Source organism: Hafnia psychrotolerans (assembly GCF_014639435.1).
In the GTDB taxonomy this organism is placed as follows: domain Bacteria; phylum Pseudomonadota; class Gammaproteobacteria; order Enterobacterales; family Enterobacteriaceae; genus Ewingella; species Ewingella psychrotolerans.
This window is the reverse complement of record NZ_BMFZ01000001.1, coordinates 510,120-624,885: the sequence shown is the minus strand read 5'-3', so window position 1 is coordinate 624,885 and position 114,766 is coordinate 510,120. Positions and strand designations below refer to the sequence as shown.

105 protein-coding genes, 2 tRNA genes and 8 pseudogenes are annotated in these 114,766 nt (G+C 53.0%); 57 read left to right on the top strand and 58 right to left on the bottom strand.

The features are described 5' to 3' along the window. Window positions 1–49: 49 nt before the first annotated feature. From IEV89_RS21610 to IEV89_RS02850, 14 genes and pseudogenes are all read left to right on the top strand, one after another. Window positions 50–232 (top strand): hypothetical protein, encoded by a 183-nt coding sequence (locus IEV89_RS21610; protein WP_229746346.1) that lies wholly within the window; start codon window positions 50–52, stop codon window positions 230–232. Then, complete coding sequence (gene exoX / locus IEV89_RS02905) at window positions 210–881, top strand: exodeoxyribonuclease X (RefSeq protein WP_188470196.1); 672 nt, start codon at window positions 210–212, stop codon at window positions 879–881. Before IEV89_RS21610 ends, exoX begins: the two co-directional genes overlap by 23 nt. Next, on the top strand, window positions 881–1,564 hold the full coding sequence (locus IEV89_RS02900; protein WP_188470194.1) for a DEAD/DEAH box helicase family protein: 684 nt from the start codon (window positions 881–883) through the stop codon (window positions 1,562–1,564). Before exoX ends, IEV89_RS02900 begins: the two co-directional genes overlap by 1 nt. Continuing rightward, a complete protein-coding gene (locus tag IEV89_RS02895; protein WP_188470192.1) occupies window positions 1,564–2,268 on the top strand; it encodes a single stranded DNA-binding domain-containing protein in 705 nt (234 codons plus the stop codon). Before IEV89_RS02900 ends, IEV89_RS02895 begins: the two co-directional genes overlap by 1 nt. 41 nt (window positions 2,269–2,309) lie before the next feature. Then, window positions 2,310–2,849 (top strand): hypothetical protein, encoded by a 540-nt coding sequence (locus IEV89_RS02890; RefSeq protein WP_188470190.1) that lies wholly within the window; start codon window positions 2,310–2,312, stop codon window positions 2,847–2,849. Beyond that, on the top strand, window positions 2,833–3,027 hold the full coding sequence (locus tag IEV89_RS02885; protein WP_188470188.1) for a hypothetical protein: 195 nt from the start codon (window positions 2,833–2,835) through the stop codon (window positions 3,025–3,027). Before IEV89_RS02890 ends, IEV89_RS02885 begins: the two co-directional genes overlap by 17 nt. Window positions 3,028–3,363: 336 nt before the next feature. Continuing rightward, window positions 3,364–3,900 (top strand): phiTE_072 family protein, encoded by a 537-nt coding sequence (locus IEV89_RS02880; protein ID WP_188470186.1) that lies wholly within the window; start codon window positions 3,364–3,366, stop codon window positions 3,898–3,900. Beyond that, complete coding sequence (locus IEV89_RS02875; RefSeq protein ID WP_188470185.1) at window positions 3,897–4,181, top strand: DUF4406 domain-containing protein; 285 nt, start codon at window positions 3,897–3,899, stop codon at window positions 4,179–4,181. Before IEV89_RS02880 ends, IEV89_RS02875 begins: the two co-directional genes overlap by 4 nt. Then, window positions 4,181–4,624, top strand: a complete 444-nt coding sequence (locus tag IEV89_RS02870) for a hypothetical protein (protein ID WP_188470183.1) — start codon at window positions 4,181–4,183, stop codon at window positions 4,622–4,624. The genes IEV89_RS02875 and IEV89_RS02870 overlap by 1 nt, the downstream gene beginning before the upstream one ends. Window positions 4,625–4,972: 348 nt before the next feature. Continuing rightward, on the top strand, window positions 4,973–5,212 hold the full coding sequence (locus IEV89_RS02865; RefSeq protein ID WP_188470181.1) for a DUF4060 family protein: 240 nt from the start codon (window positions 4,973–4,975) through the stop codon (window positions 5,210–5,212). Next, window positions 5,212–6,150, top strand: a complete 939-nt coding sequence (locus tag IEV89_RS02860; RefSeq protein ID WP_229746345.1) for an MT-A70 family methyltransferase — start codon at window positions 5,212–5,214, stop codon at window positions 6,148–6,150. The genes IEV89_RS02865 and IEV89_RS02860 overlap by 1 nt, the downstream gene beginning before the upstream one ends. Beyond that, a pseudogene (locus tag IEV89_RS02855) lies at window positions 6,147–6,911 on the top strand (DNA cytosine methyltransferase); the annotation flags it as partial. The gene IEV89_RS02860 and the pseudogene IEV89_RS02855, both read left to right, overlap by 4 nt. Window positions 6,912–6,960: 49 nt before the next feature. Then, window positions 6,961–7,311 carry a helix-turn-helix domain-containing protein gene (locus IEV89_RS21605; protein ID WP_229746344.1) on the top strand — a complete coding sequence of 117 codons (351 nt, stop codon included), beginning with the start codon at window positions 6,961–6,963 and terminating at the stop codon, window positions 7,309–7,311. Continuing rightward, window positions 7,194–8,351, top strand: coding sequence for a site-specific integrase (locus IEV89_RS02850; protein WP_229746356.1), 1,158 nt, complete (start codon window positions 7,194–7,196; stop codon window positions 8,349–8,351). Before IEV89_RS21605 ends, IEV89_RS02850 begins: the two co-directional genes overlap by 118 nt. A 14-nt stretch (window positions 8,352–8,365) precedes the next feature. Here the strand turns inward: IEV89_RS02850 and IEV89_RS02845 are convergent. Then, window positions 8,366–8,441: transfer RNA gene (locus tag IEV89_RS02845), tRNA-Lys, on the bottom strand. 370 nt (window positions 8,442–8,811) lie between these two features. Between IEV89_RS02845 and cycA the strand changes: the two genes are divergently transcribed. The 3 genes and pseudogenes from cycA to IEV89_RS02830 form a co-directional block, all read left to right on the top strand. After that, window positions 8,812–10,212 carry a D-serine/D-alanine/glycine transporter gene (cycA, locus tag IEV89_RS02840; RefSeq protein WP_188470177.1) on the top strand — a complete coding sequence of 467 codons (1,401 nt, stop codon included), beginning with the start codon at window positions 8,812–8,814 and terminating at the stop codon, window positions 10,210–10,212. Window positions 10,213–10,501: 289 nt separating this feature from the next. After that, a tRNA-Asn gene (locus IEV89_RS02835) sits at window positions 10,502–10,577 on the top strand. 195 nt (window positions 10,578–10,772) lie between these two features. Beyond that, window positions 10,773–11,255: pseudogene (locus IEV89_RS02830) on the top strand (tyrosine-type recombinase/integrase); the annotation flags it as partial. A gap of 5 nt (window positions 11,256–11,260) precedes the next feature. Here the strand turns inward: IEV89_RS02830 and IEV89_RS02825 are convergent. Then, a pseudogene (locus IEV89_RS02825) lies at window positions 11,261–11,843 on the bottom strand (IS5 family transposase); the annotation flags it as partial. Between the two features lie 175 nt (window positions 11,844–12,018). On the opposite strand from IEV89_RS02825, the gene IEV89_RS02820 reads away from it, so the two are divergent. The 6 genes from IEV89_RS02820 to IEV89_RS02795 all read left to right on the top strand — a co-directional run bounded on the left by IEV89_RS02820 (window position 12,019) and on the right by IEV89_RS02795 (window position 16,955). Next, on the top strand, window positions 12,019–12,372 hold the full coding sequence (locus IEV89_RS02820; RefSeq protein ID WP_188470175.1) for a metalloregulator ArsR/SmtB family transcription factor: 354 nt from the start codon (window positions 12,019–12,021) through the stop codon (window positions 12,370–12,372). A 111-nt stretch (window positions 12,373–12,483) separates the two neighbouring features. Continuing rightward, window positions 12,484–12,849, top strand: coding sequence for an arsenite efflux transporter metallochaperone ArsD (gene arsD, locus IEV89_RS02815; RefSeq protein ID WP_188470173.1), 366 nt, complete (start codon window positions 12,484–12,486; stop codon window positions 12,847–12,849). Window positions 12,850–12,878: 29 nt separating this feature from the next. Then, window positions 12,879–14,636: an arsenical pump-driving ATPase gene (gene arsA, locus IEV89_RS02810; protein WP_188470171.1), complete on the top strand. Its 1,758-nt coding sequence runs from the start codon at window positions 12,879–12,881 to the stop codon at window positions 14,634–14,636. Between the two features lie 48 nt (window positions 14,637–14,684). Beyond that, the gene (locus IEV89_RS02805) at window positions 14,685–15,902 is read left to right on the top strand and encodes an arsenic transporter (protein ID WP_188470169.1); all 1,218 of its coding nucleotides are present in this window, start codon (window positions 14,685–14,687) and stop codon (window positions 15,900–15,902) included. A 64-nt stretch (window positions 15,903–15,966) separates the two neighbouring features. Then, entirely contained in the window at window positions 15,967–16,395 is a 429-nt protein-coding gene (arsC, locus tag IEV89_RS02800; RefSeq protein ID WP_188470167.1) for a glutaredoxin-dependent arsenate reductase, read from the top strand. A gap of 62 nt (window positions 16,396–16,457) precedes the next feature. Then, window positions 16,458–16,955, top strand: a complete 498-nt coding sequence (locus IEV89_RS02795) for an arsenate reductase ArsC (RefSeq protein ID WP_188470165.1) — start codon at window positions 16,458–16,460, stop codon at window positions 16,953–16,955. Between the two features lie 70 nt (window positions 16,956–17,025). On the opposite strand, the gene IEV89_RS02790 is transcribed toward IEV89_RS02795, so the two are convergent. Together IEV89_RS02790 and IEV89_RS02785 are read right to left on the bottom strand one after the other, a co-directional pair. Beyond that, complete coding sequence (locus IEV89_RS02790; protein WP_188470163.1) at window positions 17,026–18,207, bottom strand: MFS transporter; 1,182 nt, start codon at window positions 18,205–18,207, stop codon at window positions 17,026–17,028. Window positions 18,208–18,344: 137 nt separating this feature from the next. Beyond that, a pseudogene (locus IEV89_RS02785) lies at window positions 18,345–18,692 on the bottom strand (NAD(P)H-dependent oxidoreductase); the annotation flags it as partial. Between the two features lie 292 nt (window positions 18,693–18,984). Between IEV89_RS02785 and IEV89_RS02780 the strand changes: the two are divergent. Genes IEV89_RS02780 through IEV89_RS02755 form a run of 6 tightly spaced genes read left to right on the top strand, consistent with a single transcriptional unit; the run spans window position 18,985 to window position 25,032 of the window. Continuing rightward, complete coding sequence (locus IEV89_RS02780; RefSeq protein ID WP_188470161.1) at window positions 18,985–19,998, top strand: ABC transporter substrate-binding protein; 1,014 nt, start codon at window positions 18,985–18,987, stop codon at window positions 19,996–19,998. Then, window positions 19,995–20,804 carry an ABC transporter permease gene (locus IEV89_RS02775; protein WP_188470159.1) on the top strand — a complete coding sequence of 270 codons (810 nt, stop codon included), beginning with the start codon at window positions 19,995–19,997 and terminating at the stop codon, window positions 20,802–20,804. The genes IEV89_RS02780 and IEV89_RS02775 overlap by 4 nt, the downstream gene beginning before the upstream one ends. Next, entirely contained in the window at window positions 20,804–21,574 is a 771-nt protein-coding gene (locus tag IEV89_RS02770) for an ABC transporter ATP-binding protein (RefSeq protein ID WP_188470157.1), read from the top strand. Before IEV89_RS02775 ends, IEV89_RS02770 begins: the two co-directional genes overlap by 1 nt. A 16-nt stretch (window positions 21,575–21,590) precedes the next feature. Continuing rightward, window positions 21,591–22,931 (top strand): histidinol dehydrogenase, encoded by a 1,341-nt coding sequence (hisD, locus tag IEV89_RS02765; protein WP_188470155.1) that lies wholly within the window; start codon window positions 21,591–21,593, stop codon window positions 22,929–22,931. 2 nt (window positions 22,932–22,933) lie between these two features. Continuing rightward, on the top strand, window positions 22,934–24,259 hold the full coding sequence (locus tag IEV89_RS02760; protein ID WP_188470153.1) for a hypothetical protein: 1,326 nt from the start codon (window positions 22,934–22,936) through the stop codon (window positions 24,257–24,259). Then, window positions 24,256–25,032: an SDR family NAD(P)-dependent oxidoreductase gene (locus IEV89_RS02755; protein ID WP_188470151.1), complete on the top strand. Its 777-nt coding sequence runs from the start codon at window positions 24,256–24,258 to the stop codon at window positions 25,030–25,032. The genes IEV89_RS02760 and IEV89_RS02755 overlap by 4 nt, the downstream gene beginning before the upstream one ends. Window positions 25,033–25,419: 387 nt before the next feature. Here IEV89_RS02755 and IEV89_RS02750 read toward each other — a convergent pair whose 3' ends face one another. From IEV89_RS02750 to IEV89_RS02705, 10 genes are all read right to left on the bottom strand, one after another. Next, window positions 25,420–26,505, bottom strand: a complete 1,086-nt coding sequence (locus tag IEV89_RS02750) for an iron-containing alcohol dehydrogenase family protein (protein WP_188470149.1) — start codon at window positions 26,503–26,505, stop codon at window positions 25,420–25,422. A gap of 79 nt (window positions 26,506–26,584) precedes the next feature. Continuing rightward, on the bottom strand, window positions 26,585–27,733 hold the full coding sequence (locus tag IEV89_RS02745; RefSeq protein WP_188470147.1) for an alpha-hydroxy acid oxidase: 1,149 nt from the start codon (window positions 27,731–27,733) through the stop codon (window positions 26,585–26,587). Beyond that, on the bottom strand, window positions 27,730–28,896 hold the full coding sequence (gene hisC / locus IEV89_RS02740; protein WP_188470145.1) for a histidinol-phosphate transaminase: 1,167 nt from the start codon (window positions 28,894–28,896) through the stop codon (window positions 27,730–27,732). The genes IEV89_RS02745 and hisC overlap by 4 nt, the downstream gene beginning before the upstream one ends. A 179-nt stretch (window positions 28,897–29,075) precedes the next feature. Beyond that, window positions 29,076–30,758: a urocanate hydratase gene (hutU, locus tag IEV89_RS02735; RefSeq protein ID WP_188470143.1), complete on the bottom strand. Its 1,683-nt coding sequence runs from the start codon at window positions 30,756–30,758 to the stop codon at window positions 29,076–29,078. Between the two features lie 56 nt (window positions 30,759–30,814). Beyond that, complete coding sequence (gene hutH / locus IEV89_RS02730) at window positions 30,815–32,365, bottom strand: histidine ammonia-lyase (protein ID WP_188470141.1); 1,551 nt, start codon at window positions 32,363–32,365, stop codon at window positions 30,815–30,817. 116 nt (window positions 32,366–32,481) lie between these two features. Next, window positions 32,482–33,267, bottom strand: a complete 786-nt coding sequence (locus tag IEV89_RS02725; protein ID WP_188470139.1) for an ABC transporter ATP-binding protein — start codon at window positions 33,265–33,267, stop codon at window positions 32,482–32,484. Beyond that, window positions 33,267–34,148, bottom strand: a complete 882-nt coding sequence (locus IEV89_RS02720; protein WP_188470137.1) for an ABC transporter permease — start codon at window positions 34,146–34,148, stop codon at window positions 33,267–33,269. Before IEV89_RS02720 ends, IEV89_RS02725 begins: the two co-directional genes overlap by 1 nt. A gap of 17 nt (window positions 34,149–34,165) precedes the next feature. Further along, window positions 34,166–35,146 (bottom strand): ABC transporter substrate-binding protein, encoded by a 981-nt coding sequence (locus IEV89_RS02715; protein ID WP_188470135.1) that lies wholly within the window; start codon window positions 35,144–35,146, stop codon window positions 34,166–34,168. A 254-nt stretch (window positions 35,147–35,400) separates the two neighbouring features. Beyond that, window positions 35,401–35,985: a HutD/Ves family protein gene (locus IEV89_RS02710; RefSeq protein WP_188470133.1), complete on the bottom strand. Its 585-nt coding sequence runs from the start codon at window positions 35,983–35,985 to the stop codon at window positions 35,401–35,403. Next, window positions 35,982–37,355 carry a formimidoylglutamate deiminase gene (locus IEV89_RS02705; RefSeq protein ID WP_188470131.1) on the bottom strand — a complete coding sequence of 458 codons (1,374 nt, stop codon included), beginning with the start codon at window positions 37,353–37,355 and terminating at the stop codon, window positions 35,982–35,984. The genes IEV89_RS02710 and IEV89_RS02705 overlap by 4 nt, the downstream gene beginning before the upstream one ends. A gap of 244 nt (window positions 37,356–37,599) precedes the next feature. Between IEV89_RS02705 and hutC the strand changes: the two genes are divergently transcribed. The 3 genes from hutC to hutG all read left to right on the top strand — a co-directional run bounded on the left by hutC (window position 37,600) and on the right by hutG (window position 40,684). Further along, complete coding sequence (gene hutC, locus IEV89_RS02700; protein ID WP_188470129.1) at window positions 37,600–38,418, top strand: histidine utilization transcriptional repressor HutC; 819 nt, start codon at window positions 37,600–37,602, stop codon at window positions 38,416–38,418. Between the two features lie 170 nt (window positions 38,419–38,588). After that, window positions 38,589–39,851: an imidazolonepropionase gene (hutI, locus tag IEV89_RS02695; protein WP_188470372.1), complete on the top strand. Its 1,263-nt coding sequence runs from the start codon at window positions 38,589–38,591 to the stop codon at window positions 39,849–39,851. Next, complete coding sequence (gene hutG, locus IEV89_RS02690; RefSeq protein WP_188470127.1) at window positions 39,848–40,684, top strand: N-formylglutamate deformylase; 837 nt, start codon at window positions 39,848–39,850, stop codon at window positions 40,682–40,684. The genes hutI and hutG overlap by 4 nt, the downstream gene beginning before the upstream one ends. 183 nt (window positions 40,685–40,867) lie before the next feature. Here hutG and IEV89_RS02685 read toward each other — a convergent pair whose 3' ends face one another. Next, window positions 40,868–42,163 carry an MFS transporter gene (locus tag IEV89_RS02685; protein WP_188470125.1) on the bottom strand — a complete coding sequence of 432 codons (1,296 nt, stop codon included), beginning with the start codon at window positions 42,161–42,163 and terminating at the stop codon, window positions 40,868–40,870. 303 nt (window positions 42,164–42,466) lie between these two features. Here IEV89_RS02685 and IEV89_RS02680 point away from each other — a divergent pair, with 303 nt between their 5' ends. Continuing rightward, window positions 42,467–43,183 carry a FadR/GntR family transcriptional regulator gene (locus tag IEV89_RS02680; RefSeq protein ID WP_188470370.1) on the top strand — a complete coding sequence of 239 codons (717 nt, stop codon included), beginning with the start codon at window positions 42,467–42,469 and terminating at the stop codon, window positions 43,181–43,183. 52 nt (window positions 43,184–43,235) lie between these two features. Here the strand turns inward: IEV89_RS02680 and IEV89_RS02675 are convergent, their stop codons facing one another. Beyond that, window positions 43,236–44,489, bottom strand: a complete 1,254-nt coding sequence (locus tag IEV89_RS02675; protein ID WP_188470123.1) for an enolase C-terminal domain-like protein — start codon at window positions 44,487–44,489, stop codon at window positions 43,236–43,238. Window positions 44,490–44,872: 383 nt separating this feature from the next. Between IEV89_RS02675 and IEV89_RS02670 the strand changes: the two genes are divergently transcribed. From IEV89_RS02670 to idnD, 3 genes are all read left to right on the top strand, one after another. Continuing rightward, complete coding sequence (locus IEV89_RS02670) at window positions 44,873–45,643, top strand: SDR family oxidoreductase (RefSeq protein ID WP_188470121.1); 771 nt, start codon at window positions 44,873–44,875, stop codon at window positions 45,641–45,643. Window positions 45,644–45,756: 113 nt separating this feature from the next. Next, entirely contained in the window at window positions 45,757–47,127 is a 1,371-nt protein-coding gene (locus IEV89_RS02665; RefSeq protein ID WP_188470119.1) for an MFS transporter, read from the top strand. Continuing rightward, complete coding sequence (gene idnD / locus IEV89_RS02660) at window positions 47,124–48,170, top strand: L-idonate 5-dehydrogenase (RefSeq protein ID WP_188470117.1); 1,047 nt, start codon at window positions 47,124–47,126, stop codon at window positions 48,168–48,170. The genes IEV89_RS02665 and idnD overlap by 4 nt, the downstream gene beginning before the upstream one ends. 347 nt (window positions 48,171–48,517) lie before the next feature. Here idnD and IEV89_RS02655 read toward each other — a convergent pair whose 3' ends face one another. Further along, window positions 48,518–48,988: a nuclear transport factor 2 family protein gene (locus IEV89_RS02655; protein ID WP_229746343.1), complete on the bottom strand. Its 471-nt coding sequence runs from the start codon at window positions 48,986–48,988 to the stop codon at window positions 48,518–48,520. A gap of 98 nt (window positions 48,989–49,086) precedes the next feature. Here IEV89_RS02655 and IEV89_RS02650 point away from each other — a divergent pair, with 98 nt between their 5' ends. After that, complete coding sequence (locus tag IEV89_RS02650) at window positions 49,087–49,650, top strand: TetR/AcrR family transcriptional regulator (protein ID WP_229746342.1); 564 nt, start codon at window positions 49,087–49,089, stop codon at window positions 49,648–49,650. 163 nt (window positions 49,651–49,813) lie between these two features. On the opposite strand, the gene IEV89_RS02645 is transcribed toward IEV89_RS02650, so the two are convergent. Next, window positions 49,814–50,575: an SDR family oxidoreductase gene (locus tag IEV89_RS02645; RefSeq protein ID WP_188470113.1), complete on the bottom strand. Its 762-nt coding sequence runs from the start codon at window positions 50,573–50,575 to the stop codon at window positions 49,814–49,816. Next, window positions 50,568–50,885, bottom strand: a complete 318-nt coding sequence (locus IEV89_RS02640; protein WP_188470111.1) for a nuclear transport factor 2 family protein — start codon at window positions 50,883–50,885, stop codon at window positions 50,568–50,570. The genes IEV89_RS02645 and IEV89_RS02640 overlap by 8 nt, the downstream gene beginning before the upstream one ends. Window positions 50,886–50,988: 103 nt before the next feature. Between IEV89_RS02640 and IEV89_RS02635 the strand changes: the two genes are divergently transcribed. Continuing rightward, entirely contained in the window at window positions 50,989–51,927 is a 939-nt protein-coding gene (locus IEV89_RS02635; RefSeq protein ID WP_188470109.1) for a LysR family transcriptional regulator, read from the top strand. Between the two features lie 160 nt (window positions 51,928–52,087). On the opposite strand, the gene IEV89_RS02630 is transcribed toward IEV89_RS02635, so the two are convergent. The 6 genes from IEV89_RS02630 to IEV89_RS02605 are packed head-to-tail and all read right to left on the bottom strand — an operon-like array spanning window position 52,088 to window position 59,841. Continuing rightward, on the bottom strand, window positions 52,088–53,278 hold the full coding sequence (locus IEV89_RS02630; protein ID WP_188470107.1) for a type III PLP-dependent enzyme: 1,191 nt from the start codon (window positions 53,276–53,278) through the stop codon (window positions 52,088–52,090). Then, a complete protein-coding gene (locus tag IEV89_RS02625; protein WP_188470105.1) occupies window positions 53,275–55,032 on the bottom strand; it encodes an IucA/IucC family protein in 1,758 nt (585 codons plus the stop codon). The genes IEV89_RS02630 and IEV89_RS02625 overlap by 4 nt, the downstream gene beginning before the upstream one ends. Then, the gene (locus tag IEV89_RS02620) at window positions 55,007–56,164 is read right to left on the bottom strand and encodes an MFS transporter (protein ID WP_188470103.1); all 1,158 of its coding nucleotides are present in this window, start codon (window positions 56,162–56,164) and stop codon (window positions 55,007–55,009) included. Before IEV89_RS02620 ends, IEV89_RS02625 begins: the two co-directional genes overlap by 26 nt. After that, entirely contained in the window at window positions 56,164–57,876 is a 1,713-nt protein-coding gene (locus IEV89_RS02615; protein WP_188470101.1) for an IucA/IucC family protein, read from the bottom strand. Before IEV89_RS02615 ends, IEV89_RS02620 begins: the two co-directional genes overlap by 1 nt. Further along, entirely contained in the window at window positions 57,876–59,042 is a 1,167-nt protein-coding gene (locus IEV89_RS02610) for an ATP-grasp domain-containing protein (protein ID WP_188470099.1), read from the bottom strand. The genes IEV89_RS02615 and IEV89_RS02610 overlap by 1 nt, the downstream gene beginning before the upstream one ends. A gap of 25 nt (window positions 59,043–59,067) precedes the next feature. After that, the gene (locus IEV89_RS02605; protein ID WP_188470097.1) at window positions 59,068–59,841 is read right to left on the bottom strand and encodes an HpcH/HpaI aldolase family protein; all 774 of its coding nucleotides are present in this window, start codon (window positions 59,839–59,841) and stop codon (window positions 59,068–59,070) included. Window positions 59,842–60,107: 266 nt separating this feature from the next. On the opposite strand from IEV89_RS02605, the gene IEV89_RS02600 reads away from it, so the two are divergent. Then, window positions 60,108–61,223, top strand: a complete 1,116-nt coding sequence (locus tag IEV89_RS02600) for an ABC transporter substrate-binding protein (protein ID WP_188470095.1) — start codon at window positions 60,108–60,110, stop codon at window positions 61,221–61,223. A 38-nt stretch (window positions 61,224–61,261) separates the two neighbouring features. On the opposite strand, the gene IEV89_RS02595 is transcribed toward IEV89_RS02600, so the two are convergent. The 4 genes from IEV89_RS02595 to IEV89_RS02580 all read right to left on the bottom strand — a co-directional run bounded on the left by IEV89_RS02595 (window position 61,262) and on the right by IEV89_RS02580 (window position 65,101). Then, a complete protein-coding gene (locus IEV89_RS02595; RefSeq protein WP_188470093.1) occupies window positions 61,262–63,328 on the bottom strand; it encodes a TonB-dependent receptor family protein in 2,067 nt (688 codons plus the stop codon). 246 nt (window positions 63,329–63,574) lie between these two features. Next, on the bottom strand, window positions 63,575–64,180 hold the full coding sequence (locus IEV89_RS02590; RefSeq protein WP_188470366.1) for a helix-turn-helix domain-containing protein: 606 nt from the start codon (window positions 64,178–64,180) through the stop codon (window positions 63,575–63,577). 249 nt (window positions 64,181–64,429) lie between these two features. Continuing rightward, window positions 64,430–64,741 (bottom strand): hypothetical protein, encoded by a 312-nt coding sequence (locus IEV89_RS02585; protein WP_188470091.1) that lies wholly within the window; start codon window positions 64,739–64,741, stop codon window positions 64,430–64,432. 156 nt (window positions 64,742–64,897) lie between these two features. Next, a complete protein-coding gene (locus tag IEV89_RS02580; RefSeq protein ID WP_188470089.1) occupies window positions 64,898–65,101 on the bottom strand; it encodes a DUF6434 domain-containing protein in 204 nt (67 codons plus the stop codon). A 246-nt stretch (window positions 65,102–65,347) separates the two neighbouring features. On the opposite strand from IEV89_RS02580, the gene IEV89_RS02575 reads away from it, so the two are divergent. The 5 genes from IEV89_RS02575 (at window position 65,348) to IEV89_RS02560 (ending at window position 68,020) form a co-directional block, all read left to right on the top strand. After that, a complete protein-coding gene (locus IEV89_RS02575; RefSeq protein WP_188470363.1) occupies window positions 65,348–65,536 on the top strand; it encodes a YjfB family protein in 189 nt (62 codons plus the stop codon). A gap of 421 nt (window positions 65,537–65,957) precedes the next feature. Then, window positions 65,958–66,281 carry an AraC family ligand binding domain-containing protein gene (locus IEV89_RS21600; protein WP_229746341.1) on the top strand — a complete coding sequence of 108 codons (324 nt, stop codon included), beginning with the start codon at window positions 65,958–65,960 and terminating at the stop codon, window positions 66,279–66,281. Window positions 66,282–66,292: 11 nt separating this feature from the next. Beyond that, the gene (locus tag IEV89_RS21595) at window positions 66,293–66,751 is read left to right on the top strand and encodes a helix-turn-helix domain-containing protein (protein WP_229746340.1); all 459 of its coding nucleotides are present in this window, start codon (window positions 66,293–66,295) and stop codon (window positions 66,749–66,751) included. A gap of 89 nt (window positions 66,752–66,840) precedes the next feature. Continuing rightward, complete coding sequence (locus IEV89_RS02565; protein ID WP_188470087.1) at window positions 66,841–67,461, top strand: LysE family translocator; 621 nt, start codon at window positions 66,841–66,843, stop codon at window positions 67,459–67,461. Between the two features lie 121 nt (window positions 67,462–67,582). Beyond that, window positions 67,583–68,020 (top strand): VOC family protein, encoded by a 438-nt coding sequence (locus IEV89_RS02560; protein ID WP_188470085.1) that lies wholly within the window; start codon window positions 67,583–67,585, stop codon window positions 68,018–68,020. Window positions 68,021–68,162: 142 nt separating this feature from the next. Here IEV89_RS02560 and IEV89_RS02555 read toward each other — a convergent pair whose 3' ends face one another. Next, complete coding sequence (locus IEV89_RS02555; protein WP_188470083.1) at window positions 68,163–68,498, bottom strand: nuclear transport factor 2 family protein; 336 nt, start codon at window positions 68,496–68,498, stop codon at window positions 68,163–68,165. A 234-nt stretch (window positions 68,499–68,732) separates the two neighbouring features. Beyond that, window positions 68,733–69,083, bottom strand: a complete 351-nt coding sequence (locus IEV89_RS02550; RefSeq protein WP_188470081.1) for a winged helix-turn-helix transcriptional regulator — start codon at window positions 69,081–69,083, stop codon at window positions 68,733–68,735. 100 nt (window positions 69,084–69,183) lie between these two features. Between IEV89_RS02550 and IEV89_RS02545 the strand changes: the two genes are divergently transcribed. Both IEV89_RS02545 and IEV89_RS02540 read left to right on the top strand, forming a co-directional pair. Beyond that, window positions 69,184–70,113 carry an NmrA/HSCARG family protein gene (locus IEV89_RS02545; protein ID WP_188470079.1) on the top strand — a complete coding sequence of 310 codons (930 nt, stop codon included), beginning with the start codon at window positions 69,184–69,186 and terminating at the stop codon, window positions 70,111–70,113. A gap of 295 nt (window positions 70,114–70,408) precedes the next feature. Continuing rightward, window positions 70,409–71,188, top strand: a complete 780-nt coding sequence (locus tag IEV89_RS02540) for a HalD/BesD family halogenase (RefSeq protein ID WP_188470362.1) — start codon at window positions 70,409–70,411, stop codon at window positions 71,186–71,188. A gap of 228 nt (window positions 71,189–71,416) precedes the next feature. Here IEV89_RS02540 and katG read toward each other — a convergent pair whose 3' ends face one another. The 5 genes and pseudogenes from katG to IEV89_RS02515 all read right to left on the bottom strand — a co-directional run bounded on the left by katG (window position 71,417) and on the right by IEV89_RS02515 (window position 77,656). Then, window positions 71,417–73,627: a catalase/peroxidase HPI gene (gene katG / locus IEV89_RS02535; protein ID WP_188470077.1), complete on the bottom strand. Its 2,211-nt coding sequence runs from the start codon at window positions 73,625–73,627 to the stop codon at window positions 71,417–71,419. Between the two features lie 184 nt (window positions 73,628–73,811). Continuing rightward, window positions 73,812–73,912: pseudogene (locus IEV89_RS02530) on the bottom strand (RidA family protein); the annotation flags it as partial. A 221-nt stretch (window positions 73,913–74,133) separates the two neighbouring features. Further along, entirely contained in the window at window positions 74,134–74,925 is a 792-nt protein-coding gene (attM, locus tag IEV89_RS02525) for an AttM family quorum-quenching N-acyl homoserine lactonase (RefSeq protein ID WP_188470075.1), read from the bottom strand. Window positions 74,926–74,974: 49 nt separating this feature from the next. Continuing rightward, window positions 74,975–76,141 carry an iron-containing alcohol dehydrogenase gene (locus IEV89_RS02520; protein ID WP_188470073.1) on the bottom strand — a complete coding sequence of 389 codons (1,167 nt, stop codon included), beginning with the start codon at window positions 76,139–76,141 and terminating at the stop codon, window positions 74,975–74,977. A 60-nt stretch (window positions 76,142–76,201) separates the two neighbouring features. Beyond that, on the bottom strand, window positions 76,202–77,656 hold the full coding sequence (locus IEV89_RS02515; RefSeq protein WP_188470071.1) for an NAD-dependent succinate-semialdehyde dehydrogenase: 1,455 nt from the start codon (window positions 77,654–77,656) through the stop codon (window positions 76,202–76,204). A 122-nt stretch (window positions 77,657–77,778) separates the two neighbouring features. On the opposite strand from IEV89_RS02515, the gene IEV89_RS02510 reads away from it, so the two are divergent. Together IEV89_RS02510 and IEV89_RS02505 are read left to right on the top strand one after the other, a co-directional pair. Further along, window positions 77,779–78,570, top strand: a complete 792-nt coding sequence (locus tag IEV89_RS02510) for an IclR family transcriptional regulator (protein WP_188470069.1) — start codon at window positions 77,779–77,781, stop codon at window positions 78,568–78,570. A 439-nt stretch (window positions 78,571–79,009) separates the two neighbouring features. Then, a pseudogene (locus IEV89_RS02505) lies at window positions 79,010–79,697 on the top strand (acid phosphatase). Window positions 79,698–79,757: 60 nt separating this feature from the next. Here IEV89_RS02505 and IEV89_RS02500 read toward each other — a convergent pair. Then, window positions 79,758–79,844, bottom strand: a pseudogene (locus IEV89_RS02500) (lipoprotein NlpA); the annotation flags it as partial. Between IEV89_RS02500 and IEV89_RS02495 the strand changes: the two are divergent. The 3 genes and pseudogenes from IEV89_RS02495 to IEV89_RS02485 form a co-directional block, all read left to right on the top strand. Next, a pseudogene (locus IEV89_RS02495) lies at window positions 79,842–80,005 on the top strand (IS1 family transposase); the annotation flags it as partial. The pseudogenes IEV89_RS02500 and IEV89_RS02495 overlap by 3 nt on opposite strands. A 225-nt stretch (window positions 80,006–80,230) precedes the next feature. Further along, window positions 80,231–80,368, top strand: a complete 138-nt coding sequence (locus IEV89_RS02490; RefSeq protein WP_188470067.1) for a hypothetical protein — start codon at window positions 80,231–80,233, stop codon at window positions 80,366–80,368. Between the two features lie 135 nt (window positions 80,369–80,503). Next, window positions 80,504–81,469, top strand: coding sequence for a D-2-hydroxyacid dehydrogenase family protein (locus IEV89_RS02485; protein ID WP_188470065.1), 966 nt, complete (start codon window positions 80,504–80,506; stop codon window positions 81,467–81,469). Window positions 81,470–81,661: 192 nt separating this feature from the next. Here the strand turns inward: IEV89_RS02485 and tmaR are convergent, their stop codons facing one another. Together tmaR and IEV89_RS02475 are read right to left on the bottom strand one after the other, a co-directional pair. Next, window positions 81,662–81,994 (bottom strand): PTS system regulator TmaR, encoded by a 333-nt coding sequence (tmaR, locus tag IEV89_RS02480; protein ID WP_188470063.1) that lies wholly within the window; start codon window positions 81,992–81,994, stop codon window positions 81,662–81,664. Between the two features lie 144 nt (window positions 81,995–82,138). After that, the gene (locus tag IEV89_RS02475) at window positions 82,139–83,236 is read right to left on the bottom strand and encodes an FUSC family protein (RefSeq protein ID WP_188470061.1); all 1,098 of its coding nucleotides are present in this window, start codon (window positions 83,234–83,236) and stop codon (window positions 82,139–82,141) included. A 250-nt stretch (window positions 83,237–83,486) separates the two neighbouring features. Between IEV89_RS02475 and sbcB the strand changes: the two genes are divergently transcribed. After that, on the top strand, window positions 83,487–84,914 hold the full coding sequence (sbcB, locus tag IEV89_RS02470) for an exodeoxyribonuclease I (protein ID WP_188470059.1): 1,428 nt from the start codon (window positions 83,487–83,489) through the stop codon (window positions 84,912–84,914). Window positions 84,915–85,953: 1,039 nt separating this feature from the next. Here the strand turns inward: sbcB and IEV89_RS02465 are convergent. The 3 genes from IEV89_RS02465 to IEV89_RS02455 all read right to left on the bottom strand — a co-directional run bounded on the left by IEV89_RS02465 (window position 85,954) and on the right by IEV89_RS02455 (window position 89,278). Continuing rightward, window positions 85,954–87,333, bottom strand: coding sequence for an APC family permease (locus IEV89_RS02465; protein WP_188470057.1), 1,380 nt, complete (start codon window positions 87,331–87,333; stop codon window positions 85,954–85,956). Continuing rightward, a complete protein-coding gene (locus tag IEV89_RS02460; RefSeq protein ID WP_229746339.1) occupies window positions 87,323–87,538 on the bottom strand; it encodes a hypothetical protein in 216 nt (71 codons plus the stop codon). The genes IEV89_RS02465 and IEV89_RS02460 overlap by 11 nt, the downstream gene beginning before the upstream one ends. A gap of 306 nt (window positions 87,539–87,844) precedes the next feature. Beyond that, window positions 87,845–89,278 carry a glutamine synthetase family protein gene (locus IEV89_RS02455; RefSeq protein ID WP_188470055.1) on the bottom strand — a complete coding sequence of 478 codons (1,434 nt, stop codon included), beginning with the start codon at window positions 89,276–89,278 and terminating at the stop codon, window positions 87,845–87,847. A 322-nt stretch (window positions 89,279–89,600) separates the two neighbouring features. Between IEV89_RS02455 and puuD the strand changes: the two genes are divergently transcribed. From puuD to IEV89_RS02440, 3 genes are all read left to right on the top strand, one after another. Further along, entirely contained in the window at window positions 89,601–90,443 is an 843-nt protein-coding gene (gene puuD / locus IEV89_RS02450) for a gamma-glutamyl-gamma-aminobutyrate hydrolase (protein ID WP_188470053.1), read from the top strand. Between the two features lie 431 nt (window positions 90,444–90,874). Then, window positions 90,875–92,356 carry a sugar ABC transporter ATP-binding protein gene (locus IEV89_RS02445; protein ID WP_188470358.1) on the top strand — a complete coding sequence of 494 codons (1,482 nt, stop codon included), beginning with the start codon at window positions 90,875–90,877 and terminating at the stop codon, window positions 92,354–92,356. A gap of 11 nt (window positions 92,357–92,367) precedes the next feature. Beyond that, on the top strand, window positions 92,368–93,360 hold the full coding sequence (locus IEV89_RS02440) for an ABC transporter permease (protein WP_188470356.1): 993 nt from the start codon (window positions 92,368–92,370) through the stop codon (window positions 93,358–93,360). A gap of 49 nt (window positions 93,361–93,409) precedes the next feature. Here IEV89_RS02440 and IEV89_RS02435 read toward each other — a convergent pair whose 3' ends face one another. The 13 genes from IEV89_RS02435 to yieE all read right to left on the bottom strand — a co-directional run bounded on the left by IEV89_RS02435 (window position 93,410) and on the right by yieE (window position 108,197). Beyond that, complete coding sequence (locus tag IEV89_RS02435; protein ID WP_188470051.1) at window positions 93,410–93,937, bottom strand: P-loop NTPase family protein; 528 nt, start codon at window positions 93,935–93,937, stop codon at window positions 93,410–93,412. Between the two features lie 322 nt (window positions 93,938–94,259). Then, complete coding sequence (gene cirA / locus IEV89_RS02430) at window positions 94,260–96,233, bottom strand: catecholate siderophore receptor CirA (protein WP_188470049.1); 1,974 nt, start codon at window positions 96,231–96,233, stop codon at window positions 94,260–94,262. Window positions 96,234–96,437: 204 nt separating this feature from the next. Continuing rightward, on the bottom strand, window positions 96,438–97,280 hold the full coding sequence (locus tag IEV89_RS02425; RefSeq protein WP_188470047.1) for an ABC transporter ATP-binding protein: 843 nt from the start codon (window positions 97,278–97,280) through the stop codon (window positions 96,438–96,440). Beyond that, on the bottom strand, window positions 97,280–98,362 hold the full coding sequence (locus IEV89_RS02420) for a FecCD family ABC transporter permease (RefSeq protein WP_188470045.1): 1,083 nt from the start codon (window positions 98,360–98,362) through the stop codon (window positions 97,280–97,282). Before IEV89_RS02420 ends, IEV89_RS02425 begins: the two co-directional genes overlap by 1 nt. A gap of 256 nt (window positions 98,363–98,618) precedes the next feature. Next, entirely contained in the window at window positions 98,619–100,082 is a 1,464-nt protein-coding gene (locus IEV89_RS02415; RefSeq protein WP_188470043.1) for an anion permease, read from the bottom strand. 59 nt (window positions 100,083–100,141) lie between these two features. After that, window positions 100,142–101,020 (bottom strand): triphosphoribosyl-dephospho-CoA synthase CitG, encoded by an 879-nt coding sequence (citG, locus tag IEV89_RS02410; RefSeq protein WP_188470041.1) that lies wholly within the window; start codon window positions 101,018–101,020, stop codon window positions 100,142–100,144. Then, the gene (gene citX, locus IEV89_RS02405; RefSeq protein ID WP_188470039.1) at window positions 101,001–101,546 is read right to left on the bottom strand and encodes a citrate lyase holo-[acyl-carrier protein] synthase; all 546 of its coding nucleotides are present in this window, start codon (window positions 101,544–101,546) and stop codon (window positions 101,001–101,003) included. Before citX ends, citG begins: the two co-directional genes overlap by 20 nt. Window positions 101,547–101,549: 3 nt before the next feature. Continuing rightward, window positions 101,550–103,076 carry a citrate lyase subunit alpha gene (gene citF, locus IEV89_RS02400; RefSeq protein WP_373283334.1) on the bottom strand — a complete coding sequence of 509 codons (1,527 nt, stop codon included), beginning with the start codon at window positions 103,074–103,076 and terminating at the stop codon, window positions 101,550–101,552. A gap of 1 nt (window position 103,077) precedes the next feature. Beyond that, the gene (locus IEV89_RS02395; RefSeq protein WP_229746338.1) at window positions 103,078–103,980 is read right to left on the bottom strand and encodes an aldolase/citrate lyase family protein; all 903 of its coding nucleotides are present in this window, start codon (window positions 103,978–103,980) and stop codon (window positions 103,078–103,080) included. Further along, window positions 103,980–104,270 carry a citrate lyase acyl carrier protein gene (gene citD / locus IEV89_RS02390; RefSeq protein WP_188470035.1) on the bottom strand — a complete coding sequence of 97 codons (291 nt, stop codon included), beginning with the start codon at window positions 104,268–104,270 and terminating at the stop codon, window positions 103,980–103,982. The genes IEV89_RS02395 and citD overlap by 1 nt, the downstream gene beginning before the upstream one ends. Continuing rightward, a complete protein-coding gene (gene citC, locus IEV89_RS02385; RefSeq protein ID WP_188470033.1) occupies window positions 104,267–105,337 on the bottom strand; it encodes a [citrate (pro-3S)-lyase] ligase in 1,071 nt (356 codons plus the stop codon). Before citC ends, citD begins: the two co-directional genes overlap by 4 nt. Window positions 105,338–105,715: 378 nt before the next feature. Continuing rightward, a complete protein-coding gene (locus IEV89_RS02380) occupies window positions 105,716–107,194 on the bottom strand; it encodes an amino acid permease (protein ID WP_188470031.1) in 1,479 nt (492 codons plus the stop codon). Between the two features lie 130 nt (window positions 107,195–107,324). Then, entirely contained in the window at window positions 107,325–108,197 is an 873-nt protein-coding gene (yieE, locus tag IEV89_RS02375; protein WP_188470028.1) for a DNA-binding transcriptional regulator YeiE, read from the bottom strand. A gap of 266 nt (window positions 108,198–108,463) precedes the next feature. On the opposite strand from yieE, the gene IEV89_RS02370 reads away from it, so the two are divergent. Then, window positions 108,464–109,543: a YeiH family protein gene (locus tag IEV89_RS02370; RefSeq protein WP_188470352.1), complete on the top strand. Its 1,080-nt coding sequence runs from the start codon at window positions 108,464–108,466 to the stop codon at window positions 109,541–109,543. Between the two features lie 95 nt (window positions 109,544–109,638). Then, window positions 109,639–110,502 (top strand): deoxyribonuclease IV, encoded by an 864-nt coding sequence (gene nfo / locus IEV89_RS02365; protein ID WP_188470026.1) that lies wholly within the window; start codon window positions 109,639–109,641, stop codon window positions 110,500–110,502. Window positions 110,503–110,561: 59 nt separating this feature from the next. Here the strand turns inward: nfo and fruA are convergent, their stop codons facing one another. From fruA to fruB, 3 genes are read right to left on the bottom strand one after another with little or no spacing between them, the layout of a single operon-like run. Continuing rightward, the gene (gene fruA / locus IEV89_RS02360) at window positions 110,562–112,259 is read right to left on the bottom strand and encodes a PTS fructose transporter subunit IIBC (RefSeq protein ID WP_188470024.1); all 1,698 of its coding nucleotides are present in this window, start codon (window positions 112,257–112,259) and stop codon (window positions 110,562–110,564) included. Window positions 112,260–112,273: 14 nt separating this feature from the next. Next, window positions 112,274–113,212, bottom strand: coding sequence for a 1-phosphofructokinase (gene fruK, locus IEV89_RS02355; protein WP_188470022.1), 939 nt, complete (start codon window positions 113,210–113,212; stop codon window positions 112,274–112,276). Then, window positions 113,209–114,339: a fused PTS fructose transporter subunit IIA/HPr protein gene (gene fruB, locus IEV89_RS02350; RefSeq protein ID WP_188470020.1), complete on the bottom strand. Its 1,131-nt coding sequence runs from the start codon at window positions 114,337–114,339 to the stop codon at window positions 113,209–113,211. Before fruB ends, fruK begins: the two co-directional genes overlap by 4 nt. Between the last annotated feature and the right edge of the window lie 427 nt (window positions 114,340–114,766).

Below are 114,766 nucleotides of genomic sequence, written 5' to 3'. Positions count from 1 at the left end.
TGCTTCTGCTCGTAACGGTTGTCCTGTTATTGGCCGACGCAGTATGCCAATGACTCAAAACGCGCCTGATGAGGCGCAGGTAACCGAGGACCTGATCCTCTCACTGTGCGTCGCCCGACGCATATCTCCGGCAAGCCTTGAACGACTAGCTATGCGACTGGCTCATCTCGAGGCAATTCTTGATGCACAAACCGACACAGGAAATCAGCATGACCACTTTCCGAGTCATTGATACCGAGACGACATCGCTCGAAGGCGGCATTGTTGAGATTGCCAGCGTCGATATCGTAAACGGTGAAATTTGTAACCCTCTCAGCGACTTTGTAAAGCCTCTCGAGCCCATCAGTTTTGAGCCCATGGCCATACACCACATCACCGAAGATATGGTTGCAGACGCGCCGCTTATTGATGATGTGATTGATAAGTACCTCGGCGCTGATATCTACGTTGCGCACAACGCCGCGTTCGACCGCGAGAAGCTGCCGCAGATCACCGCGCCGTGGGTTTGCACGATGAAGCTGGCCAGAAAACTCTGGCCGGAGGAGAAGTCACACGGTAACCAGTATCTGCGGTACCGCTTCGGCTTGGATCCGGATGTCCCTGAAGGCCTTTATGCACACCGCGCGCTCTATGACTGTTACGTCACAGCGACCACGCTGCTTTACATGAATAGCCTGGCTCGTTGGACCGTTGCCGAAATGCGGGAAATCACAAAGCGCCCTTCTCTGCTCCACGTGATGAAGTTCGGTAAGTACCGAAATGAAACGTTCGCTGATATCGCTGCGAAAGATCCCGGCTATTTTCGTTGGTGTTTATCGAATATGGAGCTCAACGAAGACCAAGAATACACCATGAAGTACTCAATGGGAGCACTCGTCTAATGGGAACGCCAGTTCTGATCCTTGGCGACTCTGGCGCGGGGAAGTCATATAGCCTGCGAAACTTCCAGCCAGATGAATGCCTGCTAATCCAATGTATCCCCAAGCTGTTGCCATTTCGCTCGAAAGGCTGGCGCATCAACGGCCAGCCTGATGCCGACGGCGTGGCCCAGCGCGGGAACGTGTTTCGAACCGACGACTGGAACGAAGTGCAGGACAAAATCCAGCGCATGGTCCTGTCGAAAACGAGAAAGGTGCTCATCATCGATGACTTCCAGGTGGTGATGCAGCACGAAAACATGATGCGCGCCTACCAAACGGGCTACACCAAGTTCACTGAAATGGCGGATCACGTCTGGCGGATCATCACGGCGGCCACGCAGCTGCCGGACGACGTTCGTGTTTACTTTCTGGCTCACACAGAAGAGAGCGAAGGCAAAATCCGCATGAAGACCGCTGGGAAGATGCTCAACGAAAAGCTGACACCGGAGGGGTACTTCTCCATCGTTCTGCGCGCCATTAAGAAGGACGGCAAGCACGTCTTTCTGATCAAGGGTGACGACAACGACACCGCCAAAGCACCACCCGACTTATTCCCTGACCTGTCCGAGATGGACAATGACCTCAAAGCTGTGGACGTCGCGATCTGCGACTTCATGTCTGATTCTTTAGGAGCAACAATCTAATGCAACCAATGAGTTTTAAATTCGACGCAGAAGCCGCTAAGAAAGCTGGCTCAGGCATGGGTATTTCCGAAAATGGTGCCTACGAAGGCGTCATCACCTCCGCTATTTACACCTTCGGTAAAGAAGGCAGCCAGTCGCAGGGGCTGGAAATCAGCTTCGATTCTCACGGCGCGAAAGCCAATTACCTGCGCATCAACTTCCTTGGCCGCGATGGCGAGCCTACCTTCGGTATGGGCCTGATCTCCGCGCTGCTCTGGTCAGCTGGCATTAAAGAAGCCGCGCCGGTACAAATTCAGGGGCCGGATGGTCCCGAATGGCATAACCAAGCGCTGGAAGGTAAGCCCGCAGGCCTCGTTCTGCAAAAAACGCTCTACACCAAGAACGATGGCGGTGAAGGCTACAAAATGGAGATCCGCCAGGTGTTCAAATGTGGCACGCGTAAAACCTACGCTGAGCACGCGGAAAGCTCCCCACCTGAAGCAGTCGATAAGTTAGTCGCCCTATTGAAAGACCGTGATGAGCGGGATCCGAATACCACCACAACCGGCCAACGCACGACTAGCGGTCAAGCACCGGCTAACCCTTACGCTCAACAGGCGAATCAGACGCAGACCTCACGCTTGCAGCAAGCCGCAGCTAATCGCCAAAACAACGTACCTCAGCAGCAGGTGCCTGATTTCGATGATGACATACCTTTTAATTAAGCCCTTTTTATTTCCGGGGCGTAATAAGTTGGAGATAAATAATGCATACAAAAATTTGTTTCAAGTGCAAAGCTGATAAGACTTTATCTGCTTTCTATAGACACGCACGAATGGCTGATGGACACCTAAATAAGTGCAAGGAATGCACGAAGTTAGATAACGCCGCCAACCGCCGTATAAATTTCCATCACTACCAAAATTATGACCAACAACGCGATCAAAACATTGAGCGCATCGAACTTAAAAAGGCATACAGGCAATCAACAAAAGGAAAAATTGTTGTTGCCGCATGTCACCAGAGATATCAAGAAAAGTTTCCAGCCAAAAGAAAAGCCCACTTATTAGTGGGCAATTTTTTGCGCGCAGGAAAGCTGGTTCGTCCTGAAACATGCGAGAGCTGCTCTACCGTTAAGCAGCTTCAGGCACATCATTGCGACTACACAAAACCGCTTGATGTTATGTGGTTATGCAGTAGTTGTCATACCGACTGGCACCGACATAACACTCCAGTTTATGGCGAACCGGTCATTACAGAAGCCGCCCGTCCGGGCGTAAGCGCTGGCAATGAAAAAATACGCTGACAACCACCAATGCAAAACAAAAGCGGAGGCCGTCGAGTATGCCGTCGCCCAGTTCGAAGGGTTGAAAGCAGGCAAGCCAGTCCGCCGTCCGGGCTGGCTTTATCTCGACACGCTCGACGAGATAGAACGACGGGCGAAGCTCAAGCAGGAATCGGAAAAATCAGGTGGTGACCAATGAACGGAGAAAACGCCTATTGGGACGGCAGACAAGTTACTTGTAGATGTCCCTCTTATGATTTTCCTCACAGGTTCACCGGCGGCAGATGTAACGGCTACCACATGGCGAAAAACTGCTTCGAAAACCGCCTCAGCTGCCAGGGCTGCAACTGCCTTCACTCCGGTGGCTGCGATGTGATTAACGAAACCGAAAGCCCCGCTGAATGCCTGTACGTGCTGGACTTTTGCGCTGATCACCAAATCAAGTTACCGCACTGATTCATCAATTAGATGATCGATCATTTATTTTAGGTCAAATAACGAACAGACCTTTACGGCCTGCGCGCGGGTAAAAATCATGAAAATTGAGACCTCCCAGCTACAGCAGCTGGTAATCACCGGGCTTGAAAATCTGGACCCGGTCAAGGTAGTGACTGAAAACTTCGAGCCCGGTCGCGGCACAATTACCATAAGTTGTTTTGGCAAGGCGTGGACCGCTGACTGGCCTGCAATGAGTGGGCGAACAGTCGAACAGTTCTTTTCGAGCGCCAGCGCCGACTATCTGGCGAACTGTTTAAGTCGCGGCATCCAGAAACACCAATATGCCGAAGGTGATCACGCTGACTTCATCCGCAAAACGGTACTGGAGAAACGACGAGCCAGAGAGATTGACCCTGAACAAGCGCGCGAAAGCTTCGATCGGGCTGAATGCATGTCTATGAATGATGTGCTGGCAGATTGGAATTACGAAAGTCTGTGGATGCCATTATTTGGGGACGTGTACGACGCGGGGAGCGCCGACTGGCCGACAGAGCCAAATCCTGATTACACCTATCTTTGCCTCATCATCGACGCGGTGAAAACTGCGTTTCTCTCACCGGAATCGCAATCATGAAAATGTACATCGCCGGGCCGATGACTGGTATCCCCCATCTCAACCGACCAGCCTTCCACCAGGCAGCGCTCAATTTGTCATTCAAAAAGTACGTACCTCTGAATCCGGCGATCCTGCCGGACGGCCTGAGCGAAGCCGATTACATGGCCATCGGCATTACGATGCTTCAGCGTGCCGATGCTATCTACCTGCTGCCCGAATGGCAAAACAGTGCTGGCGCCAGAGCTGAACATGCACTGGCCACTAAGTTGGGATTGCATATTTACGAAGGGGAACGCTAATGACAAAACCACGATTAGCTCCGAATTTATTCGCTTCACTAGTGAATGCGTTACGAGACGTTGCAGTTGAATACGCTGGCGCGCAGTCGCTTCGGGATGCGATAGGTCAAACTTTGGAAAAATTTATCGAGCCTAGTCATCCGCATTTTTCTGCAAATGGGGAACACATGCCAGTTGGCGAGATCGTCGCATGGGCCGGTACCGACTGCGAGAAGGGAATTACGCGAGAGGTTGATTTCCGATTCCTGCGCTTTGATGTGCAACCAGGACAACAACTATTCACCGCCCCGCACAAGCCGGTCGTGTCTGACAGCATGGCGTTGGCATTCCATAATGCTCACACGGATGGCGCGGCAGGCGCTGACGACATCGAAGAGATAAAGGTCGGCCTAAGTGCTGCGCTGGGCGTTTATGACGGCGGCGTCGTTAAGGTTGGTGATTAATTTAAGTCTTATTCGACCGGACAATAAATAGCGTAATAGCGCATACGGCTAATAGCTGGGCAATAAGTAGCGAAACGTTTGGGGTATACACCTTGAAGAAATTTGCCTCATCCGTTCCCAGTTGCCAGAGGATCCTATAGGTAAACCCAGTAATGGTTCCACTGACTGTTATGTCAGCCGGTATGTAGATGAACATCCCGAAAATTACCAAGCATGCGAGGCGATAGATAATCTTATTGTTCAACGTATAACCCCTTGCCTAACCCATTTTAAAAATCAAATTACCACTCATCGATGCCCCCAACAAGCGAGCCGCCAGGAGCGGCTTTTCTAAGCCTGGAGAAAGCCATGCGACACATCATTCGCGGCCAGCCCACGCCTGTCGAACGGCGCGCGGCTGATGCTGCTCTCACTGCCCACCAGCAGAAATACGGTGATTATGCCCGGTCAAAGAACTGTGAAACCTATCAGGTCCGGGTCGCTGGCCGTAACTACTCAATCGAGGTGATGAACCGTAAAGCGTCATACGTGGCCACTGTTATGAATCACCATCGTTCACTTTCGAAAATATGCGGGGTACCGGCCTGATGTATCAGCTCATCTATGCAGATCCGCCGTGGCGCTATCAGAACAAAGGCGTGAACGGTGCCGCCGAAAACCATTATCAAACCATGACATTGGAAGACATGAAGCGCCTGCCAGTTTGGTCGATTGCCGCCGATGATGCGGTCCTTTGCATGTGGTTCACCGGCACGCACGTCGATGAAGCCAAAGAGCTTGCGAAAGCATGGGGTTTTGAGGTTCGCACAATGAAGGGTCTAACGTGGGTAAAGCTCAACGAGCTGGCCTGGCAGCACATCGAGAAGCGGTTACGGGAACAGGACGTGCTCGACTTTCACGATTTCCTTGAACTTCTCAACACACAGACCCGCATGAATGGCGGTACTTATACCCGCGCCAACAGCGAGGACATGCTGATCGCCGTGCGTGGTGCCGGTTTGCAACGTGCTGCCATGAACGTGAAACAGGTGGTTTACAGCTGCCTTGGCGAACACAGCGAGAAACCCGCTGAGGGCCGCTTCCGCCTCGAGCAGTTGTACGGCAACGTGTCCCGCATTGAGCTATTTAGCCGCGGCGACGCACCGGGTTGGCATCACTGGGGTAATGAAAACCCGTTCAACGATATTGACCTGGTCCCGGCGACATTTACCGCTATGCCGCCAAATCGAAACTCTCGCGTCAAGGCGCTGGCTGGTCACTATCGGGCAATTCCTGCGAACGTATTACACCAAAGCCAGCAACAAAATATTCCTGAAACTATTCCTGAGCCAGCAACGGCCAATACCGTATGGCCAGCAGAAGTGAACTACCTGCTCGACCAGGTCGCTAACTCCTCGAGTCTTGAACCACATTTACAGAACAAGCTGCGGTTTCATATCAACCGTTTGAAAATGGATGGCCTATCTACGGCCGCAATCATCGCCACCGCAGGCACACTCGCCCGCGCCATGGGAGCCACAGCATGAGAGAAATCATCGTAGACAATTTCGCCGGCGGCGGCGGTGCGAGCACCGGTATTGAGATGGCAACTGGCCGCAGTGTAGACATTGCAATCAACCATGACGAGAACGCTATTGCGATGCATGGCACTAATCACCCTGAAACGCTGCACTACTGCGAATCGGTTTTTGATGTTGACCCTATTGCGGCGACCGCTGGCCGCTCGGTTGGTCTGGCGTGGTTCAGTCCTGACTGCCGTCATTTCAGCAAAGCGAAGGGCAGCAAACCGGTTAAGAAAGAAATCAGGGGGCTGGCTTGGATTGTGATCCGCTGGGCGCTTGCCAAGAGTCCACGCGTGATGATGCTTGAAAATGTTGAAGAATTTAAAACGTGGGGACCTTTACTGACCGCTGAAGACGGTACAGAGCATCCGGATCCAGCCCGCGCTGGCGAAACATTCGCGGCGTTCATTGCAATGCTGACAACCGGCGTTGCTGCGGATCACCCGGCTATTGCCGAGTGCTGCGAAGTGTTGAACATCGATGTGTCCAGTGAAGACGTCCGCCGCCTGGTTGCCGGTTTGGGCTATGTTGTTGACCACCGGGAACTGCGTGCATGTGACTTCGGCGCGCCGACTATCCGAAAACGTTTCTTCATGGTGATGCGTTGCGACGGCCAGCCGGTTCATTGGCCAGTGGCCAGCCACGGCGATCCCAAGTCTCTCGATGTGCAGAGTGGCAAGCTGGCGCCGTACCGTACCGCTGCCGAGTGTATCGACTGGTCGATTTTCTTTGGACGATTGGCGTGCTCAACGGCCAGTTTGAAGAGAGGTAAGTATGCAGGAAGAAATCTTCACTTTCGAAGAGGCTTGCTCGTTCCTGAAAATAAGCCATAGCACCGGGTACGCTTGGATTAAAGCGTCACGGCTACGGGCTAGCAGAACGGGCATTGGCAAGAAGAAAGGCGACTATCGGATTCTCAAGTCAGATTGCATTGCCTCAATTACGACTTGGATCAACAATCAGCCGGTGAATGCGGTTGACCAGCAAGAGGAAGGACTTGTATGTCAATCAAGCAAAGGGGCGGAACGTGGCACTGTGACTTCGTTACGCCTGGTGGCAAAAGATTTAGACAGTCTCTTGGGACAACGGACAAGCGGCAAGCTCAGGAACTCCACGATAAATTAAAGGCCGAGATGTGGCGCACCGAGAAGCTAGGCGATGCGCCGGTCAAATATTTTGAGGAGGCGTGTCTGCGCTGGCTGAACGAAAAGGCAGATAAGCGCTCACTCGATGCTGATAAGTCAAAGATAGGTTTCTTTCTGATGCATTTGAAAGGGAGGGAGATCGGCAGCATCAGCAATGACGAAATTCAGACGCTGGTATCAGGCATGACGAACAGGAAGCACTTGGCTAACTGGACGCAGATGAAGGAGAGATTGGAACGTGAGGGAAAGCCGGTACCGCCTTACAAGCCAAAACCAGTCTCTCAGTCGTCAAAATATTCGCACCAGGCATTCATGCGATCACTTCTTCGCATTGCTGCTAACGAATGGGGATGGCTGGATTCTGTACCGGTAGTAAAAGCGAAACAGCCTCGCAACCGTCGTATTAGATGGCTGAATCACGACGAGGCGAGGAATCTGGTGGAGGCTTTGCCAGAGCACCTGAAGCCAGTGGTTATCTTCGCGCTGGCCACGGGGCTTCGCCGGGGGAATATTCTCAGCCTGGAATGGTCTCAGTTAGACATTACCCGGAAGATGGCATGGATACACCCAGAGGATGCAAAAGGAGGCCGTGCAATCGGGGTAGCACTCAACGACACGGCCTGTCAGGTTCTGCGGGGGCAAATGGGTAAACATCACCGATGGGTGTTTGTTCACACAGTATCATCCACAAAATCGAACGGGGAGAAAACAAAAGAAATAAGGAAAATGAGGGTCGATGGAAATACAGCATGGAATGCTGCATTAATTAGAGCCGGGATAGAGGACTTTCGTTTTCATGATTTGCGGCATACGTGGGCAAGTTGGCTGGTTCAATCCGGTGTCCCATTATCTGCACTGCAAGAAATGGGAGGCTGGGAGTCAATTGAAATGGTGCGTAGATATGCCCATCTATCACCAAACCATTTAACTCAGCACGCTGCTCAAATAGACATCATATTTGGAAAGAACGGCACAAATATGTCACAAGAGGTTATTTCAGAGGTGAGGAGGATAGTCTAACGCATTGATTTTGTTGGTGGGTCGTGCTGGGTTCGAACCAGCGACCAATTGATTAAGAGTCAACGGCTCTACCAACTGAGCTAACGACCCAACGCGACGGATTATTCTCCTCTCATCATCAGATGTCAAACTTTGCAGCGATGTTTCGCACTCATTCTCCCTCGTTATTGTGATTTTTATCACACCAAAACAAGGTATTATTGTCCGCTCTGAGGTCGCACGTCGGCCAATTAACATTAACTCACCATAAATGTAAAAAATACTATACGTTTTTCTCAGGCTTAATTTTCATGTCAGTTATAACAAACGAGATTTTAACATTAACATTACAGTCACTAGCCCAATCAACGCGGGTAAATAACAGGTGTAAAAGAGCCAAGCAGAGCTCAATAAAACGATAAATGACAGCGACAAAGGACGAATCATGTCGCGACAAAGCTCAAACAGGAATCAATACAACATGCAAGAAGAGTCAAACATCCTCACAAAACCGGAAGCGGAGAACACAGACAGTCTGCGACGGAATCTCAGCAACCGACATATACAACTTATTGCTATCGGTGGAGCCATTGGTACGGGTCTGTTTATGGGCTCGGGAAAAACCATCAGTCTGGCCGGTCCTTCCATTATCTTCGTTTACATGATCATCGGCTTTATGCTGTTTTTCGTGATGCGGGCGATGGGCGAACTGCTACTCTCCAACCTCGAATATAAATCCTTCAGTGATTTCGCCGCGGATCTTTTAGGTCCATGGGCAGGATATTTCACCGGCTGGACTTACTGGTTCTGCTGGGTGGTCACCGGTATCGCTGACGTCGTAGCAATAACCGCTTACGCCCAGTTCTGGTTCCCTGGGCTATCACAATGGATTGCCTCCCTACTTTGCGTTGTCGTGTTACTGAGCCTAAACCTCGCTACGGTGAAAATGTTTGGTGAGATGGAATTCTGGTTCGCGATGATTAAAATCGTTGCCATCGTCGGTCTGATCATTGCTGGGCTCGTCATGGTATTAACCCATTTCCAGACACCAACCGGTTCGATCGCTTCTTTCAGCAATTTGTGGCATGACGGCGGCTTCTTCCCCAAAGGCATCAGCGGATTCTTTGCTGGATTCCAGATTGCGGTGTTTGCTTTTGTCGGTATTGAGCTGGTCGGCACCACTGCAGCAGAAACCAAAGACCCGTTGAAATCCCTGCCACGCGCCATCAATGCGATCCCGCTGCGCATCATTATGTTCTACGTGTTCTCGCTGATCATCATCATGTCAGTCACTCCCTGGAACTCCGTGGTGCCCGACAAAAGCCCGTTCGTGGAACTGTTCGTCATTGCCGGTTTACCCGCAGCGGCCAGTATTATCAACTTTGTGGTTCTGACGTCAGCAGCTTCCTCCGCTAACAGCGGTGTTTTCTCCACCAGCCGTATGTTGTTTGGTCTGGCGCAGGAAGGCAATGCACCAAGGGCATTTGGCAAGCTATCTTCCCGCGCAGTACCATCAAACGGGTTGACCTTCTCCTGCATCTGCCTGCTGGGTGGTGTGGTGCTGATATATCTCATTCCCAACGTAATGACGGTGTTCACGCTGGTGACGACAGTGTCAGCCATCCTATTTATGTTCGTGTGGACCATCATTCTATGCTCGTATCTGGTGTACCGCCGCCAGCGCCCGCAGTTGCATGAAGCCTCTATCTATAAAATGCCGCTCGGCAAGCTGATGTGCTGGGTCTGCATGGCATTCTTCGTCTTTGTGTTGATACTGCTGACGTTGCAGGACGATACCCGCCAGGCACTGATCGTGACGCCACTGTGGTTTGTGATCCTGGGAATTGGGTATTGGTTCCGGAGCCGGAAACGCATAGCCTAACAATTAGTGGATTATTGCCCAGCTGTTATCCGGCCTACTCGTCCGGTTTAACCGCTGGTTTTTTTTCGAATCTTCTTAAATCTCAAATTTATACCCCCATTCCCGCTGCGTTTTCCCTTTAGAAAAAGACACGGGAACCGTTCAGAGCCTGTCGCCCAACTCCCTCGTTCTAATTCTCATGCCAGAAAAATCAATAACCTGGCGAAATTCTCATCAAACGGATACTATTTTCACTTAACCCTTTGACATGCCCACGGTCACCCGATATTATTCGCCCCGTTCAAACGATTCCTCTGTAGTTCAGTCGGTAGAACGGCGGACTGTTAATCCGTATGTCACTGGTTCGAGTCCAGTCAGAGGAGCCAAATTAGAGAAGCCCGCTTAAGGAAACTTAAGCGGGCTTTTTGCTTTTCATGCCCGGTGCCCAGGCCTGTGTGGCTTTGATGCAATCAGTGAATGTGAAAAATAGTCCTGCTGCATTTTCAGTTTCCCTCCGCGCCGGGAAAATTTGGTGGTCAGATTTGGTGTCATTTCAGTTCGATTATGGAGTGACCACCCTAATGTCTCTGAACGATACTAAAAACCGCAGTCTCAAGCCTTCTGAAAAACCTTTCAAAGTTTCCGATTCACACGGCCTGTACCTCTTAGTCAATCCAGGCGGTTCACGTCTCTGGTATCTCAAATATCGTATCAATGGTAAAGAATCCCGGCTTGGCTTAGGAGCTTATCCCGATGTTTCTCTGGCTTACGGGCAGCAACGTGATGGCATACGCAAGCTGCTGGCGCAGAATATCAATCCAGCCCAGCAACGTATCGCAGAGAAAGCTGCCCGCTCACCGGAAAAATCCTTGAAGCACGTTGCATTGATCTGGCATAAAAGCAACCGAACATGGTCAGAGAACCACGCATCCCGTCTGCTTGCCAGCATGAACCATCATATATTGCCCGTGATTGGACACTTGCCGGTAGCTGAACTGAAACCTCGTCACTTTATCGACCTGCTGAAAGGCATTGAGCAAAAAGGTCTGCTGGAAGTCGCAGCACACTAGGCGTTGCTCCCAGTGAGTCGTTGCCTCGCGACTGCTTTATTTCGCTCAACAGACTCCACTGGCCAGTAGCCTGCCCGAGCTCGCGGTGGGATCAGCGCAGATAACCTCGTGAGTATCGGTGTCCACAGCCAGGTGCAGTTTTCGCCAGACGCGACGCTTTTCCTGACCGTGCTTTTTCACCTTCCACTCGCCTTCACCGAAGACTTTTAAGTCGGTGGAATCGATAACCAGATGAGCAATCTCGCCGTGCGTGGGGTTCTTGAAAGGGATACTCACCGACTTGGCTCGCCTGCTAACGCAGGAATAATCCGGGCAACGAAGTGGGAGGTTCATTAACGTAAAAATGGAATCAATGAATCCCTGAGCGGCACGTAGTGTGAGGCGAAAGACGCGTTTGAGCATCAGAACGGTGGAAATAGCCAGTTCAGAATAACGTTGAGGACGACCACGCGAAGAGGTTTTTGGCTCGTCGTACCAGGCCTGGATGGCTGAGTCATCAAGCCAGAATATCAGCGAACCGCGATTGACGAGAGCCTTGTTGTAGGCTGCCCAGTTGTTGATTCTAAATTTTTGCTTTGCCACGGGATACCGCTACAGGATCAGGAATGTGATGATCTGATCCTGATTGCAGCCAGAAGTTCGATTTATTCAACAAAGCCTTCCAATGAGCCAAAACAAACACATTTGAAATATCAAATATGTCATTGACAATTTTTGAGCAAGACCTACCATGGCATCATCTTGCAAAGGAGACCTTATGAACGGTTTGTCTTCACTACTGTTGTTTAAAAACCTGTCCGATGAAACACGTCTGTCTATCGTGATGCTGCTCAGAGAAGCCGGGGAGCTGTGCGTCTGTGAAATCACCGGCGTGCTTAATGAGCCACAGCCAAAAATCTCACGACACCTCGCTATGCTTAGAGAAACAGGGCTCATCATGGACCGACGTGACGGTAAATGGATTCATTACCGCCTGTCTCCACATATGCCTGCATGGGCAGCGGCCATTATTGAGCAGGCCTTTTTGAGCGAGCAGGACAAAATTACTGCGCAGGTTAAAAGCATAACCCGCAGCCAGAACACCACCGGCGGCAAGGCTGTCTGCCTGTGAGCTCAAGCGAGAAATATATTCGGTTAACCGGATTTAAAACTCCACGTTATCCGATAAGAAATGCGGTCAACGCTAACCGCATGCGTTAACTGACACCGATAAGGAAAAGCGATGAAAACAATTTCAGTTTTTGATCCCGCAATGTGCTGTAACACGGGCGTGTGCGGCACCGAGGTTGATCAGGCATTGGTCAGTTTTTCCGCTGACTGCGACTGGCTGAAACAGAAAGGCATCACGGTAAAGCGCTTCAATCTGTCCCAGCAGCCTATGGCGTTTGTAGACAATACGCGGGTTAAAGCTTTTCTCGATAATTCTGGCACATCATCTTTGCCTTTGATAATGCTCGACGATGAAGTAGCACTGGCCGGCCGCTATCCGACGCGTCAGGAGCTAGCCCGATGGTGTGACCTTGCTCTGGAGAGTGAACAAGCTGCGTCATCAGGTTGCTGCACCGGTGGCAAGACGACCTGCTGCTGAACTCATTAACCCGGAAGAAGGATACCTCCATGCAATTTATGAATAATCCCCCCACATTTCTCTTTTTCACCGGCAAGGGCGGGGTTGGGAAAACCTCCCTGTCGTGCGCGACGGCCATTTCGCTTGCGGATCAGGGAAAACGCATTCTGCTGGTCAGTACCGACCCGGCGTCAAATGTCGGGCAGGTCTTTGGTCAAACTATTGGTAACCACCTGACCGGCATTCATAGCGTACCGGGCCTCACTGCACTTGAGATTGACCCGCAAGCCGCCGCGCAGCTCTATCGCGCACGCATCGTCGATCCCGTTAAGGGGGTGCTTCCCGACGACGTGGTGCGCAGTATTGAAGAACAGCTCTCCGGTGCCTGTACGACGGAGATTGCCGCCTTTGATGAGTTCACCGGCTTACTTACGGACGACGCCCTGCTGCGGGATTACGACCATATTATTTTCGATACGGCACCCACCGGTCACACTATCCGGCTGCTGCAACTGCCCGGTGCCTGGAGCAGTTTCATTGCAGAAAATCCGGAGGGGGCTTCCTGTCTCGGTCCCCTTGCCGGGCTGGAAAAACAGCGTGAGCGTTATGCACATGCCCTGTCGGTTCTGGCCGACTCCGCCCAGACTCGTCTGATTCTGGTAGCCCGTCCTCAGGCCTCCACCCTGCTTGAGGTCGCCCGCACGCATGATGAGCTTCATCAGGTTGGGCTGGAGAATCAGACCCTGGTCATCAACGGCGTGCTGCCTGAAAGCGCAACCACGGGAGATGCGCTGGCCCGGTCTCTCTATCAACGCGAGCAGCGCGTGTTAGCAAGCCTTCCGCCAGCATTAGCGGCCTTACCGCACGAAACCTTAGCGCTTCAGCCGGTCAACATGGTGGGCCCTGACGCGCTGCGTGGCCTTTTCCAGACACAAAAATCCGGGGACGCAACAGCTGTTCTGCAGGACGAAGCGGTTCCGGATATTCCCTCTCTCGATGCACTGGTTGAGGACATCGCCCGCCAGGATCACGGCCTGATCATGCTAATGGGAAAAGGGGGGGTAGGTAAAACGACGCTTGCCGCCGCCGTGGCGGTCAGGCTTGCTGAAAGAGGGCTGGACGTTCACCTCACCACGTCAGATCCGGCCGCACACCTGGAAAACACGCTGCACGGTCAGCTTAAAAACCTGCAGGTCAGCAGGATTGATCCGCAGGCCGAAACCGAGCGCTATCGCGAGACGGTGTTAGCGACAAAAGGCAAGGACCTGGACGCTCAGGGCAAAGCCCTGCTGCAGGAAGACCTGCGTTCGCCGTGTACCGAAGAAATTGCCGTGTTTCAGGCATTTTCCCGCGTCATACGCGAAGCCGGCAAACGCTTTGTGGTGATGGATACCGCACCGACGGGCCACACGCTGCTGCTGCTTGATGCCACCGGTGCGTATCATCGTGAAGTGGCGAAGCGCATGGGCGAAAACGGCCATTATCTTACGCCGATGATGCAGTTACAGGATGCGGAACGCACTAAAGTGCTGCTGGTGACGCTACCCGAAACGACGCCGGTGCTGGAGACTGCCAATTTGCAGGAGGATCTTCGTCGAGCGGGCATTGAGCCGTGGGCGTGGATCATCAACAACAGCCTTGCCGCAGCACGTACGACGTCCCCGTTGCTCAAAATACGCGCGGCACATGAAGTAGAGCAAATCAGGAAAGTTCAGTCAGGCCTTGCGACACGTCTGGCATTGATCCCGCTACAGGAAGATGAGCCGGTCGGTATTGACCGTCTTAGCATTCTCGCTGGAAAACAATAATAAACGGCATTGCGGGCGGGCATAACTGTTCCGCGCAGGAGAGAAAGTATGTGGTTAGCAGGGGCGATTTTTGTTCTGACGATTGTGTTAGTTATCTGGCAGCCTAAAGGCCTGGGTATCGGCTGGAGCGCCATTATCGGCGCCGCGCTGGCTTTGGTCTCTGGCGTGGTCCACGTTGGCGACATTCCCGTCGTGTGGAACATTGTGTGGAATGCGACGGCCACCGCGCGGTGGGGCAACGGCCGGGGGCGTCTGCTGTTTACCTACATTGTCCTGCTCGGTGCTTCGGTTGCCGCGCTCTTTGCCAACGACGGGGCCGCGCTCATTCTCACGCCAATCGTTATTGCCATGCTGCTGGCATTGGGCTTCAGTCGCGGCGCGACGCTGGCCTTTGTGATGGCGGCGGGATTCATCGCCGACAGTGCCAGCCTGCCGCTTATCGTGTCAAACCTGGTGAATATTGTCTCCGCCGACTTTTTCAAGATCGGGTTCAACGACTATGCCTCGATCATGGTGCCTGTCGACATTGCAGCCATCGTGGCAACGCTGGCCATGCTGCACCTGTTTTTCCGTAAAGACATTCCTGCCACCTATGACGTGTCTAAATTGCCGGAACCACGCGAAGCTATCAAGGATACCCTGACCTTTAAAACGGGCTGGTTTGTGCTACTGCTGCTGTTGATCGGGTTCTTTGGGCTGGAGCCGCTGGGCGTGCCGGTCAGTGCCGTCGCGGCGGTGGGCGCACTTATTCTGTTTATCGTGGCAAAGCGCGGTCATGCGATCAACACCGGCAAGGTGCTGCGCGGCGCCCCGTGGCAAATCGTCATTTTCTCTCTGGGTATGTACCTGGTGGTATACGGCCTGCGCAACGCCGGCCTGACCGATTACCTGTCACTGATCCTCGACCGCTTTGCTGAGCAAGGTCTGTGGGTCGCGACCCTGGGCACGGGCTTCCTGACCGCCTTCCTCTCCTCCATCATGAACAACATGCCGACGGTGCTGATCGGCGCGCTGTCCATTGAAGGTAGCAGTGCGGCGGGCGTGATCAAAGAGGCCATGATTTATGCCAACGTTATCGGCAGTGATTTGGGACCAAAAATCACCCCAATCGGCAGCCTGGCCACCCTGCTATGGCTCCACGTGTTGTCGCAGAAAGACATTAAGATCACCTGGGGATATTACTTCCGGGTCGGCATTGTGATGACTCTCCCGGTGCTGTTTGTAACGCTGGCCGCCCTTGCCTTACGCTTATCGTTCGCCCATTAATTCACCCCTGACTACCCGCCCGCCGTAACGTCACTGCGGGCCTTACTCACAAGAGAGCACCGTTATGACCTCTATCACGATTTATCATAATCCAGCCTGCGGCACCTCGCGTAACACGCTTGAACTCATCCGCAACAGCGGTGTTGAGCCGACCGTTATTCACTATCTTGAAACACCGCCGGGCCGCGATGAACTCGTCAAGCTTATCGGCGACATGGGTATTTCAGTGAGGTCACTGCTGAGAAAAAATGTCGAACCTTATGAGGAACTGGGCCTGAATGAAGATACGTTCAGTGATGAGCAACTGGTGGACTACATGTTGCAATATCCTCTCCTGATCAACCGTCCGATCGTCGTGACGCCGCTGGGCACCAAACTGTGTCGCCCGTCGGAGGTGGTTTTGGATATTCTGCCGGACGCACAGCAAGGCGCCTTCTCCAAAGAAGACGGCGAAGCCGTAGTTGATGCCCAGGGAAAGCGGGTTTCTAAATAAACCGGAGTGAAACGGAAGGCAACCCATAAACGGGTTGCCTTTCTTACCTAAGGGGTAAAAGAATGGCTATGAAAAAATATCGGGTTCTATTCGTGTGTTCGGGCAACGCAGCCAGAAGCCTGTTTGCCGAAGCGCTGCTCAATACGATGGCCGGAGATAAATTTGAGGCTTTCAGCGCAGGCAGCGCACCGATGGACACACCTCATCCCCTTACGCTGGAGGTACTGACCAGGCAGGGGATGGATACATCATCGCTTTACAGCAAGGGGTTAGAGCATTTTACCGGCAGTGATGTCCCGCACATGGATTTTATCTTTACGCTCTGCGATAAAACCGCCGGTGAAGGCTGTCCGGTGATGCCGGGGCAACCGATAACGGCACACTGGGGGTTCCCTGATCCTACCGCCATTGAGGGGAATGAAGAAGAACGTATTCGGGGATTTGTGAAAGTTGAAAAACAAATAGCTACCCGGCTGAGATTGTTCGTCAGCCTGCCAATGGATAAAATTGAACGCATGTCACTTCAGGCCCAGCTTCGACAATGGGGCAGCGATAATTAAGCCTAAGCGTGACTTACCTGACAGCCTGCTGAGGCTCGCGCACGGTTTTCTTCTCAGCGGCTTTCTCCTTTCATGCACCCTGCCTGTACCGCACCCTAAACGAAAGAGCGACGCTAAGGATAGTAATTATCAGTGAAATGGACAGGGAAAACAGCAAGGTGCCATAAATGCCCATGGCGTCCAGAAGGCTGGCATAGATGGCCGGTGCCAGAGCGGAAAGGAAAAAGCTCGGCATCAGAAGTGTACCGAGTTTGTCCGCATACAGATGTTTATCGAACAGAATGAGGGGTAAAGTAGCCCGAGCCAGCGTCGACAGGCCGTTGGCTGCACCATAACTTAACACGAAGAGAGCCGCGTAAACGGTGGAGTGGACACTAAACAGGCTGAACACAAAACAGAAAGGTAACATACCGCCCACCAGCATATTCAGCCCCAACGGCGAACCTTTTGCGCCCATAAAAACGTCGCTCAGGCGGGCGCTGACCTGACCGACACCCCAGAGTGTGCCAACCAATACCGGTACGCCGAAGCCTGCGAGCATGGCGGGGAGATGCGCGGAAATCCCCGTGGAGAGAAAGCTCAGCAAGGCCATCAGAGCGGCGTAAATCCAGCCAGACCAACGGTTGCTGTCGTCGACTACCCCACAGGAGGACGGAGTTGGTTGGGTAACAGAAATCGCTGGCGATGGCGTTTTATCGGGCAGACAACGGAGTAAGAGAAGGCTCATCAGCGCAAACAGCCCATAGCATACCGTGCCGGCACGCCACCCCATCACCGTTAAAAGCCACGAACCTACCGGCCAGAAGGCCACAGAAGCAAGACCGCCCAGCAGCGTTACCTGCGTCATGGATTTTCGTGCCGATGGCCCCGCGATATCCACCAGCACGGCGAAGGCGGCGTCATAAAGAGACAATCGCATCCCTGCGCCCATGATAACCCAAGCAGTCCAGTAGCTCAGGGGCCCCTGACTGGCCGCTAACAACAGACATCCGATGGCGTTCAGCACGATGCCGCTGGCCATCATCTTTTTTCCACCCAGGTGTCTCAATAACTTGCCGGAAAAGGGCGAGGTGAATCCCATTACGCCCATGGCCAGCGTCTGCCCGGAATAGGTCATCACCTGCGTCCATCCCAGCTCCCTGCCGATAGCCTGCCCAAATGCGCCCAGCAAGTAAAAGGTAATGCCCCAGTTAATCAGCTGGGTTAACCCCACGAATAACGTCACCCTACCCTTTACAATAACCAGTTCCAACGTGAATGCTCCTTCGGGCAAAAACGGGGAGATTACAGGATAATTATGACGACTCTGCTTTATTAACCGGATGCGTTCATCAGGCTATAGCTGCGCGTGCTGCACAGCCGCGACACTACATGCAGGATGTGACACTCTCAAATGCTTTTCTGGTTAACTCTGGCTGACAGGTCGGCGGCACTTTCTTTGCGTTCGCTGTAACGGTCAACCAGGTATTCAGCATTGCCACGGGTTAACAACGTAAATTTCATCAGCTCTTCCATTACGTCGACAATGCGGTCGTAATAAGCGGAAGGCTTCATTCTGCCGTTTTCATCGAACTCCAGAAATGCCTTGGCGACGGAGGACTGATTCGGGATGGTGATCATGCGCATCCATCGGCCAAGAATGCGCATCTGATTCAGGGCATTAAACGACTGTGATCCGCCACTGACCTGCATGATGGCAAGGGTTTTCCCCTGAGAAGGGCGAACAGCGCCTACCGATGTAACTTTTTAAATTTAAAACCAGCCCTTCAGCCCTTACGCGTAACGCAGAACTGCTCCATATAAGAGCAATGAAAGTCATCTTGTGGTGCAAGTTATCACTTTTATTCATAGGTTCGTTTACCTTCTTCTCATTAATTCTCTAAAAATGTATAACATCAAAGCCCTGCCTGATTTCCTTCCGCGATTTCAACTGTGGCGTAGTAATTGCTTAATCAACTTGTCTATACAGGGTTGCACATTAGAATTTTTTTAGCTGTCTTTGTCTCTTCCCACACCAAGCGAGGAAATTATGTCACCTTCTCAGACCTTAACCGACTTCTTCAAAAGCAAACTGGCACTGGCCTGCTGCCTGAGCGTACTCGGTACCTTCAGCCTGAACACGTCAGCAATCGCGGCCGCGCCGGAAACCGGCACGTTCAAAATGGGGATCGAGCCCTGGCTGGGCTACGGCCAGTGGCACGTTGCACAAAGTCAGGGCATTTTTAAACAACAGGGGCTGGAAAAGGTCGATATCATTAATTTCGCCGAAGATAAAGACATCAACGCCGCCTTAGCCAGCGGCCAGATCGACGGTGCAAACATTGCCACGCACACCGCAATGGCGATGGTCTCAGCCGGTTTACCGGTCAAAATCGTGCTGTTGCTTGATCAAAGCGAAACCGCAGACGCCCTACTGGTCGGTAAAGACATCACCACGCTCAAAGATCTGAAAGGCAAACAGGTGGCCTTTGAAGAAGGCACCACCAGCGACATTCTGCTGCACAGCGCGGTTAATGCCGCAGGGCTGAAATGGAGCGATATCACGCCGGTACCGATGCCCGCTGATTCTGCAGGCAGCGCGCTGATCGCCAAACGCGTAACCGCTGCCGTGACTTACGAACCCTACATTTCTGCCGCGAAAAAACAGGATCCGTCGCTGAAAATGCTCTACAGCGGGTCTTCTGACCCCGGCCTGATTGGCGATGTGCTGGTGGTCCGTGATTCCGTGCTGAAAGAAAAACCGGGACAGATCGCCGCGCTGATTAAAAGCTGGGATGCCGCTCTGACCCATTATCAGGCCAATACCACGGCAGATCGCGCGATTATCGCCAAAGCCGTTGGCGCAACGCCTGCTGATCTGGAAACCGCGTTTGACGGCGTCAAATATTACTCGCTGGCAGAAAACAAACAGGTACTCAGCCACACCTTCGCTGACCAGACTTTTACCCACGTGTTGAAAGCCGCCACCGCCGCCGGTCTTATTCCTAAACCGGTGACCGCCGCTGAGGTGATTGACGCCAGCTTCGTGAACAGCCTGCCATGAGCTCGCGTCGAAAACCGCTCAATCTGATGGTGATTGGCCGCCTGCCGTCGCGCAAATTGTTCGTCGGCATTGCGGTCACGCTGTTCATTATCCTGTTTATGGCCTGGGGACTGGCAACAAGCAGCGGCGCGATCCCGCCAATTTTCCTACCCAAACTGACTGATGTCTGGCTGAAAATGGTCAGTCTGGCGCAGGACGGTACATTGTGGAGCGACATTAAAAGCAGCCTGTACCGCATCAGTATCGCCTTCGCGATCTCCTCGGTGATGTCGATTGTGATTGGCGTACTGGCGGGTTGTTACGGCTTCTTCAAAGCGCTGACCGAACCGCTGGTGGATTTCATTCGTTATATGCCGGTGGTGGCGTTCGTGCCGCTGACCATTCTGTGGACCGGCACTGACGATGTGCAGAAATTCCTGATCATCTGGATTGGTACCTTCTTCCAGCAGGTACTGATGGTGATCGACGCCGTGAAACGAGTGCCTGGCGATTTTGTCGGCTTAGGCCGCACGTTAGGCATGCCGGATCGCAAAATCTTGTTCCGTATCGTCTTACCCGGCGCGCTGCCGGGTATCTGGGACGCCCTGCGCATCAGTCTCGGCTGGGCGTGGACGTGGCTGGTGCTGGCCGAACTGGTGGCCTCCACCTCCGGGCTCGGTTACCGCATCGTGGTGTCACAACGTTTCTTCCAGACTGACACCATCATCGGTTACATCCTGCTACTGGGCATTCTGGGTTTAATCAGTGATCAGATCATGCGTGCCCTCGAGCGCGTGCTGTTCCGCTACAACAAGAGGCGCGTCTGATGTCGGTGTTAACCATTTCCCATCTGCACAAAAGTTTTCAGGTTGGCAAGCAAACGCGCGAAGTGCTGCATGACATCAGCCTGACGCTGGCGGATAACGAATTCGTCTCGGTGGTCGGTACGTCCGGTTGCGGCAAAAGCACTTTATTGTCGATTGCCGCAGGGCTTGAAGATTACGACAGCGGCGACGTTCAGGTGGATGGCAAAACCATTCGCGGCGCGGGTATCGACCGGGGCGTGGTGTTTCAGTCATATACCCTGCTACCGTGGCTGACAGCGCGGCAGAACATTGAGTTCGCGCTGAAAGCCGCCGGATTCAGCCGGACCGAATGCCGTGAAAAAGCCGAACAGCATCTTGAGCTTGTTCAGCTGATGCCGTTTGCCGACGCCTGGCCTGCGGAGCTTTCCGGTGGCATGAAACAGCGTGTTGCCATCGCCCGTGCACTGTCTTACCGCCCTAAAATCTTGCTGATGGATGAACCCTTTGGCGCGCTGGACGCCATGACCCGCCACCAGATGCAGGAATTACTGACCGGCATCTGGGAGCAACACCGGCTGACCGTCATGTTCGTCACGCACGATATTGAAGAGGCGGTTTACCTTTCTGACCGCATCGTGGTGATGGGCCCCGGCACGATCGCGGCGACTTACGACGTGCCGTTACCGCGTCCGCGCCGTGAGGAACTGATCGCCAGCCCGGAATTCACCGACCTGCAACGCCAGGTTCTGCACACTATTCGCAGCGGCCATCCGCACGCTGCGCTGGCCTGATAACCGGAGATTGACCATGTCTGCACCTTTCCAAGCCGTAACTTTTCACGATCTGAGCGGTTCTTGCGAACTGCCCGCAGAGCTGTTCAAACGCACGGAAGCCGATTTGTCGTTTTTCACTGAACGCGTCGCGCCGATCATCGAAGCCGTACGTACCGAAGGCGATGCCGCCCTGCGCCGTTTTGCGCGTGATTTCGATGGCGTCACCGCGCCGCATATGAGCATTCGGGCAGAAGACACGGAATTCGAAACCGCGTTTGAACGCCTCGATCCGAAAGTCGTGGAATCGATCCGTTTCGCCGTCGAAAACGTCCGCGCTTTCCATGAAGCGCAGAAACCGGAAGACATGTGGATGAAAGAAATCCGCCCCGGTGCATTCGCCGGTGACCGCCATGTCCCGATCGATTCTGTCGCCTGTTACGTACCGCGTGGCAAAGGCTCATTCCCAAGCGTGTTACTGATGACCACCATTCCGGCCGTTGTCGCGGGCGTAAAACGCGCCATTGTCATCACCCCGCCGGGTCCTGACGGCAAAGTCGATGACGCCACCCTGGTGGCTGCGCGTCTTGTCGGCATCACTGAAGTCTACAAATGCGGCGGCGCACAAGGCGTGGCAGCCGTGGCATTCGGTACCGGGACCGTGCCTAAATGTCTGAAAATTGTCGGTCCCGGCAGCCCATGGGTGGTCGCGGCCAAGCGTCAGCTCTCCGGCCTTATCGACCCGGGTATTCCGGCCGGGCCAAGCGAAAGCCTGATCCTCGCCGATGACAGTGTGGACGGCGCACTGGCGGCGCTGGATCTGATCATCGAATCAGAGCATGGTCCGGATTCTTCAGCCTATCTGGTCACCAACAGTCGTCGCGTGGCGGAACAAGCCATCGCCGCATTGCCAGGCTACTGGGCGCAGCTTGATGAAAAACGCGCCGGATTCTCACAGGCGGTATTGTGCGGAACCCACGGCGGCGTGGTACTGACAGCAGATTTCGCCGCCGCCGTTGAATTCGTTAACCAGTACGCGCCGGAGCATCTGGAAATTCTGGCCGAAGAACCGATGGCCGTGATGGGAAAAATCCGCAATGCCGGTGAAATCCTGCTCGGTAATTACACGCCGATCACGCTGGGGAATTTCGTTCTCGGACCCAATGCGGTTTTACCGACAAACGGTGCGGCAAAAACCGTCGGGCCACTGTCCGTTTTCGATTACATGAAACGTATATCTGTGGGCTATGTCACCCGCGAAGGCTATCAGCCGCTGGCCGATAAAGCACACGCCTTTGCGTTGTATGAAGGATTCCCCGGCCACGCGCTGGCGGTATCGGCTTTACGCACTGAGATCATCAACAAAAAAGGCCAATAACGATGAGCAATATGACGGGCAGTGAACCACTGGCCGCGCAGGCGCGTCAGTTAGTGCAGGCGGGAAAATGGCAACAGGCGGCGGACGTTTTGCGCCAGCTCATCGGCGAAGTCACTGGCGTGACAGCCGGTCAACTGACCATCAACCGCGACCAGTACAGCCTCAACTCCCTCAACGGCACCGTCACCCTCGATGATGGCCGCGCGCTTTTCTTCAAATATCATAATGAAGAAGGCGAGGATAAAACCATTGAGGAGTATTACAACGCGGAACTGCTGCGGGAAAACGGCTTTCGGGTGGACGTGCCGGTGTACGCCTGTGGCGAGCCAGGACGTCAGATCCTGATGTACACATTGCGCCATGACCGGCGGATGGCGGACATCTGCCGCGATATTGAACAGCAGCAGGCGTGGGATCAGGAAGCGGAAATCGAAGAGGCTCAGCGCCGCGCAGACCGCGATATTCTGATTCACACCCTGCCGACGCTCAAACCCGGCTCAGTCAGCGCGGTGGCGGCCGAACCTATCCATCAGCTGTTCTACCACCGGCTGATTTCTCCGGAAAACCCGGAAATCACCGCGGGTTTTGGTGGGCGCGTGGCCCGTTTTTACGTCGGTAAAACCTTCCGGCTGGAAGATGAGGAGCTGGAATGGCAGACACTGAGCAACCTGCGCTGGGTGATCAACGGCGTGACCTATCAGCACAGTCTGCGACAATTATTCAGTGAAGCCGGGATCCGGCTGGCACCGGCGGCGCTGGCCGACCACGGCGTGGTCATCGCGCACGGTGACGCACACAATGCCAATGTCTGGTACGACACCACGGAAGAAATCCCGCAACTGGTCAGCTTCGACCCCGCGTTTGCCGGTCGTCATATTCCGGCGCTGCTGGCTGAAATTAAAGCCACGTTCCACAACATTTTTGCCCATCCGCTGTGGCTGTATGAGCCTTCACGCTGTGGCGAACTCTACAAAGTGACGGTGATGCGCCGCGGCGACACGTTATATGTCAATCATAACTGGCAGTTAACCCCGCTGCGCACCGCTTTCTTACGCGATAAAGGCGAGGAGTACTGGCAGCCGTTACTGGCGCAACTTGCCCGCCGCGGCTGGCTACCGCCCCACTGGCAGCGAATCTTCCGTCTCGCTATGTTCTGCTGTCCGACGCTGGTGCTGGATTTACGCGCCGGTGGGTTCAGCGGCCATACTCCTGCCAGTTCAGCGCTTGGGCTGGCCATCGCCATGATGCTGGGAAGCGAGCCGGTTGAAGATACCGATGAATTCAGCGACTGGCTGGCGGGGATCAGCCCGGCAGGGAAACCGCTATGACACCCTCTTTTTCCCTGCAACGTTTCTCGCTGCAAGGCAGGCGGGTACTGATCACCGGCAGTTCACGCGGCATTGGTCAGGCCCTGGCTTCAGGTATGGCACAAGCCGGAGCCGGAGCCAGCGTCATTGTCTGCGGGCGTGATATCACCACGCTGAATATCGTCTGTGAACACATCCGCCAGCAAGGCGGTGACGCCACACCGCTGGTGCTGGATGTCACACAGCCCGCCACCTTTACTGCCGCATTCGCCTCCTTGCCCGCGCCGCCGGATGTGCTGGTTAACAATGCCGGTACTGAACAGTTATGCCCGTCGATGGATGTCGACGAAGTGCTGTGGGACCGCATTCTGACCACCAATCTTAAAGGCGCTTTTTTCTGCGCTCAGGCCGCAGCACGTCTGATGGCGGAAAACGGTGGCGGCAGTATTCTGAACTTGTGTTCCCTGACCAGTCAGGTCGGTGTGCCTGGCGCCGCACCCTACGGCGCATCGAAATCCGCGCTGGTTGGCCTGACACATACGCTGGCGACGGAGTGGGCATCTAATAATATTCGCGTAAACGGCATCGGGCCGGGATATTTCAAAACAGACCTGACGGCGGCGTTTTATGACAACGCCGCCTGGTGTCAGCAGATGCAGGCGAAAATTCCGCTCGGCAGATTTGGCGAACTGGAAGATCTGATCGGCGCAGCGGTGTTTCTAAGCAGTTCCGCTGCGGCTTATATCACCGGACAGGTGCTGTATGTGGACGGTGGATATTTAGCGGGGATCTGATGTCAGACCGGACATCGAAGCGGTTCCCTCATTTCGGTTTTCGAGCCCAAGGTCTCGAAACGCCCGCACGATCTAACATTCAACGGCAGGATGATTTTCATCTTTTTAGAAAAATTGATTGGCGTGCTCAAAATTCAGCTGAACGGAGCGGCTTCGAGACCTATGGCTCGAAGACCGAGAGAAGGCAGTGCGAAGCACCTGGATTTGCGCCACTCGCTAATGCGTCGGAACATGTCCGTCGTGCCTGCGATAGCGTGCAGTGAAAGAGCCGGAGATTCTTAAGAGGCGCGGCGATAGGCGCCTCTTAAGGCCAGTTTGGGTGGCAACCCAAGGTTTTGGTTTTGGTTTTGATTTTGATTTTGAAATTTCTCCCCTTTCCAACAGGCATCAAACCCGATCCGCCATGGCCTCTACCCGCGAAATCGCCTCATACAGTGCCTCTGCCGTCACATGTCCCGGCATATTTTCCATATCTGGCGCGTGCAGAGAGGCTTTCACGATGCTGTCGAGTTCTTCGGCATTCAGATCAGCGATTTCACTCAGCCGTAGCGGAACGGCGCAGGCCTGTGCCAGTTTCACCGCTTCCAGCAACTCTTCGTCGCTGCGGTTTTCCAGCGCCAGCAGGCACAGGTTGCCGAAACCGACCAGCAGGCCGTGGCCGAATTCGCGGGTTTTATCGCAGACGGTGAAACCTTCATAGATGGCATGGGAAGCGGCGGCGTGCGCCCCGCTGCTCATCAGGGATGTCAGGCCGGCGAACATGAAAATAGCGTCGAGCACCTGATCCAGCTCAGCATTCGGTTTACCGGCGCGGACGGCGTCGCAGGCCGCCGGGCCGTAAGATTCAATCAGGTCATAGCAGATCCGGCTGTTGGCGCTGGAAGAACGCGCGACGCCGCTCAGCGGGCCGTGATGACTACTGATGGCACGGAATTCATACCATTTTGCCAGTGTGTCGCCCAGCCCCGCCGCCAGCCAGCGTAGTGGGGCAACGGCCAGAATGTCGCTGTCGATGATCACCGAAGCCGGTGCCTGTGGCAGCGGGAATAAATCCCGAAAATGCCCGTCGTCGTGATAACGGACAGTCAGCGGCGTGACCGCGGCGCAGGTCGCGGCAATCGTCGGAATCGTCACAACCGGCACATTGGTTTCCACGCCAACGGCTTTGCAGGTATCAAGAGATTTGCCGCCACCCACACCAATCACGATATCGGCTTTTTTATCTTTAACGATTTTCGCCAGGCGGCTGATATTGCCTTCACTGCTCTCACCACCAAACCACTCGCTGCCAACCAGTTCTACCGCGCAACCTTCCAACTGATGGCGGATTTTATCCCCCGCGGCAGCCAGCGCCTGATGCCCGCCAATCACCAGCGCACGGGTGCCCAGTAGCGCGCAAATATCACCAAGCTGAGAAATAACGCCGGGGCCGCGCAGGATCTGCGCCGGGAAGATAATATTCTGTGCCTGCATAACTGCCTCTCCTTGATAGTTGTCTCTGACGGGTCTGATGAAAACGCTCTCAGAATGCTTTAATTATTTCTTCAAACCGTTATGGCTGGCGGCGCAACAAATGCGGCCCCAACTGACTGACCGAGGTACAACCAAGCTGTGCGATTGTCCGGTCAACTTCCTGCAAAATAATCTCCAGTGCTCGTTGCGCGCCAGCTTCACCGGCTGCGGCGACGCCGTACAACATCGGCCTGCCGAGCAGCACCGCATCGGCACCCAGCGCCAATGCTTTCACCACATCAGTGCCACGGCGGAAACCGCTGTCGATAAGAATTGTCGCCTGCGCACCGCAAAGCTGGCGGATTTCAGGCAGCACTTCCATCGCACTCACCGAACCATCAAGCTGACGCCCGCCGTGGTTTGACAGCACAATGCCATCAGCGCCGCTCGCCAAAGCAAGCCGTGCATCTTCCGGCGCCAGGATCCCTTTGATCAACAACACGCCCTGCCACTGGCTGCGGATCCAGCGCAGTGTTTCCCAGTTCAGACGGGTATCCATCTGCTCTGAGAAGTAGCTCGCTCCGCCCGCACCACGTTGTTTATCCGCCGGAACATAAGGTTTCAGATTGCCAAAACCCGGCATCCCTGCAGGCTTTAACGTTCGCCAAACCCAACCCGGATGCAGCGCGACGTCAATCATGCTCAACAGCGATAATTTCATCGGCCGCCGGTAATTGCGTTTATCTTTTTCGCGGTTACCAAAATGCACCGCATCGACCGAGACCACCAGCGTGGTACAACCGGCCGCTTTCGCACGATCCAGCAAGCCGGTCGTGACAGCCCGGTCTTTCAGCACATACAGCTGAAACCAATGCTGCGGCAGTTTTTGTGCCGCGATCTCTTCAATCGATGCAGTTGAAACCGTGCTCTGGATATAGCCGATACCCGCACGTTTAGCCGTGCGGGCCAGCATCGCATCCGCGCCGTAACGTAGCATGCCGTTATAACCGGTCGGTGCAATCAGTAACGGCGCAGAAAGCCGCTGCCCGCACAGCGTGACGGACAAATCGCGCTGGCTGGAATCGTTCAGCACCGGTGGAATAAAGCGCCAGCGGGCGAAGATCGCACGGTTATCTTTCAGCGTTTGTTCATCGTCTGCCCCGCCTTCAACATAACTGAACGCAAAACGCGGCAAGGCGCATTTTGCCTGCTGGCGTAAATCGTCAATGTTCAGCGCAGCACGTTTCACGCTTCTCCTCCCGTCAGAATGCGTTTCAGGCTGTCGATAAACTGCCGGTTATCCTTTTCAATGCCGACGGACACACGGACCCAGTTTTCATAACCGATTTCACGCCAGGGTTTGATAATCACACCATATGTGAGCAGGCGTTGTGCCAGCTCTATGGACGGGCGGCCGCAATTGAAGAACAGGAAGTTGGCATGGGATGAGGCGACGTTAAAACCGAGTGCAGCAAGTTCCCCCGCCATGCTCTTACGTTGTGTTGTAACCAGTGCAATGCTGTCGCGGACATGCTGTTTATCCTGCAACGCCGCGATGGCTGCCACCTGTGCCGAACGGTTAATATTGAAAGGCGTGCGCACCCTGTCCAGCAAATTAACCAGTTCAGGATGGCTGGCTAAACCGTAACCTACCCGCAGTCCGGCCAGTCCGTAGGCTTTCGAAAAAGTCCGCAGCACAATCCACGGCCGTGACTGTTCAGCCAGCATCCGTAGGCTGTCAGGGTAATCGGTGTCGTTTTCACAATATTCGAAATAGGCTTCGTCAATCACCAGCACACAATCCGCCGGAGCAGCATTAATAATGCGGGCGAATCCTTCACGGTTGAGCATGCAGCCCACCGGATTGGACGGATTACTGAAAATCACCATTTTAGCCGGGGTAGACAGCGCGGTTTCCCAGGCAGCAATATCGAACTCCTGCCGTGCATTGACACCGACCATCGTGACATCGGCCCCCATCATGCGCGGGAAAATTTCATGCAAACCAAATGAGGGGATCAGCGTAACCACACGGTCACCGGGATTGAGAAACGCCAGCGCCAGCATATGCAGGATGTCTTCAGAACCGTTGCCGATAACAATATTTTGCGCCGCCACACCGGTATCCGCCGCCAGCGCATCACGCAGTGCCGCACTCGATGCATCCGAATAAATCGCGCTGAAACGGGCATCCGCTTCTAACGCGGCCACCACCTGCGGGCTGGCACCCAGCGGGTTTTCATTGCTGGCCAGTTTGGCAATATGGGCAACGCCATATTTTTTCTGCACGGCATCGGCTGAAAGCCCGGCGTTATAAACGCCCAGTGACCGTGATGCGGGTCTTGCCAGGTTTTTCAGAACCTGTTGCTGGTGATCAAAAGCTGAATCAAGAACTGCCAGATCTGAAGCCATTACTCACCTCACGCTGTTGGTATGCTCCCGAGTATGCCGTAAATCTGCAGCGTTTTACGCCAATTTTTGCAGCATTTTCCGAATGATTTAGATACAACACGGGCAACGGCCTGCACCAGTGCCCGTGAGGTTTGTACAATTTAATTACGTGATATATTAATCACTTACCCTAATCACTTTCAGATCATCGGCAGATTCAGGTGATTGCGTTCAGCGCAGTCTTTCGCCTGCTCATAGCCCGCATCAGCATGACGCATCACACCGGTTGCCGGGTCATTCCATAGCACCCGTTCGAGGCGGGCATCCGCTTCTTTGGTGCCGTCAGCCACAATCACCATTCCGGCATGTTGCGAGAAACCCATTCCGACGCCACCGCCATGATGCAGACTGACCCAGGTCGCGCCGCCTGCCGTATTGAGCAAGGCGTTCAGGAGCGGCCAGTCGGAAACCGCATCAGAACCGTCTTTCATCGCTTCAGTTTCACGATTTGGAGAGGCAACCGAACCGGTGTCGAGATGGTCACGCCCGATAACCACCGGTGCTTTCAACTCACCGTTGCGGACCATTTCATTGAATGCCAGACCGGCAATATGACGTTCGCCCAGCCCCAGCCAACAGATACGTGCCGGTAACCCCTGGAAGGCAATGCGCTCGCGCGCCATATCCAGCCAGTTGATGAGGTTGGCGTTATCAGGGAACAGTTCTTTCAGTTTGGCATCCGTTTTGTAGATATCTTCCGGATCGCCGGAAAGCGCCACCCAGCGGAACGGGCCTTTACCTTCACAGAACAGCGGACGGATATAAGCGGGCACAAAGCCCGGGAAATCAAAAGCATTTGCCACGCCTTCGTCTTTGGCCACCTGACGGATGTTATTGCCATAATCGACAGTCGGAATGCCCATCGCATGAAAATCGAGCATGGCCTGAACGTGTTTGGCCATTGATGCACGGGCAGCTTTCATCACCGATTGCGGATCTGCCTGACGCGCGTCCTGCCATTTTTCCAGGCTCCAGCCCTCCGGCAGATAGCCGTTCAGCGGGTCATGTGCCGATGTCTGGTCAGTAACGATATCCGGGCGCAGACCGCCTTGTTTGGCACGGGCAACCAGCTGCGGCATCACTTCTGCGGCATTACCCAGCAGGCCGACAGAGATGGCTTTTTTCTCGGCGCAGGCTTTTTCAATCATCGCCAGCGCTTCATCAATGCTGTGTGCTTTGTAATCGAGGTAACGGGTACGAATACGGAAATCGATGCGCGATTCCTGACATTCAATTGCCAGTACGCAGGCTCCGGCCAGCACGCCCGCCAGTGGCTGGGCACCGCCCATGCCACCCAGACCGGCAGTCAGGATCCATTTGCCACGCAGGTCACTGTTGTAATGCTGACGCCCTGCTTCGGCGAAGGTTTCATAAGTACCCTGCACGATGCCCTGGGCACCGATGTAAATCCAGGAACCGGCAGTCATCTGGCCATACATCATCAAACCGGCTTTATCCAGCTCATGGAAGTGATCCCAATTTGCCCAGTGTGGAACAATGTTGGAGTTGGCAATCAGCACACGTGGCGCGTCGGTATGGGTGCGGAACACCCCCACCGGTTTGCCGGATTGCACCAGCAGCGTTTCATCTTCGCGCAGTTGGCGAAGGCTCTCGAGAATGCCTTCAAAGGCCGGCCAGTTACGCGCGGCTTTACCGATGCCACCGTAGACCACCAGATCCTCCGGGCGCTCAGCGACATCCGGATCGAGGTTGTTCTGGATCATGCGGTAGGCCGCTTCGATCAGCCAGTTCTGGCAGCTCAGTTTTGTGCCATGTGGGGCACGAACAACGCGGGCAACGGCAGTTTTTTGTGGCGTATTCATCGTCGTTTCCTTCTCTAAAATGGGTGTTCTATTCACAAATAATCGGGCAAAAGTGATCAGGAAAAGCTCGGCAGCAGGGCTTCAATCGCCGCCGGCCAGCGTTCACGGGAAGCCCACAGACGCATCATTTCTACGTCCGGTGCCATCAGGCGGTCTTTTTCCAGAAACGCGACCTTTTCACGGATAGCTTTCATTTCATTCTCCAGCGTCACTGAACTTTGTAGCGGACGATGGAAATCAATACCTTGTGCAGCGGCCATCGCTTCAATGCCCACCACCACGCTGGTGTTAAAGCACATGTCGCCCAGACGGCGGGCGGCGTAGGTTGCCATAGAGACATGATCTTCCTGATTCGCCGAGGTCGGCAGGCTGTCGACGCTGCCCGGATGCGCCAGCGATTTATTTTCTGACGCCAGCGCCGCAGCGGTAACCTGCGCGATCATAAAGCCGGAATTCACCCCGCTGTCACTGACCAGAAACGCCGGCAAACCGGAAAGCCCGGTATCGAGCAGCAAGGCCATACGGCGCTCGGAAATCGCACCGATTTCAGCCACGGCCAGCGCAATAATATCCGCAGCAAAAGCCACTGGTTCGGCATGGAAGTTACCGCCGGAAATCACATCGCCGTTTTCGGAAAACACCAGCGGGTTATCGGATGCAGCATTGGCTTCAATACGCAGAATACGGGCGGCGTGATGCAGGTTATCCAGACAAGCCCCCATCACCTGAGGGACACAGCGGATGGAATACGGATCCTGAACGCGGCCGCAATCAGCATGAGACGTGACAATGTCACTACCAGTCAGAATATTGGTAAGCGCAGCCGCCACGCCAATCTGTCCCAACTGGCCGCGGGCTTCATGTATGCGGGCATCCAGCGGTTTAATCGACCCTTTGATGGCTTCGAGCGACAATGCGCCAGCCACCAGTCCGGCAGAAAATACGCGTTCAGCTTCAAACAGGCCTGACAGCGCCAGCGAGGTAGAAACCTGCGTGCCATTCAGCAGCGCCAGCCCTTCTTTTGGCCCGAGTTCAAACGGCTTCAGACCGATGGTCGCCAGGCCTTCTTTCGCCGACATTTTTTCGCCCTGCGCAGTCACCTGACCTTCGCCAATCAGCATCAGGGAAAGGTGCGCCAGCGGGGCTAAGTCACCGGATGCCCCCACGGAGCCCTTCTCAGGAATGCACGGATACACACTGGCATTGAACAGGGAAATCAGCGCGTCAATCACCTCAATACGAATACCGGAGTGGCCGCGCGACAGGCTCAGCACTTTGGTGGCCATCACCAGACGGACGACATTATCCGCCAGATCCTTACCGATACCGACGCTGTGCGATAACACCAGATTGCGCTGTAGTTCCGCCAGCCGTTCCGCCGGAATACGCGTTTGTGCCAGTTTGCCGAAACCGGTATTGATGCCATAAACCACTTTCCCCGACTCAACAATGCGGGTGACCGTTTCCTGCGACGCCAGCACGCCTGCGCGGGCCTCCTCAGCCAGTTCAAGGCGGACATTGCCCTGATAAATCTTGCGCAACATCGGCAAGTCAACATGACCTGGTTGCAGGCGGCAAAGGGTTAACTCGGTGGATGAAGAAGCCATAATCTATTCCTGTATAGACAAGTTAAACCGGAAGTAAACCCAGCTAAGGACGCAGCCCGCCGGGTTTTTATGCATTACATGACAAATCTAAAATCTATTGTGTACCGCGCACGGGATCAGTGATCCATCGCCTGCATCGTTTCGGTACGAATTTCTTCAGTCACCCGTGCTTTCAGCGCCATAAATTCCGGCGACGTCTTCAGGGTGTAATCCCGTGGATGCGGGAAATTAACCGCGACTTCGGTTTTAATCCGCCCCGGACGGGCACTGAAAATGGCCACTTTATTGGCCATGAAAATCGCTTCGTCGATATCGTGCGTCACGAACAACACGGTTTTACGTGAGGATTCCCAAATCGATAACAGCAACTCCTGCATCATCACGCGGGTCTGGTTATCAAGGGCGCCAAAAGGCTCATCCATCAGCAGAATTTTCGGGTCGTTGGCCAGCGCACGGGCGATGGCGGTACGTTGCTGCATCCCGCCGGAAAGTTGACGCGGGAAGTGCTGCTCAAAACCCCGCAGCCCGACCTTATTAATAAAGTAGTCGCTGCGCTCTTTTTGCGCTGCCTGACTCACACCGCGTTCCTGCAAACCGAAACGGATGTTTTGTTCGACGGTCAGCCACGGGAACAAAGTGTAACTCTGAAAGACCATGCCACGATCGGCACCCGGGCCATCCACGAGTTCACCATCGAGCCACACTTCGCCACGCGTCGGTTGATCCAGCCCGGCCACAATGCGCAAAAGTGTCGATTTACCACAGCCTGAAGGCCCGAGAATGGTGATGAAGTCGTTTTCATCTACCTGATAATCCACTGGCAACAGCGCCTGTGTTTTCTCACCTTTCGGGCCGGTAAAAATACGTTCAACCTGACGGACACTCAGTTTCGGATAGCTCATCACAGTGAACTCCATACAAACAGGCGACGGTTGGCCGCTTTGAACAACAGATCAGAGAGCAAACCAATGCATCCGATCACAATAATGCCGAAGATCATTTGTCCGGTATTGAGCAGCGCCTGGCTGTTAACGATCATATGGCCGATACCGCTTGATGAGCCGATAAGCTCCGCCACAATGACGTAAGTCCACGCCCAGCCGAGCACGAGGCGGAGTAACTCGGCTATTTCCGGTGCAGCACCGGGGATAATCACCCGACGCACCACACTCTGATTGGTTGCACCCAAGGTATACGCGGCTTCCACCAGGTCCCGCCGGGCGGCTCCCACGGTCACCGCCACCATCAGGGTGATCTGAAAGAAAGAGCCGATAAAAATCACCAGTATTTTCTGCATTTCACCGATACCCGCCCACAGGATCAGCAGCGGCACAAACGCTGACGCAGGCAGATAGCGGCAAAATGACACAAACGGCTCGAAGAAAGCTTCAATCAGTTTATAAGAACCCATCAGGATCCCGAGCGGAACGGCGATGGCGCACGCCAGAATAAAGCCGCCCAGCACGCGCATCACCGTCATGCCGATATCGGTCGTAAAATCGAAATCGGTAAACAGTAAAATGCCTTCCTGCAACATGCTTGCCGGGCTGGCGAGGAATGTTGCAGAGACGAGACCGGTGAACGTCACCAGCGCCCATACGGCAAAAAACAGGACAAAGAAACAGACCCCGAGGAACCAGCGATGTCGCGAGGCGACGGGGCGCAAAGGCACCATCATCGGGTTATGCCAGACTTTTTTGCTTGCCGGCAACGGTGCCGGTTCGCGTAAGGCTGACGGCGAAGTAACGGGATGTTCTGCTGCCTGACTGACAGGACTGTTCATGTCTGGGTCCTTCATGGCTATTTCACGTACTTCGCGTCATATAAGGTGTTGATATCCGGCGTTTTGCGCAGAATTTTCATCTCAGTCAGCAGGCGCGCCGCTTCGTTGGTGAAAGTCACGATCTCACCGCTGAAGAATTTCTGGTTGGCCTCCTTGTCCTGCCAGCGCAGATAGCTCGATTCTTCTGCAAACTGTTTACCGGTTTCTTTCACCGCCGCACCCATGATTTCATTGGATTTTTCTGGCTCTTTCTTGATCATATCCAACGCTTCAAAGTAGCTATTCACCAGCGCCTGGGCGGCTTTGGGATTTTTTTCCAGCCAATCTGGCGTACAGCCCAGCGTGTCCATCACCATCGGATATTCCAGCGTAGTTGCCAGAATTTTGCCTTTATCCGGGCTCTGACGGATGTTGGATAAGTACGGTTCATAGGTCACTGCGGCGTCATTTTGCCCGGCAATAAAGGCATGCGCTGCCGCATCCGGCCCGAGAGTGGCCAGCTTGACATCTTTCATCGTCATGCCGTTCTTATCGAGGATCCACGCCAGCAGGAAGTAAGATGACGTGCCCGGCGCATCCACACTGATGGTTTTTCCTTTCAGGTCGGTAATTTTATTGATACCGCTGCGCACCGCGATACCGTCTGCACCGTAGGATTTATCCAGCTGTACGATTTGTTTAATCGGCACACCGCTGGCATTCCAGGTTAAATAGGTTTCCACTGTGGTCGCCGCACATTGCAGGGAACCGGAAGCGATAGCCAGATGGCGCGACTGCTGCGGTACCATTTTCAGCGTGACATCCAGACCGTTCTTTTTAAAGATGCCGGCTTTGTCCGCCAACGTCAGTGGCGCAAAGCCAGTCCAGCCAGAAATACCAATAGCAACCGGCGTATTTGCCGCCTGCGCCGCGCTGACAGCCACACTCGCCAGCGCCGCTGCCAGCCCTAACAAAGACACCGAACGTTTCAGTACAGCCCTGGAAATCATGTTGCTCATCTGCCACTCCTGCCAAAGTACCTGTCTCGGGGAATGCCTGTTGCAGTGAATCGCACAGACAAATTACGCTACTGACTCCGTTACTGTATAGTCTTGTCTATACAAGTCAGCCAGCAATATCTAAGCAAGCTTTATGCCAGTTCCTGCAGATACCGTTTTGCAACATTCAGCGTCAGTTATTGCGCATGTTGCGCCAACGATTGAATCAATTCAGTGCGCGCCATGCGTCATTTTAGCGCAGCCCCGGAAGGTATTTATCGGGTGATCGCCGCCCATAACAGCAGGCATTCGTGTTCCTGATTAACTGGCCTGAGAGTCACGGGTCCATTGTTTTTTTCAGCCGCTGCGTCAGACCAGTAATAGCCTTCGCCCGCACGCAGTTGCGTGCAATCCGCCAACTGCCACATTCCGCGAATAACATAAATCACCCCGCCGGTTTCACGCGTTATCGTGAGGTGTTCGCGGGCGGCAATCACCCTTGACGCATAATGGGTACGGCGCGTCATGAGGTTGAAGTCTGTCGTGACGCCGCCCATCAGGCGGGCGCTGAGCGCGATGTCACCGCTGAACGAAAACGGTTCACCGGTAACATCGAGCAAATGGTCGACGTCAGGCTGTGCCTGCAGATGCACGCCATCGCCACTGAGCAAGGTGATGGAGCGGTCAATGCCGGGAAATGCCGAGAACGGGCCGTCCTGCACGATGGTGGCAATGCTGGCGCGCCAGTCAAAATCACTTTTACCGGCAGGGAAACTGATGATTTCGCGGGTTTCACCACCGCCATTGCGCCACGGGCTGACCGGCAGACTGTCGAAGGAAAAGCGCTGCCAGCCGTTCATGCGACGTCCTGTGAAAGCTGACTGAGAAGCGCGAGGAAATCTGCCGCCGCAGCCTGCTGCTGCTCATGCTGACCGTTGATAATGCGCGGAATACCGCCAACATACACATCGCGGATCTGTCCGGCATTGCCGGCGAAAAGCCAGCGGTTGAGAAGCTCGCTGTTTTTCGCGGCGGCAAGATAAGGATCCTGCCCGTCGAGCACCAGCCAGTCGGCACGGTAGCCCGCAGAAAGCTGGCCGATAGCCGTGCCACAGGCCTGCGCACCACCCTGCAATGCCTGTGTATACAGCACATCACCCACAGAATTTTTCGCCGATGTGGTCAGCCGGTTACGTCGCTGATCGCGCAGACGCTGCCCGTATTCAAACCAACGCAGTTCTTCCACCACATTCAGGGAAACATGGCTGTCGGAACCAATCCCCCAGCGCCCTGACTGCGCCAAATAATCGACGCCGGGGAAGATACCGTCGCCCAGATTGGCTTCAGTCGTCGGACACAACCCCGCGACTGCCCCGCTGTTTGCCATACTCGCCAGCTCAAAACGATCAGCGTGAGTGGCGTGGATCAGACACCAGCGCGAATCAATATCCAGATTGTCATACAGCCAGGAAATCGGACGCTGCCCGCTCCAGCCCAGACAATCGTTCACTTCTTTCTGCTGCTCTGCGATATGTATATGCACTGGCAGGTTTTTGTCACCGGCCTGCAACACTTGCCGCATTTGCTCAAGCGTCACGGCGCGCAGGGAATGGAAGCACAACCCCTGATTTTGCAGGTGTTTCCCGCTGAGCTGTTTGCGGATGATCTCTTGCTGTTTCAGGTAACCGTCGGCATCCTGAATAAATCGTTTCTGCCCCGCCTGCGCGGGTTGCGCGCCAAATCCGGCGTAGCTGTAAAGCACCGGCAGCAGGGTCAGCCCGATACCTATTTGCAAGGCGACTTCACTCAGATGCGCGGTCATTTCACCGTGATCGGCATAAGCCTGACCGCTAATGTCATTGTGCAGATAGTGGAATTCCGCCACCTGCGTGTAGCCGCCCTTAAGCATTTCGATGTACAACTGACGGGCGATGATACCAACCTGTTCAGGCGTGAGGCGCTGCACCATGCGGTACATCAGGTCACGCCAGGTCCAGAAGCTGTCCTGCGGATCACCAGCGACCTCGGCCAGCCCGGCCATTACCCGCTGAAATGCGTGGGAATGCAGATTTGGCATGCCCGGAACCACCGGGCCAGAAAGAGGCAAACATCCCTGCGGATCGCTGTTTGGGATCACCGCCGTCAGCATTCCGGCTGCATCGACGTCCAGCCGCACGTTATGCGCCCAGCCATCAGCAAGTAAAGCGCGTGAAGTAAAATAAGCAGGCATGACAGCATTCCTGAGCAGTAAGAAGAAACATAAACGCAATTTAATGGAAACAATTGCAAAACTTTTAAGCGACTTGTCTATACATATACATATGCCTGATTGCGCTGTAAACTTGCAACAACCCTTTTTTTATAAATTTAGTTTCCCGTCACGCCCTTTCCCCTGGCTCCACTGATGGAAACTGCCGGGCAGACAGGTAAACTTTCCCAATATTTCTGGAAATTCGTTGAGTGAGGTAAAAAACATGTCGGAGCCCACGCCACTTTCGCAAAATGGTGCTGCACAGCATCAGGCTGTACAACAACAGGCCGTGTCGCAGCAGACATTGTCCGAACTGGCGGCCGCGATGAGCGACACGCCCGCACCGATTTATCAGCGGGTGAAACAGGCGATCATCAGCCAGATCCGTGCCGGTGTATGGAAACCGCATCAGCGCGTGCCTTCTGAAAGTGAGCTGGTCAATGAGATTGGCGTCAGCCGCATGACCATCAACCGTGCGCTGCGCGAACTGACCAGTGAAGGTTTTTTGATCCGCATGCAAGGTGTCGGCACGTTTGTGGCAGAAGCAAAGGCCTACACCCCGATGCTGGAAGTACACAACATTGCTGATGAAATAGCCCAGCGCGGTCACCGCCATGACAGCAAAGTTCTGGTGTGCGAAGCACGACTGGCCGACGCCGATCAGGCGCTGCAACTCGGTATCGCTACCGGCACAATGATGTTTTACTCGCAGATTGTTCACTACGAAAACAACGTGCCGGTGCAGATCGAAGACCGTTTTGTGAACCCGGAAACCGCCCCGGATTATCTGCAACGGGTGCTGAACAAGCAGACGCCCTATACGTATCTGATGGAAATCGCGCCGCTGACGGCAGGTGAACATCGCGTTGAAGCGATCAGTGCCAGCGATGAGCAACGCGAATTGTTGCAACTGAAAGAACATGAGCCATGCCTCCTGATCCATCGCCGGACCTGGAGTGGCAGCCGCGTGGTGACTTCCGCGCGCCTGATTTATCCCGGTTCCCGCTATCAGTTATTTGGACGTTTCACCAGCCACGGCTGATTCCGGCACACCTTAATGGCGGCGTTGAACGGCCGCTATCTCTTCGTTCAACTTTTGGAAGACGTCTCGTAATAAGAAAAAACTATCGCTGGCTGCCTTGCCGGTTTCGTGGTTATGCGTTAGGTTGACTTTAGTTGTCTATACAAGATGAATTCAGCCTGGAGCCTGTCATGCCGGTAGCGATATCCCCTTCTTCTTCATCCGAAGTCCCTTCCCGTTGTGACAGTGTATGGCGCGGCGCCACGCTGGTGACCATGCAGAACGGCCATTACAACCTGATTGAAAATGGCGCTATAGCGGTCACTGGCGGAAAGATCGTCTGGGTCGGTCTCGCCGCAGATTGTCCGGATTTTGCGGGCGCCACACAGCATGAGTTTGATGGTGGCATCATCACGCCGGGCTTTGTTGACTGCCATACGCATCTGGTCTTCGGTGGCGATCGCAGCGCAGAGTTTGAACAGCGACTGAACGGCGTGAGCTATGCCGATATAGCGGCAGCTGGCGGTGGCATTCTCTCCACCGTCAATGCCACCCGCGAAGCCACCGAAGGTGAATTGCTTACCCAGGCGCTGTTTCGCTTACAGCCGTTGCTGGCTGAAGGCGTGACCTGTGTCGAGATTAAATCCGGTTACGGACTGAGCGTAGAAAGCGAGCTGAAGATGCTGCGGGTGATCCGCCAGTTGGGCGTCATGTTATCGGTCGAGGTAAAATCCACCTGCCTTGCTGCCCATGCCCTGCCGCCGGAATTCAAAGGGCACGCTGATGATTATATTGATCTCATCTGCGATACGTTACTGCCGGTGGTCGCCTCTGAAAATCTGGCCGATGCTGTCGATGCTTTTTGTGAACATCTGGCATTCTCACCGGCACAGGTTGAACGGGTTTTCAATGCCGCTGAAGCCTTAGGTTTACCGGTTAAATTACACGCCGAACAGCTGTCTTCCCTGCATGGCAGCGCCTTGGCGGCGCAACATCATGCGCTGTCCGCCGATCACCTGGAATACGCTACCGCCGAAGACGCGCAAGCCATGGCCGCCAGCGGTACCGTCGCCGTATTACTGCCGGGAGCTTATTATTTACTGCGGGAAACGCAATGTCCTCCGGTGGATGAGTTTCGCAAACATCAGGTGCCGATAGCGCTGGCCAGTGATGCCAACCCCGGCACCTCGCCAGCACTTTCTTTGCGCCTGATGCTGAATATGGGTTGTACATTGTTTCGTCTGACGCCCGAAGAAGCGCTGGCCGGGATCACCTGCCATGGCGCACGTGCGCTGGGTTTACAGGAAACACACGGCACGCTGGAGATTGGAAAAGTCGCTGATTTTATACACTGGCCGCTGTCACGCCCTGCCGAACTGGTTTACTGGCTGGGTGGTCAACTGCCCTGCACTGTTGTTTTTCGTGGAGAAGTACGAGGAGAGTCCCGCTCATGAGCCTTACAACCACCCATGTTATTGCTGAACCCTTTCATTTTACGCCGGGTAGCGTGCCGTTATTGATCAGTATCCCCCATGCCGGGACCCACCTGACGCCCCAGGTTGCCAGCGGTCTAAGCGACGCCGCCCTCCCGCTTTCTGATACTGACTGGCATATCCCGCAACTGTACAATTTTGCGCGCTCACTGGGTGCTAGCATTCTGGTCGGTCAGTATTCGCGCTTCGTTATCGATCTTAACCGACCTTCCGACGATAAACCGCTGTATACCACCGCAACCACCGGCCTGTATCCCGATACGTTATTCGACGGTCGCGCGACATTCAAACCGGGCATGATGCCGACAGATGCCCTGCGCCAGCAATATCTCGATCAAATCTGGCAGCCATATCACCAGAAAATTCAGTCGGAACTGGCGCGCATGAAGCAGGAATTCGGCTACGCGCTGCTGTTTGATGCACATTCCATTGCCTCGGTGATCCCGCGTTTGTTTGACGGTCAGTTACCGGATCTCAACCTCGGCACCAACAGTGGCGCAAGCTGCTCACCGGCGCTGAGCGAAATGCTCGAAAGAATCTGCCAGCAACAAACCCGCTTCAGCCATGTGCTGAATGGCCGTTTTAAAGGCGGATATATCACCCGCGCCTACGGCCAGCCGGACATGAATATTCACGCGGTTCAGCTTGAGCTGACGCAGGTGAATTACATGGAAGAGAGCGAGCCCTTTGCGTACTCGGAGGCTAAAGCCTCTGAACTCCAGGTACTGTTGAAGCAGTTGCTGGGTGGGATGGTAGATTGGGGGAAAGATGCGTATAAACAGGGCGCTGTTTAAATGATCTCTTCCCTTTCCGCCCGGTTTATGCGTTGCCTTACTGATATTCCTGGCAGCATGTTCCCGGCGTCACGTTGATTGGCGATGCAGCAAATCTGATGGAGATGTTTACACAGCCTCAGCCCTGAAAACGACTCAGACGCATCTTTAAACGTCAGGTGCGTCTGACGCCGGGGTAATAACTTAGCTCAGCGCAGCAATTTTTGGCGCAGCAACTTCTACCGGTTTATTGGTGAAACGCGTGACGGCAGTCAGCAGCACCGCGATCACCAGCGAACTGCCCATAAAGACGTAAGATGCCTGCGGGCCGTTAAAGACGCCATTGAGATAACCGACAATCCACGACCCGACAAAAGAACCCAGCGCGCCGAAGCTGACGATAAACGCCATCGCACCGGCCATCACGTTACGCGGCAGCAGCTCGGGAATGGCCGCGAAGAACGGGCCGTACGGCGTGTACATCGCCCCACCGGCGATCACCAGCAGCACATATGACACCCAGAAGTGATTAGCACCGACGGTGAACGACGCACAGAAGCACACCGCGCCCAGCCCGAGGAACAACAACACGATCAGTTTGCGCTGTTGATATTTGTCCGAGAACCAGGACGCGCCAAGCATCAGCGGCACGGCCAGCAGGTAAGGCGCCGCGGAAAGCCAGCCGGTCGCCACGATGCCCAATCCGGACGCGGTTTTCAAAATTGACGGCAGCCACATGATGAAACCGTACATACCGATATTCCAAAAGAAATGGATAAACGACAGCGACAACACCTTGCGTGAACGCAGCGCTTCACCGTAGTTTTTCACCGGCTTCATTTCAGCCTGCTCTGCCGCCAGTGCCGCGGCCAGATCGGCCTTCTCCTGAACGCTCAGCCATTTGGCCTCTTCCGGGCGATCGACAAAAATCACCCACCAGATGGCCGCCCAGATAATCGCTGGTACGCCTTCGATGATAAACATCCCGCGCCAGCCGAGCGCATCCACCAAATAGCCGGAAAGAATCGACATCCATAACACGGTTATCGGATTACCGAGGAACAGGAAAGTGTTGGCTTTCGAACGCTCCTGTTTGGTGAACCAGTGGCTGAGGAACACCAGCATCGCGGGCATCACCACGCTTTCGGCTACGCCCAGCAGGAAGCGAATGACGGCCAGGGCGGCAACGCTGTGCACCATGCCAGTGGCAGTAGCAAGAATCCCCCACAGGATCAGGCTCCAGAAGATCAGTTTTTTTGCGCTGCGTTTTTCAGCATAAATACCGCCCGGCACCTGAAAGAAGAAATAGCCGAGGAAAAACAGCGCGCCGAGCAATGAGGAAATACCGGGCGTGATGTTGAGATCTTGCGCCAGCCCCGAGGCTGCGCCAAAACCGTAATTAGCGCGATCGAGATAAGCCAGACTGTAGGTGATAAACGCCAGCGGTATCAGTTTACGCCAGCGCAGCGGTGCCAGTTTTTGTGGTAAGTGGAGGCTCATGTGTCAGTTCTCTACGAGTTATTTTTAAACGGTCAGAGTGCCCTTTGGCCGCGTTTTTAGGGTGATCGTATTTGTAGCAACCTGTCATACATTAACTTGTATGACATCATTCAAGATTAAAAATGCATCACTAAAATGCGTCCGGCAATCATCAAAATGAAGAATTGAAATCTCAGTCACAAAAAATAGTTATTGCGGTCTTCTTCTTCCTAAGACCGCAAAAAACGGCACGATAACTTCACACCCGCCCGCTGACGTGCTATATCTCTGCCTGTTGTAGGACAACTTATGGCGACCGACAAGATGAGTATTCAATCGATCCAAAAGCACAACGTAGTGAATGCGGTTTACGATCAAATCAAGGAAAAGCTGCTCGATGGCAGCTGGCCGCCGGGCAGCAAACTCCCGTCAGAAGCGGAGCTGACCGCGTCGTTTAACGTCAGCCGCGTCAGCATCCGCAGTGCAGTACAACGGCTACGCGATCTTGGCATCGTGGTGACGCAGCAAGGCAAAGGCAGTTTTGTCAGCAAGAACATCAATCAGCAAACCCTGCTCAATGAACAACAGCCGATCATGCATCTGAGCCGCGAAGAGTTTCACGACATGATGGTGTTCCGCCAGACAGTGGAATTTAAGTGCATGGAACTGGCGGTGATTAACGCCACGGCGGAGGACATTACCGCGCTGGAACAGGCGCTGAACCGCATGCTGGTTAATAGAGACGATTATAAAAAGTACTCGCAGGCCGACTTTGATTTTCATCTGGCGATCGCCAAAGCCTCACAGAACAAAGTGTTCTACAACGTGATGAACTCGATCAAAGATATTTATTACTACTATCTGGAAGAGCTGAACCGTGCGCTGGGTATCACGCTGGAAAGTGTCGAAGCGCACATCAAAGTGTTTATGGCGATCAAAAACCGCGACTCTTCAACGGCGGTTGCCGTGCTCAATGACGCGATGTCCGACAACGTGACTGCCATCGAAAAGCTCAAGCAGTCCCTGCCGGACACCAAATAACCGCCACACTCAGCGCCAGAATTTGCACTCTGGCGCTGAGCCTTTCCCGCCTTTACGGGCGTGACGCCGTACCATCCGGCGTACGCGCCATCGTCCAGGAAGGAATACCGCCGACGCAGGGATACTGCGCCGCTTTCTTCTCGTCGATATCAATCCCCAGCCCAGGGCGGTCGCTCAGATAGGCGTAGCCCTGATCGATTTCCGCACAGCCTGGGAACACCTCGCGCAGCGCATCATTAACCGGCGTGTATTCCTGAATGCCGAAGTTGGTTACGCTCATGTCGAGATGTAGATTGGCACAGACACCGACCGGTGAAATATCACCCGGCCCGTGCCATGCGGTTCGCACGCCGTGCAGTTCGCTGAGCGTCGCCAGTTTCTTCGCCGGAGTGATGCCGCCAATCGTGCTGACATGACAACGGATATAGTCGATCAGGTTGTGGGTGATCAGCGGCTTCCAGTCATTGACGTTGGTAAACAGCTCACCCATCGAAATCGGGGTGGAAGACTGCTGGCGCAGCATCTTCAGCCATTCGATATTCTCCGGTGCGACCGGATCCTCAAGATAAAACAACTGATATTGCTCGAGCGTTTTCGCCAGCTGAACGGATGCAATCGGCTGCACGCGTTCGTGAACGTCGTGGATAAATTCGATGCCAAACCCGAGTTTATTACGCAGATGATCAAACAGGCGCGGCACGCTTTTCACATAGGATTCCGGGTCAAAATAAATCCCCGGCGTACTGGTGCGCGGCGAGCGTTTTGGCAAAATGTTTTTTGCCCGTGCCAGACGGGTGGCGATAAGCTTCATGTCGTCGGTGCCCGCCCCGCCGTACATCCCCATCTGGCAGCGCACGTACTGGTAACCTTCCTCCATACGCGCCCGGATATTGTCTTCGACTTCAAACTCGTCGCCGCCATCGGTGTGCACATACAGCGGAATGCCGTCGCGGCATTTTCCACCCAGCAGCTCATAGACCGGCATTCCGGCCAGCTTGCCTTTGATATCCCACAGCGCCATATCCACGCCGGACAGTGCGTTGTTCATGATAGGCCCGCTGCGCCAGTAACCGCTGACGCACGCAGACTGCCAGATATCTTCAATACGCGTTGGATCTTTGCCGATTAAAAACGGCTCCATGTACTCATCGATAGCGGTTTTCACCGCATGAATGCGCTGGGTAAACGTGGCGCAGCCTAAACCGTAAAGGCCCGGCTGATTGGTTTCCACTTTCACCACCGCGAGATCGATACCGCCGGGTGCCGTCAGAATGGTTTTCACCGCGGTGATTTTCAGATTACTCACAGTAACTCCTTAATATGTATGTCAGACCCGATAACGTTGTCATTAAAAGTGCGGCGCTGGCCGCAATCTCTTTTTATATCTATCAACTCAACTGTCGTCCTACAAGTTAATTCACTTATATCATCGAAAAAAATGTAGCCAAAGCGGGCAGGGCTGATTTTGTGCACTTGATCATAATTTGTGGTGATATTCATTAAGTTACTGTATTTAAAATATAAAGATTAAACAAATAAGATGTAAACCATAAATTTTGTGAAGCGGATGGCAAAAAAACAAGTTTCCAATTGATTTAAAAAGAACCATGCATCAGTTTAAACACGACTGATGTCATACAGGATTGAATCTGATGACGTTCTGAACACTCTCCACGATGAGGATTTATCATGTCTGCTGCTTTATTTGATTTAACCGGGAAAACGGCGCTGGTCACGGGTTCTGCCCGAGGTTTAGGTTTTGCTTACGCACAAGGACTAGCGGCTGCAGGAGCTGGCGTGATCCTCAATGATATCCGCGAAGAACTGCTGCAGGAATCTGTCCAGACACTGCGCAGTCAGGGTTATCAGGCACACGGTTTTGCCTTCGACGTGACCCACGAAGATGCGGTAGAAAGCGCCTTCGCTGCCCTCGAAGCGCAGGGATTGCAGGTGGATATACTGATCAACAACGCCGGGATTCAGTATCGCAAACCGATGGTAGAGCTGGAGCTGGAACAATGGCAGCGCGTGATTGACACCAACCTCACCAGCGCTTTTATCGTTTCCCGCGCAGCGGCAAAACGCATGATCGCCCGTGGACAGGGCGGTAAAATCATCAACATTGGTTCGCTGACCAGTCAGGCCGCCCGCCCTACCGTCGCCCCCTATACCGCGGCGAAAGGCGGCATCAAAATGCTGACATGCTCGATGGCCGCCGAATGGGCGGAGTTCAACATTCAGTCCAACGCAATTGGCCCCGGTTACATTCTCACCGACATGAACACGGCGCTGATCGACAATAAGGAATTCGACAGCTGGGTGAAAGCCAGCAACCCGTCCAAACGCTGGGGGAAACCGCAGGAACTGATCGGCACGGCCGTATTCCTGTCCTCTTCCGCCTCCGACTATATCAACGGCCAAATCATCTACGTAGATGGTGGCTGGCTGGCGGTGTTGTAAGTGACAACACTTTCCCTGAAAGACTTTGCCCACGGACATCTGTTTCGCGCCGTGGGCGGTACCCTGCACCTGATTGAACAAAGCCAATAACAAAACCTGACCAGGACACTCAAATGAAAGCAACAAAGTCGCGATTCTTTATCCTGTCGCTGTTGTTCATTGTGACGGCCATTAACTACATGGACAGAGCCAACCTGTCCGTTGCAGGCAGTAAAATCCAGTCCGAATTCGATCTGAGCGCCACACAGCTCGGTCTGCTGTTCTCGATGTTTACGTGGTTTTATGCTGCCAGCCAGATCCCTGTGGGCTATGTGCTGGACCGCATCGGCTCACGTATTCTGTACGGCAGCGCCATTATTCTGTGGAGCATTTTCACCTTCATGATGGGCTTTTCGTCGCACCATCTGTTCACCACTGCCACCGCGTCATTCCTGATGCTGCTGGGTTGTCGCGCGCTGATTGGCATCGCGGAAGCGCCGTCGTTTCCGTCGAACACCAAAATCATCGCCACCTGGTTCCCGGATCATGAACGGGCGCGCGCCACAGCCATTTATTCCAGCGCACAATACATCGGGCTGGCGCTGCTGACTCCGGCACTTTCTTATGTCGTCGCACAATATGGCTGGGAAATGTCGTTTTACCTCTCCGGCGGCGCAGGCATTTTGTTCGGCATTTACTGGCTGATGAAATACCGCGATCCGCAGAACAGCACCGGAACCAATCAGCTGGAACTGGATTACATTCGCGAAGGCGGCGGTTTTGGCTCGAAAAATCAGGCCAACGTGAGCGAGAAAGTGCGCTGGAAAGACATCAAGTATTTCCTCAAACAACGCACCATCTGGGGGTTATTCATCGCGCAGTTCGCCTGCTCCTCCACGCTTTATTTTTTCCTGACCTGGTTCATCGTCTATCTGGAAAAAGGGCTGCATCTGTCGATCACCAAAGCCGGGATCGGCGCGTCATTCCCGTATCTGATGGCGATGGCGGGCGTACTGTGCGGCGGCACGCTAAGCGATGTACTACTCAAAAAAGGCAAGTCGCGCACCTTTGCCCGCAAACTGCCGGTGATGGCCGGTTTGTGCCTGACGATGGTGATTTGCCTGGTGAATTTCTTTGAAGACCAACCGACTATCGCCATTGCCATCTTGTCCATCGCGTTCTTCGCCAACGCTTTTTCCAATCTCGGCTGGGTGGTATGGAGCGATGTGATCCCGCGTAATTTTATCGGCACGATGGGCGGCTGCCTGAATATTTGCGGCAACCTTTCCGGCATAGTCAGTCCGATTGTCATCGGCGTGATCCTGCAACGCACCAACAATTTCCAGTATGCCATGTGGTACATCACCGCCGTCGCGCTGGTCGGTTTACTGGCTTACACCTTTCTGGTCGGCAAAATCGAAGTGATCGTGCCGCCGAAATCCGATATTCCTAATCCGCATCGTGCTGACCCAAATCAGCAGAAAGTCACCGAGGCATTGAAATGAGCATTCAACACAAGATTACCTGTAAGGCCTGTTTCGCTTATGGCGAAAAAGACGTGCGCGTGGAACAGCGCGAACTGGAATACAGTGACAGCGATATTCTGGTGAAAGTCGACTGCGGCGGCATCTGCGGTTCTGACATTCATTATTATCAGCACGGACGCGCCGGGATGTCAGTGCTTAAACACCCGATGGTAGTCGGCCACGAGTTTGTCGGCGTGATAGAAAAAGCGCCGGCAGATTCCGGTTTCCACGCCGGTCAACGCGTCGCGGTTAATCCGTCGCAGCCGTGCAATCACTGTGCATTTTGTCTCGAAGGGAAACAGAATCTGTGCAAAACCATGCGCTTTATGGGCAGTGCGCAGTTCAATCCGCACATCAACGGCGGATTTTCAGAATACGTTGTGGCGACAAAAACCCAGTGCTTTGCCTACAGCAAAGTCTCTCCTAAAGTGATGGCCTTTGCCGAGCCCACGGCTGTGGCTATCCACGCGGTGAATGTCGCCGGAACACTGGTCGGTAAAAAAGTGCTGGTGATTGGCGCGGGGCCGATTGGTTGCCTGATCATGGCAGCCGCCCGCAGCTCAGGGGCCGCAGAAATTGTCGCTTCCGACGTCAGCGCCCGCTGTCTCGAACTGGCGGCTGAAATGGGCGCAAACGCCATATTCAATCCGATGGAGAAAGGCAGCGCGGACCGCTATCAGGTAAACAGCGGCTATTTTGACGTGGTGTTCGAAGCCTCCGGCAGCCCGGCGGCCATACAGTCTACCGTCGCGTTCACCCGCCCTTCCGGCACCATCGTGCAGGTTGGCATGGGCGCGGCCAGCGTGGAATATCCGGTCATGCCGATGCTGGTAAAAGAGATCACCTGGGTAGGTTCATTCCGCTTCATCAACGAATTTGCCACCGCCGTCTCCTGGCTGGAAGACGGTCGCATCAATCCGCTGCCGTTACTCAGCGCAGAATATGCACCGGAATCCATTGAAGAAGCGCTGATTGCCGCCGCTGATAAAACCCGTTCCTCTAAAGTGCAGATTACCTTCTGATACCTGCCCCAGCGCCCTCGCTTTTCGTGCCGGAAAAGCGAGGGCGCTTAATGGTGCCCCGTCATCTCGCCTGAAAACAATTCTTGTACCCGAGTGCAAAAACCGTCTGCAATCAGGTGCGGGGATGAAGTTCCCTATGGGGAAGTCCTTCCGAGTTGATAAAGGACAGAGGGGAAATCATTCTATTTTGGTATACATCAAATGGCATGATGGCCATTTGATGTATAAAGGAGAAACGAGTGTGCGGGTCGACAGGTTCTCGTCCGTTTAATGCTTAAACCGTTGACGTCACGGGGAGCAAACGAATAGGCGTTACCGAAGGTGTAATAGTGAGCTATTGAAACAAGCTAGAGCCCAAGCGCACTTAATCCTGGATGATCGTCGGGACGCCGACCTTGTGGCCAATAAAATTTTCGTTCTTCAGATTTAATCGGTAGGTCATTGATGCTGGCGTAGCGCAATTGCATAAGGCCTTGTGGGTCGAACTCCCAGTTCTCGTTGCCGTAGGAACGAAACCACTGGCCGGAGGCGTCGTGCCACTCGTAGGCGAATCTCACTGCAATGCGATTTTCCGAACAGGCCCACAATTCTTTGATCAAACGATATTCGAGCTCTTTGGCCCACTTGCGCTCAAGAAACTGACGCACCTGTTCATGCCCAACGGGAAAATCGGTACGATTACGCCAGTGTGTATCTTCTGTATACACCGGTACAACCCGCTCCGGGTCGCACGTATTCCAGGCATCTTCGGCCATGCGCACTTTCAGTGTCGCGGTTTCTTGCGTAAAAGGAGGCAGCGGTGGCTTGGTTTTCATCATAGGTTCCTTGTGATAGCATGTAGACAGAACTGTCTACATGCGAAAGCCTATCCGACGTAGACAGACTTGTCTACACGGGTGACATGGAAATCATCGATATGCATGAAATGAAAAACCTCTCAGCGCGGGAGCGCATCTTACTGACCGCGCATGACCTGTTCTATATGGAGGGGATACGTGCGACAGGCATCGACCGTGTGATTGCCGAGGCAGGCGTCACCAAGGTCACGTTCTATCGCCACTTTCCTGCCAAGAGTATCCTTATCTGTGAATATCTGGAGTACCGGCATCAGCGTTGGATGGCGTGGTTCGTGGACTCGCTACAGTTTCATGGTGGCCATGCCGCGGCGATTATTCCAACGTTAGCTGAATGGTTCAGCGATGCACATTTTCGCGGGTGCGCGTTTATCAACAGTGTCGGAGAGCTGGGAGGCGTTATGCCAGAAGTGGTTGAAATCACTCAACGTCATAAGCAGGAGATGACTGCTGTCATTGCGAACTTATTACCATCGACCCAAAGACGTGAGAAGGATGCCCAGGCCATAGCGCTGGCAATAGACGGGGCGATTATCCGGGCGCAGTTTGAGCCGACGCCTGATACTGCATTATTAGCGTTAGAGAGACTCTTGACGTCGCTGCTGCCAGGGCTGAGGGCGCGTTGAGACTGGCTGGATTTGGGGTGACGGCGTTTTCGGTGCTTCCGGCCTTAAACCCCAGCAGCCTTTTTATCCAACGTTTCGGCCTGCCTGTTACTAACAGGTTCAACCGCGACATCGAGGTAATGAACCTGTTTAGCTATCTCTGCTTTTATATCAACGCGTATTTTTACACTGTCGGGACTGTGCCCCCGTCGATGATGTATTCGGTTCCCGTTATAGAGCCAGCACGATTAGAGGCCAAAAAAGCAATAAGGTTTGCAACCTCCTCAGGTTTAGAGGGACGGCCAATTGGGATCCCACCTAATGAATCCATGATGATTTTTTGACTGCCTGCATAATCTAGCCCCTCCTGTGCAGCAAGGCGCTCAGCAAACCTTATAGCGGCTTCAGTTTCAATCCAACCGGGTGATACCGTCACAACGCGTACCCCTTTTGGGGAGACCTCTTTAGACAGGCTTTTGCTGTATGTTGATAGCGCGGCTTTTGCCGCAGCGTATGCCGTCGTTGACTCCGGTAGCGGCATTAAACGCTGGATTGAAGATACATGGATAATCACCCCATTTCTGTTCGCCACCATTTCTGGAACAAGCAAGCGATCCAGACGTACTGCCGCGAAAAGGTTGAGCGCCAACTCACGCTGCCACAACTCATCCGTCAATACAGCGAATCCTCCCGTGGGTGATGAAGAGCCACCAAGCATATGAACGATAATATCCATTCCACCTAAGTGTTCCCGCGCGGCTTTGGCTAATTGAACACATCCTTCGTCAGTCGATAAGTCTGCCATCGGGAAATCGGGTGTATGGCGAGCGCAGGTCATCACCTGAGCCCCCAGAGACTTAAACAACGCCACGGTGGCAGCTCCCGCGCCTTGGGTACCGGAGGTAATCAGTACTCTTTTGCCTTCAAGCCCAAAAAAATCAGTCATGACTTATCTCCAGGCCATTGATGCTTTCTTCTGCAAGGTGAAATATATAGCCAAGAACGACCGGACTGCCGGGGAAGTTACCTGTCACATTGGCACTAACCACCAGGGTATCTCCACGCAACGCCACCTCAAATGGCTCAGAGATATACTGGTATTTATGTGTTGCCGCGACCCGCCATTGCCGGATGGCATGACGACCGTTATACCTTTTCCCCTCATCCTTAACGACAGCATTAAGGGTGAAAGCATTGGCAACAATATCTACATCGTTTGCCTCGAAAAAGGCCTGTACTGCTAATGGCATCTTCATAACCTATCTCCCAATAAATAAACTCTACCGTTTTACTGTAAACAGTCTTTATAATGTTAACAATCAGGACAAATCAGGATTCGATGATGAAGGAAGTGGGATAATGGCACGAATTACACTGACTGATTTAGATGCCGTAATGGCGATCGCTCGCCGGGGAACATTTCGAGCGGCGGCGATCGAGTTGGGTATATCGACCACTGCGCTCAGCCACATTATCGCGAAATTCGAAGCTGAGCTGGGGGTTCGTTTGTTCCATCGAACCACCCGGAGTGTAGGACTGACCGACGCCGGTCGCCTATTTATTGATAACATGGGTCCCTCGCTGTTGGGCGTTCACGAGGCTCTGGAAGTTGTACGCTCTCGACGTGAAAACCCATCAGGTGTACTGCGGATCAATACACCTCCCTTTGCTGCCCGAACCCTACTTTCCAACGTGGTACTGGAATTTCTGCGCCGCTATCCAGAAATGCAGGTTGATATCGTCACGGATGGCCGTTTGATTGATATCGTGGCGGAAGGCTTTGATCTAGGCGTGCGAGTCGCCAGCCTGATACCTAATGACATGATTGCTATTTCCCTTGGGAAACCCCAGCGCTATGCCGTCGTCGCATCTCCTGATTATTTAGCTATCCATAAACCACCTGAAACCCCCACAGACCTTCTCAATCATCCTTGCATTCGGGTACGCCTTCCTGACGGTTCACTCTATCGCTGGCATCTTGAGAAAAAAGGCGAAGTTGTTCAGGTTGAGGTTCGCGGACAACTCACATTGGATGAGGCGTCCCTGGCGCGAATAGCCGTGCTGGAAGGCTCAGGAATTGGCTTCTTCCTTGAGCAGAACATTATTGATGACATCAAAGCCGGTCGGTTGGTGCGATTACTTGACGACTGGACTCCACCATTTCCAGGGCTTTGTCTTTATTATCCTGGAAGGCGACATCCCTCGGCGGGTCTTTCGGCATTTCTTGGGCTGGTCCGGGCGTACGCCAGTAGAGAAGAATCCACTGATGACAGTCGTACTTACGTGGGAAGGCATTGAGCTCGCGCTGACGAGCTGAACATGAAGTATCCTTTTTTATTAGTCTGTTACAGGCTAAAGCGATCCACGTCAGATCGCCATTTTTAGACAAACCTGCTTAGGACGCTAAGCAGGTTTTTTACTTTTCAGATCTCTTCGCCAGACGCCATATGCTCCCGATTCAAAGAATTTCCTTGCTCAGCCAAAATACCTCCGGCGGGCTGTGCATCAGGAAGTTCTGGTGGGAAATATTCCAGGCATAAGCGCCTGCCAGGCTAAATACCAGCCAGTCCCCCACCGCCAGGGCGGCAATCGGTTGCTGGCGCGCCAGCACATCTTTTGGCGTACAAAGCTGACCCACCACGGTCACCTGTTGATCCGTAATCCACGCCGCATGCTGTTCTCGGCGCAGCACGCTAAACGGATGGTTATGGTTCTGTGCCGCAGGTGTGCGGAAGTGATGTGTGCCGCCGCGCCCGATAGCAAACCACTCACCGAGGTTTTTCTTCACATCGAGCACTTCCATCACGTAATAGCCGCAATCTGCGGCAATATAACGCCCGCACTCAAAACGTAGCGTCCAGCCCCGGGCCTGACTGATCTGCATGACATCCGGCAGACGCTGGCAAAAGTTCGCCCAGTCAAAATGCTGCGCCGGCTCAAGGTAGTTGATACCCATCCCACCGCCCACGTTAATCAGATCTACGTCTAGTTGCCATTCCTCACACCAGCCGCGCACTTTCTCCAGATAGAGCCGAATCAGCGCCAGATGGTTATCGACATCCAACTGGTGCGACATCAGATGGAAATGGAAGCCGCGCAGTTTAATCAAGGGGGATGCAGCAATCTCGCGCAGTGCAGCGGGCAACTCCTGCTCGTCGAGGCCAAACGGCGTCGGTTTTCCTCCCATCATCAGGCGTGTGCCGCCGATACCATCCAGTACGATATTCATCCGCAGCAGCACCGAAACGGTTTGGTTCTCGCGCAGCGCAATCGCCTGCAGTCGATGCAACTCGGTCAGGCTTTCAACGTGCACCACCTCTACGCCCAGCTGCACTGCCTGTTGCAGTTCGCTCTCCAGCTTGCCTGGTCCGCCGAAAATCAGCGGTTTGTCCGGCACCTGCTCACGCAGCCAGTTGAGCTCTCCCCCTGAGGCGGCTTCATAACCATCAACATACTCATGCAGCGTGTGTAGCACGGGGGCTTCCGGGTTCGCTTTAGCGGCATAAAACAACTCGCAACCCGAGGGGAGCGCGCTGCGCATCGCACTGATGTGCTGAGACAATGCATCGAGATCATAAACGTAGGCGCAGAAGGGTTCTGCACGCTGTTGCTGCAAATGCTGCAACGTCTTTAACACTAACGGCGTCACTGGGCGCTCCTCATCGGGTGTTGCATCATGGTGTAATCTGCATGCTTGTCGGCTTTCTGCAACAGGCGGGTTTTCAGGTTGTTTTTCGACGGAATCGCACCGCCCGACAGGATGTCAGCGATCTCCGGCTGCGGCTGCCAGCGTGTCAGTTGCGCGGCCAACAGGTCCCACAGCGACTGCTCCAACTGACGATCACCGTCGGCCAGACGGAATAAAACTTCAGACAGATGGTTGATCAACAGGCAATACGCCACACGCCGCCAGCCCTGTTCACGGCTGTACCAGACCGACTGGCGTGCCCGTTCTGACATCATCGCCAGATCGCTGGCCGCCCAGTGTTCGCTTGTCAGCTTAGTGCCTTCCAGATCCCGTACCCAGACAGCCGTTGGCAGATGGTTTTCCATCGCCAACAACACATTTTGCAGATGTGGCTCGAACACCAGACCTTCGCTAAAGAAAGCCTCCAGCACCCCTGGCAGCAAAAGTGCCAGATAGTGTTCCAGCCATAGCAGACTGGCCTGCGGCAGGGGAATCGCCTGCGCCGTACTTAGCTGCTGAATGACGACCTGCAATGGGCTATTCCCGTGGCGGTCGAGGGCAAACAGCGCGGCGGCAAGCCACGGCTGTTCATCACGCAGATTCTCACGGTATAAAATACCGAAGCACTCCTGCAGATGGCGCACCTCATCCGTTTCACCCGCTTGCGCCAACACGGAGAAATCCAGACTGCTTGCCCCCGGTTCGCGCATAATGTGAAAGCCCGGCGTTTGTGCTTCCAGGCGGGCAAAATGGCTCTCCAGTAATTCATTCAGCGCCACCGCGCTTTCCAACTCGTACCAGGCGTTTTTGCGCACGCAGTTAGTCAGGCGGACATGAATGGAACATTTCAGGTAGTACGGCAGATCGGCGCGGTACAGCGTACGCACCGACGAAGTGGCAGCAAATATCGGGCCGACCAGACCAAGCGGTGTGATCAGCCCCGCATTGCGCGCTCGAGCGTACAACGCCGACTTAGTAATATGGGGCACTTCCCATGGATGGCACGGATAGCAGTGTTCGCCATTGAACTGCTCGAGCATCGCTGTGATTGGCGCGCTGCCGCGCACCTGCAACAACGAAGGATGGATACGAAACCAGAACAGAGGGAAACGTGCGGAAACTTCGGGTGAACAGGCCAGCAACGCTTGCGGCGTCAGGCCCTGGCGGCTTTTCGGGCTGGGATGCATGGGATGCCCCCACAGCAGACTCTCCTCGCTGCGGATATAACCGTGTTGCCCGGTATTTTCCGGCAAATGTTGCAAAAACAAGCTGGCTACCTGCACGCTGTTCTCAATTTGATCCATCAGTTCCAGATCCGGCAACTGACCGGTCTGATGCACCATATCGTTGACCAGAAACGCCATCGCTTCGCTGCAACGTATGGCGCGCCATGAGCGGCCAAATTGTTTGACAAAAGGCGTGCCGGTAAAATCACCACGCCCGAGCAGGCTCCAGCGCGTAGCGCGGATGGCCAACAGTGTGCCATCCGAGCCTGCCAGCTCAAGCAAAACGACCTCGCCGGACACCATGCGACTTGCCAGCGATAGCGGAATATTTCCCTGCCGCACCAGGCTGATACGTCCAGCTGGTCGGGCGAATTCACGAATATAGCAATTCAGCAGCGCTGTCAGACCAGCAAATTCCGCCTGCTCACGCTCTGGCGCGACTTTTGGCGTCAGTAGTGGATGTTCACGAACTGCGAGTGATACGGACATAACCTGAACCTCGTAAAGATGAAAGAATAAAAATAGCGGCGCCGCACAGTGCCGCTGTCGCTGACGCCAGATACGGCGTCAGCAGCGAAAAATGCACGACAAGCCAGCCCGAACTGATACCCGCGGCCACGCCAGCCCATTTACCGGCGGCATCGATTTGCCCAAACTGCCTACCCGCGTTGTGCTGACGAATGCTGTCACTCAACATCTGATTGGCACCGCTATAGGCCAGTAATATGCCGATGCCAAAAAGGGTGCGTGCCGCCAGCAGGGTTAGCGGACCTGCGATCTGTGTATGCCACAGCGCGGCCAGCGCGATCAGCACTAACCCAGGCAGGAGGAACATGCTGCGGCCACTCAGCCGGTGCCACAGCGGCAACAACAGCAGATAGATCAGATGTGGCCAGCTGTAGAACACACCGATTAACACCTCCTGATGCAGCCAATGCGCGGCATAGGGCAAAAAATAGGGAAAGGTCACCACCATGGCAAAATTGAACAAGAACTGCATGGTCCACAGCAGCAGCAGAGGATTTTTGCCGCTGACCGCTTCTTTGGCGTGAGGGTTGGGTGAAATGGCCACGTCAGCAGGCAAGCGAAGACTGAGCAGCAATCCGCATAGCGGCAGAAAGGCTAATCCCAGCCATAAACGCTGTCCGATATGAGGCAACAGCATCAGAATGCCCCCCATCAGCGGCGGTGCACTCAACAGCGCCAGACGCGCCGAGAACTGCGTCCAGTTGAGTGCTTTCGCCAGCGCATCACCGCGCATGTGCAGAGACAGATAACCGTTAGCCGCCGCCAGCGTGCCGCCAGCCAGGCCTTGTAACGCCAGCGCCACAATCAGCCAGGGCAGCGAGGGGGCAATGCCAGCCAGAACAAACGCCAGCGCCAGCCCAACCAGTGCGCGCTGCAGCGACAGACGCCGACCGTAGCGATCGGCAAACCTCCCCCACCCTGCCGATGAAAGTGCTGTCATCACCGCCGGTAAGCTGAACAGCGCACCGGCCCACAGACTATGCTCACCGATGCCAAACGCCGACAACAAACGCGGTAAATAGAGCGGCACGCCAAGTACGGTGAACGCCGCGAGAAAGTGGCAAGCCAGCACCGCCATTAGCGTGCTGCGCATCAGCGGTCGCCTCGCTGCAGGAAATTCGGTCCGCTCTGACCATAGAATTTGTTGATATCCGCCGCACCGGATGCCTGCTTACTCAGCAGGCTGCCACTCAGCATCAGGTATTTCACCGGCTGGGTTGCAGAGGCAAACAGCTGCTCTCTGGCAAAGGTGGTTTCGACACCTTCACTCTCCAGCCGTACCAGGCTGTTTTCCAGCGTACTTCGCAGCGTGTCATAAGCGGCTTCACGGTCGAGCAGCTTCGCCGCGGCAAGGCTCTCCAACACTGCGGCCAGGCATAGCTGCAAGGTAATAGTGATAAACATCTGTGCCAGCGCCAGATCCTCCTGCACGCAAATACGCTCATCGCGCAGTTGCTGCACACGTTCCGCCAGTTCCGGACAGGCAGCTTTGAAGCGCTGCGGCAAAATACGCGCGGCATCGTTATCTTTCATCACCAGCGTCAGCGGCTCCCCAGGCGTCAGACTCAGCACCGCGTTTTGCTGGTTGGATTCCAGGGCAATACCGTAGCGCAGCCACAACGTCAGGTGCACATCTGCCATCAGTTGGCAGTACTCGCGCCACCAGTTGGCAGCATCCGGCATGCCGGGCTGTTCCAGCAGCGAGGCGAGGTATAGCCGTTCGTCTGGCAATGTGCTGCCGAGCGCCGCCACCGGTAACAGCGTTTCACCGCTGCGCGGTGCCGCGTAGCGGCGTAGCAGGAACGCCAACTGCTTATTTTCCGCTACGTGGCCGCAGAACCGCTCATCCACGTGACGATATTTGCCACGTAACAGGCTGTCCTGTTCACCAATCGCCGACAGCACCTCGGCAAACCACTGCCCGTCGTACAGAGTAGACGCTTTAATCAGGCGGATGTTCTTCTGTCCGAGCGTGCGCATGCTGAGCGGCACTTTAAGGTGTTCAGTGGGGTAATCCGCCAATTGAACGGTGCGTACCGACAGCGTCGGATAGACTTCAAGCCAGGCTTGCGGCGCAATGATCGCGCCGGCCGGCAGATCGCTCAGATGACGCAGTGTCAGCGGATGGAGAGGAATAAGCTCATAATCCTGCTGCAGTCTGGCATCCAACCCGACCTGCTGCGGCAGTGGCCACCACGTGGGTTTGGCCTCCGGCACGGTGAGTGACAGCTGTCCACGCGGCAGCGCCAGCCAACGCAGGTGGAACGACTGGCAAAACTCCGGCGCGTACTGGCGCAGATCGTCCTCGCTGAAGCCAAACTTAGCGCGCGCCGTCGGGTAGTATGGATGATCGAGGAAACTCGCCAGTTGATCGGCATGGCGCAGACGTTCGCCCCAGCGCATCGATGTCGGTGCACGCAGCAACGCCTCACGTTGCCTGGCAAATGCCGTGGCGCACAGTTCGCCCTGCATCACGGCGGCATCAGCTTCTTCTTTGTAAGTCGCGAAAAGCTGGCGGGTTTCATCTTGCTGATCGGGCATCAGCACAGCCAGCCAGTTGGTATAACCGGACTGTTGCTGCCAGCCCGTTAGGGTTTGCACTTCCCAGTGCGGATAAATCGCGTGCCAGCGCTGCATATAATCGCTGGCACGCACTGCCAATCGTAGCCTGTGCTGTGCTGCCTGATAAACCAGCCACTGCTGATCATCCTGTTCGGTAATGTGGCCTGTACTCACCAGGCCGCCAAGGTCTTCGCGCAAGCTGGCATTGATGATGCGCAGCGTGATGTAATCGTGCTGGTTCATTACGCAACCTCCCATTTCAGTGCCGCTAAGGTGCAGGCAGTGAGTTGCTCCAGCTGCGCAGTATCGCTGGCTTCAAGATAAAGGACGCCGAGGTAATCTTTGTTGGAATGAGTCAGTTCAATGCGTTCGCCCTGCGCTTTTAGCGGGCGATAACGTAACCCCGGTGCGGCGGCGGGCTGCGGTGCAAGCTGTAGCGTGCCGCTCTGTTGCACCACCAGATAGTGGATCAGCGCTTCCCCCTGCGCCGGTTTCACTGGCGGCAGCGGCTCACCGAGATGCAGGCACAGAATCGGCGTGAACCAGCCTTCCGGCAGCAGACGTTCAAGCAGGAACTCACGTCCATCACCAATGCTGCGGTAGTTGATCTCCACCAGCACGGGACCATGATCCGTAACGATAAACTCGCTGTGGCAGACGCCAAAACCGACACCAAACTGGCGCAGTTGATCTAATGCCTGCTGTTTCCAGCGCACACTGTGCTCACCGCCCCAGCGCGCGGCCATTTCAACAAAATGCGGCGGTGGGGAGAGTTCGACATCGAAGCCACCGACCGCCACCAACTCGTTGCCATCACCCAGCGTTTCCAGCGTGAACAGCGGGCCTTGCATAAATGCTTCGACCAGCAGCGTCTGGCGCGACGGCAGCGACGCGAGATAGTGCTGACAGCTGGCGAGATCATCCAGCAGACGCACATCCATGGAGGCCACACCCTGACCTGGCTTGATCACCACCGGCCAGGGCCAGTTGGCGTGCGGCGCTTCGTTGGGCAGCAGTTGACTTGACCACACCGACGGCAAGCCATGCGCCTGTAATCGTTGGCGCATACGCCACTTTTCTTTCGCCGCATAGCAAATCTGCCAGTTTTTTGCTGGCAGCCCGAGCGCTGTGGCGGCAATGGCCGTGGCGGTTTGCAGGTGATCGCTATTGGAGAACAACGCCGCAGGCGTAATGCCCCATTCGGTCAGAGCATCAAGGATTGAAAGCGGGTTAAACACCTCGCACTCAATCACGCAGACGTTGTCATCCAGCACCTGATTGTGTGCCATGGCGTGGTCGGTGAGCAGTACCACCGGATAACCGAGACGCTGCGCCGCAGGGATAAAGCCTTCGGTCACCGCCGCATTAACGACGTGACTAATGATCACATAGGGCTTGTGGTTGAGCATGTGCATACCTGTTTGGTTTCAGAAACTAAGGATGAGGGGAAACGAAATCTGTGAGGTGTTGTTTCAGGGTGCGAAACAGGAAGCCGCGGTCTTCGCCGCATAGCCAGCAATCAATACCCTGACTACGCCAAAACTGTTGCTGTTGCGGTGTGCGGGGATTGGCACAGAAACGCTTCCCTGCCGCGATACAACGGCTGGCAAGTAAGCGGATGTGCATTTCAACATCAGGATGCGACGGCTGCGGGCCGAGCTGCATATTCATTGCCAGGTCCAGCGCCCCTTCCATCACCAGTGTCACCTGCGGAATACGCAGAATTTCATCAATGGCGTCAATGCCGGGCACCGTCTCAATCATGGGTACCAGCCACAACTTCTCATTCACATGGCCGATGTAATCGCCAAGCGGCATCGTGCCAAAACCGGTGACACTGCCACCGGTGATGCCGCGCGTACCCAGCGGCGGGAAGAACATCGCATCACGCAGCGCACTCACCTGCTGCGCACTTTCGGTACGTGCCAGCACAATGCCATGCGCCCCCATATCGAGAATGCGGCCGGCGCGTGGAATGTCATCCACAGTGATACGCACCAGAGGAATACACCCCTTGAGTTGCCCCAGCTGAATGCAGTGGCTTAACAATGTTTCGTTGTGAGGTAAGTGTTCCAGGTCAAGCAGAACGAAGTCATAACCCGCAGTCGCGATCATCTCTACAATCGTCGGATGCGGAACAGAGTTGAGGATGCCATACAGCGCAGATTGCGACTGCAGGCGTTCATCAGGTGAAGTCAGAGAAATCATGTGAAACCTGTTTAATAATACTTATCATTTACATTATCATTACCATTACCATTCTCTCGATATTTTTCAAATGATTTGACAAGAATAGTTAACTATATTCACTGTGTGAGGGTGACTTATCTACCTTAGGTTGCGTGGCTGGCTTACCTGAATCCTAAGGTATCTCCTCGATATTTAGACGTTATTCCCCTTTAACGATGCTAACGTGCACCAACATCACGTTAGGCAAACTTCATCAGCGGATTTTTCAAAAAGAGAAAAGATTAATGAGAGGCAAGTGGCTTTTACTGTTTTCTATCCTGCTTTGGCCGGTGTGGAGCATGGCACAACCGGTCACTGTGACCGATCTTGCCGGGCGACATGTAACGCTCAATGCCCCGGCAACACGCATCATACTGGCCGATAGCCGCATGTTACTGACGATGAGTTTGTTGCATCCTGGTGATGCGCTGAAAGGGATTGTGGCCTGGGATGATTCGTTAAAAACCCGTGCACCCGATATGGCCCGCTACTTTGCTCGTCAATATCCACGGTTAAGCGATATTCCCGTATTTATCAATCCGTATCGCAGTACGTTCAGCGTTGAGCAGGCGATGACGTTCAAACCGGATTTGGTGGTGTTTGATATCGGTATCTTGGCGAAATTGCGCGGCGAAGGCACGCTGGCACTGTTGGAAAAAAGCGGCATTCCAGTGATCTTTATCGACTTCCGCCACAAGCCGCTGACGAACACCCCCGTCAGTCTGCGCCTGCTGGGTGCAGTGACCGGCGAAACCCAGAATGCCGAACGTTTTATTCAGCGCTGGAATCAGTTACTGGCGCGCACCCGGGAACGCGTGTCGGCCATCCCACAAGATCAGTGGCCTGGCGTAGTGTTTGAGAATCATGCAGGGATGAGCGGCATGAATTGCTGCGCGGTATTTGGGCGTGATAGTTTTGGCGAGTTCATTCCAGCCGCCGGAGGGCGCAACCTGCTTGCCGATAAGGTGCCGCCACAAGGCGCGGACATTAGCCCGGAATTGCTGATCGTTGCACGTCCGGATATTTATCTGATGAGCGGTGCGGACTGGAGCCAGCGCGGTACGCCGTCGCAGGCCGTTCCCCTCGGTTATGACGCGACGCGAGCGACCACCCTGCCGCGTTTGCAGGCACTCATGCAGCGTCCCATGTTGAGTGTATTGCCGGTGGCAAATAGCCATCGCGTCATGGCCATCTACCATCAATTTTACGACAGTCCATTCAATGTCGTGGCGCTGGAGGCGATGGCGAAACTGTTCCATCCGCAGCCGTTTGCCGATGTGAATCCGCAAGCCGATCTTGAAGCGCTCTATCGTGATTTTGTCGGCATTCCCTATCGCGGCTTGTTTTTCATCCAGCAATAAACACTAAGCCCGCTCAGTGTGAGCGGGCTTATCAGGGTTTAGAATTTCACGCTAACACCCGCGGTCACTGAACGGCCTGGCGCCGGTTGGCGTCCCCACGGACTGGTATCAACACCACGGAACCAGTAGTCACGATTGAACAGGTTGTTCACCCCAATATAACCATTCATTACCGTGCTGCCAGATTTATACAAATCGCGGCTCACTTGCGTATTCCATACCCAGTAAGACGGCATCTCGCCTACCGAACCGGTGCTGTTTTCGCTTACCGAGTTTGCTGCATCAGCAAAGGATTTACTGAAGTAGTAACTCGCCAGTGATAGCGTGGTACCCCGCCATTCATAGCTACCATCCAGTGTCAGTTGGGTGCGTGAAGCATAGGGCACATCTTTACCACGGTTGACACCGTTACGCTGCTCCGCTTGCAAATAGGCATAACCGGCGTGCAGTTTCAGCCCGTCGACCGCTGCCGGACTCCAGAAGCCTTCCAGCTCCACGCCCTGATGACGGGTGCGACCAATGTTCAGGTAGCTGTCAGAGGTGCTGTCATAGGAGATCTGATCTTTATAATCGATACGATACAGACCGGCATGCAGACTGAGGTTGTCCATTGGTGTATAGCGCACGCCAGTTTCATAGTTCCACGCCAGTTCTGAGCTGACATCCCCGCCCTTCACAATCTGTGTCACTTGCGCAGGACGCAAGCTCTTCTGCATGTCGGCATACAGGAACCACGCAGGTGCCAACTGATAGCCCACGGTCAGCCCCGGCAGCCACTGTGTATCCGGCGAAGAAGTACGCTGACCGCTCGTTTTATCGACATATTTTTCGCTGACGTTCTCGTAGCGCATGCCCGGCGTAATGGTTAGGGTATCGTCGAACAATTTCACGGCGTTGCTGATATAACCCGCCCAGGCTTTATCATCAAAGCTCCAGTCGCGCGTCACCGTCGTGACACCGGTCGCCAGCGTCTGCTGACGCACCTGATAATCCACTTTTTCGCTGACGAAACGACCACCGATGATCCATCGTTGGTTCACCTTGTCACCATCGACATCCAGGCTAATACGCGGCTCGGTACCCCATACTTTGAAGTTACGTGGCGAATTTTGCACGATATCGGCAGGCAGCGCCGGGTTGAAGTTCTGCCCCGAAGTTTTACTCATGCCCACATGGAAATCACGGTCTGAGTCATGACCGAAGAACATCCAGTTAAATTCCGCCGAATCGATGAAACCGAGCGATCCCAACTGTTGGTTGTATACCGCGCTGTATCGCTTCGTGTGACCGTCATAATCATCGTACGGGCGAGTACTTTGATGGCGATCGCTCAGATAATCCGCAGTGGAAAGCGCACCAGCCAGATCGGCATGCGCGTCATAGTACTGATAAGAAAGATTTAACGTGGTGTCTTCATTGATATTCCACAGGGTGCGCACGCGGAAGTTTTGTACTTTACTGTCACTGTGCTCGCGGAACGAACTGCCTTTTACCTGGTTGGCTTCCACCTGCAGCCCGAAATCATCATTCAGCATGCCGCCAGTGCGCAGATAGGTATCCCACAGATTTCGCCCTTTGCCGTAGAAGGTAGCGCGCTCACCGATTTCATTTTCCCATTTCACAGGGATAGGCTTACTGATCAGGTTGATCACGCCGCCGACGTTATTCGGGCCATACTGCACCGCCGCCCCACCGCGCACGACGTCAATGCGGTCGATAGTAGAGAACGTCACCGGGAACAACGACATCCCTTCCTGACCGTAGGGTGCTAATGCCAGCGGAATACCGTCCTCAAGGATTTGTGCGCGGCCGCTACGGCTGTCATAAAGGCCGCGAACCGCGATCTGCGGCAACACGCCAGTGCCCGTTTCGTCCTGAATCTTCACGCCGGGAACGCGTTGTAACGCATCATCCAACGTGCGGTTTGCGCCTTTCTGCAATTGGTCGTTACTTATCACGGTGCGGCTACCGGCCCAGGTTTTCACCTCTTCGGCACGGGAATCCCCCAGCACGTTACCGGTTACCACGATGGTTTGATCTGCTGCGTAAGCGAATTTTCCTGCCAGAATCACGGCGAGCGCCGAGGCTATCTTGTTATATTTCATCGTCAACCCTGAATGATAATGTATGTAATTAGTAATGATTCTGATAAACATTACCATTATCAAACAAGAGTTGACATATCTTTACGGGCAGTAAAATCCTGTCAAGAATTTTTTTTAAACATTATGCTTCGATTCGCCAATAGGCTTTTTTATAAAATGAGGATGGAAGCGAGATTTTCCGCAGTCTGTAACGCCTTTGAAGGGAGATATTCAGTCATTCAAAAACAAATTCAAATTTTTTGAATATCATATCGAATTTTTTTGAATCAATTCGCGGGGGTTGTCACCGGCAGGCAGTTCAGGATAGTGAATCAGATTGTGAAAGCGCACCAGCTCGGCAGTGCTATTGCGATAAGCATGCGGACAATCAGCGGCAAAGCGGATGGCGTCACCGCTGGACAACCGATGCCACACGCCGTCGATATCCAGTTCCAACTCTCCAGACACCACGATCACATGCTCAATAACTCCGCGTTCATGAGGCGACGATGCGCTAAAACCACCCGCAACTACCTCGACCACCAGCACTTCAAAACCAAGCGTTGCATCAAAAGGAAACAGAGGCGTTACCCGCATGGCCGTTTCGCTCGAGCTGATCGGCGCCGGAATACCGGTTCGGTGCAGAACATCCTCTTGCAATTCCGGCGAGGAGATAAACACCGAAAACGGAATATTCATCCCGCTGGCAATTTTCCAAAGGAGAGCAACGGTAGGGCTGGATTCACCTCGTTCAATCTGTCCAAGCATGGCTTTGCTGACGCCAGTTTTGGCTGCAGTCAGTGACAGGCTCCAGCCGTAGCGGGCGCGTGTTGCTTTCAGGGTGTTGGCGATCTGTTGAGTCATGTCTTTCATCAAAATCCTCGCTCGTGTTTCGCGATGGCGCACAATAGTACCGGCATTACCGATACTGAATGCTGTCATGCTATTTCCTGCAGAAGCGGCATAGATAACAGCAGTGTGCGCAGGTATGCTGCGGATTGCAGATATGACCGTTATTCAGAGATAACATTAAGCAGGAAATAACTAAAAGATAAGAAACTGTCTGTCACCATGTGAAAAATGGCTTAGCGTTAAGCATAAGCGCTCATCAGCATGATAAAACTAGTTATGTACTTCGGTCTTGGTCCAACCGTGTTGGTACATGCAGTCATCGATTAAAATATCACGGTTATAGCGATTAGCATCGTCAGTACTATACGTTTTATCCGTATATTTTTTCCCATCTTTATCTTTTCTCGTTACGTTTGAACTTTGGATAACATTATCAGGAGGTAAATCTTTCAGCGCTTTGGCTTTGCAAGACGTCAATTGAATCGTTCTGTCATTCTCGGAGGCATCGAGTTTATCCCACCTATATTGAACGCAGCCATTTAATAGCACGCAAGCCATCACCAGAATAAATCCTTTCCACATACGTTCCACACCTTCTTTATATAATACAGCATATTATACTGAAAAATATTGCCTTAGCTTACTTTGGCAGCCACGCACAATAACACAGGCCGTTATAACGCACAATATTTGCATGATGTTGATGACCGGCGAAAATGTTTCTATTAGCCGTAGCGATTAATGCCTACGCTTCCATTCATCCACCACATCACCCAAATTTTTTGCAGTACCATTTCGTATCCAGGCCATGAAATCACGATCGAATCGAAAGCCTTCTCCGCATTGCTCAACCATAAAACGACGAACATTTTGTGTATTTTTGTAGTTTTGATCCACGATCGTTGTACGTGTTAGCACTGAGCTGTGCCAGTCGAGTTTCATCTTTCCTATTCCTATAAAGACCAGTGTGGCAAAGTGTAGATGAACCACTGATAACATGACGCTTTATTGACCTGTTCCCTCTGGCTGCAACCGCTTTTTGATTTGCGCAATAGTCTTCAGCGAAGACCGCGCCATTCACCTCTAAAGTTTTTCTGCAAAATGCCGATAACCATTCATAGCTTATTCCCAAGCGCCCAAGCCGTGGTCAGTTCCTTTTTAGGTTGTATTGAACAGGAGAGCAACATGATGGATGTATCGCAAATTACGTCACTGGCTACCAGTCTGGATAGCCAGGATCTCAGTAATCAGGTAAACACCCTTCTGCTAAAAAAGACCCTGGATAACCAACAGTCTACGGTAACCAGTATCCTCGAGTCGATCCCACCATTGCCTGCTAACCCGGCGATCGGACGGAATATCAATACCACGGCCTAAACGGTCGTTTAACAGAGAGTAAAGCACTGATTTGCCCACCGATGTTATCGCCGGGTTGAGATGTGCTGAAAAGAACTGCCCCGTGATTGAAAGAGGTCGTCGGTCCTGTGCCGATGGGTCAGTCACCCTCTGAGAATGGCACGCTAAAGTGATTCAGGGTAAGTGCTTACGGGTTAAGAATATTGAGCAAGAATCACGTGATGTTCACCGCTTCATCCCTTTATGTTCCATACTGGTTTTAATCAAAATTTTATGTAATCTAACGAACTCATGTCCTCGTTACCGAGATTGCCAATGAATTTCTCCTCCATTAAAACCGTCAGAAAGCATCTCGAGACAGTCTATCGCACCCTGATCGGCGTATTCATCAATTATGCGCTCGCTCAACACAACCCACTGCGACAGGAAAAAGTCTGACACCATGCGCCAACATTCCATTCAACTGTTCCCCAGTACCCTCGCGGGTGTCGAGGTGGTAAACGCCGACAGCGATTTCTCCTTTGGGCGGCATACTCACGATCAGTTCGGCATCGGTTTGATGGACAGCGGCGGGCAAAAATCACTGAGTGGGCGCGGCAATGTCGAGTCGATGGCTGGAGATATCATTACCGTTAATCCGGGGGAAGTTCACGACGGATCCCCTCTCGGCGGTCCGCGGGCCTGGCGTATGCTCTATTTTGATACTGAGCTTATCAATCGCTGCTTTGTGGATATTACCGAGGGAAAATCTGTCGGCCGGTATTGACTAACCGTTGCATGGCTGAAAACTTTAATCGATTATATCGCGCCATTATCAGTGTTAACGGCGACAGTGAGAGGTTGGCCGCCGATGAGGCGATGTTGACCATGACCTCGGCCCTGGCGCAAATTCCCAGACTTCCGATGAAATTACCCTTAAAAGGGGTGTTGTACGCGAAGGAAAGAATGGACGACGAGCCTGGAAGTGCCGTATCGCTTCCTGAGCTGGCAGCGATTGCTGGCCTGGGTCAATTTACGTTTCTACGTGCTTTTACGCAGTACAGCGGGATGACCCCGCATGCCTATCTTTTGCAGCGGCGTCTGTCTTGGGTACGCCAGCTTATTACACGCGGAATGAGCTTGGCTGATGCAGCCATAGCTGGCGGGTTTGCCGATCAAAGCCACATGACGCGTCTGTTTGTCCGCAGTTATGGCTATACGCCGGGCCTGTACGCGCGACAATGTTCTAAAGTCTAGTTGCCCCTGTTCTGCAATTTTATTCAAGACAGCAAAAACGCTTAATCTGAAACTGAAGCGGTTATTTTCAGCTTCCGGTGAGGGTTAATATGTTGATTCCTGATAATGATTTTCTGGTGACCTCTTTACTGATCGTCATATCGCCCGGCACGGGCGCCATCATTACGCTTTCTGCTGGCCTGCGGCAGGGAACACGTAGCGCAATAATGGCCGCTGCGGGCTGTACGCTCGGCGTATTGCCGCATATGCTGGCTGCTATTACCGGCCTGGCCACCTTACTGCATGCCAGCCCGTTGTTATTTTCCCTCGTCAAATATACCGGTGTGGCTTATCTGCTGTTTATGGCGTGGCAAACGCTGCGAGATAAGGGATTGTTATCTGTGGATCACCTCGGATTAACTTTATCTCACCGTGCCTTAATACAGCAGGCGGTCGTGGCCAATCTTCTTAATCCTAAGCTGTCGTTATTTTTTTTGGCTTTTCTGCCACAGTTTGTCGCCGCCAATGATGCACATCCCACACGGAGTATGTTGATGCTTTCAGCTATTTTTGCCGCCATGACTTTGGCTGTATTTTCTCTGTATGGCATTTTCGCTTCGGCCGTCAGTCAGAGGGTATTAGGAAATAAGCGGGTCATGACCGGCATTCGTTGGGCGGTGGCGTTGGCCTTTACTGCGGTTGGAATTCGGCTGGCGATGGCCGTGCAATAATAAAGGATGAGCGGTATCTGGTTGCCGCTCATACCGCACTGAGATGTCAAGATTAGAAGTGGTGACTCAGTGAGTCGTAGTATAAATTTAGGATTCGATTTCAGACAATTAAGGAGCAGGCATGTCGCAGAATTTACCGGGAATTGAAGTATTGTTTGTCGCTGGGTTTGGGCCCATCTCGCTGAATACTGAATCCAGCGCCGAATTTTATGTGCAGGCACTCGGTTTGCCGCTTAAGCCAATGGAGGGTAACTGCGATTACCTGCTATCTGAAGAGGGTCTGTTGAAGGGCGTTAAGCATTTTGCAGTCTGGCCACTATCACAGGCCGCAAATTCATGTTTTGGCGCAGTGCAGTGGCCAACTGAGCACCCGATACCACAAGGATGGATTGAATATGAGGTACGGGATCTCGATTCTGCGACCAGGATCTTGAGCGAGAAAGGTTATCGCCTCTTGGTGGCTAACCGTACAGAACCCTGGGGGCAAACAGTCACTCGCCTACTCAGCCCTGAAGGGTTGCTCACCGGACTTACGATAACTCCATGGCTTCGTGGGTAGACAATGCCCTCTTCTGGCACAAAACTGCCCACGGCTACGATCAAGGTCCGCTTTGAGCGAAAAGCGGATATGTGATAGCACGCTAACCCTTGAGGTAACAGAGGAAACTTGCCCCAGAGTGGGCTCTCAATAAAAATTGTCATTACGGAAAATAGAACCATGCTGTTGAAATGAGATCATTTTTAACTTCGAAGACAGCCACGCTTTCCAAAGGGTTGGGAGACAAGCCATATATCAATTCGTGATCGAAAACTTTATTACCTAGCACGATTCTGGAAATAAGTTCTGCTTTAAGTTCTGGATTGTTGAAACGATTGTTGTTGTAAAACTCACGTAATGATTCTTTTCCTATGGTTGAAGGGCTTTCGGCGGGCATCCGATATCCTTTAAACTCTTCTGAAAAACAAGCCATGAACGCTTCAATATCATGAGCATTATAGGCTTCAAACTGTGCCTTAACCGGCGACTCTGTCGACATGCTAACCTCGCTTTAAATTAAATATATATGCAAACTGATAGCATAAAAATTCAATAAGAGGAAGCGAGCATAGTTTAAAAAATCAAACTTCATTCGACCAGGCTCATCGTTACCAGGCCCCCTTCTGGCACCACACCGCCCTTTGCAGGAAAAGAACTTAAGCCAATATGAGCAGGCATCTTGCAAAAGCAGCAGTGCGCGGGAAAGTGACGGTGGCCTGGTTCGCTCGATTTTTTAATGCGATGAATAACGATGTTTAGCCGTTTGAATTTCTTCTCTGTGCTCACCAGCCCATTTTAAAATTGCCTGTAAATGCGGTTCTAAAGAGCGACCAAGGGGAGAAATCTCATAGATAACTGCAACAGGTGAAAGACTCAGCACGGTACGCGATATAAATCCGCTGGCTTCAAGCCGTCGAAGGCATTGTGTCAGCGCCTTCTGTGTTACATCAGGCAGGGCGCGCCTTAATGCATTGAATCTCATCGGTTCATTGCAAAGTTCATTCAGGACCAAAAGTGTCCATTTGCTGGTAAGTTCTTCGAGAACAACGCGACTGTGTTCCAGTTTTTGTGGTGATGACGACATCGCTAAGGATACTCCCGGCTACCAGGTAGCATCCTGGTACCTAATTGCATTCAGGTGTAAATAGTATACTACTGGTGTCTCACATAACAGGGAGACACCTATGAATCTCAATCATCAGAGTAAAACTGTCCTTATCTTCGGTGGTACGGGTCAGCAAGGCGGTGCCGTTGCATCGGTATTATTGTCCACTGGCTGGAAAGTCAGGGCGCTGGTGCGTGATCGACAAAGTAAAAAAGCGCAACAACTGGCTGCGTCCGGCGCCGAGATTGTGGAGGGCGATTTGTCTGATTCAGCTTCCATTCGTGCAGCCATGACCGGCGTCTACGGTGTATTCAGCATTCAACCCAGTTCTGGTCAGGGTGAGCTTTATGGGATTTCTGATGAGCAGGAAGTGCTTTATGGAAAAACTATCGCAGATATTGCCGTTGAGCTAGATGTTCAGTATCTGGTTTATACATCGGTGGGTGCCGCTGGCAAAGGGCTGACCGGGATGGGGCATTTCGATAGCAAAACAGAAATTGAAGAATATCTCAGCTCTCTGGATATCCGCCATACCATTATCCGCCCGGCAGCATTTATGGAGCTTCTGTTACTGCCCGGCATGGGGCTCTCGCAAGGTAAGTATTCATTCTTTGTCCATCCTGATCAGTCTTTCCAAATTATCGCAGTACAGGATATCGGGAAAATTGTCGGCCATCTTTTTGAACACCCTCAGCAGTTCGCCGGACAAACACTCGAGATAGCCGGAGATGAAGTGACCGGCATCGATTTACAAAAGATTCTGAGTCAGGCGGCCGGAAAATCCATTCACTATCAACGCTTCACTGATACGCTTCTCAAGGAAAATACTTTTCTGGGGCGACTGTCAGCCGTTATCGATGATGGCCGCGGGGCTGGAAATGCAGATCTGACCGCTTTAAGAGAGACGTTCGGGCATCTGTTACGATTTGACGAATGGATTAAAGGACCAGGGAAAGATCTACTTGTCACGGCTTTACAGGCAAAAGACACTCACATTTCACTGCGATAGCCCGTGCATAAGCGCCGCCCCTATATTCTGAATGTGAACGTATGCAACTTTGCTTCAGATTACTGGGCGGTGGTGACTTTCTTTGCCGGGCAGCGCCATTCCAGATACTGACCCTAATATCGTTCATAGGACCTCTCTGCCCTGCCCTTTATTTATTAACGCGTCAGGCTGCGAATTCAACGGGTCGATGCAACGCTATCCTTAACGTCAGAGTGCATCTTTCATTTCCCAGCCATTAATGACTTGGTTAAAGTAGGAGCAACTGTTTTTTCCTGAATAATTCATGAGGGTAATGATGCAAGAAATCGATAAGATCGTAAATTTCGCTGCTAATCCGATATTGGATACGAATTTTCTTTCTCAGTGTCAACGGACACTGAATGAAAAGGGTGTCCTGGTCTTGCATGATTTTCTTATTCCTGCTGCGCTGAAAGCGATTAAGCGTGAGGGGGATGAAAATCGCCATTTGGCCTATTACACCCGCAGTAATCATAATGTTTATCTGTTGAAACCTGATGCCGGGTTGCCAGATTCGCATCCAAGAAATCGGCAGATTGTCTCCTCAAAGGGCTGTATTACCGATGAAGAGATCCCGCAGGACTCGGCACTGCGCGCACTGTATGACGCGCCAGTGTTTCGTGCGTTTCTTTGCGCAGTGCTGGGTGAGGCGCAGCTGTATTCTTACGCTGACAAACTCTCTTCAATCAACCTGCATTACGCCAGCGAAGGCCAGGAGCTGGGCTGGCATTTCGATAACTCGTCTTTTGCCATCACCCTGCTGATTCAAAAACCCCAGGCTGGAGGCGTGTTTGAATACGTTGAGAACCTACGCAATGCTGATGCTGGCGACATGAATTTTGATGGTGTTGAAAAATTACTGGATAAGCAAACCGAGCCGAAAAAACTCGGCATTGAGGCAGGCGATCTGGTGCTGTTCCGCGGTCGAAATGCGATTCATCGTGTGACGCCAACCGAGGGAGATACCACGCGCATGCTGGTGGTTTTAGCTTACAATTCTCAGCCTGATATTTCGCTATCCGAGTCTGCCAGAATGACCTTCTACGGGCGTATTTAACGGCCTGCGGTTCTGATTCAACACAAAGCGAATCAGCACCGCGTTTTATCATCGGCTAATGTGTTCGCGGCTGAAAATCTGCCGCGGATGACTAACCCGCTCCAGGTCAAAGGTCCCAAAACAAGAAAAGCCCGCTTACGTTTTGAACTGTTGCCATAACGTTGGGCAGTTCATCTTAAGCGGGCTTTTTGCTTTTTGGTTTCAATTATTGAAACCGGTCAGTACATCTTAGATGTCGAAGCGATCCAGATTCATCACCTTGGTCCAGGCCGCGACAAAGTCTTTAACAAACTTCTCTTTGGCATCAGCGCTGGCGTAAACTTCGGCTGAAGCACGTAATACGGCATTAGAACCAAACACCAGATCGGCACGCGTGGCTGTAAATCTGACGTCTCCGCTGAGGCGATCGCGTCCTTCGAAGCGTTCTCCTGAGGCGTCGATGGCTTTCCATTCCGTGCGCATATCAAGCAGATTTACAAAGAAGTCCGCGTTAAGCTCACCCACTTTGTGGGTGAAAATCCCCTGTTGACTGCCATCGTAGTTTGTTCCAAGTGCTCGTAATCCACCGATGAGTACCGTTAATTCCGGCACGGTTAGCGTAAGCTGCTGAGCCTTATCTATCAGAAGATTTTCAGTCGATGTACTGCCGGCCACGCCGCGATAGTTACGGAAACCATCCGCTTTGGGTTTAAGCAATTCGAACGATTCAATATCTGTCTGATCCTGACGGGCATCCACGCGACCGGCGGTGAAAGGCACGTCAACCAGGACGTTGGCCGCTTTCGCTGCCTGTTCAACACCGACCACGCCCGCCAGAACGATGATATCGGCCAGAGAAGCTTTCTGGGATGACTGTTGAATACGCTCCAGAGTAGGCAGTACACGAGCAGCAATGGCGTTAACATCCCACTCTCTTTGCGGGAGCAGCGCCAGCCGGGCGCCGTTTGCGCCTCCTCGTTTATCACCGCCACGGAAGGTTGAAGCCGAAGCCCACGCCACCGAGGCCAGTTCCCCGACGGTCAGGCCAGAAGCCGCAATCGTCTCTTTCAGCTGCGCGATATCAGCAACGGTGGGGTGATATACCGGTGTAGGTAGCGGGTCTTGCCAGATTAAGTCTTCTTTTGGCACTTCAGGTCCGATATAACGCGATTTTGGTCCCATATCTCGGTGAGTCAGTTTGTACCAGGCTCTGGCAAAAGCTTCGTTAAAGGCCTGTGGATCACCGTAGAAACGACGCGATATCTTCTCAAACTCCGGATCGAAACGAAGCGTCAGATCGGTGACCAACATCGTCGGTTTGTGTTTTTTTGATGAGTCAAAAGCATCAGGAATAATATCCGGCGCATTGGACGCTTCAAACTGAATAGCCCCCGCAGGGCTGCGCGTCTGTACCCACTCGTATTTAAAGAGGTTGTCGAAGAAGTAATGGCTCCACTGCGTTGGCGTCTGAGACCAGATCACTTCTAGGCCGGACGTTATGGCATCTGTACCAACACCGGTTCCATGACTGCTGGCCCAGCCCAGGCCTTGCGCTTCAATAGGTGCAGTTTCAGGATCAACACCGACATGACTGGCAGGACCAGCACCGTGCGTTTTACCCAGCGTATGGCCACCGGCGATGAGGGCAACAATCTCTTCATCGTCCATCCCCATATTGCCGAAGGTCGCACGGATAGCTGGGGCGGCTGAAGCAGGATCACCACTGTGGTTGGGGCCTTCAGGGTTGACGTAAATAAGCCCCATTTCTGTTGCGCCCAACGGTGATTGCGCCAGGGATTCAGGATGACGGTGTTCAAGCCAGGTTGTCTCGTCGCCCCAGTTCACATCCAGATCTGGCTCCCATACGTCCTCGCGCCCGGCACCAAAGCCGAAGGTGCGAAAACCTGAATTTTCCAGAGCGACGTTGCCCGCCAGAATATAGAGATCGGCCCAGGAGATTTTTTGACCGTATTTTTGCTTCACAGGCCATAGCAAGCGGCGTGCTTTGTCGAGGCTCACATTATCTGGCCAGGAGTTTAAAGGGGCGAAGCGCTGCTGACCGCGCCCTGAACCACCCCGCCCGTCGTGGGAGCGATAAGTCCCTGCGCTGTGCCACGCCATGCGGATGAAAAGACCAATGTAGCTGCCCCAGTCGGCGGGCCACCATGACTGCGAATCAGTGAGCAACGCTTTGAGATCGGCTTTGAGTGCAGAATAGTCTAGTTTGGCGAATTCCTGACGATAATCAAAGGCTTCACCCAACGGATTCGTGCGATTTGAGTGCTGATTCAGCAGATCGACTCTTAACTGGTTAGGCCACCAATCTCGATTATTTGTCCCGCCGCCAGCAGTTTTAAGAGAATTCCCCTCATGAAAAGGGCATTTACCGGCAGATGTTTCCTTATCCGCTTCAACAATTGGCTTTGCATCTTTTGCGTCTTCATCATTAGGATTGCTCATGGTGATACTCCTTTTATGGACAGTCACCCCACTATATAGGTGGATTTAACTAAGCCATACTTGAATCACTCTATATATTTGATAGATCTTTCCTTAGGATTTAAACATGCATTCTGCGGGCCGTGGCAATGAAAGGATTCTCTCCATAATGATATCTTAGCCGGTTACTGACGAAGACGATCCTAATCAGATTGCCGTCAAAGTCGGTACCGATTTGGCCGCGCGCGGTGTTGCCAGCACGAACGGCCTGGCAGAGGCGTTATCCAGCGACTGGTTCGGGTACACCGATCAGGACACCGAGCCCACCCCCTATTGGGTGTCGGGATATTGCGGTCGATTAGGCCCGTTTTCACACGCGGCGAGTTCGACAATTTGCCCCAAAGCGATCACTGCGCCAAGATAGTGACGGGTTAAAGGAATCCCCGTCAGATGAGCCCAATGAGAAAAGCCCGCTTAAAAAAGCGGGCTTTCATGATTATTGATATCGATGGGTGACAACCCTTCTATCAATCATAATATTCAGGCGCGTGCCTGAACGTTGGCCAGGCATCCGGGTCATGGCCGGTCACCACTTGTGCATTTGTGCGACTCACCAACATGTGCATTTTCTGCACCGAGCGAACGGCCTCAACGGCTGAGGACATGAATCCCGGTAGCGCTTTCTCATCCCAGTGATCCATTGTGTATGCGGCATCGATAGTCAACAGCAGCGAACCTGAGTGGGGCAAAGTGACCAATATTGACTGATGCCCAGGCGAATGGCCGGGTGTAAATACCGTTTTTAGCGTACCGTCGCCATAAATATCATAAAAATCATTGCCCTCGCCTTCCAGAAACTCCCATTTCAGACCCGGTCGGTCAAAGTCGTTTCTGATATAACCTCCTGCCGCAAACCAGTCGGGCGTAAAGGCATATTCGTACTCGCGGCGCTGAACGATGTGTGTCGCATTAGGGAAGCGCCCAATCGCGCCGGTATGGTCGAGATGCAAGTGCGATTGCAACACATAGCGGATATCTTCGGGATTGATTCCCATCTTTTTCAGTTGTGCCACACAACCCTGATCTTCACGCATTACCGGCCAATAAACATCGGTGATCCCGCCCCAATACCCTTTGGGATCGGTGGCGGTTTCGACGGCATTGCCGCCATCAATCAGCGTGTGACCATCAGGGTGAGTCAACAGGAAAAACGGAACAGGGATTTCATAATCGGCCCCGTTTCCCTGATTCATTTTGATATTGTGGACTTTGCATTTTAGCGAACCAGTTTGAAACATATATAAGCGAATATCGGTCATTTTATTATGTCCTTTCACGTTTCACTTCGTAGGGTGTTGGCGATGATGATCAAAAAGCTTCCTGGTAAAGTGCCAAAGCGTCAGCCTCTTTTACCTCGACCGGATTATTGGTCAGAAGACGGGTCTGTTTCATCGCATCTGAGGCCAGCAACGCCAGCATATCTTCCTTCACGCCGACGTCGCGTAAACGTCTCGGCGCACCGCTTTCATCCATGATGCTGATCATTGCCTCAATAAACGCGTTGCAACGCGTTTGGATATCCCCTTCGCCGCTCACATTGAGTACGTCGGCTAATTCTGCATATAACGGTGCTGCAGCTTTGGCGTTGTAACGCAATACGGCACCCAGCATCAGCGCATTCGAGAGGCCGTGGGGAATGTGGTAGTGACCGCCAAGTGGATAAGCCAGCGCGTGTACCGCCGCCACCGGCGAGTTGGCAAAAGCCTGACCGGCCAGTGTTGCGCCCAAGAGAATGGACTCGCGAGCATGCCGGTTAGCACCGTCACGACAAGCCGTGACCAGATGTTTGGAAATCAGACGTAATGCTTCACGCGCCAAGGCATCGGACATCGGATTCTTTTTGTGCTTACTGGTGTAAGCCTCAATGGCATGCACCATCGCATCAATCCCCGTCGCGGCGGTATGTGTCGCCGGTAAGCCAACGGTTAATTCCGCATCCAACAAAACAAAATCACAATAGAGCTGGCGTGAAACAACGCCCATTTTGGTCGTTTCGCCGGTGGTGAGAATGGCAATGTTGGTCACTTCCGAACCTGTGCCCGCGGTGGTTGGGATCTGCACCAGCGGTAATCGTTCGCCCTCAACATTATCAATACCGTACAATCCACTGAGCTCCTGTGTAGAGTGCGCCAGAATTGCCGCCAGTTTTGCCACATCCAGCGACGACCCACCGCCAAGACCAATCACGATATCGATGTGCTGCTCCTGCGCAAGACGTGCGGCGTCAAGAACAATGGCTTCCGGCGGGTCAGCGATGACCTGGTCAAAAACCACGACATCGAAACCTTGTTCGCGTAGGTTCTTTTCCACAGGCTGTAATAAGCCGGCTTTTACTAGCCCACCATCTGTCACAATGAGCGCTTTACGGGCGGTAAAACGGCCCGACAGGATCTCGCCCAGGCGTTTGGCACCTGACCATTCAACCAACATCGATGGGACGGTTCTGAATTCAAAGGGCTTCATAGCATCTGACATAATACTTCCCTCTTTCCTGATGAATTAACGTGGGTAAGTTTCCATCGTAAAACGGGAGGCTCACCCGACTGATGTGCAGAAATATTTGATCTCAAGATATTCGTCGATACCGTATTTTGAGCCTTCTCTGCCGATCCCTGACTGCTTGATTCCTCCAAAGGGTGCGACTTCATTGGAGATCAGCCCGGTGTTATGACCGACCATGCCATACTCCAGCGCCTCCGCCACCCGCCACATCCTTTTGCTGTTTTCAGTAAAGAAGTAAGCCGCCAGACCGAACTCAGTATCATTGGCCATGGCCACCGCCTCTTCTTCGGTATCAAAACGGAACAGCGGCGCAACAGGGCCGAAAGTTTCCTCCCGCGCAATCAACATGTCGCGAGTGACGTTGACGATCACCGTTGGCTCAACAAACAAGCCACCGAGCGCATGCCGATTGCCGCCCACCAAGACTTCACCGCCCTGACTTTTTGCATCCTGAATGTGGCTCTCGACTTTAGCCACAGCATCCTCATCAATAAGCGGTCCAATCAGAACGCCTTCTTCAACCCCGTTGCCTACCTTAAGTCCTCTGACGCGCTCCGCCAGGCGCTGCGCAAAACGATCGTAAATGCTGGACTGCACCAGAAAACGGTTAGTGCATACGCACGTCTGGCCAGCATTGCGGAACTTGGATTGCAACGCGCCTTCCACTGCGGCTTCAATATCCGCATCATCAAAGACGATAAATGGTGCGTTTCCTCCTAATTCAAGGGAGATACGCTTCAGCGTTGGTGCGCATTGGGCCATCAACAGACGTCCGATCGGCGTCGAACCGGTGAAAGAGAGTTTTCTGACCACATCACTCTTGGTCAACACGCCGCCAATGATTTTTGCCTCGCCCGTGACAATTTGCAGAACCCCGGCGGGGATCCCCGCCCGTATCGCCAGTTCGCCCAGCGCTAATGCGGTCAGCGGCGTTTGCTCTGCCGGTTTAACGATCATTACGCAGCCCGCCGCCAGCGCAGGTGCGGCTTTACGGGTGATCATCGCCGCTGGGAAATTCCAGGGAGTAATTGCGGCGCAGACACCTACCGGTTGTTTCAGTACGATCAGCCGCTTATCAGACTGTGGCGAGGGGATCACGTCGCCGTATGTGCGTTTGCCTTCTTCGGCAAACCAATCAATAAATGACGCGGCATAGGCCATTTCCCCACGAGATTCGGCCAGAGGTTTGCCCTGCTCTGCGGTCATGATGGCGGCAAGATCAGCACTGTTCTCCGTGATGAGATCAAACCAACGGCGCAATACCCCACAGCGCTCTTTGGCCGTTTTCTCGCGCCAGAGTAAAAAAGCCTGTTGTGCTGAGGAGATCGCCTCTTCGATAGCGGCCTGTTCAAGCTGGGGGACATTGGCGACTACCTCGCCAGTCGCTGGGTTTGTTACCGGGTATGTTGTACCGTCAGCAGCAGAACGCCATTCACCGGCGAGTAGACAGGTTTCTTTGAACAACGATGGATCGCGTAACTCAAGCATGTTTTCCCTCCTCACTAAAAAATGGGTATTTACAAGTTCATTATATTGAACTAAATTCACTATACTGAATTGTGGCACATAGATTAATTAAACGTCAAATTACTGTTAAAAAAGTGAGACCCATGCCAAAAAATACAGACACAGAGACGCCCGGGAACAGTGCACCCGCATTACGCCGTGCGATACAGATTCTGGATGCAGTCAGCCAGCTTCCCACGCCGCCGACCTTTACTGAGATCGTCACAAAACTCGGCCTGCCTAAAAGTTCTGCACACGGCCTATGCGCAGCGCTGGTGGATTTGGGGATGTTGATTCGTACCGATGCAGGAACCTATCGGGTCGGTACACGGGTAATGAGTTGGGCTAACGCCTTTCTTAGCCAGACAGGTCTGGTCGAGGAGTTCCAGCGACTCTTGCAAGATCGACGCGAACTCCGTGATTTCACCGTTACCCTGACCGTACTGGATGGTCAGCAGGTCGTTTACGTCGCCTGTTCTAATAGCAAGGCCGCATTGGGATTTACCTTCCGCATCGGCATGCGTCTCCCTGCCCCTTTTACAGCTACCGGCAAAGCGATTCTCAGTACTCTGAATGATGAGGAAATCTGTCGTCGCTTTAATACGGGCTGGCCTCAGCGGCTTACGGCTAACAGCGTGGCGTCACTCGAGTCTTTATTACAAGAACTGGCACTCGCTCGCCAACGTGGTTACTCGGTGGATGATGGACAGGTTCGTGAAGGGATGTTCTGTATTGGCGCCCCCGTTCATGATTTTTCGGGTCAAGTCGTCGCGGGTTTGGCAGTGAGTATGCTGGAACAGGAAGCGACAGAATCAACTCGCGATATGATCGGCAGTAAACTGGTTGATATCGCCGCGTCCCTGTCGGCCAGACTGGGAAGAGTGGTATCACATTGACGGCGTTAATCTGAGAGCTCAGCGGGTCTTTCAGCTCATATATACCGACGAAACTCGAAAGCCTGGAGTCAAAGAGCAGAGTGTAAGATGGCTTTTAATGGCTCGGGCTGCCGAGAATGACTCGCGCTAGTTTCGGCGTTCAGTATTGGCATGTTGCGCATACGAATTAAAAGGCTCACTGGCAGTGACTATCGGCTTTTCACGCTTTGTTGAACTGCATGAAAAGTGATCGGTGCCTTCATTGAACATGCATGTTCGACTCATTGGATGTACTCCCCCACACTCAACCTCCAATGACCACACGTCAAAATCCCACAAGTTCTCCATTCTGAGACCTCATGCAAAGTTTTCTGCAAAAAATTTGTTTTACTTACACATGTTAAGAAATGTTACGGAAATGACTTCGTAATGAAATTCAGTTATGCGTAAGGAAACTTTGATGAAGACGTTGACCACTTTTTGCATTGCCAGCCTTTTCTCTGTCAGTACATTCGCCCTGACCGGTAACGATGCGACCACCAAACCCGACCTGTATTATTTGAAAAATGACCAGGCAATTAACAGCCTGACGCTGCTTCCGCCGCCACCAGCGGTGGGCAGTATCGCGTTTCTCAACGATCAGGCAATGTATGAACAAGGTCGGCTGCTGCGGTCAACCGAACGTGGCAAGCAGGCTGCTGAAGATGCGAACCTGAGCGGTGGCGGCGTGGCGAATGCCTTCTCCGGCGCGTTCGGCTCGCCGATCACGGCCAAAGATACGCCGGAACTGCATAAGCTTCTGACCAATATGATTGAAGATGCAGGTGATCTGGCGACACGCTCCGCCAAAGAGAAGTACATGCGCATTCGTCCGTTTGCGTTCTACGGTGTCCCGACCTGTAACACCACCGAGCAGGATCAGCTTTCAAAAAATGGATCTTATCCGTCCGGCCACACGTCTATTGGCTGGGCAACCGCGTTAGTGCTGACCGAAATTAACCCGCAACGTCAGGATCAAATCCTCCAGCGCGGTTATGACCTAGGCCCGTATTGTCGGCTCAGCGGTCGTTGCCACGTTGCACACCAATACCGCGTTCCAGCAGCAATTGCAGAAAGCCAAAGACGAGTTCACGAAGCAACATAAATAAAGCGGGGTTAATTATTTAACGCTTTTAACCTGACAGAAGCCGATACGCCTCTGTCAGGTATCGCGTGACCAGAATATTCACGTAAAGCACATTTTTATCTTCGATAAATATGCTGTCATGCACCGGCGATAACCCAATTTGCTGAAGGGTCTGACAGGAAAAATCTTCACACAACGCATTGAGCCTAACAACCTGACCTTTGCGCTCTCGAATTAAAAGACTCATTCGCCGTGATCCTCTGCTTCTCATGTTCTGTTGAATGGCATGAAAAAGTCATCGGTGCCTTCATTGAGAAAGACAGGTTTTATTCATTGGATGCGCTACCGCTCAGCAATTATATTCTCAGTGCAGCGCATCCTTTGAGGGATGCTTACAAAACACCTTATCTTTTTTACTTAAGTAATTCATTTGACGCCCAAAAAAGAGAGATAACGCACCATTTCCCGGTTCACTGGCTGCTAATATTAAGGCTCATTCATTCGCCTTAATAAAATAATGACAGCATTATTCGGCTTACTTAAAAGGAGTTTTAGGTGAACAAAATTATGTCTCTGGTCGCGTTGCTGATGACGATGTGTTCGACATTTCAGGTCTTTGCTGCATGTCAGCAGGATGACGACCACGTCCCTGAGAGCACCTATTATGACGGTATCTGTCACGCCGGAAATTAAGTTTCTGGTTTGATACCTGCGCGTCAATGGATCTGATAGTAAAAAGCCGCACTGATCATTCAGGGCGGTTTTTGTTTTTGGTAACGCCAGTGCTATAAATCACTCTCCGCCTGATACTTGTCATAAGGAACCCCCATGTCTGCCAAGATCCGCTGTGCCATCCTTGATGATTACCAACATGTCGCGTTGTCTTTTGCTGACTGGTCACCGCTCAAAGAGCGTATTGAAACCCAAATTTTCAGCCAACATATTGCTGATGAAACACAACTTGCCGCAGCCATTGTCGACGCTGAAATCGTGATCATTATGCGTGAGCGTACGCCCTTTAACGCATCACTGTTTGCCCGTTTACCGAAGCTCAAACTGCTTATCACTTCAGGTATGCGCAACGCCTCTGTTGATATGGCCGCGGCGAAATACCACGGTGTGACAGTATGCGGAACCGGCAGCGGCAGCAGTGCCCCCGTCGAGTTGACCTGGGCGCTGATACTCGGGCTGGCCCGGCATCTGGTGCAAGAAAACACCGCGCTGCGCCAAAACGGCCCATGGCAGAACACGGTCGGTTTTGGTCTGAGTGGCAAGCGTCTGGGACTGCTCGGACTGGGGAAAATAGGTCAGCAAATGGCGGTGATCGCGCAGGCCTTCGGTATGCAGGTGGTGGCCTGGAGCCAAAACCTGACCGCCGAGCGCGCAGCCCTCTGTGGCGTTGAACTTGCCGCCAGCAAAGCGGCACTGTTAGCCAATAGTGACGTGGTATCGATTCATCTGGTCTTAAGCGACCGCACGCGCGGATTGCTCGACGCCGCCGATCTGGCGCTGTTGAAGCCCTCAGCGCTGCTGATTAACACCTCACGTGCTGCGATTGTCGACCAACCCGCCCTGATTGCCGCACTTGAAGCCCGCAACATCGGCGGTGCAGGCCTGGATGTCTTTGAGGTAGAACCGCTCCCCACCGATCACCCGCTACGCACACTGCCCAACGTGCTGTCGACGCCGCATCTGGGATACGTCGCTGATGGAAATTATCAGACCTACTTCACCGAAGCCGTAGAAAATATCGAGGCATTTCTGGCCGGCAAACCCTTACGGGTGTTGAGTTAACTCAAATTCTGTTACTCGCACGACATTTCCACACCTGGCAGTTGCCATCCCGCGATATTCATGACCATTATGCGAATTCCATTTACATTTAGTGGCGTACCGTGTTGAGAGAGTAAAAATAGAAAGCAAAAGGCCTCATCGCAACAGTGATGAGGCCTTTTAAAATGTTAATCAACGTTTAAATGACGCGGCTTACTTGCTTTCGTTGGCTTTTACTTCGCCCATGGCTTTCAGTTTTTTCGACATTTCACGGCGTTCTTTAGACAGGTCAGCATTGCGAATGATGTAGTCATCAACGCGGTCTTCATAATCGCCGCGCATGCTGGCAATGATGGCCTGAACTTCTTCGATGCTCATGCCCGGTTTGATGTAGTCACCGAGGTTGTCGAGCAGCAGAACACGTTTCTGGTTGTCGCGGATTTTCTTTTCATTGTCGGCAATTTCACGTTGCAATTTGTTCTTGCGGCGAAAAATCCGTACAAATTCCAGAACGTCATGGAAACTCGGCTTGTTGATATTATCCATTTTAACACCTTCGATTAAGTTACACAGATTCAGTGACTGACTGCCCGGAACGAGGGTTACAGCGTAGCAGGAAAACCCTGCGCGTTCAGAACGAAAGCCTAATTCGCTTATCTTACCCGTTTTAACGGACAGAAAAAAATCCCTTCACACTTTCGGCGCCGCATTGGCCTGATTTAACGCCTCTTCTTTGCGCATGGTCATCGTGATCAGATCCCCCAATGACTTAAGTTGTTCGGCCACCTGCATGCTCAGCCACACGTAGCCGTAAATCGGCGCTTCCAGATGCTGGCTGGTATTCATCTCCTGCATCAGTTGCTTAAGTTCCTCGGCGGACTCATTGAGCTGATGATTCAGCGCAGATTCATCGCCTTGGGTGCCGTTGAGCAACATATCGCTTAATTGTTCAAGGGAGTTGAGCATCAACAACTGCGCGCTGCGCAGTGTGCGGGCATTGAGCATCAGGTAGTGGCTTTCGCGCGAACTCCAATACGCATCGGCCAATAACTCTAGCGTGCATAACAGGTTACGGCTGAGGGTCTGAATGGCGTCGAACACTTCGCGGGGAATATGCGACTCTTTACTGGCTGGCGCGAACAGCGCACGCATCTTCACCATCTGGCTCATGGTGGTTTTCAGTTTGCTCTGTAAATGCGGGCGCTCGAGCATATTGGGTGACAACCAAGCGCTGTAGAGTTTATTAAGCGACATCAGGTAATCAGCCATCTGCATGCGCCAGTGAATAAAAGCACGCTGCGGATAAATACTGGCAAACAACAGCGCCAACAGCGAGCCGAACACCACATCGCCCGACCGCCACAGCGCAGTATGCATATCACCCGGCCCAGCACCACAGACCACCGCCAGCGTGACACCAATCAGTAGCGCCATGTAGGGACGCTTACCAAGGGTTAAATAACCGCTGACAAACATCACTACCCCACACCATGCGAGCATCAACGGTAAAGAATAGAGTTCAAGCCACAACGCAATCAGCCCGGAAACCGAACCAAACACGGTCCCGGCAATACGTTCCGACACACGCTGTAAAATATTGCCCCAAAATGAAATCGGGCCCATGACCACCACTAACGTGATCAGCGGCCAGGTGCCTTCGGGGATCCCGGTCAGACGGACAATCAGAAAAGTGAGGATGAATGCCAGCGCAATACGCAGCGCATGGGCAATGCGGTAATGGCGATAAATCATGTTGTCCAGCGACGAGATTTTCTTGTCCAGACGCATGCATGCTTTCCATGAAATGCCATCACGTGGCAGAAGAAGTAAAGGCAGTTAGTTTAACGGAGATATTGCAGGGGAACATCGTGATTTTAGTGGGTTTTCGTCAAACTTTAGGCGAATAATACCCGGTTTTCGAGGACAGGCCGCAGGCTGACAGATTTCCTCATGACATCTCACCGCTGAATGTTATCCTTATCGGCTGTTCGCTATGTCATCTCGCCATCACCAGCTCCGATTAAGGGTCAACGCCGCAATGTCAGACAAATCACAAAAAACCTTCTACTTTCACGATTATGAAACTTTCGGCAAGAACCCAGCACTAGACCGCCCTGCGCAGTTCGCTGGTGTCCGCACCGATCAGGATTTCAATATTATAGAAGAGCCGTTAGTGATTTATTGTCGCCCATCTGACGACTACTTACCTGAACCGGAAGCCGTGATGATCACCGGGATTACGCCACAGCTGGCGCTGGAGAAAGGGCTGAGTGAAGCAGAGTTCAGCGCGCAGATCCATAAGGCCTTCAGCGTGCCCGGCACATGCATTGTCGGCTATAACAATATTCGTTTTGATGATGAAGTCAGCCGCAACATTTTTTACCGTAACTTCTACGATCCTTACGCTTACAGCTGGCAATATGGCAATTCCCGCTGGGATCTGCTGGATGTGATGCGTGCTTGTTACGCACTGCGTCCGGACGGCATTAACTGGCCAGAAAATGACGATGGTTTTCCGAGTTTTCGGCTTGAACACTTGAGCAAAGCTAACGGTATCGAACATGAAAACGCGCATGATGCAATGGCCGACGTTTACGCCACCATCGCCATGGCCAAGCGGGTAAAACAGGCACAACCGCGTCTGTTCGACTTCCTGCTTGAGCACCGTAATAAACATAAAATCAATACGTTGATTGATATCCCAACCATGGCACCGCTGGTGCATGTCTCCGGTATGTTTGGCGCCGCACGCGGTAATACGGCCTGGGTCGCACCGCTGGCGTGGCACCCTGAAAATAAGAATGCGGTGATCATGTGTGATTTAGGCGGTGACATGACGCCGTTGTTAGAACTGGATGCCGAACAGATGCGCGAACGGCTTTACACGCGCCGCGATGCGCTGGAGCCCGGCCAGTCACCATTGCCCATCAAACTGTTACACATCAACAAATGCCCGGTGCTGGCACCGGCGAAAACACTGTTACCGGAAAACGCAGAGCGTCTGGGTATTGACCGTGAACGTTGTCTGAAAAATCTGCAGTTGCTGCGTCAGAATACACAAATACGTGAGAAAGTGGTCGCGCTTTACGCTGACGCAGAACCCTTTAAAGGCAGTGAAGATGTGGATGCCCGCTTGTACGACGGTTTCTTCAGCGACGCCGACCGTGCCACCATGCGTATCATTCTGGAGACGAAACCGGAAAATCTGCCCGCGCTGGATTTAACCTTTAATGATTCCCGTATCGAAACACTGCTGTTCCGCTACCGCGCCCGCAACTTCCCTGCCACGCTGACCGACGCCGAACAGCGCCGCTGGCAAGAGCATCGCCGTGACAAGCTCAACGCAGAGCGCGTACAGGATTATATTCTCCAGCTCGAATCGCTGTACAATTTGCACGAGCAGAATGCCGAGAAGACAGCGCTCCTCAAGGCGCTGTTTGACTACGGGAAGAGGTTGGTGGCGTAAGCGCGGCTTTCGCTTTTAAATCTTCAACTTCAACTTCAACTTCAAGGTCGTGGGCATCGGCCCACACCGACCAAAGGGTCGCAGTCGCTCGACCCTTTGGAATCCCCGCTTTTTAAAAACCGCAGCTGCGCAAGTTGGGATGGCCGTGTTTCAGGGGCCATGACGACAGCCGCAAAATGTCCTCGCTCCGCGATGCCCGGCGGCGGGTTTGAGCCAACGGTAAAGACGTTGTCTCGCCACCGACTTGCCGGTGACATTTTTGAATGCGGACGACACTTTTCAATCTTCAACTTCAACTTCAAGGTCGTGGGCGTCGGCCCACACCGACCAAAGGGTCGCAGTCGCTCGACCCTTTGGAATCCCCGCTTTTTAAAAACCGCAGCTGCGCAAGTTGGGATGGCCGTGTTTCAGGGGCCATGACGACAGCCGCAAAATGTCCTCGCTCCGCGATGCCCGGCTGCGGGTTTGAGCCAACGGTAAAGACGTTGTCTCGCCACCGACTTGCCGGTGACCTTTTTGAATGCGGCCGACACTTTTTTAAATTCAAAATCAAAACCCGTGTGGTGTTGACCTTTAAAATATCGAGGCCGCATTCAAAAATGGTGCCGAGCAAGCGGCAATACGTTGAATGCGGACGACACTTTTCTAAGTTCAAAATCGGAACTGTTTTTATCTTTTAAAAAGTATTGGCCGCATTCAAAAATGGCGCCGAGCAAGCGGTTCGAGACCTGAGGCTCGAAACCCGTAGCGAGGGTACCGCCTAAGCGGCGACATTTTGCGGCTATAACCCAAGTACCTGAAACACGTCCATCCCGATTCAGCGATAGCGCGCAGTTAAAAAACGCAGGGGTCCAGGGGAGGCGCGTTTACGCCTCCCTTGGGCCAGTGTGGGCGGCGAGCCCACGACCTTGACCTTGAATTTGAATTTGAATTTGAATTTGAATTTGAATTTGAATTTAAAGTGAAAGTTTGAAACCAAAACTGTTTCCTGCTCTTTCCAAAGAGCAAAAAAAAGGACCCTTGCGGGTCCTTCAAATCTTTAGGCTTCTGGCATAATCTCACCACTCATCTGTGGCGGTTTTTGCCGGAACAGATTAGTGATAAAGGCCAAATAACCTAAACCAATGGCTCCCCAGACCAGACCAAGAGTCATTGAGCTGGCTTCGAGATTCAACCACAGCGCGCCCACCGTCAATGCACCGATCGTCGGCAAGACCAGATAATTGAAGTGATCTTTGAACGTCTTGTTACGCTGTTCGCGGATGTAGAACTGCGAGATCACCGACAGGTTAACGAAGGTGAAGGCCACCAGCGCACCAAAGTTAATCAGCGCCGTCGCCGTGACCAGATCAAAGGTCACCGCAGACATCGCAACCACACCCACTAATACGACGTTGAAAGTCGGTGTGCGCCATTTCGGATGCACATAACCGAAGATTTTCTCCGGGAATACGCCATCACGCCCCATCACATACAGCAAACGAGAAACGCCGGCATGTGCTGCCATGCCGGATGCCAGCACGGTGACACAGCTAAAGCACAGAATAACCGACTGGAAGAACTTGCCGGCCACGAAGAGCATAATCTCTGGCTGAGACGCGTCCGGGTCGTGGAAGCGCGAAATGTCCGGGAAATAAAGCTGCAGGAAGTAGGACACCACCACAAAGATGATGCCGCCAATCAGCGCCGTCAGGAAAATCGCTTTCGGAATGACTTTACCGGCGTTTGGCGTCTCTTCAGACAACGAACTGATCCCATCGAACCCCAGGAACGAGAAGCACAAGATGGTCGCACCGGTGATCATTGGTACCACGTGCGCATTTTCACTGAAGAACGGTTTGGTACTGGCGAGAGTTCCCATGCCTTCGCCCATGTATACGCCATGGATCAGCAAACCAAGGAATACCACCATGATCGCGACCTGAACCACCACAATAATACTGTTGAGGTTCGCCACCACTTTGATGCCACGCAGGTTAAACGTCGTCATCAGTGCCACCAGTGCGGTGACAAATATCCACGGCGGTACGCCAGGGAAGATAGCTTCCAGATAGATTTTCGCCAGCAGGATGTTGATCATCGGCATAAACAGATAGTCCAGCAAGGATGACCAGCCCACCATAAAGCCAACATGCGGGTTAATAGCTTTTTGCGCGTAGGTATAAGCAGAACCCGCGGACGGGAAGCGTCTCACCAGTTTGCCGTAACTCACAGCGGTAAACAGCACGGCGATCAGCGCGAAAATATACGCAGTGGCGACATGGCCGTCAGTCAGGCCAGACACAATACCAAAGGTATCGAAAATGGTCATCGGTTGCAGATAGGCCAGGCCCATCATCACCACCTGAACCAATGTCAGCGTTTTACGGAGTTGTACGCGGTTGGTGCCCGGAGCAGCAGTAGAAGCATTAGCAGACATGATTCAGCCCTCCCTGACTTGCAAGCACCGGGCGGGTAAACGCCTCCGTGCGCAAAATACAGGGCTGACTTCGTGTTTGATAACCAGGAAATGGGGGATTGATCTTTACATCGTTGAACACGGATATAAAGGCTGGGCTTAATTTGCCGCAGCGAACAAAAATACCGGCGGGCACCGGTACAGGTTTAAAATATTGCCCCATCATGCATTTCCTCATAGTGGTGACCGTTTATTGATTTGGGGTCACACACGAACCTGGTTATCTATCCGGATCTGGGTCCGGCCTCTGTTAAATTAGTTTACGTTCCACACAATGCAAAAAAATAACCGACGCGTTTAAGCGTCGGTTATTCTGCATGTGCGGTATTTTGCCCTAAATCGAGGACGGATGACAAGATATAGAGGCCTTCAGCGACAATTTCTTTCTCTGGAGTATTCAGGACCCACCACCGCGCCTCATTTTTTCGCAAAGCAGATGCGGACAAAATCAGACTGGATTTTCAACGCCGGATCACGCGTTGCGTAACATCCAGTCGATCTCGGTCTCGGTTACACGCCGCTCAAACTGCAATAACTCATCTGATTTACAGGCGTGATATACCCGTGAGAAGCGTTCACCGAGGTATTTTTTCAGCACCGGTTGCTGATCGAATTCCATCAACGCATCACTCTGGCGAATGGGCAGTGGCACTCCGTCCTGCTCCAGACCGTTGCCGGTGACCGGTTCAGACAGCGGCAGATCGTTATCAAGACCGTATAGCATCCCGGCCAACACGCTGGCCACTACCAGATACGGGTTGGCATCTGCTCCTGCTACGCGGTACTCAACTCGGTGATCTGCCGTTCCACTGCACGGCACACGCAACGCAACGGTGCGGTTATTGTGACCCCAAGATGCTTGTGTCGCCACGTACATGCCCGGCTGGAAGCGACGAAAAGCATTGACGTTAGGTGCCAAAATAGCCATTGAGGCGGGCATCAGCGCAATCATTCCCGCCAGCGCACGCTTCATCAACGCGGAATCCTCCCCTTCAGCGTCAGCCAGCAAGTTCTTGCCATTATCGTCGAGAACGCTCAGGTGAATATGCATACCACTGCCCGCATGGTCTTCGTAGGGTTTGGCCATGAAAGTGGCATCCATTTCATGATTTTCCGCCACCAGACGCACCAACCGTTTCAAGGTCAAAGCATGGTCACAGGCCCGCAAAACATTATCACTGTGGTGGAGATTAATTTCGAACTGACCGGGCGAAGACTCGGCTAGTGCGCCGTCGGCCGGTAAACCCTGAATGTTAGCCAGACGATCGATATCACTAAGAACATCGGCGAAATGGTCAAGATTATCTACCGAGTAGCACTGCGTATGCATGCTGCGCTCGGTGGTGCCGGGGGTGCATGGTGGCTGAATATACCCTTCTGCATCTCTCTGTCTGTCGAGCAGATAGAACTCCAACTCTACCGCTACCACCGGGAACAGTCCCCGTTGGCGCAATGTTTGCCAGAGATGATTCAGCACATTGCGGGGTTCAACGTCAAAGGGAGTGCCATCTTCGTCAAGCATGGTCAGCAGCAACTGGCCGATGTGATCGGGGTCAGAAGCCGAGGGCGCCAGCGTGCCGGGGACGGGTAAACAGATGCGATCGGGCTCGCCTAATTCCTGGCCCAGACCGGCCTCTTCGACCACGTTGCCAAGAATATCCATAGCAAATACTGAGGCAGGGAAATAACAGCCTTTTTCGATTTTTCTAAGCGCTGTAACGGGGATGCGTTTGCCGCGAAAACTGCCGTTTAAATCTGTGAGGAGAATATCGATATGAAGTGTGAGAGGTTGACGTTCCAGGTATTGAGTAACTTCATCCTGGAACGCGCTACTTCGCCTCTCTTCGCCGTGTGCAGCGAAGTCTTCAACTTCGGAACTGTTTGATTCAAGAATGATCGTTTGCATAGGATTTCCGCCGTTTGCATACATAAATGTGGCGTCTCTGGCACCACCATGGTACCTCGCCGTTTATAATTCTGACCCACTCGCTCCAACACTGGTTTCTTATCGCGCTTCATACCGCGTTAAAGGAAACTGAACCAATTTACTCCCTGTGATGCAAAGATGTCGTAAAAAAAGAGCCTTAATAATAACCCTAGACCCATCATAAAACTTTTGCAATGGCAACCCCTTGTTACGGGTTGGTTTGAAAATGCGTCTACCGGCTGTTAAGTTTATGGAGTAACGTCAATGTAATTGAACGGCAGAAGCGACGAGGCGGTAACATATGGGCAAGATATTTTCCACGGCGCAGGTCAGAAAAGAAACCAGCTATACCCCTATCATTGGGGTAGTCATGTGCGCGAACAGTATCGACGGAAACCCGGCACTCACGGTGCATGAAAAATATCTCGACGCCATTTTCAACGCGAATGCTTTACCCATCTGTCTGCCTCACGAACTGGCCTCCCGCGAAGGGGCAATCAACGAGGTACTTTCACGCCTCGACGGCATATTCCTGACCGGCAGCCCCAGCAATATCGAGCCCTATAGGTATGGCGAAGACGGCATCGAAGCGCTCGCCGATCCTGGTCGCGACAGACTCAGTCTGGCATTAATCCGCGCCGCGCTGGATCAACGGATTCCCCTGTTTGCCGCCTGCCGCGGGATGCAAGAGTTGGTCGTCGCCACTGGGGGGACGCTGTATCGCAAGGTGCAGGAGCAACCTGGGTTTATGGATCACCGAGAAGACACGTCACTGCCGCACGACGCACAGTACGATTTAGTGCATCCTGTGAGTATCGAACCTGGCGGTTTGTTGGCCGAGTTATTGCCGGATTATCAGCAGTTTCAGGTGAACTCTCTGCATGGTCAGGGAGCCAAACATCTGGGCGCAGAATTAACGATTGAGGCTCGTGCGCCGGACAATTTGGTAGAAGCCGTCAGCGTACGCAATCATCCTTTTGCCCTGGGTGTACAGTGGCATCCGGAATGGCACAGCCTGACCGATCCACCATCACGCCAATTATTTGAATCCTTTATTGCAGCCTGCCGCAGAAATCATCACGGGATCCGTGGGCAACAGCCCACACCGCAGGAGACTGAACTTGCGGCCAAAAGGGCTTTTTAACTTCAAAGTCGCGGGCGCGGGGACTAAACGGTCCCCTTTCTCGGCTCCCGCGCCAGTTTAAAAACAAAGACAGCCGCTGTGCGAGTCACCATGTTGGGGCTTCAGCGACCGCAGTTATCACCGCAACATCCCGCCGCATTGTGGTCCTTTCCTTTCGTGTTCGAACCCGCCGGTAATAAACCCACTCGCCGTTAGTCACCGCATTCAATGCTATGTTTGAATCCGACCCGGTTTTGAATTTGAATATTTCCAGCGGGAACGCGTGGCCATTCACTCCTTCAAAGATTGAAAATAAGTTGCTTAAATCCGCCGATATGTTAAAACTTTGTCACTACAAGCTATAGACGGCTAAACGTCTATAACGCCATTTATACCAACCCTAAATTATTTGCATAAGGCCAATCCCCAGCGTGAAATCTTCAATCCTTGAGATGCGCAATATCTCGATTTCATTTGCCGGATTCCCTGCTTTGCGCCAGGTGGATTTCACCCTGGAAGGGGGATCGGTTCATGCCCTGGTCGGAGCCAATGGCGCGGGAAAATCCACGCTGATGGCCGTACTGTCGGGGACTCATGACCACTATACCGGCCAGATAATCATCGACGGACAGCCGGTGACGGTGACGTTACCGCATCAGGCGCGGGCGCACGGGATCCACCTGGTGCAGCAGGAGGTGGATGTCGCACTGGTGCCGACGCTCAATGTAGCCGAAAACATCATGCTTGATAGCCTGGCGGAGCCGGGCCACCTGCATAGCTGGTCAGATATTTACCATCATGCACAGCGGCTTATCGACCAACTCGGGTTGCACATCAACCTGCGTGCCCGTATAGAGAGCTGCACACTGGCGGAAAAACAGCTGATTTTACTGGCCCGCGCGCTGTCGCATAAATGCCGTTTCCTGATCCTCGACGAACCTACCGCCCCACTCGACCAGGCCGAAAGCGAACGACTGTTTGCTCTGGTGCACAAGCTTAAAACAGCGGGCATGGCGGTGGTGTTTATTTCGCACCGCATCCATGAACTGCGCGATGTCTGCGACCGCATGACCGTGCTACGCGATGGTCGCCTGGTCAGCGATGACAGTATGGAAGGCCTGACCAACGAACATATTATTGAGAAAATGATTGGTCACCAGCTAGACGACATTTACCCACCGCGCCGTCCGCCGCACGGCCATGAAACCCTGCTGCGCATTCAGGGAATGCACGACAAAGACAAACTTCGCGATATTTCACTGAGTCTGCATCGTGGGGAAATCCTCGGCATCGCCGGTCTGGCCGGTGCCGGAAAAACCGAACTGTGCAAGGCACTGTTTGGTGCCACCCCGAGTCAGGTGGCGAGCGGCGAACTCAACGGAAAGCCCTGGAAGCCGAAAGAGCCGTACCTGTCGGTTGAGCAAGGGTTAGCGTTGGTGCCGGAGGAGCGTCGCAAAGAGGGGATTTTTATCGACGAAGATATTCCGATGAATCTCAGCGTCACCGCCGATAACAGTTTTTCACGTTTTTCGGTATTCAATTCCCGTCAGGCACTGAGTTGGGCAAAAGAGATTATTGGCCGTTTAGGCATTCGCGCTTCCGGGCCAATGCAGAAACTGGCGCGGCTTTCTGGTGGCAACCAGCAGAAAGTCGCTATTGGTAAATGGCTACGCAGCGAGAGCCAGGTGTTAATTTTTGACGAGCCGACCAAAGGCGTAGATATCAAGGCAAAAACAGACGTTTTCAGGCTCATTGACGGCCTTGCGCAACAGGGAAAAGGGATTATTTATGCGTCCGGTGAGTTCGCTGAACTGGTCGGTTTATGCGACCGCATTCTGGTGTTGTGGGATGGCCGTATTGTGGCTGAACTGAACGCCGCCGACGTCGACGAAGAGACTTTATTAATGTATTCCACCGGAGGAACGCCCGCGTGAGTAAAGCTGTTATTAACGATCAGAATGTCACTGTGAACCAACCATGGCGCCATCAGTTATTCGAATTTCTCTATAAATGGGGCATGTTACTCACCGTTGTGCTGTTGATCGCCGGTTTTGGTATTGCCTCAGATAATTTTTTAGAGCCATCAAATATCATTAATATTTTGCGCTCGATTGCCATCGTCACGGTGATCGCGATCGGCGTGTCAATATCACTTTCGGTAGGCGGTTTTGATTTGTCCGTCGGTTCGACCGCGTCGCTGGCCAACGCGCTGGTGATTTCGATGTTTGTTTGGCACGGTTTTAACACCACCGAAGCGATTCTGATCACCCTGGCGCTCTGTACGCTGGTCGGGCTGTTCAACGCCTTCCTGATCGTCATCCTGAAAATTCCTGACATGCTGGCGACGCTCGCCAGCCTCTTCGTGATTCAGGGTGCGGCGATGACCTACAGCTATGGCGGTTCGATTACCGAAAATATGATGCTGCCAAACGGCGATATGGCCGAAGGCACGGTGCCTGCGGTATTCAACCTGCTTGGCCAAGTGCCGGTGATTGTTATCGTGATGGTGGTCGTCACCATTGTGGTACAACTGTTTATGTCACTGACCAAACATGGGCGGCGCATGTATGCCATTGGTGGCAACCCGCTGGCAGCGCGTCTGGCTGGGATCCGCACCGCACGCTATCGCGTAACGGCCTACGTTATCTCTTCTTTACTGGCCGGTTCCGGCGGTATTTTATTGGCGTCACGCATCGGTTCATCGCAGGTGAATGCCGGTAGTGGATATCTAATGGACGCCGTTGCCGCAGCCTATATTGGCTTCTCGCTGGCCGGTTCTGGCAAACCCAATGCACTCGGCACGCTGATTGGTGCCGTGATTTTGGGCGTGCTGTCAAATGGCTTAGTCATGCTGTCGGTCCCCTACTACGCCATGGATATCATCAAAGGTTTGGTGCTCGCCATCGCGCTGGCGCTGACGTATATACAGAAGCGATAACTCTGCTCGTTTTCCCCACATCAATCTGTGGGGGAAACGGCATAAGTCACTACCGGGTCAGTTCCCACTCTTCAAACTGTTTCTTAATTTCTCTAATGGATGAAAGCCGGATTTTAGGGATAGTCAGTTGCTCAAACAGCTCGGTGTAGCGCTTCCTCTTAGCGGGCGTGACCAGAGTAATATGGCGGATCATTTCCCAGGTAATCCTCTCTTTTGCTCCCTCTAAGCCACCATTACGCTGCCCTTCAAAAAGTGTTCTGTTGAAATAACGCATCAGACTCAGTGCCGTTGTAATATCCAACAAGATCAGACCCGTTGCATTGGCAAGCCTCTGTGGCAAACATTTACTATAGTTGCCGTCTATCACCCAGCGTTCGCCACTGATTTCCCTGTCATGCAGAGTAATGAACTGATCCGTCGGGCGGGGTTTCCAGTTGGTATTGGGCAAGTGATAAAGCGGGTCCAGATGAACTGCTTTGAGATCACGTTTTCTGGCGATGGCATTAGCAAGTGTCGATTTACCACTATTAGAAGGCCCAAGAATGCATATTCGATTGCCTAGTTCCGAAAGCTCCATGACCTTCTCCAGAGATTACGTTATGGAAAACATGGTTTATATCGACGAGGATCCCTGTCTTGATTTTAAAAAAACCATTGGCGCATTCAAAAATCTTGCTGAACGGGCGGGTTCAAGACCTGAGGCTTGAACATCGAGTGAAGGATCCGCGCAGCGGCGAGATTTTGCGCCACACGCGGGAACAACAGAACACGTCCGTCGTCCCAGCGGTAGCGCGCAGTTAAATAAGACGCGGGATTCGAAAGGGGCGCGTCTCTACGCTCCTTTCGGCCAGTGTGGGCGGCGAGCCCACGACCTACAGCTTATGATGTCAGCACATCTATCAGAAACTATAATCAACCGCCATAAAGTAACGGCGTCCCTCTTCGTTATAACTGTAATCATCACGGCTGAGATCTTTGTCGGTCAGATTTAATATCCCGGCGCGGATCTTCACCGCTTTGTTCACTTTGTATGAACCCCCGGTATTCCATAGGGTGTAACCCGCAGGGGTAGAGCCATCATTATTCACGGTACGGGTCTGCCCTTTTAGGTTAGCGGAAATATACAAGCCCCAGTCCTCTTGCGGTACCCAGTCCAGCGTGGCGTTAGCCGTGTGGAACGGCAGCGAGGAGAGTGGTTTGTTGCCGCCGTTGCTGAGATCACGTCCGTCGTTGTAGGTGTAGTTTAGTTTCAGATCAAATTCTTTGCCTAACGGCAACTTCAGCTCCGTTTCCAGCCCGCGGATACGTGCTTTATTGACGTTGAAGTAGCGGAAGATCGGATTGCCCGCCACATCAAAACCCTCGAAGTTCTCGTAGCTCGGCGCCTGAGCACGATTGGCTGTGCGATGGATATTGATCATGTCATCAATATTGTTCTGAAAAATGGTCGCGCTGGCAGTGACGTCTTCCAGCAGACCTTCTTCCCCGGCGTAATAGAGCCCAAACTCCAGATTTTCACTGGTTTCCGGCTTAAGATCCGGGCTACCGATGATCTTGCAACTTCCACGACAAGAACCACTCTGCCAGTTCGGACTAAGTTGTAACAATGATGGTGCTTTGAACGCCGTCGCCCAGCCCCCTTTGACCGTCACGGTATCCGTCGCGTTGTAGACCAGATAAGCACGCGGAGACCAGTTAACACCGTAGTTCTCGTGGTCATCCATACGCACACCGGCGGTCAACGCCAGACGTTCAAACATCCGCCATTCATCTTCCACAAACAACGCGTACTGGTTGGTCTGCGTGCTGCCAGCGTTGACCAGATTAACGCTATCATCCAGTTTGTCATTGCGATACTCACCGCCAAAACTGAAGAGCTGGTTGTAGTCACCGAGCGGCACGACAATTTTACCGTCAAGAGCATGACTTTTTGAGGTAATAGCATTGCCGTTTTTATTCTCAATATTTTCACCGTAGAAGCGCAATTCGGTATTGGCTCCGCCCCAGCGACCACTATGGCCAAGCGAGTAGTTTTCGCGCTCAATACGGTTTTTATCCAGTGTGTCGGAATTGCGGTCCTGCCGATCAAGGCCATAGCCGAAGGTCATGTCCTGATTGTCGGTCGGCGTCAGTGAAAATTCAACATTGCTGTTGCGCGAGGTGTATCCCTCAATACGTGGCAGGCCTGTTTCACTGCTGGATGACTGCGCCTGATCTTTTTCACGCTTACCCAGAGCACCACTCACTTTCACGCCAAGCAGGCCGTCGATCAGCGGGCCGCTGGTGAAGAAGTTACCGTTGTAGCTGTCACCGCGATCGCGATGCTCCTGAACAGAGGTATCTGCACTCAGAGTGCCGTGCCAGGCGGTACCTATTTTCTTGGTGATAATGTTTACCACGCCACCCAACGCATCGGAGCCATACAGGGACGACATCGGCCCGCGCACCACTTCAATACGTTCGATCGATTCAGTCGGGATCCAGCTCAGATCGAAGTCATTATGCCGAAAGACTGCATTGCGCGAGTTAACACGCTTGCCATCCACCAGAATCAGCGTATAGCCGCTACTCAGGCCACGGATGCTAACGCCCTGGCGGTTATCACCTTCGCTGGTAAGCTGTACGCCCGGAACATTTTTCAAGACGTCTTTGAGGTTTTGCACTGGCTGCCTGTCCAGATCCTGGCGAGTTATCACGCTGATACTGGCGGGTGCGTCTTTGAGGTTCTGTTCTACCGAAGAGGCGGTGACAACGATCTGTTCTTCTTTCTCTTTTATATCCCTGACATCGTCAGCAAACACCGGGAAGGCAGCGGTAAACAGCTGTGCGATAAGCCCGACTTTACATGTCGATGTCAATGTAACCTTAACCATGTTCTTCTCTCCATGAGATAAAAATAACAAACTGACGTGTTATTAAATGTTCTCACTGGCCGAACAGAAGACGAGCGCATCCTGCCCGGTTCAGTGGAATTATTTTTAGTTTCAGGCTCACAAATTGAAATGCGTGGCCACTACATTGGTGGCCGCGCTTTTTATTGCTGTATGGCGTTGTTTATAAACACCGTACTTCAGTACTTAAATAGAAGGGTCACCAACCAGTCCATCGATCAGTATTTGTGGCGTGCCTTGCGAGCAGCGTTCAATGCGCCCATGCACGCCATATACATGCGCCAGACTTTCCGGGGTGATCACCTCTTCAGGCTCGCCGTCAGCAATCAGATCGCCCTGTTTGAGCATCAGCACGCGATCGCCGTGGCGCAGCGCGATGTTGATATCATGCACCACCACGACAGTGACGATATTGCGCTTCTGTGTTTCCTTGCGCACCAGATCCATAACGTGGAACTGATAGTTCAGGTCGAGCGCCGACAGCGGTTCGTCGAGTAGCAGTAATGACGGCTGTCGGATCAGCGACTGTGCCAAACCCACCAGCTGTTTCTGACCGCCGGAGAGCTGGTCGAGGTAGCTCAGTGCCAGATGTTCAATACCCAGTTGTTGCAGCAGCGCCATCACCTGTTCGGTGGTTTCGTGCTGTTTACTTTGGCTACCGGAGGCGCGCTGAGCCACGATAATGGATTCCAGCACGTGCAGATGCACGCCCGCAGGTAGCGACTGTGGCAGGTAAACCACCTGTTCGGCGCGACGGGAAAACGACATTGACATCAGGTCATGTCCATCGAGAAGCAACTGTCCTTCAGCACGGTTTAGCCCAGCCAGAGAGCGTAACAACGTGGATTTTCCACTGCCGTTTGGCCCAAGCAGGATGGTGATTTTGCCACGCGGCAACATCGGCACATTGAGATGGCGGATCACGGGGTGCTTCGGATAGCCGGCGCTAAAATCACGAATTTGCAGGCCCTGCGTGACGGCATTGAGAGCCGTTTTAGGTTTGGCTTTGAACTGCAGTACAGCGGACATCAGACATTCCCCCGGTGGCGCAAAATAATACTCAGGAAGAACGGCACGCCGACCAGCGAGGTGACGATCCCCACCGGAATAATGACACCCGGCACCAGATTTTTCGAAGCCACGGAGGCCATCGACAACACCAGCGCACCAATTAGCGCACTCGCTGGCAGATAGAAACGGTGATCTTCACCAAACATCAGGCGGGCGATATGCGGCGCAACCAGACCGATAAAACCAATCGGCCCGACAAAAGCCACCGCCAGCGCCGAAAGAATACTGATGCGCAGCAAGGTCGCGAGACGTAAACGGCGCACGTCGATACCAAAACTGATGGCGCGGTCTTCGCCCAGACGCAGTGCAGTCAACTTCCACGCACTCATGATCGACCACGGCAACAACACCAGGAACGCCAACAGCATTACGCCAAGTTTGACCCATGACGCACGCGCCAGACTCCCCATGGTCCAGAATACCAGCCCCTGTAAGGTATCTTCGGTGGCGATAAACTGCATCAGCGACACCAGCGCGTTAAAGGTAAAGACCAGTGCAATACCGAACAGTACCACACCGGAACTGGCGACGCGGGTCCAGCGGGTGATGCCATCGAGCATCAGCGCGGCCAGTAACGCAAAGATGAAGGCATTCGCGGAGATAAACCATTGAGCCGGGATGCCCGGAATACCAATGCCGAGTACAATCGCCAGCGCCGCACCAAAGGCGGCGGCTGAAGAGACACCAAGAGTGAATGGCGAAGCCAGCGGGTTGTTGAGGATGGTTTGCATCTCGGCACCTGCCAGACCCAGCGACATACCGACGGTAATAGCCATCAGCGCATAGGGTAAGCGGATGTCCCAAACAATAACGCGGGTACCGGCATCGGCCGACGCGGCATGAAATAGCGTTTGCCACAGTGTGCCGATCGATAACCCCGACGGCCCCATAACAAAGTCGATGAGCAATGAGACGACAATCGCCACCACCAGCACCAGTATAAGCAACAGACGACGGTGGATAATACTCTGGTAGCGGCCCATCACGTTGTTGTCAGTCTGTGTGCTGACCTTCAGAATGGGATCGGGGGTTGTGCTCATGTGTCTCGACATCTCATTAAGTAATCATGCTAAATACACGGCAAATTGCCGTGTATTTGTAAAAGAGGGCATTACCATAATTCAAACGATAATAATTATCAATACGATAAGTAGCAACGCCCTAGAGTACAGGATGTCAACGCAGGGGAAAATCGATGTGTCGTAACAAGCTGTTAGGGCCTATTACCAAAACTTCATAAAAAAAAGCGGAGGCTTAGCTCCGCTTATTCCGATTGATATCATCAGGGCAGTATGATCACATCCACAACCGCATCAGCGGCCAGCCTACCAGTAGCAACATCGAGATGTAGAGCACACCCATGATCCCGCCCAGACGCCAGTAGTCTTTGGATTTAACGTAACCACAGCCATAGATAATCACGCCTGGCCCCGTTGCATAAGGTGTCAGTACCCCCATGATACCGATCGACAAGACCAACAACATAGATAATTCAGCCATCGGCAATCCCGGTAACCCCATCGCCACGGCCAGAATGACCGGCATCATGGTGGCGGTATGCGCCGTCAAGCTGGCGAACAAATAATGGGAGAAGTAGAACACCAGTACCAACGCGACGACCGTAATACTCGGTGAGAAGCTACTGAGGTGATGACTCATGGTGTCAGCAAACCATTTAATAAAGCCTGAGCGGGTCAGCCCGCTGGCCATCACCACCAGTGTGGCCAGATTAACCAGCGTATTCCAGGCGCTGGAATATTTGGTGATATCTTTCCACGCCACCACGTGAAGGATCAGCATCAGTGACACCGCCATTAAACCGACGGCCGTCGCATCGATAAAGCCGGTGCCAAATACCCACAAACAGAGGCTGAACAGCACCAGTACAATTAACGTCAGTTCTTTTCTGGTCAACGCGCCCATCTCTTTGAGCGCCCCTACAGCCCAGACCGATACCTCATCGCTCTTGGTCACGCCCGGTTTGTACAGGATGTATGACAACCAAGGTGCCACCACCAGTAAAATCAGCCCCACCGGCAGAAATGCCAGGAACCACTGCATCCAGCCAATGTGCACACCGGCAATTTTACTCACGAACTCAACGCCCAGAATGTTAGGTGCTGCGCCGGTAATAAACATCGAGGAACTCAGGCTGGTACTGATCACCATCATCCACATCAAATACCCGCCGATACGGCGCGAAGAGGGATCATTGGGATAGGACTCAAACAACGCAGGCAGGTTTTTCACCACCGGAAAAACCGTACCACCGGTACGTGCAGTATTAGACGGCGTGAACGGTGCCAGCAAAATATCGATAATAACAATAGCGTAGCCCAGCGTTAGGGTACGTTTACCCATAAACTTGACCATAATCAACGCAATACGACGCCCAAGCCCCGTCGCTTCGTAGCCCAGCGCAAAAATAAATGCCCCAAACACCAGCCAGACAGTGGTACTAGAGAACCCTGCCAGCCCCCATTTCAGCGCCTGTTTTCCAGCGTGGAAACTCGGATCAGCCAGCTCTTTGGCATCGAACAGCACCCAGTTAGAACCGATAACGCACACCGTCATGGCGATGAAGCTGATCGCTGTCGCCGGTATAGGCTCGAGGATCATACCGACAATCATCGCGACGAAAATAGCAAAGTAACGCCATGCTTGGGGAGGCATGCCGTCCGGCGTAGGGATGCATAGCAAAACAGCCAGCACCACCAGCGGCAGCATAGTTTTTCCAATGAATTCCTTTGAAATGACCATAAATGGTCTCCTGTGGATACGGGTTGAGGTGATTAATATCACCAAGGCTTGTTAACAACTTATTCCGGAAACTGCGCCAAAAACCAGGTGAGAATCAGCAGATCGGCGCTGCCTCCGGGGCTGAGATTGCGGGTGATGCACTGTTTGTCGAAGTCTTGTAATAAAGGGATGGCGGATCGCTGTTGGCATTGATGCAGAACCTCGCAGGCGCGAGCCTGTAACCACATCAGCCCAGTCATTCCACCGCGCGACACCACATTGGTGTCAGCGTTCAGACTCATCAGCAGTAGCAGCGTCTGGCTCAGTGCATGCTCCTGCCCTCTGCCCTGCGCCATCAGCCGCTGATAAAACGGCAAGCTGAGGTTAAGCACCGTGGCAAAACCGGACTGCGCCTCTCCGCGCGCGCCGGTCAACCCATGAAGATGAAACAACCGCTGGCCGGCGGTTTGCAGCGGTGGCGCAGGTAGGCGCGATAGCTCTTTTTCAACCATACCCTGACAAAAAAGGGCCACCTGCTGGCAAAGAGAAGTGGCCGTGATCGCCCTGCCGAGACGATGTAGACGTCCCAGCCCACAGCACAGCAGCCCCATAGAAAACACGGTGCCTTTATGAGTATTCACTCCGCCAGTGGCAGTAAACATGTCGCTTTCGCAGCCCATGCCCAGCGGCCGCAGGCGGCGTAATACTTCAACCGCTGGCTGCTGACAACTGGTCTCACCTTCGGCCATAAACCGCGAGAACCAAGGGGATATCGCTTCAGTGCTGCGATAAAAATGCTGTAGAGTCATATCCCGATGCGCACCGTTATTAGCACGATCTACCAGCCCCGGTTTTGGCGTCAGATTCACTTCGTGCAATAACGCCTGACAGGCCAGTGCCGCCCATTCGGCCTTTTTATCCACCACCTGAAGTAGCGTTTTATTTATCCGCTGCGGCATAAAACAAGCTCTCCATCTGGCTGAGTAGCTGCGCAGTACCGTGTTTTTGTTCACGGCTACAGAGATTGGCCGGTTGCTGACAAATCAGGCAGCGGCGCGCTGGCAGACCAAAATCCCGGCGCGATAAAATCGTTCCGCCGGCATCAAGCACGTCGATATCCCAAAGGCGTCCCAACGGATGGTTATCTTCCAACGCCAGCGTCGCCTGTTTGATCGCCTGTGCGGGAAAATCAAGGGCAATCAACCCTTCGCAGCCGGTATCTTGTGGCAAACAACGCCATGCTAACCAACCCCATCCATGCTGTTGGCTGAGTGTTTCCAGCGCCTGCCAGGCAAGACAAAATAATTCCCGGCTGAGCACGCTATCTTTCACCGCCCCCGGAACCACCATTGTCAGGGAAATTAACGTGCAGTGATGGCGCGCCAGCCATGCCCGCTGCCGGGTCTGACGAGATTCACGGCTGGTTAGAAGCTCCGGCAAACTGACGGCGCGGCTGGCGGCCAATACGGGGGAGACAGCAGGCATCGGCTACTCCTCAATCTGATGAATAACATCGATCACTGAGCCGTCGCGATAGCGCACCACGGCTACCACGCGGTCAGTAAAGTTCAGGGCAGCAGGTTCGCCACTGAGCAGGCTGGCCCGCTCATAAAGCCAGTCGATGGTGACGGTTTTGATCCCGGCCTGTTGCAGGTTCTTGGTCAGATCCGGTCGCGCAGGGTTAACGGCGATGCCGTGGTCAGTAACCAGAATATCGATACTGGAACCCGGTGTGACGCAGGTGGTAACCTGCTTAACCAATGTGGGAATACGCCCGCGCACCAGCGGTGCCACGATGATAGCCAAACGCGCTGCAGCGGCGGTATCGCAATGTCCACCGGATGCTCCACGCAGGACGCCGTCAGAGCCGGTCAGCACATTGACGTTAAAACCCGTGTCTATTTCCAGCGCGCTGAGCACCACCACGTCCAATTGTTCTACCGACGCACCTTTCGAACCCAGATTGGCATACTGGTTAGCGCTAATTTCGACATGACCGGGGTTGCGATCCAGTGATTCTGCCGCCTGACGGTCAAAACTCTGTACGTCCAGAAGACGTTCGATCAACCCTTTCTCATGCAAGTCCACAATCGTCGCGGTAATACCGCCGAGGGCAAAACCGGCGGTGATACCCTGACGACGCATGCTATTTTCCAGAAAACGCGTCACGGCCAGCGATGCACCGCCGGTACCGGTTTGTAGCGAAAAACCCTGCTTAAAATAGCCGGAGGCGACGATCACATCAGCGGCACGGCGGGCAATCAAGAGTTCGCGCGGATTGGTGGTCATACGCGTGGCGTCAGCGCCGATCTTCTCTGCATCACCCACTTTCTCGACCTGCACAATCAGATCAACGTTGTCCTGGGCGATGCTGGCGACGTGCGGATAAGGCAGCAACTGTTCGGTCAGTAATACCACCTGACGTGCGTGCTGTGCGTCTACCTGCGCATAGCCGAGTGAACCGCAGCGCGCCGTGCCGCTGTGGCCGTTGGCGTTGCCGAAAATATCGCAGGCCGGAACCCCCAAAAAGGCAACGTCGATGCTCAGTTCACCGCTGTCGATCAGATTGACACGCCCGCCATGGGAGTGAATCTGTACCGGTGGCAACTCGGGCAGCAAACCGTGCGAGATAGCTTCAGCCAATGGACCACGCAGGCCGGAAGTGTAAATAGAGCTGATCACGCCGTGACGAATATGTTCGATCAGTGGCCCATGGCATTCAGTCAGCGAGGAGGAGGCCAGCGTGAGATTTTTAAAACCCATGACAGCCAACGTGTCGACCACTTGGTTAAGCGTCAGATCACCACCGCGAAAAGCATGGTGAAACGAAATGGTCATACCGTCCTGCAATCCGCTACGGCGGATTGCATTTTCAAGTGACGAACACAGTTTGTGATCACGCGGTTTGGCCGCCTGAAGGTTAGCTTTGGAAACCGGTGCAAACGGGGTGAATACCTCCGCTGAGGTTTCACTGAACTGAATTAAGCGCTGTTGCCTTTGCATATCATTACTCATCTTATTCATCCCGCAGGCCGGACAATGCCGCCCGTTGCAATACCAGACGCGCCCGTTCAATGACCGGGCTGTCGACCATTTTTCCGTTCAGTGACACCACGCCAAGCCCTTCGGCTTCTGCGGCAGCAGCAGCGTCAACCACGGCCTGTGCGTGGTCTCTCTCGGCTAATGTCGGGGCATAGAGGTTATGGAGCAGTTCGATCTGACGCGGATTAATCAGTGACTTACCGTCAAAACCCAGCTGTTTGATATGCGCAGCCTCGTGCAGAAAACCTGCGTCATTGTTGGCTTGCGAATAAACCGTATCAAAAGCCTGGATACCGGCAGCACGGGCAGCCTGCAAAATAGAGCAGCGAGCGAACAGCAGTTCAGTCCCTTCCGGCGAGCGCTCAGTGCGTAAATCACGCACATAGTCTTCAGCGCCGAGGGCAATACCGATAAGTCTTGCTGATGCATTGGCAATCTGGACCGCCTGAGTAATGCCGCGGGCAGATTCAATCGCCGCCAGCATTCCGGTGCTACCCAATGGGCGACCGCATTGCACCTCAATACGGGCAATTTCGGTTTCCATATCACTGACGTCCTGCGCGGTGTCGGTTTTAGGCAAACGCACGATGTTAGCGCCGCCACGGACAACGGCTTCAAGATCAGCCAGACCATAAATAGAATCCAGTGCGTTAACCCGTACGATAGTTTCGGTTTCGCGATAAAGCGGATGTTGCAGCGCATGAAAAACCAGACGACGGGCGGCGTCTTTTTCCCGCAGGATCACAGAGTCTTCGAGATCGAACATCACCGCATCGGCCTGATAAATGAACGAGTTACTGACCATCGCCGCGTTGGCTCCGGGCACGAACAGCATACTGCGGCGCATCTTAAGTTTTGGTTGGGTCAATGTCGGCATTAGCATGCCTCCCACTGGTGAGGGTTTTGATCGCTGGCGCGGATCAGCGCGGTCTCGAGACGGGCGCGCAGCACACAATCCAGTGCGCCTTTGTCATCCACCACTAGCGTGACGGTTTCAATCTGCAATTCCTTCAAGACTTCAGCAATTCGCAGGCGAATCTGCTGACCAAATTGCTTCTCTACGGTGCTGTTCAGTTGCAGATCGACATGGGTGGGATTGGGTGCAACGCGCACCATGACATCGCTGGATTCCAGCGTGCCGGCAAGGGTTTCACGGATAATATTCATTGTTCACCTGTCTGGTTAGCGGTCGCCATGGCCCTATCTGCGGATTTTCCAGCGCGCACGGCAAGGAGGTTTTCGAGGTAGTGGCAGGTTGCGGAGGGAACCAACTGGCGGATAGTACTGATGTCTGACTGCACCAGTAATTTGCGCACCCAGGAAGCAGAAATGGCAGTGTTCTCCCAGGTAAGGCGCGGTATCTCGACCAATGCTATCGGCGGACTTGCCAGCGTGTCGGTTTCCAGCCAGTAACGCATATCCTGATTATATTTAGCGGTCACCTCACAGAAAGGTTCGGTGCCGACAAACCGGTGGGTAATACCCAACGCAGGTGCCAGATACTGACGAAATATTTTGAGATCAATTTCGGTATAGCAGTCATCCGCTACACCCTGATCCTTGATGAAATAACAGGGAAATGTGGCTCGGGAGATCATATATTCTGAACCCGCATGCAGCGTGACGTGGTTAATATCTGCAATACCCTGCCGTACTAATTCATAACGGTCTTCATAAGAGAAACGGGAATTATTTTCTTTGACCAAAAAAACGTGTAACCAGTCGCACACTTTGGCTGCCTGACGGACCAAGTATTGATGGCCAAGCGTGAAAGGGTTAGCATTCATAACAATACAGCCGATGCGTTTTCCGGGATGGTAAAGCTGGCGTAATTCATTAGCGTAACGACTTAAACGACAGGCGCTATTTTCCATTAATACAACAATTCCCGGCACGCAGGTAATAGGGTAAAAACCGCAGCGTTGAAATAATGTCTGGTTTTGTGTTTTGGTGTAGATAAACAAATGACTGTGATGACGCTCATACGCCAGGTTAACCAGTTCAGTCGCCAACTTCAGTGCCAGCCCTTCTCCGCGTACACTTTCACTGATGGCCACACACTTGATAATATTGCCAGCAATACCGCCACAGGCGAGTAACTGCCCATCACGGCGTAAAGTAATGAATATTTCAACCGTGGTATCGATATTTAAGCCATTGGCACGCAGGAAGGTCGTGATTTCTGCTATACCGGCATGATTGATACGGGTTACCTGACTAAATACTCCATCCATGAATCACCTGATGATATTTTGATGCAACAAATCAGAAACAATATTTATTATAAATCCCAACAGAGGCTTATTAAATCAATATAAAGACAAACCTCAAGAGATAAAGATAAATGAACTCGGCTTTATTAATTCGGTATGTTAAACAAAAATAATCGAGATTAATTGACCTATTTCACATTTAATTGAATGAGTGAAATAAATTTATTATTGACGTTCTTTGTGGAGTTAATGGTTTTAATTACCTGGAGGGTTCCAGCGGAGTTTATGGTTTTAATTGCCCTGGTTGTGTCCGCGGAGTTTATGGCGTTAATTAATTTTAATGCCTTAAGCAAAAAAAAGGCAGAGCCTAAGCTCTGCCTTATATCATAATATGAAACGTTATTTATCCATATGTATTGGGAATTCCATCTCACTGTATTTTACCACTTTGGTCTTGCGAGTCAGCTTGTAGCCGAACCAAATGATGATAAATAACGGCAGACCGATGTAGGTTGCAGCCACGCCGTACCAGTCAATCGTGTCTTTCAGGAATGCCTGATAGTTCTGACCCAGTGTGATGGTTAGACACAGCACAAAGGCAAAGATCGGTCCAAACGGGAAGAAGCCAGACAAATACGGCAGGGCTTTCAGGTCACGTCCCTGAGAAACATACCCACGGCGGAAACGATAGTGGCTGATAGCAATCCCCAGCCAGGCAATGAACCCCGTCATGCCGGAGGTGTTGAGCAGCCACAGATAAACGGTCTGGTTGCCAAACATTGAGCTCAGGAAGCATAGCGCAGCGACCACGGTGGTCGCATACAGTGCGTTACGCGGTACGCCACCTTTGGACAATTTAGCAAAAATGCGTGGTGCTTTGCCTTCGGATGCCAGGGTATAAAGCATGCGAGTCGAGGCATACATCCCCGAGTTACCGGCGGACAGTACCGCCGTCAGGATAACGGCATTCATGACCGCTGCCGCTGATAAAAGACCCGCGTTACGGAACACCAACGTGAATGGGCTGACGCTAATATCACCGACTTCGTTACGCAGCAGATTCGGATCGGTGTAAGGGATGATCAGACTGATGACCAGAATGGCCAAAATATAGAACAACAGAATCCGCCAGAACACCTGACGTATTGCACGGGGAATATTCTTGGCAGGATTTTCCGATTCACCGGCCGCCACACCAATGAGTTCTGTTCCCTGGAAAGAGAAACCGACGATCATCGCCACGCCAATCATTGAAGCAAAACCACCGGCAAAGGGCGCATCGCCAATCGTCCAGTTATGCCAGCCCGCCGCTTCACCACCGCGCATAATGCCGGTTATCATCAGTACGCCAACGGCGATAAAAATGATCACCGTGATCACTTTTATCATTGAGAACCAGTATTCAGCCTCACCGAAACCGCGTACAGAAATATAGTTAAGCAGGAAGATCAGACTCATAAACAGCGCACTCCAGATCCACCCTGGAGTATCCGGGAACCAGTAGTTCATCACCAGTTGTGCTGCAACCAGATCAACGGCGATAGTCACTGCCCAGTTGTACCAGTAGTTCCAGCCCAGCGCGAAACCAAAGCCTTCTTCTACATATTTCGAACCGTAGGTTGAGAAAGAACCGGAGACCGGCATAAATGCCGCCAACTCACCGAGGCTGGTCATCAGGAAGTAGACCATGATGCCGATTAGGGTGTAAGAGAGCAGTGCTCCGCCAGGCCCAGCTTGTGAAACCGTAGCCCCTGAAGCGACAAATAAACCGGTACCAATAGAACCGCCAATGGCGATCATGGTTAAGTGGCGTGCTTTAAGCTCGCGGCGCAGTCCGCCCGGAGTCGGCTGCAAAGTTTTAGTCGATGATTGAGCCATTTTTGCCCTGTTTCCGCTGTCATATGGATTTTTACGCGCGGATTGTAACAAAAAGAGCCAGTCTGAATAGCATGAACCCCTTGTTATAAGACACCTTCATGATCGGCCATGGATCATTAGTAAAAGACGTTTATACAGGTTCACGGCAATAGGTTAAAAACCTTGATAGCGCATTGGAAATATGTTTTTGACGATGATGAATTAGGTACAGTTTGCGTACCAAGGGTACCTGCGGCACATGTATCTCCACCAGCGCCCCGCCGCTTAACTGCTCGGCGATCACCCGACGCGACAGGCAACTGATCCCGATACCGTGGCGAACGGCGTGTTTAATCGCCTCGGAATTACCCAGTTCCATCACCAGATTGAAATCTGGCATTTGCGGTAAGAGCAGATGATCCAGCACCTCACGGGTGCCAGACCCGCGTTCACGCAAGATCCACGGTGCCAGCGCCAGCGTCCCAAGCGAGACTTTTTGTCCGGCTAGCGGATTATCCGGCGCACTGAAAACCACCAGTTGGTCGTCAAGCCAGGGTTGAGTAATGAGTTCTGGCACACTACACGGGCCTTCGATAAGGCCTAAATCCACACGAAATTCAGCCACGGCATTGATCACATCGTTAGTGTTACCGACGTTCAGTTCAAGCGGCGTACCGGGAAAGTCCAACCGATAGTCAGCAATCATTTTAGGCAGCATATAGTTGCCGATAGTGCTGCTGGCACCGATGCGCAGCGAACCATTATCCTTGCTAAACAATCGCTCAATCTCGCCAGCCTGCTCCAGCAGCGCCAGGGCTTTGGGGTACAACAAGCGCCCATGCTCATTGGTTACCAGCCGCTTACCCACGCGGTCAAATAACTGTACGCCAAGTTGTCCTTCAACATCAGCCAGTGCGGCACTTACCGCAGATTGCGACAGCGACAGCACGATAGACGCCTGCGTCGTTGACCCGCTTTTCAGCACTTCGGCGAAAACTTCAAGTTGGCGCAATGTAATGTGCATAAATAATAGGCCCGTCACACGAGCAATGTTGCCCGCATTTTATGTTGTCCAGAGACAGTCACAACCGCAGATTGCCCGATCGCCGCCCTCTTTCATTTGTGTCAATTATAGCTCAATGGTCTGGCGGTCCCCACCTAAGCCAGATGCTGCATTCTATACCTCTTTTAGCGATAGGTTATAAAGTTATAATCAATTTCATTTTTATATAAGGCGGCGTTAGGCTTGTCGGTAATGAAACCTCAAAGAGGGCAAGCAACATGACGACCATGACAAAAAATCTCACAGATTCACATTTTCTTAGGCCTGACAGGTTGGGACGCGTTTTACCGGGTTTGATTCTTACCGGCGCGGTGACGGGCGTTGCTATTTGGCTGAGTGACTTCCCACAGTTAAGCCACCTTGGCCTCAGTGCACTGACGCTGGCAATCGTCATCGGTATGGTAGTCGGTAATACGCTTTATCCGACGGTACGCCCACTGTGCCAGGACGGTGTAAATCTCGCCAAGCAGCGCCTGTTGCGCCTTGGCATCATTCTTTACGGTCTGCGCCTGACGTTCGCACAAATCGCTGATGTTGGCGCAACCGGCATTATGATCGACGCCCTGACGCTCTGCTCGACCTTCACCCTCGCCTGCTGGCTCGGGAAAAATGTTTTCGGGTTAGATAGTGATACCGCCATGTTAATTGGCGCGGGCAGCAGCATTTGTGGTGCCGCTGCCGTGATGGCGACAGAACCCGTACTGGATGCAAAAGCGGAGAAAGTGACTGTAGCTGTTGCTACGGTGGTGATCTTCGGTACCACGGCCATCTTCCTTTACCCGTGGTTATGGCAGCTAAATTTGCAACATCAATGGATTAATTTCAGCGCCGAACAGTTTGGTATTTACACCGGCTCGACGGTGCATGAGGTCGCCCAGGTGGTTGCCGCCGGTCAGGGTGTCAGTCCGGATGCAGAAAATGCGGCGGTGATTACCAAGATGATCCGTGTGATGATGCTGGCACCTTTCCTGCTGCTATTATCTGGCTGGAAAAGTCGCGGGAATACACAGAAAACCCAACATTCAGGCTTGCTGCGTAACATCACTATTCCGTGGTTCGCTTTGCTGTTCATCGCGGTGGCGGCGTTCAATTCACTGGATATTTTGCCGCATAGCTGGATCCCGCCGCTCATCACGCTCGACACTATATTGCTGGCGATGGCGATGGCTGCCCTCGGCCTGACCACGCACTTCAGCGCACTGCGTCAAGCTGGCGTGAAACCCATTCTGTTGGCTGCGATATTGTTCATTTGGCTGATTGTCGGTGGCGCAGGTATCAACGGGCTGGTACAACATATATTTAGCTAACCCGCGTTGAGGGGACTTTTAACACTTCTCTGCTGCATGCCCGCACTCAAGGCGCTATCATCTTGGGATAAAGCACCAACAGCAGAGGAGTGAACATGAAGTATATTGGAGCACATGTCAGCGCAGCAGGTGGCGTTGATCAGGCCGTCATCCGCGCTCACGAGCTGGAAGCCACGGCGTTCGCCCTGTTTACCAAGAATCAGCGCCAGTGGAAAGCCGCACCTCTGCCGGAGGATGTGATTGAAAAATTCAAAGTAGCCTGTGAAAAATATGGCTACAGCAGTCATCAAATCCTGCCACACGACAGCTATCTCATTAATCTGGGCCATCCGGTGGCTGAAGCGCTTGAGAAATCCCGCGAGGCATTTCTTGACGAACTTCAGCGTTGCGAACAGCTCGGTCTGTCGTTGCTAAACTTCCATCCCGGCAGCCATCTGATGCAAATAGATGAAGATAAATGTCTGGAGAAAATCGCTGAGTCACTCAATATTGCGCTGAGCCAGACGCAAGGTGTGACCGCCGTTATCGAAAATACCGCCGGTCAGGGCAGCAATCTGGGGTTCCGCTTCGAGCACCTGGCAAAGATTATCGAGGGTGTAGAAGATAAGAGCCGGGTCGGTGTCTGTATTGATACCTGCCACGCTTTCGCCGCCGGATATGACCTGCGCACTGAAGAAACCTGCATCGAAACCTTCCGTGAATTCGAAAAAATCGTCGGTTTTAAATATCTGCGTGGGATGCATCTCAACGATGCAAAAAGTGAGTTTAACAGCCGCGTCGACCGTCACCATAGTCTGGGCGAAGGCAATATCGGCAAAACCGTGTTCAGTTGGATGATGCGCGACCCACGATTCGACGGTATTCCGATGATCCTCGAAACGGTTGATCCGGAAATATGGATTGACGAAATTGCCTGGCTGAAGTCACAACAGAAAGCGCAGGATGACGCGGCAGCGTAAAAAATCAGGATGAAAAAAGGGCGCACATTGCGCCCTTTTGTTTGACTAAAACCAGATAATTATTGCGTTACAGTCTTAGCGGCTACCGCAGCATCTGAACGTTTCAGAATCGCATAAGCACCACCGGCCAACACAGTACCTGCAATGATAGAGATCAGATAACCCAGAATCGGTGTAATTGCGCCTGGGATTAACAGGACGAAAAGACCACCGTGTGGCGCCATCAGTTGTGCGTGGAAGGCCATCGAGAGTGCACCAGTGACCGCGCCGCCAACGATACAACAAGGCAGAACACGGATCGGATCACGCGCCGCAAACGGAATTGCACCTTCGGAAATAAAGCACAGACCCAGAACCAGCGCCGCCTTGCCCCCTTCACGTTCACTGTCATCGAACTTATGACGCGCCAACAGTGTTGACAGCCCCATCGCCAGCGGCGGAACCATACCCGCAGCCATGATGGCAGCCATTGGACCATAAACGGAAGAACTCAGCAGTGCCACCCCGAACGCGTAAGCCGCTTTATTTACCGGCCCACCCATATCAGTACACATCATCGCACCGAGGATTGCGCCAAGCAGTACCGCATTGGCTGTCCCCATGGATTGCAACCAGGCAGTCAGACCCGCCATGATTTTAGCGACCGGTGTCCCGACCACGTAAATCATCACCAGACCCGTGATCAGACTCGCGAAAAGCGGGATGATCAGGATAGGTTTCAACGCTTCCATGCTGCGCGGTAATTTCAACTTACCACTGATGGCTTTCGCGACATACCCCGCCAGGAAACCGGCAATGATACCGCCAAGGAAACCCGCACCCGTACTAACAGCCAGCATACCGCCGATCAGACCCGGCGTCAGGCCAGGACGGTCAGCGATGGAGAAGGCAATAAAGCCTGCCAATACCGGAACCATCAACGCAAAAGCTGAAGTCCCACCGATTTGCATCAGCGCAGCAGCCAGCGTGCCTTTCACTTCAAATGCTTTGATACCGAACACGAATGAAAGCGCGATACACAAACCACCCGCCACCACCATTGGCAGCATGTAAGACACGCCGGTCAACAGGTGACGATATGGGCCTGTGCCGCCCGCGTCTTTCTTCTTGGTGCCAGATGCAGTAACGGTTTTCGGCTCGAAGACTTCAGCTTCAACCAGTGCTTTGTCCAGTTCCTGCTTGGTTTTTTTCAGTGCCAGACCGGTAGACGTACGGTACATCGGCTTACCGGCAAACTTCGCCAAATCCACTTCAATATCAGCCGCCACAATCACCAGATCGGCCTGTGCGACTTCTTCTGGGGTGATAGCATTACCTGCACCTACAGAACCACGGGTTTCAACCTTCACCCACCATCCGCGTTTTTTCGCTTCAGACTCGATGGCTTCTGCCGCCATAAAGGTGTGCGCCACGCCAGTCGGGCACGCGGTGACCGCCACAATACGTTTCTGCCCTGCAGTCGCGGGGGCAGAAACAGCAACAGCCGGAGCCACATAAGAGGTCGCGTCAGCCGCAGCCTGTTGCAGGAAACTCGCAGGTTCACGAATAGCCAGTGCAACATCACCAATGAACACTTTTTTACCGGTCAGTGCGGATTCAGCAGGTACATTCTCACCCGCTACGATCACCAGTTCAGCTTCAGCGGCATTGTCTACCAGAGTGTGTCCAGCCTTCGCCGCAGCAGCAGCGAGCATTTTTTTCGCCAGTTGGCTACGAGCCTGTCCCAACGAACTGTCTATCATCAGCAGCGTTTTCATTCTGCCTCCTGCGGTCAGTTAAAAGGTTTTAAATCGACACGGGCCATCATCGCCGCGAGTTGCGGACGATCGGTGACGCCGACATTGCTCTGGCTAACCGCCAAAGCAGCCACAGCGGTGGCCAGTCGTAAGGTGTGTTCGCTTGATTCACGCATCAGTAGGCCGTAAATCAGCCCGCCGACCATTGAATCGCCGGCACCAACGGTGCTGACCACTTCGCAAGCGGGAGGTTTGGCAATCCATGCGCCAGACGCATTAACCCAAAGTGCACCTTCGGCACCAAGAGAAATCACAACGTGAGCGATACCCTGATCGCGTAGTGCATGCGCCGCTTCAACGACATCACTTAATAGTGGTAATTTACGTCCCGCCCAAATTTCAAGCTCGCGACGGTTAGGTTTGACTAACCACGGTGAAGCTTTCAGACCCGCCACCAGTGCTTCGCGGCTGCTGTCGAAAATGATGCAAGGACACTGACTACGCAGGCGGATCATCCAGTCGGTGAAAGCGTCAGGGTCAACGCCCGCTGGCAGGCTTCCACATACAGCCACCATGTCGAACTGGCCTAGCCACGACAGTGAGTCGGTAACAAACCGTTCCCAATCCTGTGGCGTGACGTTAAAACCGGAGAAATTAAAGTCGCTGACTTCACCGTCTTTCTCGGTCAGTTTGACGTTGATACGGGTACGACCTGACACCACCTGAAAACGGTTAGCAATACCCAGATCGCTGAACAGATGTTGGAAACCGTCCTGGTTATCTTTGCCAAGGAAGCCACCAACGGTAACGTCGATGCCTAAATCTTTCAGCACCTTAGCAACGTTGATACCTTTACCAGCAGCATGTAAACCGGCAGTCTGAACCAGATTGACTTCACCGCGTTCGATTTCAGGACAGAAACCGACCAGATCGTAGGCTGGATTTAACGTAATTGTGGCGACTCGGCGGCTCATGCGCCCTCCCCAAGACCCGCAGCAATGGCTTCACCAATAGTTTTCAATGCCACTTCGGCTTCTTCTCCGGTCGCGGTGAAGCGCAGGCGATGGCCTTTCTTCACACCCAGCGCCACGACTTTCATCAGGCTGCGTCCGTTGGCAGGTTTACCGCTGCCGTCAAGATTGGTGACGGTGATGTCGCTGCTGAATTGCTTGATCACGTTAACCAGCGCCGTACCAGGACGCGCATGCAGGCCGTGCTCATTACGGATAACGAATTCCGCTGACAGCACATTGTTTTCCTCAGCGACGTCGCTGGTCAGCAGCGCTAAAATGCCTACGGCATCAGCCGTCAGCAAACGTTCAGCTTTCTGCGCGATAAGCAGGTCACTTAAGAAGTTCAGTAAGCTCAAAGGCTCGTCATCGACCACCGAGATTGTCAGCAACGCGGCAACGGATTCCCCTTCGTGTTCGAAAGCATGAGCGGCGCGGCTGAACGTCGCTGCGTTCTTCAGGTTGCCCTCAGTGCTGTCGCTGAGCCAGATACCCTGCCCCAGGTTAAGTGGCTTACGGCTGATAACATTGCTCACAAACGCGGTATCTACCGCACCAATCTGCTGTAGGCGCCCGGCGTTCAACGCCTGTAAGGTCATCAGGTTATCGGCGACCACATCAACGCTGATCAGTTGGGTGTCAAAAATGAATTCAGCGGCGCTCTTTTCGCCCATCAGCAAGCTGCGTAACTCTTCGGCTGAGTCGGTTTTTGCCATGCGTTCTGAGACGCTATCATCGCTCAGGACGTGCGTCAGTTGACGCAACAACGTGAGGTGTTCGTCAGAACGTGCAGCGATACCGATAACCACATAAGCAGTTTGTTCTTCGCCCCATTCAATCCCCTGCGGGAACTGGAAAACCTGCACGCCGGTATCCAGTACCAGATCGCGGGTATCCGTGGTGCCATGAGGGATAGCGATGCCATTACCGAGGTAAGTGGATGTCTGCAACTCGCGCTTTAACATCCCTTCTACATAGCCTTCGCTTACACGGCCTGCCTGAGTCAATGCGGCGGCGACCTGACGAATGGCCTCCTCTTTATTGCCGGCAACCGCGCCGAGATGAATATCTTGCTGTGACAACTGGAACATAATTCTCCTCTCCTGCTGAATTTGAATCGTTTCAGCTTTACTGAGAAAAAAGGAGCGTCGTTCGATCGAGAAGACTCTCGGACAACGCTGAAACGTTTCAGGCAGTTTTATTCCAGGCGATGTTTAAATCAAGCACTCCCTGATTTGGCGTGATGATTTTATGATGTTACGCACAGTTTGCCTTTCTGAAACGCCTCTCAGAGCCTTTTTACCCATAAAAGCTGAACGTAAGCTGACGCGAAAATAATTCTCGGGGAAAACCCCATTTCACCTGAGTGATACTCGTGGATTACTGGCCGTTTTATAACACAATATGTAACGTCATTAATGAGTATGGCAAATAAACCCGCATTTACCTTTTTAACGCTGATGTGGGCAATTCGGGGATTATCATGCAGTTTTTTACGCGGCATTCGCCAGAATAGCC

What these genes read in the sequence shown, in the direction of transcription:
- IEV89_RS02560 (WP_188470085.1), top strand. Translation starts at nt 67,583, where the DNA reads ATGTCGCAGAATTTACCGGGAATTGAAGTATTGTTTGTCGCTGGGTTT.
- IEV89_RS21610 (WP_229746346.1), top strand. Translation starts at nt 50, where the DNA reads ATGACTCAAAACGCGCCTGATGAGGCGCAGGTAACCGAGGACCTGATC.
- IEV89_RS02540 (WP_188470362.1), top strand. Translation starts at nt 70,409, where the DNA reads ATGCAAGAAATCGATAAGATCGTAAATTTCGCTGCTAATCCGATATTG.
- katG (WP_188470077.1), bottom strand. Translation starts at nt 73,627, where the DNA reads ATGAGCAATCCTAATGATGAAGACGCAAAAGATGCAAAGCCAATTGTT.
- IEV89_RS02485 (WP_188470065.1), top strand. Translation starts at nt 80,504, where the DNA reads ATGTCTGCCAAGATCCGCTGTGCCATCCTTGATGATTACCAACATGTC.
- IEV89_RS02460 (WP_229746339.1), bottom strand. Translation starts at nt 87,538, where the DNA reads ATGATGGGGCAATATTTTAAACCTGTACCGGTGCCCGCCGGTATTTTT.
- IEV89_RS02685 (WP_188470125.1), bottom strand. Translation starts at nt 42,163, where the DNA reads ATGAGCCTCCACTTACCACAAAAACTGGCACCGCTGCGCTGGCGTAAA.
- IEV89_RS02605 (WP_188470097.1), bottom strand. Translation starts at nt 59,841, where the DNA reads ATGATTTCTCTGACTTCACCTGATGAACGCCTGCAGTCGCAATCTGCG.
- IEV89_RS02705 (WP_188470131.1), bottom strand. Translation starts at nt 37,355, where the DNA reads ATGCCTGCTTATTTTACTTCACGCGCTTTACTTGCTGATGGCTGGGCG.
- IEV89_RS02565 (WP_188470087.1), top strand. Translation starts at nt 66,841, where the DNA reads ATGTTGATTCCTGATAATGATTTTCTGGTGACCTCTTTACTGATCGTC.
- IEV89_RS02625 (WP_188470105.1), bottom strand. Translation starts at nt 55,032, where the DNA reads ATGTCCGTATCACTCGCAGTTCGTGAACATCCACTACTGACGCCAAAA.
- IEV89_RS02860 (WP_229746345.1), top strand. Translation starts at nt 5,212, where the DNA reads ATGTATCAGCTCATCTATGCAGATCCGCCGTGGCGCTATCAGAACAAA.
- hutH (WP_188470141.1), bottom strand. Translation starts at nt 32,365, where the DNA reads ATGGCTTCTTCATCCACCGAGTTAACCCTTTGCCGCCTGCAACCAGGT.
- IEV89_RS02640 (WP_188470111.1), bottom strand. Translation starts at nt 50,885, where the DNA reads ATGAAGATGCCATTAGCAGTACAGGCCTTTTTCGAGGCAAACGATGTA.
- IEV89_RS02420 (WP_188470045.1), bottom strand. Translation starts at nt 98,362, where the DNA reads ATGAGCACAACCCCCGATCCCATTCTGAAGGTCAGCACACAGACTGAC.
- arsD (WP_188470173.1), top strand. Translation starts at nt 12,484, where the DNA reads ATGAAAACAATTTCAGTTTTTGATCCCGCAATGTGCTGTAACACGGGC.
- IEV89_RS02875 (WP_188470185.1), top strand. Translation starts at nt 3,897, where the DNA reads ATGAAAATGTACATCGCCGGGCCGATGACTGGTATCCCCCATCTCAAC.
- IEV89_RS02750 (WP_188470149.1), bottom strand. Translation starts at nt 26,505, where the DNA reads ATGCAGGCACAGAATATTATCTTCCCGGCGCAGATCCTGCGCGGCCCC.
- IEV89_RS02555 (WP_188470083.1), bottom strand. Translation starts at nt 68,498, where the DNA reads ATGTCGACAGAGTCGCCGGTTAAGGCACAGTTTGAAGCCTATAATGCT.
- IEV89_RS02580 (WP_188470089.1), bottom strand. Translation starts at nt 65,101, where the DNA reads ATGAAACTCGACTGGCACAGCTCAGTGCTAACACGTACAACGATCGTG.
- IEV89_RS02585 (WP_188470091.1), bottom strand. Translation starts at nt 64,741, where the DNA reads ATGTGGAAAGGATTTATTCTGGTGATGGCTTGCGTGCTATTAAATGGC.
- IEV89_RS02890 (WP_188470190.1), top strand. Translation starts at nt 2,310, where the DNA reads ATGCATACAAAAATTTGTTTCAAGTGCAAAGCTGATAAGACTTTATCT.
- IEV89_RS02805 (WP_188470169.1), top strand. Translation starts at nt 14,685, where the DNA reads ATGTGGTTAGCAGGGGCGATTTTTGTTCTGACGATTGTGTTAGTTATC.
- IEV89_RS02720 (WP_188470137.1), bottom strand. Translation starts at nt 34,148, where the DNA reads ATGAACAGTCCTGTCAGTCAGGCAGCAGAACATCCCGTTACTTCGCCG.
- IEV89_RS02820 (WP_188470175.1), top strand. Translation starts at nt 12,019, where the DNA reads ATGAACGGTTTGTCTTCACTACTGTTGTTTAAAAACCTGTCCGATGAA.
- IEV89_RS02515 (WP_188470071.1), bottom strand. Translation starts at nt 77,656, where the DNA reads ATGCTTGAGTTACGCGATCCATCGTTGTTCAAAGAAACCTGTCTACTC.
- IEV89_RS02655 (WP_229746343.1), bottom strand. Translation starts at nt 48,988, where the DNA reads ATGATGAAAACCAAGCCACCGCTGCCTCCTTTTACGCAAGAAACCGCG.
- IEV89_RS02795 (WP_188470165.1), top strand. Translation starts at nt 16,458, where the DNA reads ATGGCTATGAAAAAATATCGGGTTCTATTCGTGTGTTCGGGCAACGCA.
- arsA (WP_188470171.1), top strand. Translation starts at nt 12,879, where the DNA reads ATGCAATTTATGAATAATCCCCCCACATTTCTCTTTTTCACCGGCAAG.
- sbcB (WP_188470059.1), top strand. Translation starts at nt 83,487, where the DNA reads ATGTCAGACAAATCACAAAAAACCTTCTACTTTCACGATTATGAAACT.
- IEV89_RS02895 (WP_188470192.1), top strand. Translation starts at nt 1,564, where the DNA reads ATGCAACCAATGAGTTTTAAATTCGACGCAGAAGCCGCTAAGAAAGCT.
- IEV89_RS02545 (WP_188470079.1), top strand. Translation starts at nt 69,184, where the DNA reads ATGAATCTCAATCATCAGAGTAAAACTGTCCTTATCTTCGGTGGTACG.
- hutU (WP_188470143.1), bottom strand. Translation starts at nt 30,758, where the DNA reads ATGAATACGCCACAAAAAACTGCCGTTGCCCGCGTTGTTCGTGCCCCA.
- IEV89_RS02900 (WP_188470194.1), top strand. Translation starts at nt 881, where the DNA reads ATGGGAACGCCAGTTCTGATCCTTGGCGACTCTGGCGCGGGGAAGTCA.
- IEV89_RS02395 (WP_229746338.1), bottom strand. Translation starts at nt 103,980, where the DNA reads ATGCCGACATTGACCCAACCAAAACTTAAGATGCGCCGCAGTATGCTG.
- IEV89_RS02635 (WP_188470109.1), top strand. Translation starts at nt 50,989, where the DNA reads ATGGCACGAATTACACTGACTGATTTAGATGCCGTAATGGCGATCGCT.
- IEV89_RS02710 (WP_188470133.1), bottom strand. Translation starts at nt 35,985, where the DNA reads ATGAACGGCTGGCAGCGCTTTTCCTTCGACAGTCTGCCGGTCAGCCCG.
- IEV89_RS21595 (WP_229746340.1), top strand. Translation starts at nt 66,293, where the DNA reads ATGGCTGAAAACTTTAATCGATTATATCGCGCCATTATCAGTGTTAAC.
- IEV89_RS02870 (WP_188470183.1), top strand. Translation starts at nt 4,181, where the DNA reads ATGACAAAACCACGATTAGCTCCGAATTTATTCGCTTCACTAGTGAAT.
- IEV89_RS02620 (WP_188470103.1), bottom strand. Translation starts at nt 56,164, where the DNA reads ATGCGCAGCACGCTAATGGCGGTGCTGGCTTGCCACTTTCTCGCGGCG.
- IEV89_RS02715 (WP_188470135.1), bottom strand. Translation starts at nt 35,146, where the DNA reads ATGAGCAACATGATTTCCAGGGCTGTACTGAAACGTTCGGTGTCTTTG.
- cycA (WP_188470177.1), top strand. Translation starts at nt 8,812, where the DNA reads ATGCAAGAAGAGTCAAACATCCTCACAAAACCGGAAGCGGAGAACACA.
- IEV89_RS02465 (WP_188470057.1), bottom strand. Translation starts at nt 87,333, where the DNA reads ATGTCTGCTAATGCTTCTACTGCTGCTCCGGGCACCAACCGCGTACAA.
- hutI (WP_188470372.1), top strand. Translation starts at nt 38,589, where the DNA reads ATGCCGGTAGCGATATCCCCTTCTTCTTCATCCGAAGTCCCTTCCCGT.
- IEV89_RS02670 (WP_188470121.1), top strand. Translation starts at nt 44,873, where the DNA reads ATGTCTGCTGCTTTATTTGATTTAACCGGGAAAACGGCGCTGGTCACG.
- idnD (WP_188470117.1), top strand. Translation starts at nt 47,124, where the DNA reads ATGAGCATTCAACACAAGATTACCTGTAAGGCCTGTTTCGCTTATGGC.
- cirA (WP_188470049.1), bottom strand. Translation starts at nt 96,233, where the DNA reads ATGGTTAAGGTTACATTGACATCGACATGTAAAGTCGGGCTTATCGCA.
- IEV89_RS02775 (WP_188470159.1), top strand. Translation starts at nt 19,995, where the DNA reads ATGAGCTCGCGTCGAAAACCGCTCAATCTGATGGTGATTGGCCGCCTG.
- IEV89_RS02665 (WP_188470119.1), top strand. Translation starts at nt 45,757, where the DNA reads ATGAAAGCAACAAAGTCGCGATTCTTTATCCTGTCGCTGTTGTTCATT.
- tmaR (WP_188470063.1), bottom strand. Translation starts at nt 81,994, where the DNA reads ATGGATAATATCAACAAGCCGAGTTTCCATGACGTTCTGGAATTTGTA.
- citX (WP_188470039.1), bottom strand. Translation starts at nt 101,546, where the DNA reads ATGCCTGCTGTCTCCCCCGTATTGGCCGCCAGCCGCGCCGTCAGTTTG.
- IEV89_RS02770 (WP_188470157.1), top strand. Translation starts at nt 20,804, where the DNA reads ATGTCGGTGTTAACCATTTCCCATCTGCACAAAAGTTTTCAGGTTGGC.
- hisC (WP_188470145.1), bottom strand. Translation starts at nt 28,896, where the DNA reads ATGGCTTCAGATCTGGCAGTTCTTGATTCAGCTTTTGATCACCAGCAA.
- IEV89_RS02865 (WP_188470181.1), top strand. Translation starts at nt 4,973, where the DNA reads ATGCGACACATCATTCGCGGCCAGCCCACGCCTGTCGAACGGCGCGCG.
- IEV89_RS02615 (WP_188470101.1), bottom strand. Translation starts at nt 57,876, where the DNA reads ATGAACCAGCACGATTACATCACGCTGCGCATCATCAATGCCAGCTTG.
- IEV89_RS02680 (WP_188470370.1), top strand. Translation starts at nt 42,467, where the DNA reads ATGAGTATTCAATCGATCCAAAAGCACAACGTAGTGAATGCGGTTTAC.
- IEV89_RS02380 (WP_188470031.1), bottom strand. Translation starts at nt 107,194, where the DNA reads ATGGCTCAATCATCGACTAAAACTTTGCAGCCGACTCCGGGCGGACTG.
- fruA (WP_188470024.1), bottom strand. Translation starts at nt 112,259, where the DNA reads ATGAAAACGCTGCTGATGATAGACAGTTCGTTGGGACAGGCTCGTAGC.
- arsC (WP_188470167.1), top strand. Translation starts at nt 15,967, where the DNA reads ATGACCTCTATCACGATTTATCATAATCCAGCCTGCGGCACCTCGCGT.
- IEV89_RS02780 (WP_188470161.1), top strand. Translation starts at nt 18,985, where the DNA reads ATGTCACCTTCTCAGACCTTAACCGACTTCTTCAAAAGCAAACTGGCA.
- fruK (WP_188470022.1), bottom strand. Translation starts at nt 113,212, where the DNA reads ATGAGCCGCCGAGTCGCCACAATTACGTTAAATCCAGCCTACGATCTG.
- citF (WP_373283334.1), bottom strand. Translation starts at nt 103,076, where the DNA reads ATGAGTAATGATATGCAAAGGCAACAGCGCTTAATTCAGTTCAGTGAA.
- IEV89_RS02590 (WP_188470366.1), bottom strand. Translation starts at nt 64,180, where the DNA reads ATGAAAGACATGACTCAACAGATCGCCAACACCCTGAAAGCAACACGC.
- IEV89_RS02455 (WP_188470055.1), bottom strand. Translation starts at nt 89,278, where the DNA reads ATGCAAACGATCATTCTTGAATCAAACAGTTCCGAAGTTGAAGACTTC.
- citG (WP_188470041.1), bottom strand. Translation starts at nt 101,020, where the DNA reads ATGCCGCAGCGGATAAATAAAACGCTACTTCAGGTGGTGGATAAAAAG.
- IEV89_RS02575 (WP_188470363.1), top strand. Translation starts at nt 65,348, where the DNA reads ATGGATGTATCGCAAATTACGTCACTGGCTACCAGTCTGGATAGCCAG.
- IEV89_RS02475 (WP_188470061.1), bottom strand. Translation starts at nt 83,236, where the DNA reads ATGCGTCTGGACAAGAAAATCTCGTCGCTGGACAACATGATTTATCGC.
- IEV89_RS02650 (WP_229746342.1), top strand. Translation starts at nt 49,087, where the DNA reads ATGCATGAAATGAAAAACCTCTCAGCGCGGGAGCGCATCTTACTGACC.
- hutG (WP_188470127.1), top strand. Translation starts at nt 39,848, where the DNA reads ATGAGCCTTACAACCACCCATGTTATTGCTGAACCCTTTCATTTTACG.
- citD (WP_188470035.1), bottom strand. Translation starts at nt 104,270, where the DNA reads ATGAATATTATCCGTGAAACCCTTGCCGGCACGCTGGAATCCAGCGAT.
- IEV89_RS02645 (WP_188470113.1), bottom strand. Translation starts at nt 50,575, where the DNA reads ATGACTGATTTTTTTGGGCTTGAAGGCAAAAGAGTACTGATTACCTCC.
- IEV89_RS02435 (WP_188470051.1), bottom strand. Translation starts at nt 93,937, where the DNA reads ATGGAGCTTTCGGAACTAGGCAATCGAATATGCATTCTTGGGCCTTCT.
- exoX (WP_188470196.1), top strand. Translation starts at nt 210, where the DNA reads ATGACCACTTTCCGAGTCATTGATACCGAGACGACATCGCTCGAAGGC.
- attM (WP_188470075.1), bottom strand. Translation starts at nt 74,925, where the DNA reads ATGACCGATATTCGCTTATATATGTTTCAAACTGGTTCGCTAAAATGC.
- IEV89_RS02880 (WP_188470186.1), top strand. Translation starts at nt 3,364, where the DNA reads ATGAAAATTGAGACCTCCCAGCTACAGCAGCTGGTAATCACCGGGCTT.
- IEV89_RS02370 (WP_188470352.1), top strand. Translation starts at nt 108,464, where the DNA reads ATGACAAAAAATCTCACAGATTCACATTTTCTTAGGCCTGACAGGTTG.
- IEV89_RS02760 (WP_188470153.1), top strand. Translation starts at nt 22,934, where the DNA reads ATGAGCAATATGACGGGCAGTGAACCACTGGCCGCGCAGGCGCGTCAG.
- IEV89_RS02885 (WP_188470188.1), top strand. Translation starts at nt 2,833, where the DNA reads ATGAAAAAATACGCTGACAACCACCAATGCAAAACAAAAGCGGAGGCC.
- IEV89_RS02445 (WP_188470358.1), top strand. Translation starts at nt 90,875, where the DNA reads ATGCGCAATATCTCGATTTCATTTGCCGGATTCCCTGCTTTGCGCCAG.
- IEV89_RS02415 (WP_188470043.1), bottom strand. Translation starts at nt 100,082, where the DNA reads ATGGTCATTTCAAAGGAATTCATTGGAAAAACTATGCTGCCGCTGGTG.
- IEV89_RS21605 (WP_229746344.1), top strand. Translation starts at nt 6,961, where the DNA reads ATGCAGGAAGAAATCTTCACTTTCGAAGAGGCTTGCTCGTTCCTGAAA.
- IEV89_RS02600 (WP_188470095.1), top strand. Translation starts at nt 60,108, where the DNA reads ATGAGAGGCAAGTGGCTTTTACTGTTTTCTATCCTGCTTTGGCCGGTG.
- IEV89_RS02510 (WP_188470069.1), top strand. Translation starts at nt 77,779, where the DNA reads ATGCCAAAAAATACAGACACAGAGACGCCCGGGAACAGTGCACCCGCA.
- yieE (WP_188470028.1), bottom strand. Translation starts at nt 108,197, where the DNA reads ATGCACATTACATTGCGCCAACTTGAAGTTTTCGCCGAAGTGCTGAAA.
- puuD (WP_188470053.1), top strand. Translation starts at nt 89,601, where the DNA reads ATGGGCAAGATATTTTCCACGGCGCAGGTCAGAAAAGAAACCAGCTAT.
- nfo (WP_188470026.1), top strand. Translation starts at nt 109,639, where the DNA reads ATGAAGTATATTGGAGCACATGTCAGCGCAGCAGGTGGCGTTGATCAG.
- IEV89_RS02550 (WP_188470081.1), bottom strand. Translation starts at nt 69,083, where the DNA reads ATGTCGTCATCACCACAAAAACTGGAACACAGTCGCGTTGTTCTCGAA.
- hisD (WP_188470155.1), top strand. Translation starts at nt 21,591, where the DNA reads ATGTCTGCACCTTTCCAAGCCGTAACTTTTCACGATCTGAGCGGTTCT.
- citC (WP_188470033.1), bottom strand. Translation starts at nt 105,337, where the DNA reads ATGGATGGAGTATTTAGTCAGGTAACCCGTATCAATCATGCCGGTATA.
- IEV89_RS02755 (WP_188470151.1), top strand. Translation starts at nt 24,256, where the DNA reads ATGACACCCTCTTTTTCCCTGCAACGTTTCTCGCTGCAAGGCAGGCGG.
- fruB (WP_188470020.1), bottom strand. Translation starts at nt 114,339, where the DNA reads ATGTTCCAGTTGTCACAGCAAGATATTCATCTCGGCGCGGTTGCCGGC.
- IEV89_RS02595 (WP_188470093.1), bottom strand. Translation starts at nt 63,328, where the DNA reads ATGAAATATAACAAGATAGCCTCGGCGCTCGCCGTGATTCTGGCAGGA.
- hutC (WP_188470129.1), top strand. Translation starts at nt 37,600, where the DNA reads ATGTCGGAGCCCACGCCACTTTCGCAAAATGGTGCTGCACAGCATCAG.
- IEV89_RS02425 (WP_188470047.1), bottom strand. Translation starts at nt 97,280, where the DNA reads ATGTCCGCTGTACTGCAGTTCAAAGCCAAACCTAAAACGGCTCTCAAT.
- IEV89_RS02520 (WP_188470073.1), bottom strand. Translation starts at nt 76,141, where the DNA reads ATGTCAGATGCTATGAAGCCCTTTGAATTCAGAACCGTCCCATCGATG.
- IEV89_RS02610 (WP_188470099.1), bottom strand. Translation starts at nt 59,042, where the DNA reads ATGCTCAACCACAAGCCCTATGTGATCATTAGTCACGTCGTTAATGCG.
- IEV89_RS21600 (WP_229746341.1), top strand. Translation starts at nt 65,958, where the DNA reads ATGCGCCAACATTCCATTCAACTGTTCCCCAGTACCCTCGCGGGTGTC.
- IEV89_RS02725 (WP_188470139.1), bottom strand. Translation starts at nt 33,267, where the DNA reads ATGAGCTATCCGAAACTGAGTGTCCGTCAGGTTGAACGTATTTTTACC.